The sequence below is a fragment of the Paraburkholderia sp. BCC1884 genome, from assembly GCF_900996225.1.
In the GTDB taxonomy this organism is placed as follows: Bacteria; Pseudomonadota; Gammaproteobacteria; order Burkholderiales; family Burkholderiaceae; genus Paraburkholderia.
Genome location: NZ_CAAJGL010000065.1, coordinates 1 through 97375, shown reverse-complemented (window position 1 = coordinate 97375; position 97375 = coordinate 1). Strand labels below are relative to the sequence as shown.

The 97375-nt window shown below is 62.2% G+C and carries 83 protein-coding genes, 1 tRNA gene, 1 rRNA gene and 1 pseudogene; 43 read left to right on the top strand and 43 right to left on the bottom strand.

Annotated features, from left to right (window positions below):
• Positions 1-251: 251 nt before the first annotated feature.
• The 5 genes from mtgA to mpl all read right to left on the bottom strand — a co-directional run bounded on the left by mtgA (position 252) and on the right by mpl (position 6222).
• Positions 252-974, bottom strand: a complete 723-nt coding sequence (mtgA, locus tag FQ705_RS06165) for a monofunctional biosynthetic peptidoglycan transglycosylase (RefSeq protein WP_144138522.1) — start codon at positions 972-974, stop codon at positions 252-254.
• Between the two features lie 55 nt (positions 975-1029).
• The gene (gene aroE / locus FQ705_RS06160) at positions 1030-1893 is read right to left on the bottom strand and encodes a shikimate dehydrogenase (protein ID WP_144138521.1); all 864 of its coding nucleotides are present in this window, start codon (positions 1891-1893) and stop codon (positions 1030-1032) included.
• Positions 1890-4025 carry a ribonuclease catalytic domain-containing protein gene (locus FQ705_RS06155; protein WP_144138520.1) on the bottom strand — a complete coding sequence of 712 codons (2136 nt, stop codon included), beginning with the start codon at positions 4023-4025 and terminating at the stop codon, positions 1890-1892. The genes aroE and FQ705_RS06155 overlap by 4 nt, the downstream gene beginning before the upstream one ends.
• A 203-nt stretch (positions 4026-4228) precedes the next feature.
• Positions 4229-4831, bottom strand: coding sequence for a YqiA/YcfP family alpha/beta fold hydrolase (locus tag FQ705_RS06150; RefSeq protein WP_144138519.1), 603 nt, complete (start codon positions 4829-4831; stop codon positions 4229-4231).
• A complete protein-coding gene (mpl, locus tag FQ705_RS06145; RefSeq protein WP_144138518.1) occupies positions 4828-6222 on the bottom strand; it encodes a UDP-N-acetylmuramate:L-alanyl-gamma-D-glutamyl-meso-diaminopimelate ligase in 1395 nt (464 codons plus the stop codon). The genes FQ705_RS06150 and mpl overlap by 4 nt, the downstream gene beginning before the upstream one ends.
• Positions 6223-6419: 197 nt before the next feature.
• On the opposite strand from mpl, the gene FQ705_RS06140 reads away from it, so the two are divergent.
• The 10 genes from FQ705_RS06140 (at position 6420) to FQ705_RS06095 (ending at position 14671) form a co-directional block, all read left to right on the top strand.
• Entirely contained in the window at positions 6420-7073 is a 654-nt protein-coding gene (locus FQ705_RS06140; RefSeq protein WP_144138517.1) for a UDP-N-acetylmuramate--alanine ligase, read from the top strand.
• Between the two features lie 10 nt (positions 7074-7083).
• Positions 7084-7635 carry a TlpA family protein disulfide reductase gene (locus FQ705_RS06135; RefSeq protein WP_144138516.1) on the top strand — a complete coding sequence of 184 codons (552 nt, stop codon included), beginning with the start codon at positions 7084-7086 and terminating at the stop codon, positions 7633-7635.
• A 194-nt stretch (positions 7636-7829) separates the two neighbouring features.
• Positions 7830-8285: a type II 3-dehydroquinate dehydratase gene (gene aroQ / locus FQ705_RS06130; RefSeq protein WP_012434378.1), complete on the top strand. Its 456-nt coding sequence runs from the start codon at positions 7830-7832 to the stop codon at positions 8283-8285.
• 68 nt (positions 8286-8353) lie between these two features.
• Positions 8354-8827 carry an acetyl-CoA carboxylase biotin carboxyl carrier protein gene (gene accB, locus FQ705_RS06125; RefSeq protein ID WP_144138515.1) on the top strand — a complete coding sequence of 158 codons (474 nt, stop codon included), beginning with the start codon at positions 8354-8356 and terminating at the stop codon, positions 8825-8827.
• A 129-nt stretch (positions 8828-8956) separates the two neighbouring features.
• A complete protein-coding gene (gene accC, locus FQ705_RS06120) occupies positions 8957-10324 on the top strand; it encodes an acetyl-CoA carboxylase biotin carboxylase subunit (protein ID WP_144138514.1) in 1368 nt (455 codons plus the stop codon).
• Between the two features lie 3 nt (positions 10325-10327).
• Positions 10328-11230 carry a 50S ribosomal protein L11 methyltransferase gene (prmA, locus tag FQ705_RS06115; RefSeq protein WP_144138513.1) on the top strand — a complete coding sequence of 301 codons (903 nt, stop codon included), beginning with the start codon at positions 10328-10330 and terminating at the stop codon, positions 11228-11230.
• Positions 11231-11278: 48 nt separating this feature from the next.
• Positions 11279-12562: a zinc-ribbon and DUF3426 domain-containing protein gene (locus FQ705_RS06110; protein WP_144138512.1), complete on the top strand. Its 1284-nt coding sequence runs from the start codon at positions 11279-11281 to the stop codon at positions 12560-12562.
• Positions 12563-12635: 73 nt separating this feature from the next.
• Entirely contained in the window at positions 12636-13136 is a 501-nt protein-coding gene (gene tpx / locus FQ705_RS06105) for a thiol peroxidase (protein ID WP_144138511.1), read from the top strand.
• Positions 13137-13230: 94 nt separating this feature from the next.
• A complete protein-coding gene (locus tag FQ705_RS06100; RefSeq protein WP_144138510.1) occupies positions 13231-14169 on the top strand; it encodes a carbohydrate kinase family protein in 939 nt (312 codons plus the stop codon).
• A 25-nt stretch (positions 14170-14194) separates the two neighbouring features.
• Complete coding sequence (locus tag FQ705_RS06095; protein ID WP_144138509.1) at positions 14195-14671, top strand: glycine zipper 2TM domain-containing protein; 477 nt, start codon at positions 14195-14197, stop codon at positions 14669-14671.
• 274 nt (positions 14672-14945) lie between these two features.
• Here FQ705_RS06095 and FQ705_RS06090 read toward each other — a convergent pair whose 3' ends face one another.
• From FQ705_RS06090 to FQ705_RS06060, 7 genes are all read right to left on the bottom strand, one after another.
• On the bottom strand, positions 14946-15629 hold the full coding sequence (locus FQ705_RS06090; RefSeq protein ID WP_144138524.1) for a histone H1-like DNA-binding protein: 684 nt from the start codon (positions 15627-15629) through the stop codon (positions 14946-14948).
• 30 nt (positions 15630-15659) lie between these two features.
• On the bottom strand, positions 15660-15986 hold the full coding sequence (locus FQ705_RS06085) for a hypothetical protein (protein WP_144138508.1): 327 nt from the start codon (positions 15984-15986) through the stop codon (positions 15660-15662).
• An 86-nt stretch (positions 15987-16072) separates the two neighbouring features.
• A complete protein-coding gene (locus FQ705_RS06080) occupies positions 16073-17305 on the bottom strand; it encodes a ribonucleotide-diphosphate reductase subunit beta (RefSeq protein ID WP_144138507.1) in 1233 nt (410 codons plus the stop codon).
• Between the two features lie 624 nt (positions 17306-17929).
• A complete protein-coding gene (locus tag FQ705_RS06075) occupies positions 17930-20926 on the bottom strand; it encodes a ribonucleoside-diphosphate reductase subunit alpha (RefSeq protein WP_144138506.1) in 2997 nt (998 codons plus the stop codon).
• A gap of 552 nt (positions 20927-21478) precedes the next feature.
• On the bottom strand, positions 21479-22075 hold the full coding sequence (gene ampD / locus FQ705_RS06070; RefSeq protein WP_144138505.1) for a 1,6-anhydro-N-acetylmuramyl-L-alanine amidase AmpD: 597 nt from the start codon (positions 22073-22075) through the stop codon (positions 21479-21481).
• A complete protein-coding gene (locus FQ705_RS06065) occupies positions 22072-22398 on the bottom strand; it encodes a PP0621 family protein (protein WP_144138504.1) in 327 nt (108 codons plus the stop codon). The genes ampD and FQ705_RS06065 overlap by 4 nt, the downstream gene beginning before the upstream one ends.
• Before the next feature lie 7 nt (positions 22399-22405).
• Positions 22406-23323, bottom strand: coding sequence for an inner membrane protein YpjD (locus FQ705_RS06060; protein ID WP_144138503.1), 918 nt, complete (start codon positions 23321-23323; stop codon positions 22406-22408).
• Positions 23324-23404: 81 nt separating this feature from the next.
• On the opposite strand from FQ705_RS06060, the gene ffh reads away from it, so the two are divergent.
• Positions 23405-24772, top strand: coding sequence for a signal recognition particle protein (gene ffh, locus FQ705_RS06055; RefSeq protein ID WP_144138502.1), 1368 nt, complete (start codon positions 23405-23407; stop codon positions 24770-24772).
• Positions 24773-24912: 140 nt separating this feature from the next.
• Complete coding sequence (locus FQ705_RS06050; RefSeq protein WP_144138501.1) at positions 24913-25464, top strand: hypoxanthine-guanine phosphoribosyltransferase; 552 nt, start codon at positions 24913-24915, stop codon at positions 25462-25464.
• Positions 25465-25553: 89 nt separating this feature from the next.
• Here FQ705_RS06050 and FQ705_RS06045 read toward each other — a convergent pair whose 3' ends face one another.
• Together FQ705_RS06045 and FQ705_RS06040 are read right to left on the bottom strand one after the other, a co-directional pair.
• Positions 25554-26153 carry a MarC family protein gene (locus tag FQ705_RS06045; protein ID WP_144138500.1) on the bottom strand — a complete coding sequence of 200 codons (600 nt, stop codon included), beginning with the start codon at positions 26151-26153 and terminating at the stop codon, positions 25554-25556.
• A 12-nt stretch (positions 26154-26165) separates the two neighbouring features.
• Positions 26166-27902, bottom strand: coding sequence for a proline--tRNA ligase (locus FQ705_RS06040; protein WP_144138499.1), 1737 nt, complete (start codon positions 27900-27902; stop codon positions 26166-26168).
• Between the two features lie 299 nt (positions 27903-28201).
• Between FQ705_RS06040 and FQ705_RS06035 the strand changes: the two genes are divergently transcribed.
• Together FQ705_RS06035 and FQ705_RS06030 are read left to right on the top strand one after the other, a co-directional pair.
• Entirely contained in the window at positions 28202-28951 is a 750-nt protein-coding gene (locus FQ705_RS06035; RefSeq protein ID WP_144138498.1) for an RNA pyrophosphohydrolase, read from the top strand.
• A 76-nt stretch (positions 28952-29027) separates the two neighbouring features.
• Positions 29028-29585 carry a CNP1-like family protein gene (locus FQ705_RS06030; RefSeq protein ID WP_144138497.1) on the top strand — a complete coding sequence of 186 codons (558 nt, stop codon included), beginning with the start codon at positions 29028-29030 and terminating at the stop codon, positions 29583-29585.
• Positions 29586-29684: 99 nt separating this feature from the next.
• Here the strand turns inward: FQ705_RS06030 and proB are convergent, their stop codons facing one another.
• From proB to rplU, 4 genes are all read right to left on the bottom strand, one after another.
• On the bottom strand, positions 29685-30803 hold the full coding sequence (gene proB, locus FQ705_RS06025) for a glutamate 5-kinase (protein WP_144138496.1): 1119 nt from the start codon (positions 30801-30803) through the stop codon (positions 29685-29687).
• Between the two features lie 72 nt (positions 30804-30875).
• Complete coding sequence (gene cgtA, locus FQ705_RS06020) at positions 30876-31997, bottom strand: Obg family GTPase CgtA (protein WP_144138495.1); 1122 nt, start codon at positions 31995-31997, stop codon at positions 30876-30878.
• Between the two features lie 233 nt (positions 31998-32230).
• Positions 32231-32494: a 50S ribosomal protein L27 gene (gene rpmA / locus FQ705_RS06015; protein WP_007180330.1), complete on the bottom strand. Its 264-nt coding sequence runs from the start codon at positions 32492-32494 to the stop codon at positions 32231-32233.
• A gap of 25 nt (positions 32495-32519) precedes the next feature.
• Positions 32520-32831, bottom strand: coding sequence for a 50S ribosomal protein L21 (rplU, locus tag FQ705_RS06010; RefSeq protein WP_007180329.1), 312 nt, complete (start codon positions 32829-32831; stop codon positions 32520-32522).
• A gap of 238 nt (positions 32832-33069) precedes the next feature.
• Here rplU and FQ705_RS06005 point away from each other — a divergent pair, with 238 nt between their 5' ends.
• The 26 genes and pseudogenes from FQ705_RS06005 (at position 33070) to yacG (ending at position 63242) form a co-directional block, all read left to right on the top strand.
• On the top strand, positions 33070-34062 hold the full coding sequence (locus FQ705_RS06005; RefSeq protein WP_144138494.1) for a polyprenyl synthetase family protein: 993 nt from the start codon (positions 33070-33072) through the stop codon (positions 34060-34062).
• Positions 34063-34100: 38 nt separating this feature from the next.
• Positions 34101-34177: transfer RNA gene (locus FQ705_RS06000), tRNA-Pro, on the top strand.
• Positions 34178-34857: 680 nt separating this feature from the next.
• Complete coding sequence (gene tssA, locus FQ705_RS05995; protein ID WP_144138493.1) at positions 34858-35937, top strand: type VI secretion system protein TssA; 1080 nt, start codon at positions 34858-34860, stop codon at positions 35935-35937.
• A 53-nt stretch (positions 35938-35990) separates the two neighbouring features.
• The gene (gene tssB / locus FQ705_RS05990; RefSeq protein ID WP_144138492.1) at positions 35991-36557 is read left to right on the top strand and encodes a type VI secretion system contractile sheath small subunit; all 567 of its coding nucleotides are present in this window, start codon (positions 35991-35993) and stop codon (positions 36555-36557) included.
• 65 nt (positions 36558-36622) lie between these two features.
• Positions 36623-38119, top strand: coding sequence for a type VI secretion system contractile sheath large subunit (tssC, locus tag FQ705_RS05985; protein ID WP_260854402.1), 1497 nt, complete (start codon positions 36623-36625; stop codon positions 38117-38119).
• Between the two features lie 35 nt (positions 38120-38154).
• Positions 38155-38637, top strand: a complete 483-nt coding sequence (locus FQ705_RS05980; protein ID WP_144138491.1) for an Hcp family type VI secretion system effector — start codon at positions 38155-38157, stop codon at positions 38635-38637.
• Between the two features lie 72 nt (positions 38638-38709).
• Positions 38710-39267 (top strand): type VI secretion system baseplate subunit TssE, encoded by a 558-nt coding sequence (tssE, locus tag FQ705_RS05975; RefSeq protein ID WP_144138490.1) that lies wholly within the window; start codon positions 38710-38712, stop codon positions 39265-39267.
• Positions 39267-41147: a type VI secretion system baseplate subunit TssF gene (tssF, locus tag FQ705_RS05970; protein ID WP_144138489.1), complete on the top strand. Its 1881-nt coding sequence runs from the start codon at positions 39267-39269 to the stop codon at positions 41145-41147. The genes tssE and tssF overlap by 1 nt, the downstream gene beginning before the upstream one ends.
• Positions 41144-42187, top strand: coding sequence for a type VI secretion system baseplate subunit TssG (gene tssG, locus FQ705_RS05965; protein ID WP_144138488.1), 1044 nt, complete (start codon positions 41144-41146; stop codon positions 42185-42187). Before tssF ends, tssG begins: the two co-directional genes overlap by 4 nt.
• A gap of 55 nt (positions 42188-42242) precedes the next feature.
• Positions 42243-44087, top strand: coding sequence for a type VI secretion system Vgr family protein (locus tag FQ705_RS05960; RefSeq protein ID WP_144138487.1), 1845 nt, complete (start codon positions 42243-42245; stop codon positions 44085-44087).
• Between the two features lie 25 nt (positions 44088-44112).
• A pseudogene (locus tag FQ705_RS05955) lies at positions 44113-46652 on the top strand (DUF2169 domain-containing protein).
• Complete coding sequence (locus tag FQ705_RS34910; protein ID WP_144138486.1) at positions 46649-47761, top strand: pentapeptide repeat-containing protein; 1113 nt, start codon at positions 46649-46651, stop codon at positions 47759-47761. Before FQ705_RS05955 ends, FQ705_RS34910 begins: the two are co-directional and overlap by 4 nt.
• Positions 47758-48417 (top strand): DUF3540 domain-containing protein, encoded by a 660-nt coding sequence (locus FQ705_RS05945; RefSeq protein ID WP_186307802.1) that lies wholly within the window; start codon positions 47758-47760, stop codon positions 48415-48417. The genes FQ705_RS34910 and FQ705_RS05945 overlap by 4 nt, the downstream gene beginning before the upstream one ends.
• Before the next feature lie 9 nt (positions 48418-48426).
• Positions 48427-48816, top strand: coding sequence for a DUF4150 domain-containing protein (locus FQ705_RS05940; RefSeq protein ID WP_144138484.1), 390 nt, complete (start codon positions 48427-48429; stop codon positions 48814-48816).
• Between the two features lie 7 nt (positions 48817-48823).
• The gene (gene tssJ, locus FQ705_RS05935; protein WP_144138483.1) at positions 48824-49342 is read left to right on the top strand and encodes a type VI secretion system lipoprotein TssJ; all 519 of its coding nucleotides are present in this window, start codon (positions 48824-48826) and stop codon (positions 49340-49342) included.
• Positions 49342-50709 carry a type VI secretion system baseplate subunit TssK gene (tssK, locus tag FQ705_RS05930; RefSeq protein WP_144138482.1) on the top strand — a complete coding sequence of 456 codons (1368 nt, stop codon included), beginning with the start codon at positions 49342-49344 and terminating at the stop codon, positions 50707-50709. Before tssJ ends, tssK begins: the two co-directional genes overlap by 1 nt.
• Before the next feature lie 25 nt (positions 50710-50734).
• Entirely contained in the window at positions 50735-51928 is a 1194-nt protein-coding gene (tssL, locus tag FQ705_RS05925) for a type VI secretion system protein TssL, long form (RefSeq protein ID WP_144138481.1), read from the top strand.
• Complete coding sequence (gene tssM, locus FQ705_RS05920) at positions 51925-55314, top strand: type VI secretion system membrane subunit TssM (protein WP_144138480.1); 3390 nt, start codon at positions 51925-51927, stop codon at positions 55312-55314. Before tssL ends, tssM begins: the two co-directional genes overlap by 4 nt.
• Positions 55315-55341: 27 nt before the next feature.
• Complete coding sequence (locus tag FQ705_RS05915) at positions 55342-56433, top strand: FHA domain-containing protein (RefSeq protein WP_144138479.1); 1092 nt, start codon at positions 55342-55344, stop codon at positions 56431-56433.
• Between the two features lie 136 nt (positions 56434-56569).
• Complete coding sequence (locus FQ705_RS05910) at positions 56570-57868, top strand: HlyC/CorC family transporter (protein ID WP_144138478.1); 1299 nt, start codon at positions 56570-56572, stop codon at positions 57866-57868.
• Between the two features lie 132 nt (positions 57869-58000).
• Positions 58001-59242, top strand: coding sequence for a GspE/PulE family protein (locus FQ705_RS05905; protein ID WP_144138477.1), 1242 nt, complete (start codon positions 58001-58003; stop codon positions 59240-59242).
• Positions 59239-60474 (top strand): type II secretion system F family protein, encoded by a 1236-nt coding sequence (locus FQ705_RS05900; protein WP_144138476.1) that lies wholly within the window; start codon positions 59239-59241, stop codon positions 60472-60474. The genes FQ705_RS05905 and FQ705_RS05900 overlap by 4 nt, the downstream gene beginning before the upstream one ends.
• A 27-nt stretch (positions 60475-60501) precedes the next feature.
• Complete coding sequence (locus FQ705_RS05895; protein ID WP_144138475.1) at positions 60502-61455, top strand: prepilin peptidase; 954 nt, start codon at positions 60502-60504, stop codon at positions 61453-61455.
• A gap of 3 nt (positions 61456-61458) precedes the next feature.
• Complete coding sequence (gene coaE, locus FQ705_RS05890) at positions 61459-62061, top strand: dephospho-CoA kinase (RefSeq protein WP_144138474.1); 603 nt, start codon at positions 61459-61461, stop codon at positions 62059-62061.
• 125 nt (positions 62062-62186) lie between these two features.
• Positions 62187-62942 carry a cell division protein ZapD gene (gene zapD, locus FQ705_RS05885; RefSeq protein ID WP_144138473.1) on the top strand — a complete coding sequence of 252 codons (756 nt, stop codon included), beginning with the start codon at positions 62187-62189 and terminating at the stop codon, positions 62940-62942.
• A 102-nt stretch (positions 62943-63044) separates the two neighbouring features.
• Positions 63045-63242, top strand: coding sequence for a DNA gyrase inhibitor YacG (gene yacG, locus FQ705_RS05880; protein ID WP_144138472.1), 198 nt, complete (start codon positions 63045-63047; stop codon positions 63240-63242).
• Positions 63243-63316: 74 nt separating this feature from the next.
• Here the strand turns inward: yacG and mutT are convergent, their stop codons facing one another.
• The 4 genes from mutT to secA form a co-directional block, all read right to left on the bottom strand.
• Positions 63317-63763: an 8-oxo-dGTP diphosphatase MutT gene (gene mutT / locus FQ705_RS05875; protein ID WP_144138471.1), complete on the bottom strand. Its 447-nt coding sequence runs from the start codon at positions 63761-63763 to the stop codon at positions 63317-63319.
• Positions 63760-64629, bottom strand: coding sequence for an ATP-binding protein (locus FQ705_RS05870; protein WP_144138470.1), 870 nt, complete (start codon positions 64627-64629; stop codon positions 63760-63762). Before FQ705_RS05870 ends, mutT begins: the two co-directional genes overlap by 4 nt.
• 42 nt (positions 64630-64671) lie before the next feature.
• Positions 64672-65913 (bottom strand): bifunctional glutamate N-acetyltransferase/amino-acid acetyltransferase ArgJ, encoded by a 1242-nt coding sequence (argJ, locus tag FQ705_RS05865; RefSeq protein ID WP_144138469.1) that lies wholly within the window; start codon positions 65911-65913, stop codon positions 64672-64674.
• A gap of 200 nt (positions 65914-66113) precedes the next feature.
• Positions 66114-68927, bottom strand: a complete 2814-nt coding sequence (gene secA, locus FQ705_RS05860) for a preprotein translocase subunit SecA (protein ID WP_144138468.1) — start codon at positions 68925-68927, stop codon at positions 66114-66116.
• 290 nt (positions 68928-69217) lie between these two features.
• Between secA and FQ705_RS05855 the strand changes: the two genes are divergently transcribed.
• A complete protein-coding gene (locus FQ705_RS05855; protein WP_144138467.1) occupies positions 69218-69703 on the top strand; it encodes a DciA family protein in 486 nt (161 codons plus the stop codon).
• Positions 69704-69772: 69 nt separating this feature from the next.
• On the opposite strand, the gene lpxC is transcribed toward FQ705_RS05855, so the two are convergent.
• The 18 genes from lpxC to coq7 all read right to left on the bottom strand — a co-directional run bounded on the left by lpxC (position 69773) and on the right by coq7 (position 90172).
• Positions 69773-70690, bottom strand: coding sequence for a UDP-3-O-acyl-N-acetylglucosamine deacetylase (gene lpxC, locus FQ705_RS05850; protein ID WP_144138466.1), 918 nt, complete (start codon positions 70688-70690; stop codon positions 69773-69775).
• Between the two features lie 277 nt (positions 70691-70967).
• Entirely contained in the window at positions 70968-71471 is a 504-nt protein-coding gene (locus FQ705_RS05845; protein ID WP_144138465.1) for a peroxiredoxin, read from the bottom strand.
• Between the two features lie 250 nt (positions 71472-71721).
• Positions 71722-72924 carry a cell division protein FtsZ gene (ftsZ, locus tag FQ705_RS05840; RefSeq protein ID WP_144138464.1) on the bottom strand — a complete coding sequence of 401 codons (1203 nt, stop codon included), beginning with the start codon at positions 72922-72924 and terminating at the stop codon, positions 71722-71724.
• Between the two features lie 120 nt (positions 72925-73044).
• Positions 73045-74277: a cell division protein FtsA gene (gene ftsA, locus FQ705_RS05835; protein ID WP_012434417.1), complete on the bottom strand. Its 1233-nt coding sequence runs from the start codon at positions 74275-74277 to the stop codon at positions 73045-73047.
• Positions 74278-74304: 27 nt separating this feature from the next.
• Positions 74305-75057 (bottom strand): cell division protein FtsQ/DivIB, encoded by a 753-nt coding sequence (locus FQ705_RS05830; protein ID WP_144138463.1) that lies wholly within the window; start codon positions 75055-75057, stop codon positions 74305-74307.
• A 24-nt stretch (positions 75058-75081) separates the two neighbouring features.
• A complete protein-coding gene (locus tag FQ705_RS05825; RefSeq protein WP_144138462.1) occupies positions 75082-76023 on the bottom strand; it encodes a D-alanine--D-alanine ligase in 942 nt (313 codons plus the stop codon).
• Between the two features lie 5 nt (positions 76024-76028).
• Positions 76029-77432: a UDP-N-acetylmuramate--L-alanine ligase gene (gene murC / locus FQ705_RS05820; protein WP_144138461.1), complete on the bottom strand. Its 1404-nt coding sequence runs from the start codon at positions 77430-77432 to the stop codon at positions 76029-76031.
• On the bottom strand, positions 77429-78547 hold the full coding sequence (gene murG / locus FQ705_RS05815; protein ID WP_144138460.1) for an undecaprenyldiphospho-muramoylpentapeptide beta-N-acetylglucosaminyltransferase: 1119 nt from the start codon (positions 78545-78547) through the stop codon (positions 77429-77431). Before murG ends, murC begins: the two co-directional genes overlap by 4 nt.
• Positions 78544-79821: a putative lipid II flippase FtsW gene (ftsW, locus tag FQ705_RS05810; RefSeq protein ID WP_144138459.1), complete on the bottom strand. Its 1278-nt coding sequence runs from the start codon at positions 79819-79821 to the stop codon at positions 78544-78546. The genes murG and ftsW overlap by 4 nt, the downstream gene beginning before the upstream one ends.
• Positions 79818-81332 (bottom strand): UDP-N-acetylmuramoyl-L-alanine--D-glutamate ligase, encoded by a 1515-nt coding sequence (murD, locus tag FQ705_RS05805; protein ID WP_144138458.1) that lies wholly within the window; start codon positions 81330-81332, stop codon positions 79818-79820. The genes ftsW and murD overlap by 4 nt, the downstream gene beginning before the upstream one ends.
• Before the next feature lie 23 nt (positions 81333-81355).
• Complete coding sequence (gene mraY, locus FQ705_RS05800; protein WP_144138457.1) at positions 81356-82525, bottom strand: phospho-N-acetylmuramoyl-pentapeptide-transferase; 1170 nt, start codon at positions 82523-82525, stop codon at positions 81356-81358.
• A gap of 17 nt (positions 82526-82542) precedes the next feature.
• A complete protein-coding gene (murF, locus tag FQ705_RS05795; RefSeq protein ID WP_144138456.1) occupies positions 82543-83955 on the bottom strand; it encodes a UDP-N-acetylmuramoyl-tripeptide--D-alanyl-D-alanine ligase in 1413 nt (470 codons plus the stop codon).
• Positions 83952-85499, bottom strand: a complete 1548-nt coding sequence (locus FQ705_RS05790) for a UDP-N-acetylmuramoyl-L-alanyl-D-glutamate--2,6-diaminopimelate ligase (RefSeq protein ID WP_144138455.1) — start codon at positions 85497-85499, stop codon at positions 83952-83954. The genes murF and FQ705_RS05790 overlap by 4 nt, the downstream gene beginning before the upstream one ends.
• The gene (locus FQ705_RS05785; protein WP_144138454.1) at positions 85496-87361 is read right to left on the bottom strand and encodes a peptidoglycan D,D-transpeptidase FtsI family protein; all 1866 of its coding nucleotides are present in this window, start codon (positions 87359-87361) and stop codon (positions 85496-85498) included. Before FQ705_RS05785 ends, FQ705_RS05790 begins: the two co-directional genes overlap by 4 nt.
• Entirely contained in the window at positions 87358-87708 is a 351-nt protein-coding gene (gene ftsL / locus FQ705_RS05780) for a cell division protein FtsL (protein WP_144138453.1), read from the bottom strand. Before ftsL ends, FQ705_RS05785 begins: the two co-directional genes overlap by 4 nt.
• Positions 87705-88658 carry a 16S rRNA (cytosine(1402)-N(4))-methyltransferase RsmH gene (gene rsmH, locus FQ705_RS05775; protein WP_144138452.1) on the bottom strand — a complete coding sequence of 318 codons (954 nt, stop codon included), beginning with the start codon at positions 88656-88658 and terminating at the stop codon, positions 87705-87707. The genes ftsL and rsmH overlap by 4 nt, the downstream gene beginning before the upstream one ends.
• A gap of 15 nt (positions 88659-88673) precedes the next feature.
• Positions 88674-89102 carry a division/cell wall cluster transcriptional repressor MraZ gene (mraZ, locus tag FQ705_RS05770; protein ID WP_025647927.1) on the bottom strand — a complete coding sequence of 143 codons (429 nt, stop codon included), beginning with the start codon at positions 89100-89102 and terminating at the stop codon, positions 88674-88676.
• 431 nt (positions 89103-89533) lie between these two features.
• Positions 89534-90172 carry a 2-polyprenyl-3-methyl-6-methoxy-1,4-benzoquinone monooxygenase gene (gene coq7 / locus FQ705_RS05765; RefSeq protein WP_144138451.1) on the bottom strand — a complete coding sequence of 213 codons (639 nt, stop codon included), beginning with the start codon at positions 90170-90172 and terminating at the stop codon, positions 89534-89536.
• 302 nt (positions 90173-90474) lie between these two features.
• Between coq7 and FQ705_RS05760 the strand changes: the two genes are divergently transcribed.
• A complete protein-coding gene (locus tag FQ705_RS05760) occupies positions 90475-91671 on the top strand; it encodes a porin (protein ID WP_144138450.1) in 1197 nt (398 codons plus the stop codon).
• Positions 91672-91800: 129 nt separating this feature from the next.
• Here FQ705_RS05760 and FQ705_RS05755 read toward each other — a convergent pair whose 3' ends face one another.
• Together FQ705_RS05755 and FQ705_RS05750 are read right to left on the bottom strand one after the other, a co-directional pair.
• Complete coding sequence (locus FQ705_RS05755) at positions 91801-93474, bottom strand: long-chain fatty acid--CoA ligase (RefSeq protein ID WP_144138449.1); 1674 nt, start codon at positions 93472-93474, stop codon at positions 91801-91803.
• Positions 93475-93622: 148 nt separating this feature from the next.
• On the bottom strand, positions 93623-95701 hold the full coding sequence (locus FQ705_RS05750) for a molybdopterin-dependent oxidoreductase (RefSeq protein ID WP_144138448.1): 2079 nt from the start codon (positions 95699-95701) through the stop codon (positions 93623-93625).
• Positions 95702-95877: 176 nt separating this feature from the next.
• Between FQ705_RS05750 and FQ705_RS05745 the strand changes: the two genes are divergently transcribed.
• Positions 95878-97074: a M20 aminoacylase family protein gene (locus FQ705_RS05745; RefSeq protein WP_144138447.1), complete on the top strand. Its 1197-nt coding sequence runs from the start codon at positions 95878-95880 to the stop codon at positions 97072-97074.
• A 189-nt stretch (positions 97075-97263) separates the two neighbouring features.
• Here the strand turns inward: FQ705_RS05745 and rrf are convergent.
• Positions 97264-97375, bottom strand: a 5S ribosomal RNA gene (gene rrf, locus FQ705_RS05740).

The window sequence follows — 97375 nt, the reverse complement described above, 5'->3', positions numbered from 1 at the left end:
ACTGCTACGACCTTTACATCGCCCATCATCACTTCCACACCATCGACATGAACATGACGGAATGACCGGATAAATGTGTTACCCATGTCCCGTTACGGGTGTTACCCATGTCCCGAGTCCATACACGGCGGCAAAGAAAGTGAGTGCCGCCCCGCACAGGGGCAACACTAATAGACCACCGTGACCTCAAGGAAAGGCCAACACAACAACAACAACAACAACACCAATCCTCCGCACAAGCAACCCAACCATCAATCGGGCAACTCAGCCGCCCCCATTCTGCGAGCAATAACCCGCGACCTTTGCGCCAGATACTGCGACCCGCGATGCTCATCAAAATACTTAGGCTGCGGCAGCATAACCGCCAACCGGGCCGACTGCGCAGCAGTCAACTTACTCGCCGAGGTCTTATAGTAATAATGAGCCGCCGCCTCAGCCCCATAAACCCCATTCCCCCACTCAACGGAGTTGAGATAAATCTCAAAGATCCGTTCCTTATCCATCAAGGTCTCGATCATCCACGTAATAATGAGCTCCTGCCCCTTGCGGATATAACTCTTCTCCCGCGACAAAAACAGATTCCGCGCCAGTTGCTGAGTAATCGTCGACCCGCCGCGCACGATCTTGCCCTTGGCTTTATTCCGCTCCCAAGCCTGCAAAATCGCATCCGTCTCATACCCGTTGTTATTGACGAAGTTAGCATCCTCGGACGCAATAATCGCCCGCTTCAAATTCCGTGAAATCTGGTCATACGGCACCCACGTATGCTGCACCGACAAATCCGGTCGATCCTGCGACAACCGCCACGCATCCGACCGCATAAAAGCCGTCGACTGCGGATTGACGTAATTCCACACCGCAATCTGCGCAAAATAAAATGCCTGCGTCACGAGCCACGCAATCGCCAGCACGGCACCCAGATAGAACATCCATCGAACCGGACCGGGCCGGCTCACACGCCGCGTTGCTGTCATCGTGCTCCCAGTTCTCGAGTCGGAGAGTGTCGCAAAAAATATCGCCGACGCCGCCTCAGGCGTGCGACGGCGCCGTCAGCAACGCACGCAATTCCGCCAGCACCGGCGCGCCATCCGGCCGCACGCCGCGCCACACGTAAAACGATTCGGCCGCCTGCTCGACCAGCATGCCCAGACCATCGGCGCCGCGCGCCCCGAGCTTCGCGGCGTGTTCCATGAACACCGTGGGATGCGCGCCGTACATCATGTCGTACGCCAACGTGCCATTGCCGAACGCGCGGTCGTCACACTCAGGCAACGATGCATCGAGACTGCCCGCCGTCGCGTTGACGATCACGTCATAAGCGCCGCCTTCGATCGTTTTCGCGCTCCCGCCGCTCAGTTGACACGCGGCGTCGCGCGCGGCCTGCGCGAACTGAACGACCAGTTCCTCCGCCTTCGCAGCCGTGCGATTGACGATGGTCAGCGTATGCGGCGCACGATCCAGGATCGGCAGCACGACCCCACGCGCGGCACCGCCTGCGCCCAGCAACAGAATGCGGGCGCCCTTGAGCGACATGCCGAGATTCACTTCGATGTCGCGCACGAGACCAAAGCCGTCCGTGTTATCGCCGTAGACGCCGTTTGCGTCGAAACGCAGCGTGTTCACTGCGCCGGCAGCTGCTGCGCGCGGCGACAAGGTGTCGGCGAATGCATGCGCGTCGAGCTTGAACGGCACGGTCACGTTCATGCCGCGTCCACCCGCTTCGATAAACGCGCGCACGTGCGGCACGAACGCGTCCACCGGGGCCAGCAAGTGGCCGTATTCGACTGGCTCACCGGTCTGCGCGGCGAAGCGGCCGTGGATGAACGGCGATTTGCTATGACCGACCGGATTGCCGATCACCGCGTAACGATCGCGCGAATCCAGTCCGCTCATCGTCCCGGCTCCGCGATGTGCCGGTCAGCGGGGGCGTCGTTCAAATCCGTGCCGTCGCTCGTGTCGGCGTCGGCGTCGCCTTCGACGGTTGTTTCAGTGCCGTCCAGGTCGGCTTCGGCCTGCGCCTCGGCTTCGCCTTCGGCGCTTTCGTCCGGCGTATCGATGATTTCTTCTTCGCTTTCGTCGGCCTCGTCGGCTTCCTCGGTCTCACTGCCGCTCGTCACAGCCGGCGCGTCGAGCACGTGCAGCAAGCGCACGGATGCTTCGACGGTCAGTTCGTCGATCGACATCACTTCCATCTGCAGGCGCGTGCCGCGTGCGTGCACGCCAAGGCCCGGCACGTGCAGCAGCAGCGGAATCTCTTCGAGGCGCACCAGGTCGCCCTTCACCACCGACGCCACCACCTGCTTGCGGTTCTCCTGCTTCAGCCAGCGCAGACACCAGAAGTACTCCATGCGGCGCTGGTGATCGGCGTACGCGGTGTACGTATCGTCGAAGCCCTGCACGACGGCGAACAGATCGGCGTCCTTCGGCTTGAACGGCGCGGCCAGTTTGGCGGTCACGCCATGCTGCACGCACGCGATCAATTGCCACTGATTCACCAGGTCGACATAACGACGCAGCGGCGACGTGCTCCACGCGTATTGCGTGACGCCCAGGCCTTCGTGCGGCGCAGCGTTGGTCTGCATGCGCGTGCGCTTCGGGCCGGTCGGCGCTCCGAACGCGCGCTGCGTGCGGTAAATGCCCGGCACGCCATGGTCGTGCAGGAACGCGCCCCACGACGAATTCGCGAGAATCGCCAGCTCCGCGACGATCGTGTCGAGCGGCGAACCGCGTCGGCGCGGCGTGATCTTGATGTGCTCGCCTTCCACGTAGAAGTTGAAGTCCGTATTGCGCTGCACTTCGCGGCGCAAGCCGTAACCGGCGCGCGCCGTCTGGCGCTTTTCGAACAGCGCCTGCGCGAACGGCCACAGCACGGCGATGTCGTCCTTGTGCGGATACTCGCCCGTGCCGGCGGCGAGCGCCTCTTCGGTGACGAGTTCGTCGAGCGTGTTGTGACGCAGATTGTTCTTCACGAACACGCGTTCGGCGCGCGTTTCGCTCGCGACGATTTCCTGTGTCTCGCGATTGATGATCACATACAGCGAGAGCGCCGGACGCAAGCCGCCTTCGGCCAGCGTGAATGCCTCGACGACGCTGTCGGGCAGCATGGTGATCTTGTCGCCCGGCATGTAGACCGTGGACAGACGCGTGCGCGCAATTTCGTCGACCTCGTCGCCCCGCACGATACCGAGCGCCGGCGCGGCAATGTGCACGCCGATCCGCACGCGGCCGTCGGCCAGATGCTCGACGGAGAAGGCATCGTCGATTTCGGTGGTGGTGATGTCGTCGATCGAGAACGCCTGTACGTTGGCTTCCGGCAGATCTTCCGGCAACGTTCCGACGGTGACCGGCGGAAAGCCCGTCCCATGCGGAAAGAATTCGGAGAGGAATTTCGCCTCGTGCAGCGCGCGCGCCGACGGAATCGCGCCGTTGTCGAGCATCAGACGCGCTTGCGAAATACCGCGCGCCGCCGCCGCGGCTTCGAGCGCTTTGTACTCGATCGTGTTCTTGTCGGGCTTGGTGAGCAGGCCCAGCGCCTTGCTGCCGGTGAAGCCGTCCGGCAGACGGCCCGCCTTCAGTTCTTCTTCGTAGCCCGCCTGCACCAGCGCCTGCTGACGCTTGCGCTCGAGGCCGGCCAGCGCCATCTTCAGTTGCTCCTGCGGTGCACGCTGATACATGCCGCGGCCTTTACGGCGGAAGTACACCGGCGCACCGTGCATGCGCAGCACCAGCGCGGCACGCTCGACGGCGCCGAAGCGATCGCCGAAGTAGTCCGCGCCCAGCGTGGCAAACGGGAATTCGTCCTCAGGCGCGCATTCCCACAGGAAGTCCAGATCGATGTCCTGCGCGGCGGTGTCCGCCTGTTGCATCAACTCGCCGGCGCTCGGCTTTTCGAATTCGATCAGCACGTCTTTGGCGCGCACCTTGGCGCGCCGGCCGCCCGGCAGTTCGACCTGAAAAGCATCGCCCTGGCGCGACAGCACGCTGCCCGCCTTGAAACTGCCCGATTCCTCGAAGAAAACGTTCACTCAATACTCTCGTTCTGACTTGCATCTGCCGGCGCGTCCGATTCCGTTCTGCAATCGGTCACTGCGTGCGCGGCGCGGCAACGTGTTCGTGGTAGTGGATCCGCCGCGCGATACAGGTGCGCCGGCGGGTTGAATCTGGGTTGAATCTGCTTAAAACTGCAATGCGGCAAACGCCCGCGCTGCTGGCGCTGGACCGCGCGGTCTCAGGCCGCTTCGCGCGGCGCCGGCGGCTCGATGTCTTCCGCGTCGCAAAAGGCCAGCACGTCGTCGACGTATTGCGCGAACTCGCTGATGGCGTGGTCGCTCCCTTCGATCAGCGTAGTGCGTGCGCCGGGATAGTGCGCAAGCATTTCGCGGTAGTCGAGCACTTCGTCGCCGGTGGCGGCCATCAAATAATAGCGTTCGGGCCGCGTGATCGACGCCACGCCGAGCGCGCGCAACTCGTCCAGATGATGCGGTTCGACGACGATGCTGCCGCCGCCGTGCCACAAAGGCTGCTCGCCAAGATAGGCGCTCAGGTCGCGCTGCGGGACGACCGCCGGGTTCAGCAGCACAGCCGGCCAGCCGTGCTTTTCGGCCAGATACGTGGCGAAGTAACCGCCGAGCGAACTGCCGATCACCGTCACGCGCCGCGACCCCGCCGCGGCCACCAGCGATTCGGCGAGCGCCACGGTTTCATACGGCGAAACGGGCAGCATTGGACAGCACCATTCGTCACTGCGACCCAGTTCGACCAGACGCGCCGCCAGCACGCGCGCCTTGAAAGAATTGGGCGACGAGCGGAAACCGTGCAGATAGAGAATCACGAGGTGCCCCGCGCGGAAAGGGCGTCGAGCAGCTTCTGATGCACGCCGCCGAAGCCACCGTTGCTCATCACCAGAATCTGGTCGCCGGGGCGCGCCGCGTGGACCACGGCTTTGACCAGCGCGTCGAGATTGTCGAAGGCCTGTGCCTTCCCGCCGAGCGGCGCGAGCGCTTCGCCGAGGTTCCAGCCGAGGGCGTCTCGACCGGTAGGCGCACCGTAGCCGAACACCAGGTCGGCGTCGGCGAGACTGGCGGGAAGTTGCGCCTTCATCACGCCGAGCTTCATCGTGTTCGAGCGCGGTTCCAGCACCGCGAGAATCCGCGTGTTGTCTCGGCCGACGCGCGCGCGCAGCCCGGCCACGGTCGTGTCGATCGCGGTGGGATGGTGCGCGAAGTCGTCGTACACGGTCACGCCGTCGACACTGCCACGCACTTCCATACGGCGCTTCACGTTACGGAAGCTCGCCAGCGAATGTGCGGCCTGCGCCGGCGGCACGCCGACATGGCGCGCGGCGGCGATCGCGGCCAGCGCGTTCATGCGGTTGTGCTCGCCCTGCACCTGCCAGTCGACCACGCCGACGCGCACGCTGTTGTGATAGACGGCGAAACGCTCGTCGACCGGCACGCCTTCTTCCGCCGGCAGGGTTTCCCAGCCGCCTTGCACGCCAAAACGCTCGACTTCACTCCAGCAGCCGCGCGTGAGCACACGCTCCAGCGCATCTTCACGGCCGTTCGACACGATCCGGCCGATGCCCGGCACCGTGCGGATCAAATGATGGAACTGCGTTTCGATCGCCGCCAGATCCGAGAAGATGTCGGCGTGATCGAATTCGAGATTGTTCAGCACCGCCGTTTTGGGCCGGTAGTGGACGAATTTCGAACGCTTGTCGAAGAAGGCCGTGTCGTACTCATCGGCTTCGATCACGAAAAAGCTCGAATCCGTGAGCCGCGCCGAGACGCCGAAATTCAACGGCACGCCGCCGATCAGAAAGCCCGGATTGAGGCCGGCGTCTTCGAGCAGCCACGTCAGCATGGAGCTCGTGGTCGTCTTGCCGTGCGTGCCGGCCACCGCCAGCACCCACTTGCCGTTCAGCACGTGTTCGCCGAGCCATTGCGGACCTGACGTGTAAGGCAGGCCGCGATCGAGAATCGCTTCCATCAGCGGGTTGCCGCGCGATACCACGTTGCCGATCACGAACAGATCCGCGTTCAGGCCGTTCAGCTGGTCCGCGTCGTAGCCTTCGATCAGACGAATGCCTTGCGCCTCGAGCTGGGTGCTCATCGGCGGATAGACGCCGGCGTCGCAGCCCGTCACGGTATGACCCGCGCCGCGCGCGAGGACCGCGAGACCGCCCATGAACGTGCCGCAGATGCCGAGGATGTGGATGTGCATAAGCCTGTCGTGCCGCGCGGGCGTATTTTGCGAGGGATGGAAGCGCAGAAGAGCGGCCGAAACGACCGTCTGCAAAGGACGCTATTGTAACCGACGCCTCCCGATCGCCCTATGAAACGGCCACCCGCCCCGCCACCGCCGAGGCCCGGCGCGAGCCGCCGGAAAGTCGTGTCATCAATCTCTAGTATGATTGAGAGATGGTTCGCAAATCACATTTCGATCCCCAGCGCGTGCGCGAAGAAATTGCCATGGCAGCTGCGAGGATGATCGCCGAAGACGGTCTGGACTACGCCACGGCCAAGCGCAAAGCGGCCCGGCAGGTGGTGGGGGAAAGCCGTGTGGCGGGTGAATGGCTGCCGGATAACGACCAGATCGAAGAGGAAATCCGCGAATATCAGTCGCTTTTTCAGGGCGACAGCCAGCCGCTGCTATTGCGCCGGCTGCGCCGCATCGCGATCGACTGGATGGAGCGGCTCGCGGCGTTCAATCCTTATCTGACCGGCGCGGTGCTCGGCGGCACGGCAGGCGAGCACTCGGACATTCACCTTCAGGTCTTCTGCGACAACCCCAAGGAAGTCGCCATCTACTTCCTGAACGCGAATATTCAGTACGACGTTTCGGAAACGCGCCATTTCGCCGGCCGCGGCTACGTCGAAACTTTGAGCTTTTTGTGGCGCCCGACCAGGGAAGGGCCCGATGCCGAGCCCGCCGGCGTGCACGTCGCCCTGTACGAAACCGACGACCTGCGCGGCGCAGTCCGGGCCGACGCGCGCGGCCGCACGGCTCGCGCCAACCTGCAAGCGGTTCAGACGCTGCTCGACAGCAGCGAAGTCACCCCCTCCACTAATTAGACAGACCAACATGAACACGAGACGGATTCTGGCGGGCGCGGTCGTCGCGATTGTCGCAGCAGGTGGCGGAGTACTGGCCAGCCAATGGCTAACCGGCAGCAACGCGGAAGTCGCGCAAGCCGCCCAACCGGCGCCGACCCAGAGCGCGGTCAGCCAGTTGTGGACTGCCCCCGTGACCTCGGTCGACGGCAAGCCGCAATCGCTAAGCTTGCTCAAAGGACACCCAATCGTCGTCAACTTCTGGGCGTCCTGGTGCGGCCCCTGCGTCGAGGAAATGCCCGCGCTCTCGCAACTCCAGCGCGAATACGCGAAGAAAGGCATCCAATTCGTCGGACTTGGCGTGGATTCGGAGAAAAACGTCCAGACCTTCCTGCAGAAGGTCAAAGTGGCTTACCCGGTCTATATCACCGGATTTGGTGGCGCCGACCTCGCGCGCGCCTTCGGCAATAACGCGGGCGGCCTGCCTTTTACGGTTGTAATTGACGCTAAAGGCAACGTTCGCTCGACAAAATTAGGCCAAATCGATCCGGCGGCGCTGAAACAGACGCTCGACGCACTTTAAATCTGACATTCTTTTGACGTTCAAATACCGGCTGAACGCGGAAAATTACGCGCAATTCGCCTAAATTTGAGAGAAGATGGGCGCCCGGTGCGGCGGCAAAACGCCGCCGACATCGCACGGTACGCGCGGGAAACTAGACAAGTTTCTCTAATCAGCGCTAAAGTGCGCCCAATTCCACGGAAAAAGAAGCGACCATGACGCGACTGCTGGTACTGCACGGACCCAACCTCAATCTTCTCGGCACCCGGGAACCCGAGGTCTACGGTCGTGTGACCTTGCCGCAGATCGATCAGGCGCTGGCGGACCGCGCAGCGGACGCAGGCGTCGAACTCGCGTCGTTCCAGAGCAATCACGAAGGCGCTCTGGTGGACCGCATCCAATCTGCCCGGACCGAGCAAACCGATTTCATACTGATCAATCCCGCCGCGTACACGCACACCAGCGTGGCCATTCGGGACGCACTGGCGGGGGTCGGCATCCCGTTCGTCGAGATTCATCTGTCGAACGTGCATCGTCGCGAACCGTTCCGGCATCACTCGTATTTCTCCGACCAGGCCGAAGGCGTGATTTGCGGCCTCGGCTGGAAGGGTTATCTATACGCGCTCGAATTCGCGCTCGACCGGCTGTCCGCCGGTTCGTCGCGCGGCTGATTCCAAACACGTCTAATTTGCGCCGGCTGCGTATGCACCGGCACTTTACGCATTGAAAGGGGCTTCTGATGGATCTACGTAAACTGAAAACTCTGATCGACCTCGTCTCCGAGTCCGGTATTTCCGAACTCGAAGTGACCGAGGGCGAAGGCAAGGTTCGCATCGTCAAGAATGCGCCGCCGGTTTACGTGCAACCGTCCGCCTCCTACGCGCCGCAATACGCGCAGCCGCCGATGTTCCCGGGCGGTGAGGCACCGGCCGCAGCCGCTGCGGGCGCTCCGGCTACGCCGGCCGCCGCCGCGCCGCAAGGCCACGTGGTGACTTCGCCGATGGTCGGCACCTTCTACCGCGCGCCGTCGCCGGGTGCGGAGCCGTTCGTGCAGGTGGGCGACACGGTCAAGGAAGGCCAGACGATCTGCATCATCGAAGCGATGAAGCTGCTCAACGAAATCGAGTCGGACAAGTCCGGCGTGGTGAAGGAAATCCTCGTCGAAAACGGTCAGGCGGTCGAGTACGGCCAACCGCTGTTCCTGGTCGGCTAACGCGGCACGCTTTGCGCTTTTTTTGCGCCTGCCGCCCGCGCGCCTGTCCTGCCAGGGCGCGCGGCCGATCCTCTGAGGCAGCCGGCGTTGTGAACAACGCGGCGCCCATTGATGAGTCGAAAACCCGCTATGTTTGAAAAAATTCTCATTGCCAATCGTGGCGAGATCGCGCTCCGTATCCAGCGCGCCTGCCGCGAACTCGGCGTCAAGACGGTCGTCGTCTATTCGGAAGCCGACAAGGAAGCCAAGTACGTGAAGCTCGCCGACGAGGCGGTCTGTATCGGCCCGGCGCCTTCGAATCTGAGCTACCTGAACATGCCGGCGCTGATCAGCGCGGCAGAAGTCACCGACGCCGAAGCGATTCACCCCGGCTACGGCTTCCTGTCGGAAAACGCCGACTTCGCCGAACGCGTCGAACAATCCGGCTTCACCTTCATCGGCCCGCGTCCGGAAACCATCCGCATGATGGGCGACAAGGTCACGGCCAAGCAGACCATGATCAAGACCGGCGTGCCGTGCGTGCCGGGCTCGGAAGGCGCGCTGCCGGACGATCCGAAAGAGATCGTGAAGATTGCCCGCCAGGTCGGCTATCCGGTCATCATCAAGGCCGCCGGCGGCGGCGGTGGCCGCGGCATGCGCGTGGTCCATACGGAAGCGGCACTGGTCAATGCGGTCATCATGACGCGTGAAGAAGCCGGCCGCGCCTTCGGTAACCCGCAGGTCTACATGGAGAAATTCCTTGAGAACCCGCGGCACATCGAAATTCAGATTCTCGCCGACTCGTTCAAGAACGCCGTCTGGCTGGGCGAGCGCGACTGCTCGATGCAACGACGTCACCAGAAGGTGATCGAAGAGGCGCCGGCGCCGGGTATCGCGCGCCGCCTGATCGACCGCATCGGCGATCGTTGTGCGGACGCCTGCAAGAAGATGGGCTACCTTGGCGCGGGTACGTTCGAGTTCCTGTACGAAAACGGCGAGTTCTATTTCATCGAAATGAACACGCGCGTGCAGGTCGAGCATCCGGTGACCGAGCTGATCACGGGCGTCGACATCGTTCAGGAACAGATCCGTATCGCCGCGGGCGAGAAGCTGGCGTTCCGTCAGCGCGACATCGTGTTCAAGGGTCATGCGATCGAATGCCGGATCAACGCCGAAGATCCGTTCAAGTTCACGCCGTCGCCGGGTCGTTTGACCTCGTGGCACATGCCGGGCGGCCCTGGCATCCGCGTCGATTCGCACGCCTACAATGGCTATTTCGTCCCGCCGAACTATGATTCGATGATCGGCAAGCTGATCGCTTACGGCGCGACGCGCGAACAGGCGATCAAGCGGATGCGTATCGCGCTGTCGGAAATGGTGGTGGAAGGCATTCAGACCAACATCCCGTTGCACCGCGAACTGATGCTGGACGCGAAGTTCGTCGAAGGCGGCACCAGCATTCACTACCTCGAAAACCGGTTGGCCGCGAAGCTGCAGGCCGCGCCGGAAGAAGCGTAAGTCATGAGCTACCGGGAACTGATCGCCGAGCTGGCACGCGAGCACGCCGAGGAATTCTCCGACGCGTTGCTCGAGTTGGGTGCGTTGTCCGTCTCGGTCGAAGATGCGGACGCCGACACGCCCGACGAACAGCCGCTGTTCGGCGAGCCCGGTCTCACGCCGGATCGCAGCGCGTGGCAACGTTCGCGCGTGATCGCGTTGCTCGCGCCGGAACATGACCCGGCGGTGCTGTCGGCCGCTGCGGCGAATGAAGTCGGGCTGGAACGCGCCCCTTCATTCACGGTGCGGGAAGTCGAAGATCAGGATTGGGTGCGGCTCACGCAGTCGCAGTTCGACCCGATCAAGATCGGCGAGCGCATCTGGGTCGTGCCGTCGTGGCACGATGCACCGGACCCCGAAGCACTCGTGCTGGAACTCGATCCGGGTCTCGCCTTCGGCACCGGCAGCCATCCCACCACGCGTTTGTGCATGGAATGGCTGGAGCAGTCGGTCGAGCCTGAGCAATCGGTACTCGACTACGGCTGCGGCTCCGGCATCCTCGCGATCCTCGCAAAGAAGTGCGGCGCCAATCCGGTCTACGGCATCGACATCGATCCGCAAGCAGTCGAGTCGGCCCGTCACAACAGCGAGCGCAACCGCGCGGAAGTCACGTACGGTTTGCCCGACGAATGCCCCACCGGCGAGTTCGATATCGTGGTCGCCAACATCCTGTCCAACCCGCTCAAGCTGATGGCGTCGATGCTGGCCTCGAAGGTCAAGCCGGGTGGGCGGATTGCGTTGTCCGGCATTCTGGCGCGCCAGGCCGACGAAGTCGCACAGGTCTACGCACAGTGGATCGACATCGGCGTATGGCGCGAACACGAAGGTTGGGTATGTCTGTCGGGAACGCGCCGCGAAAGCCATTAGAATAAGGCGTATTGTCCAACCAACGGCCTTTCGGCTCATCGGCTCAATATGCTCCTGGCGACGCGTTGCCCCTTTTGCGAAACCGTCTTTCGTCTGCAACCGGCGCAGCTCGCGCTGCGTCGCGGCCTTGTGCGCTGCGGGCATTGCCATGAAGTATTCGACGCGTCGAGCAGTCTGTTCGACATCACCGACGGCGGAGATTTTTCCACCGCCAAACCAGTCGCTGCGGCTGCGGCGATAGAAGCCCTCTCCGGCGTGCGCGCCAAAGGCCCCGACTTCAGCGCAGAAGCCTGGGATCCGTGGGCGCCGGCGGCGGACGCCGCCATCGACAACCGTCTGCTGCACAACGCCAGCAATGTGCCGCTCACGACGCAGGCCACCGCGCGCCACGCGACCGAGCCTGAGCTGCCCGCCAGCGCCTTCCATGCATCCGTTCCGCGCGACGACGAGCCCGTGCTCGCCGACGCGCCGCTCGAACCGTTCGCCTACGAGGCCGAACCGTCCGCCGAAGAAGCGCCACGGGTTTGGCACAGAACCGATCGTCTCTCTGACGCGCCTCTGGACGAACCGGTGCTGCCTGAACCTGGCAGCTCGCACGGTATTCCGGACAACGAGCCGTACTTCGGCGGCGCCGGTACAAGTGCCGACGGGAGCGCCAGTGCGGCCGGTGCGGCCTCGACGGCCGGCTTCGGCACGGCCGCTGCTGCCGCTGCCTTCGCCGACGCGGCAAGCCCCCACCCCATTCCGCCCGGCCCCACCGCTTCCAGCGGCGAGCCCTTCTCGGTACGCCCCGTCGACGACGGCGTCGATCCGTTCCCGGTCGTGCGAGAAACGCGCCCCGCCGAACCGCGGCGCATCGGCTGGATCATCGTCGGGTCGATCGTGGCCGTGCTGCTGATCGTCGCCTTGCTCGCGCAACTCGCCTGGTGGCAACGCGAAACCGTGCTGGTGTACTTCCCCCGCACGCAGACGCTCTATGCGAAAGCCTGTGCCCAGCTCGGCTGCCTCATCACGCCGCCGCACGACATCGACGGCTTGCAGGTCGAACCTTCGGACCTGCGGCAGATCGACGGTCCGCACAAGCTCGAATTGAAGATGCCGCTGCGCAACCGCTACAACGTGCCGCTCGCGTATCCGGCTATCGAGCTCACCTTGCTCGACGACCAGAACAACGTGGCGGTGCGCCGCGTGCTCTGGCCGCAAGACTACGTCGCACCCGGCACACCGATCGCCGCGGGTCTGCCGGCGCATTCGACCCAGACCATGATCGTGCATCTCGACACCGGCACGGCGGTCGCCTCCAATTTCCGCGTACAGATTTTTTATCCGTAACGCATCCTCGCGCGCCCGGCCACGTCCGGGTGCACTTACCGTCATCACTGACGAATTTTCGGAGCACAACAACATGAGTCAAGTCACGCTGGGTGGCAACCCGATCGACGTAGCCGGCACGTTCCCGTCGGTGGGCCAGAACGCGCCCGCCTTCTCGCTGGTCGGCAAAGACCTGAAGTCGCTGTCGCTCGCCGATTTCGCCGGCAAGCGCAAAGTGCTGAACATTGTCCCGAGCCTCGACACGCCGACCTGCGCGACGTCGACCCGCAAATTCAACGAAGCCGCCGCCAAGCTGAGCAACACCGCTGTGATCGTGGTGTCGGGCGATCTGCCGTTTGCCGCTTCGCGCTTCTGCACGACCGAAGGCATCGAGAACGTCGTCACGGCCTCCACGTTCCGTGGCCACGAGTTCGCGCAAGCCTACGGCGTCGACGTGACGAGCGGCCCGCTGACGGGCCTGACGGCACGCGCCGTGGTGGTGCTCGACGAGAACGACAAGGTCGTGCACGCCGAGCTGGTCGGTGAAATCAAGAACGAACCGAACTACGACGCAGCCCTCGCCGCGCTCAAGTAACACCTGCGCGCACGACACCCGGCGCCGCGCTTCATGCGCGGCGCTGTCACATCGTCGCGGCTATTTCTCTATCGTTTTTTAAGGAACACTCGCCTTGGCTACGCTGATTTGCGGCTCGCTCGCCTACGACAACATCATGACTTTCGAAGGACGCTTCCGGGAGCACATCCTGCCGGAACAGGTCCACATTCTGAACGTCAGCTTTCTCGTGCCGACCATGCGCCGCGAGTTCGGCGGCTGCGCGGGCAACATGGCTTACTCGTTGCATCTGCTGGGCGGCGACGCGCGCATCATGGGCACGCTCGGCTCGGCAGACGCGCAGCTCTACATGGATCGTTTCAGGCAACTCGGTCTGTCGACCGAGAACGTGCTGATCGTGCCGGACACGAACTCGGCCCAGGCCATGATCACCACCGATCTGGAAAATAACCAGATCGCCGCCTTCCATCCGGGCGCGATGATGCAGTCGCATCTGAACCGCGCCGATCAGGCGCAGGGCATCACGCTCGCGATCGTCGGGCCGGACGGCTTCGACGGCATGGTCCAGCATTCCGAGCATCTGGCCGCTGCGGGCGTGCCGTTCGTGTTCGATCCAGGTCAAGGTTTACCGCTCTTCGACGGCCCAACGCTGCGTCGCATGATTGAACTTGCCACTTACGTAGCTGTCAACGATTACGAAGCCAAGCTGGTGAGCAACAAGACGGGCTGGTCGATCGAAGAGATCGCCGGCAAGGTCGAGGCGCTGATCGTCACGCTCGGCGAGCACGGTGCGCAGATCCATCACGCGGGCGGCATCGAAGAGATTCCGGCGGTGAAGGCACAGCAAGTGCTCGATCCTACGGGTTGCGGCGACGCGTTCCGTGGCGGCCTGCTGTACGGCATCGAGAACAAGCTCGGCTGGTCGACCACCGGCCGTCTCGCGAGCCTGATGGGCGCATTGAAGATCGAACATCAAGGGCCGCAAAACTACACGCCCACACGGGCTGAGATCAACGAACGGTTCAAGCAGGCGTTCGGATACGACCTGCCGTAATACCGGGAGCTATTGGAGTTAGGGAATGAGAATAACGAGTCGCCTGATGGTGGCCGCCTTGATCGCCGGTTCACTGGCCATGTCGGGGTGCGCCTATAACAGTAGTTCCGCCGATGTCTACACGGCCTCGCAAGCGCAACGCGAAGAAACCGTCCGCATGGGCGTGGTAGACAGCGTACGCGCGGTGAAAATCAGCTCGAACAACGGCCAGCCAAGCGGCCTTGGCGCGATCGGTGGCGGCGCACTCGGCGCCGTGGCCGGCAGTGCGATCGGCGGGGGTCGTGGTTCGATCGTGACGGGCATTATCGGCGGTCTCGCGGGTGCGGTGGCCGGCAATGCGGTCGAGAACGGCGTCGCGGTACACGACGGCCTCGAGATCACCGTCCGACTCGACAACGGCGACATGCGCGCGATCACGCAAAGCGCCACCGGCGAGATTTTCCGCGCCGGCGAGCGCGTACGGTTGCTGTCCAGCGGCGGCGTCACGCGCGTCACGCACTAAAGTTTTCCCCTCTCGCGCGGCTGAGCCCGATGGGCCGCCGCGGCGACCTCACACGCATGCCCTCCCCTGTGCATGCGTTTTTTTTCGCCTGTACGTTTTGCGCTGGCTTGCCGTCTGTTTGAACGATCCGAAGCGACGGCGGCCGAGGGCAAAAAAAATCCCGTCACCGGAAAAACCGGTAACGGGACCCTGACCGAGTAGCGCTCGACTTGCTACCTTAAGCGCTACTCGATCATCGGACACATCGCGCGATGTGTCGAAGTACTTCTACCGCTTACGGACGGCTGCCCGTCGGGAACGGCCATGCTGCTGCCGGGTTCAACGCGGTCTTCACCGTCGCTGCCGGTGCGCTCGAGACAGAAGTCGCAGCGGGTGCCGGAGCAGCCTTCTTGGCGACAGCCTTCTTCGCAGGGGCAGCCTTCTTGGCAGGAGCAGCGGCTTTCTTCGCAGCAGCCTTCTTGGCAGGCGCAGCCTTCTTGGCAGGCGCAGCCTTTTTAGCGGCAGCCTTTTTCGCGGGCGCAGCCTTTTTAGCAGCAGCCTTTTTCGCGGGCGCAGCCTTCTTGGCAGCAGCCTTCTTAGCCGGTGCAGCTTTCTTCGCTGCAGCCTTCTTCGCCGGTGCTGCCTTCTTTGCTGCAACCTTCTTCACTGCGGCTTTCTTGGCCGGTGCTGCTTTCTTCGCCGGCGCTGCCTTCTTTGCTGCAACCTTCTTTGCTGCAACCTTCTTCACTGCGACTTTCTTGGCTGCAACCTTCTTGGCCGGAGCAGCTTTCTTCGCTGCAACCTTCTTAGCCGGTGCTGCCTTCTTCGCTGCAACCTTCTTCACCGCAACTTTCTTCACTGCGACTTTCTTGGTAGCGACTTTCTTCGCCGGAGCGGCCTTCTTTGCCGGCGCAGCCTTCTTGGCTACAACTTTCTTGGCTGCGGGTTTCTTCGCGGCGGCTTTCTTTGCAGTTGCCATCATTTTCTCCTTCAGGTTTTCAGATGAGAGTCAGTTCAAACTACACCCTTCGTCAAAACCCGCTTCCCGCGGACGCTTCTCAGGGCGCGCGCTACGAAGCGGGCTATTCATCGGCGTACGCAGGTGCCGCGCGCTTACGCTAATGAATGCGGTAAGGCGCGCCGTGCCACGAGGCACCGCGCGCCAGATATGGTCGACGTCGAATCCCGACGCCGGCAATTGCTTGATCGAACCGCCGGCGACCACGCCAACGGCTTTTTCCGGGGGGAAGTTTGCCCATCCCACTGAAGGGTTCGCAAAGTGCCAGTCATGTTTGTGGGCCGCGAAGGCACGCGGCGCACCGGGCAAGCTTTGCATCAGGCGGTTCTGCTCCTAACCAAAATTGCCGCGGCCCCTGCCAACGGCATCCCCATCGATGAATGCATCTGCAGCACGAACCCGGATTACTCCCAGGTCAGCGCGCCGCCAGTCTGATATTCGATCACTCGCGTCTCGAAGAAGTTGCGTTCCTTCTTCAGGTCGATCATCTCGCTCATCCACGGGAACGGGTTTTCCTCGTTCGGGTACAGCGGATCGAGACCGATCTGCTGGCAACGGCGGTTGCAGATGAAGCGCAGATAGCTCTTGAACATCGACGCGTTGAGGCCGAGGACCCCGCGCGGCATCGTGTCTTCCGCGTAACGATATTCGAGTTCGACCGCTTGCTGGAAAATTTCGCGGATGTCCGCGCGGAACTCAGCCGTCCAGAGTTGCGGGTTTTCGAGCTTGATCTGGTTGATCAGGTCGATGCCGAAGTTGCAGTGCATCGACTCGTCGCGCAGGATGTACTGGTACTGTTCCGCCGCGCCGGTCATCTTGTTCTGGCGACCCAGCGCCAGGATTTGCGTAAAGCCGACGTAGAAGAACAGGCCTTCCATCACACAGGCGAACACGATCAGCGAGCGCAGCAACGTCTGGTCGGTCTCGAGCGTGCCGGTCTTGAAGCCCGGATCGGTCAGCACGTTGATGTACGGAATCAGGAATTCGTCTTTCGCGCGGATCGAGGAGACCTCGTGATACGCGTTGAAGATTTCGCCTTCGTCGAGGCCCAGCGATTCGACGATGTACTGGTAAGCGTGCGTGTGGATCGCCTCTTCGAACGCTTGGCGCAGCAGGAACTGGCGGCATTCGGGCGCCGTGATGTGGCGGTAGGTGCCCAGCACGATATTGTTGGCGGCGAGTGAATCGGCCGTCACGAAGAAGCCCAGGTTGCGCTTGACGATGCGGCGCTCGTCTTCGGTCAGCCCGTTCGGGTCTTTCCAGAGAGCGATGTCACGCGACATGTTCACTTCTTGCGGCATCCAGTGGTTGGCGCAACCAGCCAGATACTTTTCCCAGGCCCACTTGTATTTGAACGGCACCAACTGATTGACGTCGGTCTGGCCGTTGATGATGCGCTTGTCGGCGACGTTGACCCGCGCTTCCGAAACGGCAGCCGTTCCAGCAGCATGAGCAGCGGCGATGCCGCTTTCGAAAACGTCTTGAGACGCAAAGACGTTTCGGTCCGAGGGAGCATGAGGAGCGGAACGCATTCCGACTTGCGAACCGACAGCCGATCCCGCCGCGTTGCGCAACGCATCTTGTTGCGCGCCGCTCGAGGGAGTTACGGCAGTGATCTCGTCATCCCAGTTGAGCATAAATGTCACCATCAATTTAGAACGGTTTGTACCATCTTTTCACGAGCGATAAAAGAGTTCGCTGATGAAAAATCCTGTTTTCGATTCGCGTTGCTACGTTCATACAACACTTTGTTCAACAGACTGTGTGTGTCGCCTCAAGTGAAGCGTGTTGAACGTGTGTCGTCGAGGTGCTTCGCGAGCTCGAAGAGCAGCGTGTCGAAGCGACGTTTCGCTGCTCTATCTATCTGTATTGCGGAGCGTGCCTGCAACATCTTGCGATGGCTTCTTGCTGTCTCGCTTCGCTCGTCGCGGTGGCCTGCGTCTGCGTGTTCGTCAGTGCTAGCGAGATGAAGTTCAATGCGATGTCGAGCGATGCATCGGCCGGCTGCGTTGATCGGCCCATCGATCGAAGCGTTTGCTCGATCGCACTGTGTCGTGCGCTTCGTTAGGTGCTGCCGACTGCTGACTACAAACTGCTGACTTCCGATCCACCACGCTGAGCGACGCGACTTCAGTTTCTGTCGCCGCATCGCTCATCAAATTCACTTCTGCATCATCGCTAGCCGCTGCGCGAATCGCTGCATGCGGGTCATTACCTACAACCCGTCAGCAAGCAGCGATCCTGCTGCGGCTCACGATGCTTTACTGGCAAGCCTCGCACTCGTCGAAGCCGGCGTCGCCCGGACGCATCATGCACACCGGACCGTCCGCTTCCGCTGCTGCTTCGACTGCCGCAGCCGGTGCTGCCGCTGCCGCCTGGAAGCCGCCCGAAGCCGCACCGCCGCTTGCGCCGAAGCCACCTGCTGCGCCGCCGGCCGCACCGCCCGAACCCTCGCTGCCACCCGAGCTCACCGCGTTCAACTGGCCGTGCGCCACCGTCGACTTCTCGACGTGCGTCGCTGCCATCGTGCGGAGATAGTAGGTCGTCTTCAGACCACGCACCCATGCGAGCTTGTAGATCTCGTCGAGCTTCTTACCCGATGCGCCGCCCATGTAAATGTTCAGCGACTGCGCCTGGTCGATCCACTTCTGACGACGCGATGCCGCCTCGACCAGCCACACCGGATCGAGTTCGAACGCGGTCGCGTAGATCGCGCGCAGGTCGGCCGGGATGCGGTCGATGCGCGAGAGCGTGCCGTCGAAGTACTTCAGGTCGGCGACCATCACTTCGTCCCACAGGCCGCGCGCCTTCAGGTCGCGCACCAGGTAGTCGTTGACCACCGTGAATTCGCCCGACAGATTCGACTTCACATACAGGTTCTGGAACGTCGGTTCGATACAGGCCGATACGCCGATGATGTTCGAGATCGTCGCCGTCGGCGCGATCGCCACGCAGTTCGAGTTGCGCATGCCGTACTGGGCGATGCGCGAACGCAGTTCGGTCCAGTCCATCGATTCGCTCGAATCGACTTCGACGTAACCGCCACGCGCGTCGGCCAGCAGCTTGACTGAGTCTTGCGGCAGGATGCCGCGATCCCACAGCGAGCCACGGTAGCTCGAGTAACGGCCACGTTCCTGGGCCAGTTCCGTCGACGCGTAGTAAGCGTAGTAGCAGACCGCTTCCATCGACGTGTCGGCGAACGCCACCGCCTCTTGCGACGCGTACGGCGTGCGCAGCAGGTGCAGGCAGTCCTGGAAGCCCATGATGCCCATGCCGACCGGACGGTGCTTCAGGTTCGAGTTACGAGCCTTGGCGACCGCGTAGTAGTTGATGTCGATCACGTTGTCGAGCATGCGCATTGCCACGCTGACCGTGCGCTTGAGCTTGTCGTGGTCGAGCACCAACGTGCCGTCGGCCTCTTCCTTCAGGTGAGCGACGAGGTTCACCGAACCCAGGTTACAGACGGCGATTTCGGCGTCGCTGGTATTCAGCGTGATTTCCGTGCACAGGTTCGACGAGTGGACGACGCCGACGTGCTGTTGCGGCGAGCGCACATTGCACGGATCCTTGAACGTGATCCACGGGTGACCGGTTTCGAACAGCATGCCCAGCATCTTGCGCCACAGTTGCGCGGCCGGCAGCTTCTTGAACAGCTTGATCTCGCCGCGCGCAACCTTGTCTTCGTAAGCCGTGTAAGCCGTTTCGAATTCGGCGCCGAACTTGTCGTGCAGATCCGGGCAGGTGGACGGCGAGAACAGCGTCCAGTCGCCGCCTTCCATCACGCGCTTCATGAACAGGTCGGGAATCCAGTTCGCCGTGTTCATGTCGTGCGTGCGACGACGGTCGTCGCCGGTGTTCTTACGCAGCTCGAGGAATTCTTCGATGTCCAGGTGCCACGTTTCCAGGTACGCGCACACCGCGCCCTTGCGCTTGCCGCCCTGGTTCACGGCGACCGCCGTGTCGTTGACCACCTTCAGGAACGGCACCACGCCTTGCGACTTGCCGTTGGTGCCCTTGATGTGCGAACCGAGTGCACGCACGCGCGTCCAGTCGTTGCCCAGACCGCCGGCGAACTTCGAGAGCAGCGCGTTTTCCTTCAGCGCTTCGTAGATGCCGTCGAGGTCGTCGTCGACCGTCGTCAGGTAGCACGACGACAGTTGCGAGCGGCGCGTGCCCGAGTTGAACAAAGTGGGCGTGGACGACATGAAGTCGAAGCTCGACAGCACGTTGTAAAACTCGATCGCGCGCGCTTCACGGTCGATCTCGTTCAACGACAGACCCATCGCGACACGCATAAAGAATGCCTGCGGCATTTCGATGCGGACGTTGTCGTGATGCAGGAAGTAACGGTCGTACAGCGTTTGCAGACCGAGGTAGCCGAATTGCAGGTCGCGGTTGTTGTCGAGCGCGGCGCCGAGGCGCTTCAGGTCGAACTGCAGCAGCTTGTCGTCGAGCAGCTCGGCTTGCACGCCGCGCTTGATGAACTGCGGGAAGTACTCGGCGTAACGGTTGGCCATCTCGCCTTGCGTGACTTCCTCTTCGAGGATCTCGCGGCGGATCGTGTGCAGCAGGATGCGCGCGGTGACCTGGCTGTACGCCGGGTCCTTTTCGATCATCGTGCGGGCAGCCAGAATCGCCGAGTCGTAGACCTGGCTCATCGGCACGCCTTCGTACAGATTCTTGATCGTTTCCGCGACGATCGGCTCGGCGCTCACGGCGTCGCCCAGGTTCGCACAAGCGGATTCGATGATGCCGCGCAAGGCGACCATGTCGAGCGGACGCGTCACGCCGTTGTCGCTGACGTTCAGGCCCGGCGCGCTGCCGTCCACCGTCTCGTCGTGACCGCGCGCCTGGCTGCGCTTCTCGCGATACAGCACGTATGCACGTGCGACGTTGTGTTCGCCGCCGCGCATCAGCGCGAGTTCGACCTGATCCTGGATATCTTCGATATGGAACGTGCCGCCGTTCGGACGGCTGCGCACGAGTGCGCGCACCACGTTCTGCGTGAGTTGCTCGACCAGTTCGCGCACACGCGCCGATGCCGCACCCTGACCACCGTTGACGGCGAGGAATGCCTTCGTCACGGCGATGGCGATTTTCGACGGCTCGAACGACACGACGCCGCCGTTACGACGGATCACCTTGTAGTCGGCGTAGGTCACTTGCGGCGCGAGCGCCTGTGCGCCCTGTGCCTGGCCAAACGCCTGGCCAGTCGGTGAGCCCTCGTACCGGGTCGTCACGTTGTCGGTGGTTTGCATGTGCAAAGCTCCTGGTCCTGGAAATGTTGCGGGAAAATCCGCGGATTAAAACGAACGCTGCGCCGCCGCGTGCGCAAGCGATGGGGTGCAGGAAAAAGGCCGGCTGAGCCGGTTGGCGGGATGCGACAGCGATGAAGCCTGATTCGAATTCGTAACGGTCTTCATCATGTGTGTCGCGATCACTGGCTAAGCCCCTTTCCTGAAAGCTTCTGGATGCCGCCGGTGGTCTTGCCGGCTACGCCCCAGGAATTTTTTTCGATGCTCTGGAATGCTTGCGGCGCCATGCTCGAGGAGCGGGCGCCGCTGACTTATTCACTCGGTTATGCACTCAGTTATTCACATGGTTATGCACAGCACAACACAAGATATAGTGCAAAACCGAATTTCTGGCACCAAGTATAGTGGAGTTTCGAGACAGGTCAAATCGATTTATTTGCTTTCGAAGTCTTGACTTTTGCATCGCGCGGCGCGAATACGGCGTGAACACGACTCCCCGGAGAACGAGGCGGCGCCTTGTTCTCCTCGCATCGCGGGAAGTCGCGCAAAGGGGCGTTACCGCGTTTTGGAAAACTTGAGATAGGGGAAATACCGATCGGCGAGCGCGGTGTCGCGCTGCAGTCGCTGCCACTCGAAATGTGGCCCCGGATCGGTCTTGCGACCCGGCGCGATGTCGGAGTGACCGGCCAACGCTTCGACCGGATAGCGGGCCTTCAGCGCGCTCACGAGGGCACCGAGGGTGCGGTATTGCGCCGCTTCGAAGGCAGTGGTGTCGCTGCCCTCCAGTTCGATGCCGATCGAGAAATCGTTGCAGCGTTCGCGGCCGAAAAAATTCGATGGGCCGGCGTGCCACGCGCGCTCGTTGCACGACACGAACTGCTCGAGCGCGCCGTCGCGATGGATTACGAAATGCGCCGACACCCGCACGCCGCGCAGGTGCGAGTCGTAGTACGGATGGGCGTCGCAGTCGAGCGTGTTGAGGAACAGCTCGGCAATCGCGGTGCCGCCGAATTCCTTCGGCGGCAGGCTGATGTTGTGCACGACGACGAGCGTCGGCACAGCCCCTTCGGGTCGCGCTTCGAAGTTAGGCGAAGCAAGCTGGCGTGCTGCGGCGACCCAACCGTCGGCGTCGACGGCGAACTCGACGCTCATCGAGCGTCGCGTCCCGAGGGTCGCGCGCCGTGACGCTGCGCGTGCGAGGCGCTGCAGAACGGCTGCCCCGCCACCACCACGGAATCGCTCCTGGGCGCATGCACGCCGCACTCGACGCAGCGGATCATCGGCTCGGGGAGTTGCGGTTGCGCCTGGGCCGCAGGCTGCGCGCCGCCATTCGCACCGGCCTGGCCCTTCGTGCCGCTTGCGCCGTTCGCGCCGGTTCCGGTGCGCTGCGACGCTCGTGCGTCTTGACGACGCAGCGCCTTCACCAGCCACTGGCCGACGATGAACAACAGGATCAGCAGAAATATTTGTCGCATGGGACGCTCACACTACAGCACGGTGCAATAGCACCTCGAAAACAAAACGGCTGCCGACGTACGCCAGCAGCAGCGCGACGAACGAAGCCAGCACCCAGCGCAATGCCGCACGGCCGCGCCAGCCGGACACCCGGCGCGCGGTGAGCAGCGCGCCGAACATCACCCAGGAAAGAATCGCGAACACGGTCTTGTGATCGAGCTGCAAGGCGCGGTCGATCAGTTGCTCGCTAAATAGAATGCCCGAGACCAGCGTCAGCGTGAGCAGAACGAAGCCCGCGCCGATCAGACGGAACAACAATTTTTCCAGCGTCAGCAGCGGCGGCAACGTGTCGAGCCAGCTCGACAACCAGCCGTTGCCCGCTGCGGCCGCATGCCGCTGTGCGACACCGCCGCGCATCGCATGCAGACGCCGCTCGACCAGTAGCATCAGAATCGCGTGCAGCGCCGCGATCGCGAACAGTCCATAGGCGATGTTGGCGATCAGGAAATGCAGCTTGAACAGCGGCGCGGCCGAATACGGCAACACGCGCACGCCGCCGAACACCAGCGGCATCAGCGACGCCACACAGGCGAGCGGCAGCACGAGAAGACGCAGGCCGTCGAGCGGAAAGAAGAAGCTCTCGATCCAGTAGATGCCGGCGCCGAGCCAGAACATCGCCGACAGCGCGAACGCAAAACCGAACACCATCGCGTTCTGCGGGAAGATGGTGGTATGCAGCAGCACACCGTGCGCGGCGAGCGCGACGCCCAGCAGCGCACGCCCCGCCGAGCTCATGCCCGACGCGGCCGGAGCCGCTGCCGCAACCGGCACCGGCGGCACGCTCTCGAGCATGGGACGCACGGCGGCGTGCCGGTGCGAGCGCCAGCCGGCCACGGCAAGACCGCCGTAGAGGAGCGCAGTGAGGGCATACAGTACAATATCCATATTCGAAGTTTACACTAGGCCCCTACTCCGCGACGTCTTCCGCTTCGCGTGCTGCCCGGGCCGCACTGTTCATCGCTCCCCATGCTCGACAATCTGACTCAACGGATGGCGCGCGTCGTCAAGACGCTGCGCGGCGAAGCCCGGCTCACCGAGGCGAACACCCAGGAAATGCTGCGCGAGGTGCGCCTGGCATTGCTCGAAGCCGACGTGGCGCTGCCCGTCGTGCGCGAGTTCATCGCCAAGGTGAAAGAGAAGGCGCTCGGCGAAGAGGTCATTAGCAGCCTGTCGCCAGGCCAGGCGCTGGTCGGCGTGGTGCAGCGCGAGCTGACCGCGATCATTGGCGGCGACTATGAAGGCAAGGCGGTCGAGCTCAATCTCGCCGTCACGCCGCCGGCCATCATCCTGATGGCGGGTCTGCAGGGTGCGGGTAAGACGACCACCGTCGGTAAGCTCGCCAAGCTCCTGCGCGAGAAGTACAAGAAAAAGGTACTGACCGTTTCGTGCGACGTCTACCGCCCTGCCGCTATCGCGCAGTTGAAGGCGGTGACCGAGCAGGTCGGCGCGGATTTCTTCCCGTCGGAGCCGGATCAGAAACCGGTCGACATCGCGCGCGCCGCGGTGGACTGGGCCAAGCGTCACTATCACGACGTGCTGCTGGTCGACACGGCCGGCCGTCTCGGTATCGACGAAGCGATGATGGCGGAAATCACCGCGCTGCACGCTGAACTGAAGCCGGCGGAAACGCTGTTCGTAGTGGACGCGATGCTGGGTCAGGACGCGGTCAACACCGCCAAGGCCTTCAGCGACGCTTTGCCGCTCACCGGCGTGGTGCTCACTAAACTCGACGGCGATTCGCGCGGTGGCGCGGCGCTCTCCGTGCGTCACGTCACGGGCAAGCCGATCAAGTTCGTCGGCGTCGCCGAAAAACTCGACGGCCTCGAAATCTTCTACCCGGATCGCATGGCGAACCGGATTCTCGGCATGGGCGACATTCTCGCCCTCGTCGAAGAGGCGCAGAAGGGCGTCGACGTCCAGGCCGCGCAGAAGCTCGCCGACAAGGTCAAGAAAGGCGGCGACTTCGACCTCAACGATTTCCGCGCGCAACTCACGCAGATGAAGAGCATGGGCGGCCTGTCGTCGCTGATGGACAAGCTGCCCGCGCAGTTCCAGCAAGCCGCCGCCGGCGCCAACATGGGCATGGCCGAATCGCAGATGCGCCGCATGGAAGGCATCATCAATTCGATGACGCCGCTGGAGCGCGCCAAGCCCGAACTCATCAAGGCCACGCGTAAGCGTCGCATCGCCGCGGGCGCGGGCGTGCAGGTGCAGGAAGTCAACCGCATGCTGAATCAGTACGACCAGATGCGCACCATGATGAAGAAGCTCAAGGGCGGCAATCTGCAGAAAATGATGCGCGGTATGAAGGGCATGATGCCCGGCATGCGCTAAGCTTGATCAAGACGGCGCGCGCTTTCCGTGCAGGCAATCGCACCGGAAAGCGCTGACTTCCGTTCAGTGCGGGTTTATTCTGTACCGCGCGCCGCCGTTCTCTCCCACACTATGTATACAGTCACCGCCCGTCAGACGTCATGAACCGCGAAGAAGCTCTCCACATTTTTAGCCACTCCGAAGAAATCGTTTCGGCCGACGACGTCAACGCGTCGATCAGCGGCATGGCAGAGGCCATCCGCAACGAGATGAGCGAGGACTTCCCGCTCGTGCTGTCGGTCATGGGTGGCGCGGCGGTGTTCACCGGCATGCTCCTGCCGCATCTCGATTTCCCGCTCGAGTTCGACTACATCCACCTCACCCGCTACCGCAACACCACCAAGGGCGGCAACGAGATGCAGTGGCGCGTGGCACCGGCCGAGTCGGTGAAGGATCGCGTCGTGCTGGTGCTCGACGACATCCTCGACGAAGGCGAGACGATGGCCGCGATCCGCGACCGCATCCTCGCGATGGGTGCGAAGCGCTTCCTGAGCGCGGTGCTGTGCGAGAAGATCATTCCGAAGGCCAAGCCGCTGCGTCCGGACTACTGCGGCTTCGAAGTGCCGGACCGCTATGTGTTCGGCTGCGGCATGGATGCGAAGGGTTATTGGCGTAACCTGCCGACGATCCGTGCGTTGACTGAAGGGGCTTAAGGCTTCTTCCTTCGCTGGATAAAAAAAAGCGGCCCAGATGGGCCGCTTTTTTGTTGGCTGTGCGTTCGTGACTCGGGGGCGTCGATCGGTCACAGTTGATGCACGAACGACCGGATGCCACCCAGCATCATTTCCACCGAGATCGCCACCAGCACCAGACCCATCAAGCGCTCGAAAGCCATCATCGCGCGCTCGCCGAGCCAGGCCTGAATGCGTTCGGCCAGCATCAGCACGATTGCGCAGACGATCATCGTGACGGTCAGCGCGCCGATCCACTCGAACATCTTGCCCGGTGCCTGCGACGTCAGCAGCATCACCGTGGCCAGAGCCGAAGGTCCCGCCAGGGCAGGAATCGCGAGCGGCACGATCAGAGGCTCGCCGCCACGCGTGTCACCGCCGAACGGACCGTCGGGATGCGGGAACACCATTCTGAGTGCGATCAGGAACAACACGATGCCGCCGCCGATCCGCAACGACTGGTCGGTCAGGCTCATCATGCGCAGGAAGCCTTGCCCGACCACCATGAACACCAGCAAGATCGCAAAGGCGATCGCCACCTCACGGAGAATGACGATCGTGCGCCGCTTCGGCGCCACTCCGCGTAGACAACTGATGAAGAGCGGAATGTTGCCGAGCGGGTCGGTGATCAGAATCAGCAGAATGGTGGCGGAGAGGAAGGTGTACTCCACCGTCCGCCCCGCTTAGCCTGCCAACGCTGAGCGAACCTTGCCGATCACCGTTTGCGCGGCGTCTTCGACCGGCAGCAGCGTCGCTTCGGCGTCGCGGCGCCCCTGGTATTCGAGCTTGCCGTCTTTGAGACCACGGTCGCCGATCACCAGGCGATGCGGCACACCGATCAGCTCCCAGTCGGCGAACATCACGCCCGGACGCTCGCCACGGTCGTCGAGAATCACGTCGACGCCCGCTTCGGCCAGTTCCGCGTACAGCTTGTCGGCCTGTTCGCGCACGGCCTCGCTGCGGTCATAGCCCATCGGGCACAGCACGACTTCGAACGGTGCAATCGATTCCGGCCAGATGATGCCTTTGTCGTCGAAATTCTGTTCGATCGCAGCGCCCAGGATACGGGTGATGCCGATGCCGTAGCAGCCCATTTCCATCGGGCGCGGCTTGCCGGTTTCGTCGAGGCAGGTCGCGTTCATCGCCTCCGAATACTTGGTGCCGAGCTGGAACACGTGGCCCACTTCGATGCCGCGGCAAATCTCGATCACGCCCTTACCGTCCGGCGACGGATCGCCCTTCTTGACGTTGCGGATGTCGGCCACTACCGGTTCCGGCAGATCGCGGCCCCAGTTCACGCCGGTGGTATGGAAATCCACCTCGTTCGAACCGACCACGAAGTCGCTCATATTTGCGACCGTGCGATCCGCGACGACCTTGACCGGCTTCTTCGTATTGAGCGGACCGAGGTAACCCGGCGGCGTGCCGAAGGTCTCGATGATTTCTGCTTCGGTTGCCATGCGGAAGTCGGCCAGACCCGGCAGCTTGCTCGCCTTGATCTCGTTCAGATCGTGATCGCCGCGCAGCATGAGCAACCAGATGGTCGGCTCGGCGCCTTCGTTTTCCGTGGCGAGGATGATCGACTTGATCGTGCGCTCGAGCGGAATGTTCAGCAACTCGGCCACCGCCTCGCACTTCGCCTTGCCCGGCGTGGCGGTCTTCTTCATTTCCTCGGCGGGCGCCGCGCGTTCGGCGTAGAGCGGCAGCGCTTCAGCCGCTTCGACGTTCGCGGCGAAATCCGAAGTCGGGCAATACGCGATCGCGTCTTCACCCGTGTCGGCGATCACGTGAAACTCATGCGAGCCGCTGCCGCCGATCGAACCGTTGTCCGCCGCCACCGCGCGGAACTCCAGACCAAGGCGCGTGAAGATGCGCACATAAGCCTCATACATCTTGCGATACGACTCGCGCAGGCCTTCCACGTCCTTGTCGAACGAGTAGGCGTCTTTCATGATGAACTCGCGACCGCGCATCACGCCGAACCGCGGACGGATTTCGTCGCGGAACTTCGTCTGGACCTGGTAGAAGTTCACCGGCAACTGACGGTAGCTCTTGATCTGCGCGCGCGCGATGTCGGTGACGACTTCTTCGTGAGTCGGCCCCAGGACGAAATCGCCTTGCCGGCGGTCCTTGAAGCGCAGCAGTTCCGGGCCGTACTTTTCCCAGCGGCCCGACTCCTGCCACAACTCGGCCGGCTGCACGGCCGGCATCAACAACTCGATCCCGCCCGCCCGGTTCATCTCTTCGCGCACGATGGCTTCCACCTTGCGGATCGAGCGCAGCCCGACTGGCAGGTAGCTATAAATACCGCCGGCGACGCGACGGATCATGCCGGCGCGCACCATCAGCTGATGGCTGACGATCTCGGCGTCTGCCGGAGCTTCTTTCAGGGTGCCGATAAAGAAACGGGAAGCTTTCATTCAGATTTTCCAAAAGCGGCGGCACCGGAGGGACCGCCCGAAAGGTGAAAACGTGGGGAATCAACACAGACCCAGCACCAGGCCAATACGGTTGCCCGGGTCCGGCACAGTGCAAGCCGGGCGTGGCGCCGAAGCCGCCGCGCAAGCCCTTGCGCAAAGGACAAGGCACGGAAAGACTGACAGGCTACCGCATTCACAGGCGTTTGACGGCGAATCGTTCCAATCTGGTGCGAATCGGTGCGTCGGGTCCGTTATCTGTTTATAATCAAAGCAATTTTAAAGGATTCGAAGGTGGTTGTATGCTGGATCGTGAAGGCTTTCGCCCGAACGTCGGCATCATCCTCTTGAACGCGCACAACGAGGTGTTTTGGGGCAAACGGCTCCGTGAACATTCCTGGCAGTTTCCGCAAGGGGGCATCAAGTACGGAGAGACCCCCGTGCAAGCGATGTATCGGGAGTTACACGAAGAAACCGGGCTGCTTCCTGAGCACGTCAAGGTGATCGGTCGCACGCGCGACTGGTTGCGTTACGAGGTGCCTGACAAGTTCATCAAGCGCGAAGTACGCGGTCATTACCGCGGCCAGAAACAAATCTGGTTTTTGCTCCGAATGGTTGGACGCGACTGCGACATCTGCTTGCGCGCCACCGACCACCCGGAGTTCGATGCGTGGCGCTGGAACGAGTACTGGGTACCGCTCGACTGTGTGATCGAGTTCAAGCGGGATGTGTATCAGTTGGCGCTGACGGAGCTATCCCGTTTCATGCGTCGGGCTGCGCCGCGTGCGGAAAAACCTGTCGGACACCATGGGCTGCGTTATCCCCGGATAGCGTCGTCAATGGAAAGTCCGCCGGATTCCACGGTAATGACGGTGACCTCGGTCACTTCGGTGACAACCGTCAGCATCGAAACATCGGTTCACACAACGATCGTGTCCGACTGCGGTCCGGGTTCCGGTTCTGATGCCGAAATTGGCGTCGCGCCGGAACACGATGACGAATCGGCGAGCGAAACTGCCGGCTCGCTGTTCCGCCCAGGCGTTCGCGATTAACAACGCTGTGCGGCTGTCCATGCCGCCTTTGCGGGCGCGGCTCCACGAGCCGCGCCCGTATTTCAAGGAAATCATATTGAAAGCACTTGCTCTCGTCGTGGCGTGCGTCGCCACCGGCGCCCTGCTGGCTGGCTGCTCGAGCGCCGGCAAACCCACGAATAAAGACGACAGCGCGTTCACCTACTTGCTGGACCGGCAGAGCAACTGGGTGGAAAACAAGGTGGACGCCTTACCGCCGCTGCCGCAGGACGCGAACCTCCTGCCGTTCGATGTCTCCGGCAATACGCCTTTGCAGTTTGCAGTCGACCGGAATTCGCTGACTGTAGGCACGGACGGTGTGGTGCGCCTGACCGTAGTGGTGACGAGCCCGAGCGGCGCACGCAACGTGATCTATGAAGGCATTCGCTGCGACACCTACGAATGGCGCCAGTATGCCGGCCTGAATGCGGATCACGACGGCTGGGACACGACCGTGGCAAACGGTTTCACGCGCATCGAAGACGGCGCACTCAATGCCTATCAGTCGGCCTTGTATCAGGACTATTTGTGCGCGAACAAGATGCCGACAGGCCCCGCCGCGCGGATTCTCGACAACATCCGCTATAAGCGCACCGCGACCTCGCTGATTCACTGACGTCTTTTTTCGTAGATATGAAAAAGCCGTTCCAGCTTTCGCTGGAACGGCTTTTTTGTCGGCGTTGCTTTCTACTTGCGGCTTATTGGCAGCCGGGAGTCAGATCAGCACCATATTGTCCCGATGGATCAACTCAGGCTCCAGCATATAACCGAGCACCGATTCAATGTCCCCACTCGGACGCCGCTGAATCAGCTTGGTTTCCGCACTGCTGTAGTTCGTCAGACCGCGCGCCACCTCTCGCCCAGCGGCGCTCAGACAAGCGATCACTTCGCCACGCGCAAACGCGCCCTGCACACCGACAATGCCGATAGGTAGCAGGCTCTTGCCACCTTCGGTCAGCTTTTCGACTGCGCCGTCGTCGATCACGACATGGCCGCGAACCTGAAGGTGGTCGGTCATCCACTGTTTGCGCGCCGCCATTCGCGCGGTGCGTGCGATCAGTTGCGTACCGATCGCCTCACCCGAGGCAAGTCGCGACAGCACGTCCGCTTCACGGCCACTCGCGATCACGGTATTGGCGCCGCTGTGAGCCGCGCGTTTGGCGGCGAGAATCTTGGTCAGCATGCCGCCACGACCGAGACTCGAACCCGCGCCGCCCGCCATCGCCTCGAGCTCCGGCGCGCCGGCATCGGCCTGCTGGACGAGCGTGGCGCTCGGATCCTTACGCGGGTCGGCAGTGAAAAGTCCTTGCTGATCGGTAAGGATGATGAGCGCGTCCCCTTCGATCAGATTGGCGACCAACGCGCCCAACGTGTCGTTATCGCCGAATTTGATTTCGTCGGTCACGACCGTGTCGTTCTCGTTGATGATCGGCACCACGCCCAGCCGCAACAGCGTCAGCAAAGTGGAGCGCGCATTCAGATAGCGCTCGCGATCGGCGAGGTCGGCGTGCGTGAGCAGGATCTGCGCGGTCTGGATGGAATGCTCGGCGAAGCGGCTTTCGTAGACCTGCGCGAGCCCCATTTGGCCGACGGCCGCAGCCGCCTGCAGTTCGTCGATTTCCCGTGGCCGTTTAGTCCAGCCGAGCCGCTGCATTCCCTCGGCAATCGCGCCCGAGCTCACCAGCACCACTTCCTTGCCTTGCGCGCGCAACGCGGCAATCTGTGCGGCCCAGCGACCGATTGCAGCATGGTCGAGGCCGCGCCCGTCGTTCGTGACGAGGCTCGAACCGACTTTCACTACCAATCGCCGTGAATCTGCGATGACGGAACGCATTGTGCGCTGTCTCCCAAGATGACGCGTGATGCTTGCCGGCGCCCATGCAGGCGCCGGCGCTCGAGCTTTGGCTTATTCCTGCGGGTCGACGCTGGATTCGTCCGCGGCGGCGGGCGTTTGCGGCTTCTCGCGGAAACGCACGTCGGCGGCGAGATCTTCCGCCTCGGCCGCACGCTGCGCGTCCGAATGAGCGGCGATGTGGTCGAACACCGCATAGCAAAGGCCCTCGCAACCCTGGCCAGTCAATGCCGAGATTTCGAATACCGGACCTTCCCAGCCATAGCCTTCCAGGAAGGCCGACACGCGCTCCGCGCGCTCGTCTTCGGGCACCATGTCGAGCTTGTTCAAGACGAGCCAGCGCGGCTTTTCGTACAGCAGTTCGTCGTACTTGCGCAGCTCGTTGACGATCGCCTTGGCTTCCGCGACCGGATCGACTGCGTCGTCAAACGGTGCGAGGTCGACGATATGCAGCAGCAGGCCCGTGCGTTGCAAGTGGCGCAGGAACTGGTGGCCGAGGCCGGCGCCTTCCGCTGCGCCTTCGATCAGCCCAGGAATATCGGCGATCACAAAGCTGCGGCTCGGACCCACACGCACCACGCCGAGATTCGGCGCGAGCGTCGTGAACGGGTAATCGGCAATCTTCGGCTTCGCGTTCGACACCGACGCAATAAAGGTGGACTTGCCCGCGTTCGGCATGCCGAGCAGACCGACGTCGGCCAGCACCTTCAACTCGAGGCGCACCATGCGGCGCTCGCCCGGCTTGCCGTCGGTCTTTTGACGCGGCGCGCGGTTCGTACTGGATTTGAAATGCAGATTACCGAGACCGCCCGCACCGCCTTGGGCGATTTGCACGCTCTGGTTGTGTTCGGTCAAATCGGCGATCAGCTCGCCGGTTTCCATGTCGGTGATGGTCGTGCCGACCGGCATGCGCAGCGTGATGTCGTCGCCGCCTTTGCCGTAGCAGTCCGCACCGCGGCCGTTTTCGCCGTTGCGCGCCAGGTGCTTCTTGGCATAGCGGTAGTCGATCAGCGTGTTGATGTTGCGGTCTGCCACCGCGATCACGCTGCCGCCCCGGCCGCCGTCGCCGCCATCCGGGCCGCCGAACGGAACGAACTTCTCGCGGCGCATCGACGCGCTGCCATCCCCTCCGTCGCCGGCGATGACTTCAATCCTCGCTTCGTCAATGAACTTCATGCGTAACTCCGTCCCGTGGTGTGCTGCTAGATGGTGCTGCTAAATTTGATTCAACTGGATGATGCTATTTTGCCGTGCCCGCCGCGCGCTGATCAATCGACCAAACGGCATAGGCTTGTCGGCAAGAGCGGCGTGTTCACGCTCATTCGTCCGGCGAATACCGCCGGAATAAAAAAAGCCCCGCTAACTTCGCGGGGCCTTTTTTCGGTCCTGAAGCCCGTGCCTGAGTATACTCAGACTGCTGCCGGGACGACGTTGACCATGTGCTTCTTGGCTGCGCCTTTCGTCGAAAAATTGACGTGGCCGTCCGTCAGCGCGAACAAGGTGTGATCCTTGCCGATACCGACGTTTTCGCCCGGGTGCATACGCGTGCCGCGTTGACGCACGATGATGCCACCAGCGTTGATAGCCTGGCCGCCATAAACCTTCACGCCGAGGCGCTTCGATTCAGAGTCGCGGCCGTTGCGGGATGATCCGCCTGCCTTTTTGTGTGCCATTTGATTTGCTCCTTAACCGTTGCGCTTACGCGTTGATCGCGTCGATGCGCAGTTCGGTATAGTTCTGGCGGTGGCCGCCATGCTTCTGGTAGTGCTTCCGGCGACGCATCTTGAAGATGGTCACTTTTGCGTGACGACCTTGCGACACGACGGTAGCCTTGACGGAAGCCCCACTGACCAGCGGCGTACCGAACTTAATCGATTCGCCTTCGCCCACTGCGAGAACCTGGTCGAGCGTGATTTCAGCGTCAATGTCTGCCGGTATCTGTTCTACTTTAAGTTTTTCGCCGACAGCAACTTTATACTGCTTGCCACCGGTTTTTATGACCGCGTACATTGAGAACCTCACTCTGTGTTCATTTTTTCCACGCACCGCGCGCGGAAACCCGTGATTATACATAGAGTTAGCTGCGCGGTCAAAACTCATTGCGAGTGACTACGCGTACCGCCCGGCGCCTTGCCGCACCGTCCTGCCGCCTGCTCTGGTGCGGGGCCGCGCGTGCCGCGCCGCAGCCCACGACCCGGAACTGTCGCGATTCGCCTTATAATTCGCGGCACTACCCAAATCAGCCATCATGTCGTCGACTGCCACCCCCTCCTCCAACGCCGCCAGCCTGCTTGCTCCGATCGCCGAAGACATGCAGCAGGTCAATCGCGTCATACGGCACCGTCTTGCGTCCGACGTGATGCTGATCAATCAGATCTCCGAATACATCATCAGCGCCGGCGGCAAGCGGCTGCGGCCTGCGCTGCTGTTGCTGGTGGCCGGCGCCTTGGGCGAAACCACGGGGCACCGGCATGAACTGGCGGCGGTCGTCGAGTTTATCCATACAGCCACCTTGCTTCATGACGACGTGGTGGACGAATCGGATCTGCGGCGCGGCCGCCAGACGGCCAATGCCCTGTTCGGCAATGCGGCGAGCGTGCTGGTCGGCGACTTTCTTTACTCGCGCTCGTTCCAGATGATGGTCGGCGTAGGCAAGATGCGCGTCATGGAGATTCTGTCGGAAGCGACCAACATCATCTCCGAGGGCGAGGTGCTGCAGTTGCTGAACATGCACGACGCCGACGTGGACGAAACCCGCTATATGCAGGTGATCCGCTACAAGACGGCCAAGCTGTTCGAAGCTGCCGCGCAACTCGGCGCGGTGCTGGCCGGCTCGGACGCGAAGACCGAAGCCGCCGCCGCGGAGTTCGGCCGTCGTATCGGCACGGCGTTTCAGATCATGGACGACTGGCTCGACTACACGGGCACGGCCGAATCGATGGGCAAAAACGCCGGAGACGACCTCCGTGAAGGCAAACCCACGTTGCCGCTCATCTATTTGATCGAGCGCGGCACGCCGGAGCAGTCGGCGCTCGCGCGCGAGGCCATCGAGCAAGGCGGCACGGATCGCTTCGACACCATTTTCGAGGCCATCACACGTTCGGGCGCATTGGACCACACGCTCGAATGCGCGAAGCAGGAAGCACAAGCCGCAGCAGCAGCAATTTCTTCATTTCCCGATTCCATTTTCAAAGATAGCCTGCTAGAATTATGTTCTTACTCGACGGCAAGACAGTCTTGAACGAGACTGAAACACCGTAAGAGTCCGCAGTACCAAATCGGGGTGTAGCTTAGCCTGGTAGAGCGCTACGTTCGGGACGTAGAGGCCGGAGGTTCGAATCCTCTCACCCCGACCAGATTTGCCTTGTTAGCTCAAGGCTCGAAAAACCGCCCAGCTTGCTGGACGGTTTTTTGTTTTGGGCCGGTGATTTCGCCAGCACGGCAAGCCGGACCCGCGATGTGCGATGAATTTGTTGCGGCGATGGTGCGGACCATGACCGTACCTCTTTCATTCCGGCAACCGCTCCGCCGCTCACTTAGCCGACTGCACGGCCGGCTTCCTCCAGAACACTCCTACTCCACGTGACCCACCCGCGACTCGTGACGCTTGGCTATGCACATCTCGCACTTGCATCGTGATTATTTAAATCACATACATTTCAATCTTCACGGCGATTATTGCAGCCCTCCTTATTTATAAGAAGAAATTTATTATTGAGACAATCGCAACCGGCTTGTTATTTAAACCAATCCGAAATAACATCAAACCCATACATTCGATTAACAGAACATTCCCCGCTTCGGTTGCAAGTAGGGCGCCGCGTCGTCACGCACATGCTGGTCAGAGGAAGCACGGCAGGCCAGCAGCGCGGGGAAAACCGTATGACGCCATGCAAATCTCATGCTTTCCCAATTTAAATCCAATTAATTGAGAATAGTTTTATCCGCACAGAAATTCGCTCATTTAAATAAGATCAATTAAGAGTTCAGCTTAATAAAACCCAACTTCCGCCCAATAATTACGCCCATTCGCCGCATGCCACTGACAGATACCGTTCAGACCGTTCAAATCGGGCCCATTTGCGCTGACCAACCATGTGGAGTCGATCTGGAATACGACGCCGAATTCATGGCGTTGCAGCAGGCGGCGAGCGGCAGATCCGAACAGCAATTCGGCGACGCCATGATTCCCGCCGTCGCGCCGGACTGGCCACACGTCGAGGCATTGGCCGTTGAGCTGCTCGCCCGGACCGTGGATTTGCGCATCGTCGCGCTATTGACGCTCGCCTGGACAGAAATGAAGCAGTTCGCAGGCTACGCGATGGGTCTTGCACTGGCCGCCGACATCCTCGACCGATACTGGGATCACGTCCATCCGCAGCTTCAGGTGGCGGGTGAATTCGACCCGCTTCCACGATTCAACGCGATTGCGTCCCTGACCGACCCGCAGGCGCTCGGTCGCGCTGCCCGCAGCGCCACGCTGCTGCACTGGAAATTCGGTCAGTTGTCGCTGCGCGATGCCGCCGCGATTCTCGACAACAGCGAGAACGCGGCAGCACGTTTCGCCCACTTACCGGGGATCAATTTAGACCAGCAGTTGAAGACATCCCTAGTAGCTGCGCGCGAGGAATACACCGTCGTCACGCAATCGCTTGATGCGATCGACCGCATCGAGCGACGGACCTCGGCGAACCTTGGATCTTCGTGGACACCGGACTCAAGCGCGGTCAAGAACCCTCTGCAGATTATTTATCAGGTAACCCGCGAAACTGCTCACGCGAACCAGGCATCGGCGACTCAACACCTTGAATCACCGTCATCGCGAACAACCGACCCCGCCGCCGCCGAAATGGCTGCTCCAGGAGTTGACGGAGCGACTCAAGGACCGATCTCGATACAGTCGCGTCGCGACGTCCTGGTCGCTCTCGAAAACATCTGCGTCTATCTGGACCGAGCGGAACCGGCCCACCCAGCGCCCCTCCTGTTACGCCGGGTTCAACGCCTATTGCAAATGAGTTTCTACGAAATCGTGCGCGACATGGCGCCAGCCGGCTTACCGCAACTCGATGTTCTGACGGGCGAAGCACAGCAGCAAGCAGACATCGCAAACACCTGAATGACGCGCCTACGCCGTACAACAAGCCAGTCAAAACAGTGGAGAGCTCAAACATGGCCCATCTGAACGCTTCGAAAGCCAAAGCAACCGGTCAGAAGTTCATCGCCCGCAACCGCGCACCGCGCGTCCAGATCGAGTACGACATCGAGATCTACGGAAGCGAACGCAAAGTTGAAATCCCGTTCGTGATGGGCGTCCTCGCCGATCTAGCCGGCAAGTCTGCGAAGCCATTGCCGGACTTTGAAGAACGCAAGTTCATGGAAATCGATATCGATAATTTCGACGACCGTCTCAAGTCAATTCAGCCGCGTGTCGTGCTCGGCGTCGCGAACGACTTGTCCGGCGAGGGGATGCTGGCCGTCGATCTCACGTTCGAGAGCATGGACGATTTCTCCCCCGCTCAGATTGCGAGAAAGATCCCCGCGCTCAATCAATTGCTGCAAGCACGATCTCAGTTGTCGAACCTGCTCTCGTACATGGACGGAAAGAGCGGCGCCGAGGAATTGCTAAACCAGGCACTGAAGAACCCGGCTTTGCTCAAGGCCCTCGCGGATCCATCCCTTCCCCCTGAAGGAACACCCTTTGCGCCCAATGAAAGCGAGAGTTCGGGCAAACGATAGCCTCGCCGGACGAAAGCCATTCATCAAACAACTTTGGGAGGATCGCCGTGAACCACACAGAATCCATCGATCAGGAATCGGTCAGTGCAACTTTGGCGGCAGATGATTTCTCGGCTTTATTGATGAAGGAATTCAATCCGCGTACCGGGCAAACTCAGGGCGCTATCGACAAGGCCATCAAAACGCTGGCACTGCAGGCACTCGAGCATGCAGTGGTTATGTCCGATGACGCGTATCAGACTATTCAGACTGTCATCGCCGAGATCGACCGCAAACTGTCGCAGCAGATCAACACCATCATCCATCACACGGACTTTCAGCAACTTGAATCGTCTTGGCGCGGGTTGCATTATCTCGTCAACAACAGCGAGACCGATGAGTTGCTCAAGATCCGCTGCATGCCGATCACGAAGACAGAACTCGGCCGCATGCTCAAACGCCATAAAGGCGTCGCGTGGGATCAAAGCCCATTGTTCAAGAAAGTCTACGAAGAAGAGTACGGTCAGTTCGGCGGTGAGCCGCTTGGATGTCTGGTCGGCGACTATTATTTCGACCACAGCCCCCCCGACGTGGAAACGCTCGGTGAAATCGCGAAGATTGCGGCCGCGGCCCACTGCCCGTTCATCGCCGGCGCATCACCGGCAGTCATGCAAATGGAATCGTGGCAAGAACTCTCGAACCCGCGCGACCTCACCAAGATTTTTCAGAATAGCGAATATGCGGCGTGGCGTCATCTGCGAGAGTCAGACGATTCCAGATATATCGGCCTGACTCTGCCGCGCTTCCTCGCCCGAATCCCCTATGGCGTGCGGGGCAATCCGGTGGATGCGTTCGACTTCGAGGAAAACACGGAAGGCGCCAAGCACGAGCGCTATGCGTGGATCAACTCGGCATATGCCATGGCGACCAACATCAATCGGTCGTTCAAGCACTACGGCTGGTGCACGTCGATCCGCGGCGTCGAATCAGGCGGCGCAGTAGAGGATCTGCCTACCCATACCTTTCCCACCGACGACGGCGGCGTCGACATGAAGTGTCCGACCGAGATCGCCATTAGCGACCGCCGCGAAGCCGAACTGGCAAAGAACGGCTTCATACCGTTCGTGCATCGGAAAAACACCGACTGTGCTGCGTTTATCGGCGCGCAATCGTTGCAAAAGGCCGCCGAATACCACGATGCGATTGCTACCGACAACGCCAGACTGGCCGCTCGCCTGCCCTATCTATTTGCGTGCTGCCGCTTTGCGCACTACCTGAAGTGCATCGTACGCGACAAGATCGGTTCGTTCAGGGAACGCGGCGAGATGGAGTCGTGGCTGAACAACTGGATCATGAATTACGTCGACGGCGATCCCGTCAACTCCTCGCAAGACACAAAGGCAAGGAAACCATTGGCGGCGGCGCACGTCGTCGTGGAAGACATCGAGGATAACCCCGGCTACTACGGCGCAAAGTTCTTCCTGCGCCCTCACTACCAACTGGAAGGTCTAACCGTCTCTTTGAGATTGGTGTCGAAATTGCCGGCGCTGAAGAATAGCGATAGGCCGACACAGTCGCTTTGAACATCGTGATCGATTCATCAACCAAGGGCTAGAAAATGTCAGTCGATATGTACATGCGGGTAGACGGCGTAACCGGCGAGTCAAAAGACGCCAACCACAAAGGATGGATCGACATCCAGTCCTACTCCTGGGGTGCGGAACAGCCCGGGAGCATGGCGACCGGCAGCGGCGGCGGCATCGGCAAAGTCAGCTTTAACGACCTGCACGTCGAGACCTTCATGGACAAAGCGTCCCCGGCGGTTCTCAAGTACTGCGCCAACGGCAAACACTTGCCCAGCGTCGAAATCTCGGTCTGTAAAGCCGGCGGATCGCAAGTCGAATATTTGCGAATCACGCTCTCAGAAGTTCTCGTCACTTCTGTCCAGCAGGACGCCGCGAGAAATTCCGAAGCTGTGAAGGTGAGCTATGCGTTCCAGGCCGCCAAGGTCAAAAAACAGTACTGGGAACAGACCGACCAAGGTACTCGCGGCGGTGAAAGCGTACTTGCGTGGGACATCAAGCAGAACCGTGAGGTTTAGGCCTTTTTCATCTTTTAATGTGTCGTACGGGCATGCAACTGCTTTCGCCCGTATGGCTGCCAGCCGACGAGAATGTCTGTGAAAAGTCCACCATCCTTGCGCACGCGACGAGATTCGACTGAGGTATATCGCGATCTGCGATACGAGGCCCAGCCGTCCCTGCTCGATCGCCTGACGAGTGATCGCTCGCAAACGGCGTCCGATTTTTGCAGATCGCCCGCGCCATCGGACACGCAGATGCGTGACTCGATTCTGCGCGATCTCGGCTGGTTGATGAACAGCCCGAGCATCGAATCGATCGTCGATCTCGACGGCTACTCACACGTGCAACAGTCGGTGGTGAACTTCGGCGTGGGCACATTGAACGGCACGCGAGCGTTGACAACGAGTTCTACCGACATCGAGAGCGCTATCCGCGCGGCGATCGTTCAATTCGAGCCACGCATCCTTGCCGAAAGCCTCGAAGTTCGCTGCGCGGCGGAGCCGTCCGCTGCGCGCCCGCCCAACACATTGTCGCTTGAAATTAGCGGACAGCTTTGGAAAAGCCAATCGCCTCGGCCGTTCTTCGCTCGCTCGGAACTGGATCTCGACAGTGGCCAATTCACCCTTCGTTCGCGTAGGGAGCCGTAATGGACGCGCGCCTTCTCGACTACTACAACCGTGAACTGGCTTACTTGCGCGAGCTTGGGGCGGAATTCGCCGAGGCCTTTCCGAAGGTGGCAGGCCACCTCCGCATGCATGACGGCAACGTCAAAGACCCCTATGTGGAGCGGCTTCTCGAAGGCTTCAGTTTTCTCACCGCCCGCATTCAACTGAAGATGGACGCCGAGTTCCCGCGCTTCTCGCAGCGTCTGCTCGATGTCGTCTACCCGAACTATCTGGCGCCGTTGCCGTCAGCGGCTATCGTCGCCGTGCAGCCGAACCTGCGTGAAGGCAATCTGCAAGCGGGTTACACGTTGCCGGCCGGCACGCCACTGCGCGCCCAGCTCACCGATGGTGAACAGACAGCGTGTGAATTCCGCACGGCTCACGCTCTCACGCTTTGGCCGCTGCGCCTCGCCGCGGTGAAGCTAGGCGGCGCGCCTTGCGACTTGCCCTTATCGCGACTAAATCTTCGTGACGCAAGCACAGCGGTGCGTGGTGCATTGCATCTGCGATTCGAAGTCAGCGGCGGCGCCAGGGTGAACCAATTGCCGCTAGACCAACTGACCTTCTTCTGCAGCGACGCCGAACCTCAGGCACTTCAACTACTGGAACTGGTGCTCGCACATAGCGTCGGCGTGGTGTGCCACGGTGCGACAAAAGACGAAGTCGACGCTTCCGTGCTGGACGAAGACGCCATCCGCCACGAGGGCTTCGATGCAGCCCAGGCACTCCTACCTCAAGGCGTGCGCTCGTTCCACGGATATCGGCTATTGCACGAATATTTTGCATTTCCAGTGCGCTTCCTGTTTTTCAGTATCCGGCATCTGCGCGCGACATTGCAAACGATCAAGGGCAATGCCTTTTCGCTGACTATCCTGCTCGATAAAACCGCGCCGGAACTGGAGCGCTCGATCGACATCGGGAGCCTCTCGCTGTTTTGTACGCCGGTCATCAACCTGTTCCCGAAACGTACGGACCGTATCGCGCTATCCGTGCAGCGCCACGAGCATCACATCGTGGTGGATCGCACCCGACCGCTCGACTATGAGGTGCACAGCGTCAACAAGGTGACCGGCCACTCGCAACAGGAAGGCAGGGAGTGTGAATTTCGCCCTTTCTACGGGGCACGCTCCGACGATTCACAAAATCAAGGCTGCTATTTCTCGACACGTCGCGAACCGCGCCTTCTGAGCCCACTACGAAGTCGTGGCGACGCGCCCACGAGTTACAGCGGAAGTGAGGTATTTTTATCGCTGGTCGATCAATCCAACGCACCGTTTTCCGACGACTTACGCCATCTCTCGGTAGAGGCGCTCTGTACCAATCGCGGCCTCGCCCCGAGGATTCCGCTCACCGGCACCAGTGATTTCAGTCTGCAAGTGTCCGCGCCAGTCGCGGCCATCAAGGTACTTCACGGTCCTGGTCAGCCGCGTCCGGCCCTTGCCGACGGTGAAATCACCTGGCGGCTCATCAGCCATCTCGGATTGAACTATCAAACACTGACCGACCTCGACGCCAATCAGGGTGCGCAGTCGCTGCGCGAGTTGCTAGGGCTCTACGCCGGTGCAGCGTCCGCGGACCCTTTACCGCAAATCCGGGGCATTCGCAGCGTGCAGGTTGAACCCGTCCATCGCCAATTGCCTCAGCCGGGTCCGCTCATGTTCGGACGAGGCGTATGCATTTCGCTACTGCTCGACGAGATGGCGTTCGCCGGCGCCAGCACTTATCTGTTCGGCGCGGTGCTGGAACAGTTCTTCGCCCGCCATGTGTCGCTGAACAGCTTCAGCGAACTTGTCGTCTCAACGCTGCAGCGCGGAGAAGTCAAGCGCTGGGCACCACGAATCGGACGTCGCCCGACCGCATGAAAGCCGCCATCGCCCCGTCACTGCAACTTTTCTGGCAGCAGGTCTCGAATACGCCGCACGCGTTCGACCTCTACGTCCTATTGCGCTGGCTCGATGCGCGCGCCGGCATGCCCGTGCGCCTCGGGCGGGCGACGCACCCTGGCGACGAGCCACTGCGCATCGGCCAGCAGGCATCGCTGGCCTTTGCGCCCGCGACTCTGGCATCGGCTGCCCCAGGACAGGATGGGGCACCGGCTCGCGTATCCATTTATAGCTTCGGGTTGTTCGGCCCCAATGGCCCTTTGCCGCTGCATCTCACCGAATACGCCTACGACCGCCTTCACCACCACGGCGACTCCACGCTAAGCGCATTTGCCGATCTGTTCCACCACCGTTTGATCTTACTGTTCTATCGCGCCTGGGCCGACGCTCAACCGACCGTCAGCCTTGATGGTGGACCAGGAGCGCGCTTCGACGCCTATATCGCGAGCCTGATTCACGCAGGCCTGCCGTCGCAATTGAAGTCGAACGGGATCGCCGCGCATGCGAGCTATTACATGGCCGGACACCTGGTACGGCAGACACGCAATCCCGTCGGGCTTCAGCACATCCTATGTGCGTTTCTCGGCGTGCCCGTCGAAATTGTCGAGTTCGTGCCGCACTGGATACCAGTCGGACCGCGCCAACGCACGAGGCTGCGCACGTCGTCGAACGGCACCGGACTTGGGTGCGGCGCAATGCTCGGCAAGGCCGTGCGCGACGTCCAATCGAAATTCGAGTTGCGCGTCGGGCCGCTCTCGCGCGAACAGTATCGGGACCTCCTGCCTGATACACGACGCTCGCGGCAAGTGGTGGAATGGGTACGCCATTACGCAGGCATTGAATGGGCGTGGGACATGCGACTCGTCATGAGCGCGAGTCAGGTGCACGGCAACAGTCTGGGGCCCGGCCAGCCGTTGGGCTGGGGAAGTTGGCTCGGCACTCGTCATGGCACCGGTGGTGACGCCGACGAATTCGTCTATCAGCCTGAAGCGTATTCGTCGCAGACATGCTCGGCCTGAGTGCCCGCCAATCTGCTTTCACCAACCCGGCCGATCTTCCTCTACGAACCCTGTCATGAACCACATCATTACTGCTCACACGCCGCTTGATCCGGACATGCTCAAGTTTCGCTCGCTGGAGGGTGAGGAGTCGCTGTCGTCGCTGTATGAATTCAAGGTGGAACTGGTCAGCCACTCGGTATCGATCGAGATGAATGACCTGCTCGGCAAACCGCTGACGCTGGAGATCGCAACGGTCGACGGTAGCGTGCGCTATCTCGGCGGCCATATCGTGCATTGCGCGCTCACAGGCCGAGAAACCCTTACGTCGCGGACCTATGTCTACACGGTCACGCTGCGTCCCTGGCTCTGGTACCTGACCAGGACCGAAGACTGTCGTAGTTTCCAGAATCTGTCGGTGGTGGACATTCTGCGAAGCGTGTTCGAGACCTATGGATTCCAGGTCGACGAGCGATTACTCGCCAGCTATCGCAGCTGGGAGTACTGCGTCCAATACCAGGAGAGCGACTTCGCGTTTGTCAGCAGGTTAATGGAGCAGGAAGGCATCTACTACTACTTCCGCCATGAAGCGGACCAGCAGGTGCTTGTCCTCGTCGACGACATGAGTGCCCACGATCCGCTGCCCGGTTACGCAATGCTGCCCTATCTGCCGCCCGACCGGGTTGCATTGTCCGTTGAAGAGGGCGTGGACCAATGGCATCCGGCAACCGAACTCTGTTCAGGTGCCTACGTCGTCGACGATTACGACTTCAGGAAGCCGCGCGCCGATCTGTCACAGCGGCGCGCCAATCCGCTAAACGCCGAACACGGTGCTTATGGCAAGTACCAGTGGCAAGGCGGTTATATCGAAGCGGACCAGGGCGAGCACTACGCTCGCGTTCGGCTTGAGGAACAACAGGCGGGACACGCACGCATTCATGCGCACTCGCGCTTGCGCGCCATCGCACCAGGCTATCTGTTCACACTGAAAGACTATCCAAGGCAGGAGGAAAACCGCGTTTACCTTGTAGTCGGCGTGAACTACCGTCTGCAGGAAGGTGGCTATGTCACCGGCAGCAGTGACGCCCGCTACGACTTCGATTTCGTCGCGCAGCCTGCCTCTTTGGCTTTTCGAGCTCCGAGTGCCACCCCCGCGCCCAGGGCCTCCGGTCCGCAAACCGCCGTCGTAGTGGGGCCGGCGGGTCAGGATATCTGGACCGATCAATACGGTCGGGTGAAATTGCAATTTCGCTGGGACCGTTACGGCAAGCGCGACGAAAACAGCTCGTGCTGGGTGCGCGTGTCGAGCGTATGGGCCGGCAGTCAGTATGGCGGCGTTCATATTCCTCGCATCGGTCAGGAGGTCGTGGTGGATTTCCTGAACGGCCAACTCGATCGGCCGCTCGTGACCGGTCGCATTTATAACGCCGATCAGATGCCGCCTTTCGCCCTGCCGGCAGCCGCGACTCAAAGCGGCTTCGTCACGCGCACTCCCGGCGGCTCCCATGAGAACGCGAACATGCTTCGCTTCGAAGACAAGCCAGGCGCGGAACAGATGTGCCTGCATGCCGAGCGTGACTACGACGTGTCGGTCGAGAACGACGCCACGGAAAGCGTCGGCGGCAATTCGGCCACGGTGGTCAACGGCAACTCCACCGCAATCGTCCTGGGAACGCAGGAATCGTTCGTCTTCAACCAGATCGGCGTGCTCGGTACGGGATTCGGCGTAGTCGGCTCGACGATGGACGCGCTCGGATCGGTCGTGACGACGGTGGGCTCCAGTGTCGGCGCAACCGGCTCGAGCGTCAGCGCTACAGGCAACTCCGGGTCATCGACCGGAACCTCGGTCAGCAGCACCGGCTTGAGCGTTTCGGCAACGGGGGTGTCGTACAACACCGTCGGCCTGTCCGTCACGTTTTAACGCCAGCCACGCCAACCGATTCGATATGAAAATTATCAAGCCTACGCCCCTTGGCATACTCACGCGTTCTTACCGATCAGCGGGCTGTGAACATCTCGGCGTGGCCGTCCCGGTGATGGCGACACTCGGTGAGATGCCGCATCTCGTCAGCGAATCCGAATTGTGGGATACGGTCGGCGAAGAGCTGATGGGTTACCCGCTCGACGCTGCGTTGCCCAAACCTCACGCGGAATTTCTCGTCTCCGCGCACGCCTACGGCAAGTATTGCGAGGGCACGCACACTTGCCACGTCGGTATCCGTTTCGGGGGGATCGAAAAACGGCTGCGTGTGTCCGGTGACCGCGAGTGGAACGGCGACTCACCAACAGTATCGCGTCGATTCGAATCATTGCCGCTCGACTGGCCGCTTGCGTATGGTGGCGCGGGATATCCGGACAATCCAGTGGGACGTGGATTCTCCGACGCATCCATAGACGGCAAAAGCGAGAAACCGCAACCGCTCCCCAACCTCGAATACGCGACGACCACTCTTGGCTCTCGCAAGCAAACCGCCGCGCCGGCAGCCTATACGCCGGTTGCCCCGGCTTGGCCACAGCGCAACCAGTTCTATGGCCAACTCGATCAGCAATGGCTCGAGGAAGACTGTCCCGGCTTTCCGCGCACGATGGATCGACGCTATTTCAATATCGCGCCACCAGATCAGCAATTGCCTGAGCACGCCGCCTTGCCCGACGGCGTCGAGTACGAGATTGCGCATATGCATCCCGAGCGAGAAGTCATCACCGGCGCTTGCCGCCGCTGCGCGTCCGCTGTTTCGTTCAACGGGTAAGCGAAAACACCCTGAACGAGGTGCCTATGCGCCTGACAACAGCATGGTTCATTCCGCATCGCGAGCGAGTGGTGATGATCTTCCACGGCACGGTAGCGATCGAGGAATTCGATGCGCAAGATGTGGCCAGTTTGTTGATCGGCGCTGAATCGAGTCTGGAAGCCAGGTCCCTCGCACATTATCGTCGCGTATTCGACCTGCGCATGGACCGCAACCGCGGCGCCTTGCACGCACTTCGTGACTGCGATCTCATGCCGGAGTCGATGCTCGTACAAGCCGAAGACACGAGCGAAGCCAACGCGGCCCCGACCCGAGGCGCGTTGCAGCGCAATCTTCTGCATCGTGCTCAACAGGAGGCCGACCGGGTCGCCGTCTCCGCTCGATCCCTAAGCGGCCGCTTAGCACCCGTCGCTTTCGCGATCGCGCCCGAGTCGGCGCGGCCGCCTCGTGTCGAGGAATTGGCGGAGTTCGTGCAACATCAAGAGCAACTCGCCGACCAACAACTCTGCGCTTTGGAAACGGCGCGTCGCGAAATCGAAACGAAATATGCAGCGCGATGCCCGCAACCTCAACCCCGACACGGCCTACCCAAGCTGTCTCTCGACGGCGCGCACGCAGGGCAGTTCAATCGCATCGACCTGCAAGACCTGGTGCGCGATGCCAACCGCAAACTGCGCTCAACCTACCTGCACACGGCGCATCATCAGGATGCGGCGCCGCGCCTCGAGGCGGCCGCGGCACACGCTGTGCGCGAGCGCGTCGCCGCCATGTACGCGAATGGCGAATCGCTAGCGAACCTCGATCTGACGGGCGCCGATCTGAGCGGCATGAGTCTGCGCGGCGCGCTGTTCGACGGAGCCCTGCTGGAAAGCGCCGACCTGACCGGCGCCGATCTCACCGGCGCCACCTTGAGCTCAGCGGTGCTGGTGCGCGCCACGCTCGTGCGAACTTCGTTAGCTGGGGCGCGCCTGGACAACGCCAACCTGTCGCTCGCTCAATGCGACGACACAGATTTCAGCGGTGCCACACTCGACCGCGGCCTGTTCGAGCGCACGCAATTCAAGCGGTGCAAGTTTCCGCGCGCATCGATCCAAGGGGCCCGATTCACCGATTGTCGTTTCGATATGGTCAATTTCCGGGAAGCCACGCTAAGCGACCTCGTCTTCGTCGAACAGGTTTTCCAGGACGTCGATTTCGGCCAGGCACGTATCCGCAAACTCGCTTTCATCCAATGTCAGATCGAACGCGTCAGTTTTTCGAGAGCAGACATCGTGGGCTTCGGCCTTGTCGAAACGCTCGCCCACGACATCCGGTTCGATCGGGCGATCTTGAGCAAAGCCTGTTTCGTGAAAGACACCGTGCTGGAACGAGCGGACTTTGCTGGAGCCGTCCTCAGCGAAGTGAATCTGCGCCAGGCCCGCGCGAACGGCGCCAGTTTCAATGGCGCCCGGATCAGCCAAAGCGACTTCTCCGACGCCAGCCTGCAAGCAGCGGACTTGCAGGACATGAAGCTCATCAACGGCTACATGGTGCGCACCGATTTAAGCGGCGCCAACCTCGCTCGGGCTGATCTGATCGGCGCCCATCTCAGGCGAGCGATTCTGCCGCACGCGAATTTGCGAGAGGCGAACCTGTTCCGCGCCAACCTCGCAGAAACGTCGCTGGATCACACCACTCGACTCGACGGTGCGTATCTGGAACAAGCCGTCACGCACCCGTCGGCGAGGCGGTCATGAGTCTGGATGCCATCCAACTGCAACGCATGATCGGCAACGGCGAAATCGTCGAGCAACGCTCGCTGGGGGCGCTCGTGCTCGATCAATTCGATCTATCGGGCGGAATCTTCGCCAACGTCATTTTCACCGGAACACGACTCGCGCGCGCACGACTCACCGACTGCGTGTTCAACGAATGCGTGTTCATCGATGTCGATTTCTCCGGCGCCAATCTATCTCACAGCGTCTTCCTGAAAGGCGAATTGGTCCGTACGAGCTTCGCCGGAAGCACACTCGACGATTGCCGGTTGAATGGCCTACGCGCAGCCGCCACGCGCTTTTCGGATGTGCGCGCCACACGCGCCGCGTTTCTGACATGCGAGCTAAGCGACTGCTGGTTCGATTCGGCGCAACTCACGCGCGCGCTCTTCGATGAAACGTCCATGCAAGGTGCCAGCTTCACTGCCACGGTCAATCGCCAAGTCCTTTTCCACCGAACCGATTTGCGCGCAGTGGACTTTGCACGCTCGCATTTCGACAACGCCGTATTCAGCGAATCCAATCTCGCGGGCCAGGTTTTTCGCGGACAGATATTCCGGAAGTGTCAATTCATCGGAGCGGACCTGCGCCGCGCCGACTTCACCGCCGCGCAGATGCCGCATTGCAATTTTCAGGCCGCTGCACTCGAGCATGCCGTCATGGATGAGGTAGACGCGCCATTCGCCAATTTCTTCGGTGCGAATGCGGGCGGTCTGCAGTGCCGCGGTGCGCGCTTTGCTCGTAGCATCTGGGCTGAGGCGGACGTCAATGGGGCAGATTTCTCCGACACCGATTTGGCCGGCGCCGTATTCCATGGTGCCGACGCGAGCGACTCGCGCTTCATTCACGCACGGCTCGAAGACGCGGATTTTTCGTCGGCCCAACTGACCGGTGCCGACTTTACACAAGCAAGATTCGAACGAACCCGCTTTCATGGCGCGCGCGCCGCCTTGGACAGCGACGCATGCGAACCGCCTTGGCAAGGCCGCATCGGCGTCGCCGACGCCGATGCGGCTCTGTGCGCTGCCGAAGCTTGGTCGGCGCAACGGGACGCACGCCGGACGCCCATCGAGCCCACGGAGCCCACATGAAATCAACGTTCGCAGATTTGAGAACATCGCAGCCAGAGCTAAGCGGCGAAACCCTCGGCACGATCCGGAGCCGCTTACGCGACGACAGGCTGTTGGTATCGTGCGGCGACGCCAGGCTCACCTGCCGACGCGCCCATAGCTGCCTGCTCGAACCCGAGATCGGCGATCGCGTCTTGATCAGCCGCGTCGATCCGCAACACCCGTACGTGTTGGCCATTCTCGAGCGCCCATACGCAAGCGCAGCGCGCATTCACATCGACGGCGATCTGACGTTCGAATCGAACGGCACGGTGCGCTTCAATGCGGCACAAGGCATTCATCTGCATGGCGAAAACGAGGTGAAGGTGCACGGCAACCATCTCGAACTGAACGTCGACGAAGCCGATTTGATCGTTAAAAAAACATCACTTCATTGCGTCGAACTGCAAGGCTGGATCGGCGCGTTGCGGCTGATCGGAAAGACCCTGGAAACAGTCGTCGAACGCGTCGTGCAAATCAGCAAGGCGAGCTTCCGCACGGTCGAAACCGTCGACCACGTGCGCTCGGCGCATCTTGACTACGCCGCCTCCGCAAGCGTGCGTCTGCATGGCAAGCACGCGTTGCTGACCGCCGAGCGCCTGTCGAAGATCGACGCCCAGCATATCCATCTCGGCTAGGAGAATCGCATGGTCATGGTCAATTCAAGCGCAGGCGGCACCAACGACGCGATCAGCGTCAACAGAACGCCACCGGTCGGCGTGCCCGTCGCCTACGACAACAATGCACAGCGCGTGCAAGCCATCCCGAACGTCAGCAACATTCTCATTGCCGGCGCCCCCGCGCACAATCTGGCGACGCTCATTCCGGTCACCAGTGGCGACGCAGCCGGATCGATGGGTGGCGTCGCGTCCGGCACGGTGTGCTCGACCTCGCGCAACATCAACGGCGCCAATACGGTCCTGCTGCACGGCATGCCGACCACCCGCATGAGCGACCCCACGCAGCAGAACGCGACGAATGCCGTCGGCACCGGCACCTCGCCCAGCCAGACGCACATTCTGAATCTGGCGGCTTGACCCACGCATGGTCGACCCGAAATGGCGTGCGCTGACCGCGATAACCGTGGCAATCCTGCTAGTGGGCTGTTCGTCGACGTCCCAGAGCACGGACACGCCCTGTGACCTCTACCTCAACGCAAGTTCACGCGTGAATCCGGACAGCAACGCGAGGCCCGCGCCGATTCTCGTCGGCATCTATGGCCTGAAATCGACTGCGGCATTCGAGGCAGGCGGTTTCTCCGCTCTGCAGGACAACGCCAAAACGACCTTGGGCGACGACCTCGTTTCGTTCGAACAGGTGATCCTCTTGCCGGGCGAACACCGGTTGATCCAGCGGACGGCCAGCGCGCAGACACGCGCACTGGGCATCGTCGCCGGCTATCGCGAGCTGAACGGAAGCGTCTGGAAAACCACCCTTGCACTGCCTGCCCGCGACGGCACCAGCATTTTTTCATTCCGGCCGTTCTCGCCAGAACAACTCACGGTGCGCGTAAAACTCAACGAAAACGGCCTCGCCGTCGAAGCCCTGGATCGGACCCATTGATGAACCACGCCAATTTTCCGCCGAAGGACGCAGGCGCTTTGCGCAGCAAGGTTGTCTGGTCGGAGGGCATGTATCTTCGGCCACAGCATTTCCAGCAATTCGAGCGCTACCTCGAAAGCTATGTCTACTTGCGCTGTCTCGGATTGCAGAGCGCATTCTGGGGCTTCGCGAGTATCGAGATCGATCACGAGATGCTCGCGTTGGGCAAGGTGTCGCTGTCGATGGCGCAAGGCGTGTTTCCCGATGGCACGCCATTTCTGCTCACCGGCGCCGACGAACTACCCGCACCGCTCGACATCCCGGCCGCAGTCAACGACGAGGTCGTGATGCTCGCGTTGCCGCTCAAAAGACCGGGCGGCGAAGACACCCTTTTCGAAGAGCAGACCGGTTCACTGGCGCGTTACAGCGCGTACGCGCGCGAGATCGCCGACGGCAACGCCGTTGCGCTGGGACCAGCCTGCGTGCAGATCGCCCGCCCACGGGTGCGGCTCGCGCTCGCGTCGGAACTCGGCAGCGAATGGCAGGCGATCGGCTTGTTGCGCGTCGTGGAACGACGCAGCGACAACCATCTGGTGCTCGACAAACATTACATCCCGCCGATGCTGATCGCCGATCAGCATGCCGTGCTCGCCAACTACATCAGCGAATTGCATGGGCTGCTCGAACAGCGCGGCGACGCATTGGCGCAGCGCCTGTCGCGAGCGGGGCGCGGCGGCGTTTCGGAGGTCGCGGATTTTTTACTGCTCGCTCTGATCAACCGCGCTCAAGCCGACACCTGGCACGCGTGCGCACGCGGCCGAAGCCATCCCGAGCAACTGTTTCAGCAATGGCTGCGGCTCGCCTTCGATTTGTGCACTTACACAACGGACGAACGCCGCCCCACGGTTCGCCCCGAGTACCGGCACGACGATCTGCAACACAGCTTCATGCCCCTGATGGCCGAATTGCGACGGGCCTTGTCGACGGTACTTGAACAGAATGCGGTCGCCATCGAACTACAGGAACGCGCTCATCGCGTGTGGGTCGCGCGGATTCCAAGTCCGGATCTGATTCGCCACGCCGGCTTCGTTCTCGCGGTGCACGCCGATCTGCCCGCCGAGACGATGCGTGCGCGCTATCCGGCACAGGTCAAGATCGGCCCCGCCGAGCGGCTTTCCGATCTCGTGAATCTGCATCTTCCCGGCATCGCGCTACGCGTGCTACCGGTCGCGCCCCGGCAGATTCCCTATCACGCTGGCTACCACTACTTCGAACTGGATACGGGTGGCGAACTCTGGAAACAACTAGAGAAATCCAGTGGTCTCGCTTTGCATGTCGCCGGCGATCTGCCAGGTCTGACCATGGAATGTTGGGCGATTCGCGGTTGACGCCACGCGCACCGACTAAAAATCTATGCAACCCTCCGATCCGACTGCCCGCAATTCACTCGTCGCCGCCGCGAATCCGCTGCTGGATTTGCTTGCGCAAATTCGCACGAGCACAGCGTTAGCGCCCGAGCGGCTACGCGACTATCTGGTCGATCAGATCCGGCAGTTTCAGTCCCGTGCCCAACAGGCGGGGATTGCTGTCGAGACGATCGTCGGCGCCCGCTATTGTCTGTGCACGACGCTCGACGAAGCAGCGGCGCTCGCACCCTGGGGCGGCGGTGGCGTGTGGTCGACGCACAGTCTGCTGGTTGCATTTCACAACGAGACCTGGGGCGGCGAAAAGTTTTTCCAGTTGCTGGCGCGGCTGTCCGCCAGTCCGCGCGAGCACCGCCACTTGCTCGAACTGCAGTATTACTGCCTGGTGCTGGGTTTTCAGGGGCGCTACCGTGTCACCGAGAACGGCGCCGCACAGCTTGAAACGCTCACGCGGCGGCTGCACAAACTGCTGCACGAAATCGGTCGTGGCTATGGGCAAGCGCTGTCGCCGGCGTGGCAAGCAGACGACCGCGCGTCGGCGGTCGCGATGCGTCGCGGGTGGCCGATTTGGATATGGCTGCCGAGCGCCTGTGCAAGCGCCGTGGCGGGTTACATCGGCTTCGCGTCCATATTGGGCGCACACGCGGATCGCACCGACGCGGCCATCAACGCGATGCGGCTTCCCGATGTAGGCGGCCTCGCGCAGGGCACATCGACCACGCTGCAGCAAAGGCTGGCTGCTGATCTGCGCAGCGGCGCGCTTGCCGTGCGCGGCGAAGCCGATCGGGATGTGATCGCGATGCGCGGCGATGCCTTGTTCGATTCCGGATCCGCTGTCGCCAATCGCACTCTTCTGCCAGTACTCGCCCGTGTCGCCAACGCACTCAACCAGCTTGACGGCGAGATCGTGATTACCGGGCATACCGACAATCAGCCGATTCGCGATCGCCACTTCGCGTCGAATCTCGCGCTGTCGCAGGCCCGCGCCGCCGCAGTCGCCCAATGGTTGCGTGCGGCAGGACTCGATCCGAGCCGCACGCTCTCGGCAGTCGGACGCGGCGACGCGGAACCCGTGGACAACAATCTGACGGCAGTGGGTCGCGCCCACAATCGGCGGGTCGAAATCATGGTGTTCCCCGTCGGACAAGACCGCCAGAACCTCTCTCAGGCGACGCCCCGATGATTTTCCTCCGACGCTTGTTTGCACGCCGACGCGAAAGACGAACCGCGATACGCGAGCGCACCGACTCGAGCGGTCACGGTGAAGCCATCGCTGAGTTGCGCATCCGCTTTCGCGAGGCGCAGCATCTGCTGCGTCGTGCCAGCTCGTCTGGAGGCAGGCTCGGCGCGTGCCTCGACCGGCTAAGCGGCGCATACACGTACCGCCTGCCCTGGTATCTCGTGGTCGGTGGCGGCGCGGCGGGCAAGACATCCGCGCTCGCCAACAGCGGCCTCGAACTGTCGATGGTCGAGCAGGCCACGCGCGCCGCCGGTCGTGTCGAGCCCACGCGTCAATGCGACTGGTGGTTTTGCAACGACGCCGTGCTCGTCGATACGCCGGGCCACTATCTGATTGCTGCTGACGACACCGCACGCCGCGGCGCCGAATGGGGCGAATTGCTCGCGTTGCTGCGCAAACACCGACGTCGGCAGCCGGTCAATGGCGTGCTGTTGACGGTCGGCGTCGACGAACTGGTCGCGCTGAGCGAACCGGAGCGTGTGGCCTACGCCACGCGTTTGCGCCAGCCATTGCAATTGATGCAGACGAGGCTCGACCTGCGCGTGCCGATCTACGTGTGTTTCACGAAAATGGACCGTATCTGCGGCTTCAGCGACTATTTTTCGAGCCTGAATCGCGACGGCCGCGCGCAGGTGTGGGGCACGACTTTCTCGCGTGACGCCGCGACCGCCAATCATGCTTTCGGCCATGCGTTCGACGCCTTGACCCAGCGCCTGCACGAAGGACTACGCGATGTCCTGATCGCCGACCCCGACCGCGACAGCCGCGCGCGCGCTTTCCTGTTTCCTCAACAGTTCGCGAGTCTGCGAGAGAGTCTGGACGACTTCTGTACGGCGCTGTTTCGTCCATCGCGCCTGGAGACCAATCTGCAGTTGCGAGGCGTTTATTTCACCAGCGCGCGGCAGGACACGGCGGTGATCGATCGCGTACTCGACCCCGTCAGAGCGCAATTGCAGATCGCAGCGGCACAACCGTCGGCGCACACCGGATCGGGACGCGAGCATGGCTACTTCCTCCAACAGCTGCTAAGCAAGGCGCTATTCGCTGACGCTGGATTCGCCGAGGTCAGCCGCGCGTTGCGTCGGCGGCGACGGATCGTCCACGCAGCAATGGCTCTGCTCACTGGTGGGATCGTGCTGGCTTTGTTGATCGGCTGGACCAACAGCTATCTGAACAACCGCGCCTATCTCGACGAAGTGAACTCGCGTGTTGCCGCTTTCAATCGGCAGGCAGCCCGCCCGGTCGCGTCGAGCGTCGGCGCCATGACGCCACTTGTGCCGCTGCTCGATGCACTGCAAGACCTGCCACGCAGCGAGCGGTTCGAGATCGGTGCGCCGACGTCGCTGCGCTACGGCATGGGCCTGTATCAGGGCCAAAGAATCCGCGCCGCTAGCGACGCAATGTATCGCAGGGCACTCGCCGAAAAGCTGCTGCCGCAAGCAGCCGTTCACCTCGAGTCGATACTGGCCAATGCGCCGCTCACCGATCCCGAGTACGCTTACGACGCGCTCAAGGCCTATCTCATGCTTCACGACGTCGCGCACTACGACGGCAATTTCCTCGCCGCCTGGCTGATGCTCGATGCAGAGAAGACGCTGCCGTCGAACGTCGGGGCAGACGAACGCGCGCGACTCGAAGCGCATCTGACCAACCTGTTCGAACCGCGTCCCGTCACTTCGTCTTTTGTGCTCGACGCGCCGCTCGTCGGCGCCGTGCGTGAGCGGCTCGCGCATGAACCGCTGGCACAGCGTGCATACCATCTAATACGCCGTGAATTGTTGCGCACGATGCAAGGTGCGCCGATCACCGTCGTCAGTGCGGGCGGTCCGCAGGCCGCGCTGGTTTTCCGGCGCGCGAGCGGCAAGCCGCTGACCGAGGGCATCAACCGCCTGTACACCTACCACGGTTACCGGGACGTGTTCGACGGCCGCGTGATCGGCGCCGTATCGAAGCTGCGCGAAGAGGAACCCTGGGTACTCGGTATCGACGCGACGCCGGGCATCGACAATCAGCGTATCGCCCTCGAAGTCAGACGAGCGTATTTCGACGACTATATCGACGTGTGGGACAGCTACCTCAGTGATTTGACCTTGATCGCCAGCAAGTCGATCGCGCAAAGCACACAGATCGCGCGCACGCTGTCGGCGCCCGATTCACCGCTCAAACAGTTTTTGTCGACTGCCGCCAACGAGACCCACCTGCTGCGCTCGCGTAAAGCGCCGGATAAGCAAGCTGCGACCGGCGGAATTCGGAGGCGCATCGGCGAGGCAAGACGATCGCTCGTCGCAATGTTCGGGAACGCTGCGATGGCCGACTCGCAGCAACCGGTGAGCGACGAGCGGCCTGAAGCCGTGGTCGACAATCATTTCGAACCGCTGCGGCGACTCGTGGCCTCGACCGATGGCGCCCCCAGTGGCGCAGGTGGTGCGCCGCTAGACAGCAGTCTGCGAATAGTCGACCAGTTGTACAGCTATCTGACATCGGCGGGCGCGGCTTTGAACGACGGCAGCCCGCCACCGCAAACCGACGTGTTCAACACCCTTCAAGCCGACGCGGGACGCCTGCCCGTACCGCTGCGCGACATATTCAGCGACTTGTCGCGCACCGGTTCGGCGCAAATCAGCGGTGCCACGCGCGCGAATCTGACGCAGGATGCGCAGGGCAGCATTGGGCGCCTGTGCCAACATATGATCGCCGGACGCTATCCGTTCGCGCGTAATTCGCCCCGCGACGTCGCGCTCGACGATTTCTCGAAACTGTTCGCACCGGGTGGCCTGATGGACAGTTTCTTTCAGAAGAACCTGACATCGCAGATCGACATCAGCGGCAGCCGCTGGCGCTTCCGACGCAATGCGACCGGCACCACGTCAAGCGACGCCCGCCTCGCGGGTTCGTTCCAGAATGCCGACCTGATCCGCACGGTATTTTTCTCCGGCACTGCCACGGTACCTTCGCTGCAGGTCGAGTTGACGCCGCTCGACCTGGACCCGGGCATCGCTCAGTACACGCTGGATGTCGACGGCCAGACGATCCGCTATGCACACGGCCCGCAAATTCCCACCACTTTGAAATGGCCCAATCTCGGCGGCACGGGTCTCGTCAGCTTGCAAATCAGCTCGCCGACCGGCACCGATGGCTTACAGACACAAGGCCCCTGGGCGCTCTATCGCATGCTCGACAAGGCTCGCATCACACCGGGTGCGACGCCCGAAAGCTTCATCGCCAGCTTCGATTTCCACGGTCGCAAGCTCTCGCTGCGAGTCACCGCGAGCAGCAGTTACAACCCGTTCCGACTGCCCCAGATAGACGCGTTTTCGTGTCCGTCGTAACGCCACTCACGATGAGGACGCTTCGCCATGCCTTCTTCCTGTCTTCGCTTGACGATCCTCGCGTGCCACGGTCGGGCCGTCGCCAACGATCAGGGCACGATCTTCGATGCGGCAGGCGGCTCGATCGGCTGCGCCAGCGACAACCAGCTGACGCTGTCCGACGACGATGGCACGGTGGCCCAACGCCACGCGTTCGTCAGCGCGACGAGTGACGGCGGGCGCCTGCTCAACACCAGCGAGCATGCGGGAATTGCCGTCAACGGCAAACTGGTCGCGCCTCGCGAGGAGATGGAATTGCAGGCGGGCGACATCGTCAATATCGGCGCCTATGTCTTGCAGGCTTGGGCGAGCGCTGCGCAACCGGCGTGGCGCTTGCCGACTGGGACTGCGCTAACCGGCCCGCTCGATCTCACCCAAGCTGCAGCCATCGCGTCCAATCCCCTGCAACGAACGACGCCGCCGCCCGTGCGGGCCGACGACCTACCAATCGAAGGTGGACCGCCGGAGTCCCTGCACGATCTGCTCGACACGCCGCTGGACCCACTCGCGTTGTTCGGTGCGCCAACATCGCACTGGCAGAGCACGCGTTGGAACGATGCGACGTGGCCTGAAGCGGCTCCCTCGAACCTGTTCGCCGACCTCGTTCCCGCGGGGCAGCCAGCCTCGGCATTCGGCGGACTGCAGGCAGACAACGCGCCCGGCTATGCAATTCGGGACGACACACCCGAATTCGACGGCCATCTGCGCCTGAAAATCGTCCCGACGACAGAATCGGCGGCGTTCGATGCCCCGGCCGCGCGAAGGATTAGTCCGGACACGCCACCGACCGGCTACGGCGGCGCCTTTGGACGGTCGAAGAAAGGCTCGGCCTGCATCGTGCGCGTCACCATACCGGACTGCAGCGTCAACACGCAGACGCCGATCGTGCCGTCGCGGAGCCAGCCGATCGCCGAACACGAACCCTCGACGACACCGTTCGTTCTTGCCCTTGCGCAAGCCTTCCTGAACGGCGCGGGCGTTGAACCCAACGTAGCAGCGACAGCCGGCTTTACTCCGGAATACATGCACGCATTAGGCACCTGGGTCCGGGCGTTGCAACTGCAAACCGGTCAAAAGTAAAAATAGCCGTTCGATCAAGCTCGAGGAATGGCGCGGTCGAGCACCCCCGTTCGCGCCCACGCTCCGCGCCCCGCAAGGCTCCGCCGCGGCCCCTCTGCTATATTCTCTCCATCCTTTCCCCTATCTTTCACGACGCGTGGAACAACTTCCCTTATGGGCGCAGATCGGCGCCGTCTGTCTGCTGCTGATCTGCTCCAGCTTCTTTTCGATTTCCGAAACGGCGATGATGGCCCTCAACCGCCATCGCCTGAAACATCTTGCCAATCAGAACGCGCTCGGTGCCAAGACCACCCAAGGTCTGCTGGCGCGCACCGATCAGCTACTGAGCGTCGTGCTGATCGGCAACAATCTGTTCAATACGATCATTCCGGTGCTGACCACGTCGATCGCGCTGCACACGTTCGGCCGCAATAACGTGGTGCTGTCGATCGCGACCGGCATTGTCGCGTTCCTGATCATCGTGTTCGCGGAGATCACGCCGAAAATCGTCGGCGCCACCTTTCCCGAGAAAATCGCGCTGCCCGCCAGTTTGCTGATCGCGCCGATGATGCGGGTCGCCAAGCCGCTCGTCTGGTTCGTCAACCTGTTCGCGAACGGCATCTTGCGTGTGCTGCATATCAATACCAAAGGCGCTCACGATCAACGGCTTTCCACCGAAGAACTGCGCAGCATCGTGCTCGAGTCCGGCAGTTTCATGCCGACCAAGCACCGCAGCATTCTGCTGAACCTGTTCGACCTCGAAAACATTTCCGTCGACGACGTGATGATCCCGCGCCGCCGCATCGAAGCGCTCGATTTCGACGCGCCGTTCGAACAGATCCTTCACCAACTCGAGACCTGCTATCACAACAAGCTGGTCGTCTACCAAGGCGATATCGATCGCGTGCTGGGCGTGCTGCATGTTCGCAAGACGCTCGCCGCGCTCCACAATCAGGAACTGGAGCGCGAGACGCTGCGTGAACTGCTGGCCGAGCCGTACTTCGTGCCGAGCGGGACGCCCGTGTTCCAGCAACTGCAATACTTCCAGGAGAGCCGGCATCGCACGGCGCTGGTCGTGAACGAATACGGCGAACTGCAAGGGCTCGTCACGCCGGAAGACATCATCGAAGAGCTGATCGGCGAATTCACGACCTCGATTCCGCGTAGCGCCAACTCGCGCGGCGGCTGGAACGAAAGCGGCGAATGCATCGTGGCGGGCAGCATGCCGCTGCGCGAACTGAACCGTTGGCTGCTACTCAAGCTGCCCACCGACGGACCCAAAACGCTCAACGGCCTGATCCTCGAAATCCTCGAAGACATTCCCGACGGCGACGTCTGTGTGCAGATCGGCGAAGTCAAACTCGAGGTCATGCGCAGCGACGACCAGGCAATTCGCACCGTCAAACTGTTCAGGCCGCCCGTGCGCACCAAAGCCGGCAAGGCAGTGCTCGGCTAAGTTCGACAACCACGATCAGCATCGCACACGCGTATTGGCCGCGCCATTAGCCGTTTGGCTGAATGGCACTCAGACGCGTCGCGGCGGAAGATGGGCCGTCCAGTTCTACAGGCGGCCTTGCGCCGGTTTTCCATGCACGCTTCCTTTCAAGCTGCGGCTGCGCCGCCGCGTCCCGTCGCGAGCGTCAACCTCGCTGATCCCGAGAACGCGCCTGCCGTGCGTCTTCTGACCGACACGTTGCAGGAGGCCACCCGCCGCAACGCGTCCGATCTCCATATCGAGCCGGCCGAACATGGCTGGCGGATACGCTTGCGCATCGACGGTGTATTGCATGAGATTCCGACGCCGCCCGCGCATCTGCGCGACGCGTTCATCACACGCGTGAAGGTGCTCGCGCGCATGGATATCGCCGAGCGGCGGGTGCCGCAGGACGGCCGTCTGCGACTGGCCACATCGCCCGGTCGGATCGAAGACTATCGGGTCAACTCGCTGCCCACGCTATTCGGTGAGAAGCTCGTCTTGCGGCGACTCGACGCGCTGCCCACCGATCTTTCGCTCGACTCGCTGGGCCTCGACGCCCACCAGCGCGAAACTGTCGACGCGACGATTCACGCGCCGCACGGCCTCGTGCTCGTCACCGGACCGACGGGCAGTGGCAAGACACTATCGCTCTACTGCTTCCTGAGTCTGCTCAACGACAACGCACGCAATCTGTGCTCAGTCGAAGACCCGGCGGAGATTCAACTGGCCGGCATCAATCAGGTCAGCGTGCGCGACAAGGCCGGGCTGACTTTCGCCGTAGCGTTGCGCGCGTTCCTGCGCCAGGACCCCGACGTCATCATGGTCGGCGAAATCCGCGATGAGGAAACCGCCGACGTCGCCGTGAAAGCGGCGCAAACCGGCCACCTCGTTCTGTCGACTTTGCATACCAACGACGCGCCTGCTGCGATCGCGCGGCTCATCGACATCGGCGTCGAGCCGTACAACCTTGCCGCGGCGCTGCGTCTCGTGACCGCGCAGCGACTCGTGCGGCGCCTGTGCGTTGCCTGTCGCACGCCAGCGCCGCATTCGGCGGCGGCGCTCCGCGCGGCCGGCTTCGCCGGGCACCGAATCGACGACGGCTGGCAACCTTATGCCGCGGCTGGCTGCCCGGCTTGCCATGGCATCGGCTACCGGGGACGTGTCGGCGTTCATCAGGTAATGCCGGTGTCCGACGCCATGCGCGAACTGATCGTGGGCAGCGCAGGCGCGCACGAGCTTGCAAGGCTCGCGCAGTCGGAAGGCGTCAGCACGTTGCGCGATGCGGCGCTCGAACGGGTGTACGACGGCACCACCAGCCTCGCCGAAGCACTGGCCGCCACCGAGGTCGCATGAGCACCGCACCACGCACGGCATCCGTCGCAGCGCCCGCCGACATGCGTTTCAAATGGCGCGGCGTGGACGCAAACGGGCAGCATAAAAACGGCGCGCTGCTCGCGTCGGACGCGGGCACCGCTCGCGCCATGCTCAAACGCGACAAGGTATTTATCGTCGAACTCCACGCGCATGGGCCGGCACCACGCCCCAAAGCAAGTGCCACGGACGTCACCCTGTTCACCCGCCAGCTCACCAGCCTGTTGCGGGCAGGCCTGCCGCTCGCGCCCGCGCTCGATTTGCTGGCGCAGGCGCCGAGCTCACGCCGTCAAGGCATGCCGCGAATCGTCGCTGCGCTGGCCCGCGACATCGCCAGCGGGCTGCGTTTCTCTGCGGCATTGCAGCGGCACGCCGCGCAATTCAACGCGCTGTATTGCCAACTCGTCGAAGTCGGCGAAGCAGCCGGCGCACTGCCGGCGATCCTCGCGCGCATCGCCGACGACCGCGAACGATCCGCCGCGCAACGCGCCAAGGTACGCGCCGCGCTCACCTATCCCGTCGTCATCCTGTTGCTGGCGTTGGCGATTACGGCGGCTCTGCTGGTGTGGGTCGTGCCGACCTTCAAGCAGATCTTCGATGGCTTCGGCGCCAGCTTGCCCGCGCCGACGCAGTTCGTGCTGGCTTTATCGGCAGGCGCGGCGCGCTGGAGCATCCCCGCGCTCGTCATGATCTGCGCCACGAGTTTCTCTGTGACGTTTCTACTGCGGCGTTCCGAAGCAGCGCGCCTGCGTTTCGCGCGCTTTTCGCTGACAATCCCCGTCGCCGGTCCATTGCTGACCACGCTGTGTGCGGCCCGCTGGAGTCGCGCGCTCGGTACGTTGCTATCCGCAGGCACGCCGTTGGCGGATGCGTTCGACTCGCTGACCCACGCTACCGGCAATGCCTTCTTCGACCGCGCCACGCTTGAGATCGCCGCGCGGCTTCGGCGCGGTGAACGGCTCGCCGCCGCCATGCGCGCAGCGCGCTGCTTTCCGCCGGAGGTCGTGCAGCCGGTCGCGGTTGCCGAGGAGTCCGGAGCACTCGACGCTATGCTGATCGACGTGGCCGCGCTGGCCGACCGTCAGGTGGACGAGAAAATCGGCACGCTTTCGAGTCTGTGCGAACCGCTCGTCATCATCGTGCTGGGCGCGTTGGTCGGCGGTCTCGTGATCGCCATGTATCTCCCCATTATTCAACTCGGCAACGTGGTGTAGCATCGCAGCCGAATCCATCAATTATCTATGCCGGCGACTCTTCCACTCGTGCCAGAAACTTCTTCCAGCCTGCTTTCGGGCCTGCCCTTGCGCGTGATGCCCGGCCACTTTGCGAGCGATTTCGGTTACGCGTTCGGCAGCTTGCCGGCCGCTTTGCAGATCGCCTTCGCCATCGTGTTCGGCCTGGTCATCGGCAGCTTTCTGAACGTGGTCGTACATCGCTTGCCGATCATGCTCGAACGGGCATGGCGCGAGGAAGTCCGCGACGCCACCGACCAACCGCAGGAAGAAGACGGCTTGCCGGCGCGCTACAACTTGTGGGCGCCACGCAGCGCCTGTCCTCATTGCGGCCACGTGCTGAGCGCCTGGGAGAATCTGCCGGTGTTGAGTTACGTCCTGCTGCGCGGACGTTGCTCGGCATGCAAGGCCCCCGTGAGCTTGCGCTACCCGTTGCTCGAAATCGCAAGCGCGGCCTGCGCCGCGGGCACCCTGATCGTCTTCGGGCCAACCTTGGCGGCGCTGGCCGCGTTCGGCCTGTGCGCCGCGTTGCTCGCCATGAGCGCAATCGATATCGATACCCAGCTATTGCCCGACTCGATGACGCTGCCACTGCTGTGGGCAGGCCTCATCGTCAACTTCAATGGCATGTTTGCGAGCCTGCACGACGCCGTGCTTGGCGCTATCTTCGGTTATCTGGTGCTGTGGGTCGTGCATTGGGCATTCCGCCTGGTTCGTGGTATCGAAGGCATGGGTTACGGCGACTTCAAATTACTGGCAGCGCTCGGTGCCTGGCTCGGCTGGGCCGCGCTGCCGCAGATCGTGCTGATTGCCGCCGTAGCAGGCGCGGTGATCGGTCTGCTGGCCACCTGGCGCGGCCGCATGCGCTTCGAAGAGCCGCTGCCTTTTGGACCGTTTCTTGCGGCAGGCGGTGCGCTCACGCTGTTCCTCGGCACACCGCTTTATCTGGCTCTGGGAGGCTGAAACATGTTTGCTGTTGGGCTGACCGGTGGCATTGGCAGCGGCAAATCGACCGTCGCCGATCTATTCGCGGCGCACGGCGTGCCGCTGGTCGACACCGATCTGATCGCGCACCGTATTACCGCGCCGCAAGGCATTGCGATGCCGCAGATCGCGGCCGAGTTCGGCGCTGCATTCGTTGCCGCCGACGGCTCGCTCGACCGCGCGCGCATGCGTTCGCTGGTATTCAGCGACGACACCGCCCGCAAGCGTCTCGAAGGCATCACGCATCCGCTGATCCGCGCGGAGACCGAGCGCGAGCAACGCGAGGCGCAGGGTCCCTACATGATCGTGGTGGTGCCGCTGCTGGTCGAATCCGGCAGTTGGAAGACCCGTGTGAACCGCGTGCTGACGGTCGATTGCAGCGTCGAGACGCAAATCTCGCGCGTCATGAGCCGCAACGGCTTCACACGCGAACAGGTGTTGGCGATCATTGCGCGGCAGGCCACCCGTGAAGCGCGTCTCGCCGCTGCCGACGACGTCATCGACAACGACGGCGCGCCGCTCGACACACTGACGACACAGGTCGAGCGACAGCACCGCACGTACCTGTCGCTTGCGGGCTCGTAGGTTCGCGGTCCGTCACCTAAAAAAGTTGCAAAATCACGCCGAAAAAGTGCGTGATTGCTAGGGTAGTCTCACGGCATTAGAATGTTCTGCATTCCCGTCACCGACCACGCCCGAGGCGAGCCCGCTTGATCCTTTACGAGTATCCCTTCAACGAGCGAATCCGGACGCTATTGCGCCTCGAAGACCTGTTCGAGCGCTTCACGTTCTTTCTGACTCAGGAAGATGCCAGGGAACATCACGTCGCACTGACCACGTTGTTCGAAATTTCCGAAGTTGCGGGTCGCGCGGATCTGAAGTCGGATCTGATGAAGGAACTCGAGCGTCAGCGGCAAACGCTGGCACCGTTTCGCGGCAATCCGGGTATCGAACAGAATGCGCTCGAAGCCGTGCTTGGCGAAATCGAACAGACTTTGGCGGGTCTTTCGCAAATGCAGGGCAAAACTGGCCAGCATCTTGCGGACAATGAGTGGCTGGCGAGCATTCGCAGCCGCGCCATCATCCCAGGCGGCACCTGCAAGTTCGATTTGCCGTCCTACTACGCGTGGCAGCAAATCCATCCCGATCAGCGCCGTCAGGACATCGCCAAATGGGTGACGCCGCTACTGCCGCTGCGCGACGCGGCCACGATCGTTCTGCGGCTCGCACGCGAGTCCGGTCAGGCGTCGAAAGTCATGGCCATGCAAGGCAGCTATCAGCAAATGCTGTCGGGCCGCTCGTATCAGTTGATGCAGGTTCGCGTGGCACCGGAATTGCGCATGATTCCCGAAGCCAGCGCCAACAAGTACATGCTCTGGGTGCGATTCACCGTGCAGGACGGCGATTTGCGTCCCCGTGCGGTCGATGTCGATGTGCCGTTCCAGCTCACGCTGTGCAGCCTGTAACGTTCGGCTGGTAAATCAGGATTGGGGGCCGCGCCTTTAAAGCGGCGACAGTTGCCCCTATATTCGTAACTTGTTCCCGTTTGCGATTGACTGCCTGACCGTATGCCTACCGTCGTCAAATGCCCCACTTGCGGCAAGGATGTCCGCTGGACCCCTGAAAACCGCTTCCGTCCCTTCTGTTCCGATCGCTGCAAGCAGATCGATCTCGGCGCTTGGGCCGCTGAGAAGTACAAGATTGGTGGTAGTGAACAGGAAGCGCCGCCCGACGAGACGCCCGGCGGCGACTACGACCCGCACTGAACGCGGCTCGTGTCCCTAAAACTGCGCGGGCTGGCGCCGCTGGCGCCAAGCCCATTCCCGCAGGCCTTTCCTGATCAGTTCTTTTCCGCCGCGAGCCATTCCAGCACGGGTAAGGTCGCGGGCAGCAATGGCTCGACGTCGGCGGGCAGCGTCTGCCAGACGAAAGCCTGACCTTCGCGGCCGTGCGGCTCACCCGACCACTGCGTGACCTTGCAGAAAAAAAGCCGCACATAGGCATGCGGATAATCGTGTTCGAGCGTATGCCACAGATGGCTCGCCTGCACCTCGATACCCAGCTCTTCATGCAGTTCGCGAGCAAGCGCGGCCTCGACCGATTCGCCCGGCTCCAGCTTGCCACCCGGAAATTCCCAGTAACCCTCGTACGGCTTGCCGGCCGGACGCTGCGCCAGCAGATAGCGCCCATCCGGCTGGACCAGCACGCCGACGGCGACTTCCGTCACCTTGCGCCCGGCAGCGTTGGTCTGCGCGCCGTTTTCCGAATCGGTCTGCGCGCCGCTCATGCCGGCGCCTTCCGGCCCGACCAGTCGCGTGCGAACTGCCACGCCACCCGACCCGAGCGCGAACCGCGTTCGAGTGCCCACACGAGTGCATCGCCGCGCGCCGCTTCGACTTCGGCGTCGTCGCAGCCGAAATGCCGCAGCCAGTGGCCGATGATCGACAGGTAGTCGTCCTGCTTGAACGGATAGAAGCTGACCCACAACCCGAAACGCTCCGACAGCGAGATCTTCTCTTCGACCAGTTCGCCGGGGTGAATCTCGCCATCCGACGTGTGCTTGTACGTCTCGTTGTCGCTCATGTACTCCGGCAACAAATGACGGCGGTTCGACGTCGCGTAAATCAGCACGTTGTCCGACTGCGCAGCGATCGAGCCGTCGAGCGCCACTTTCAGCGCCTTGTAGCCCGACTCGCCGTCTTCGAACGAGAGGTCGTCGCAGAACACCACGAAGCGCTCCGGGCGCTGCGCGATCAGGTCGACGATATCGCCGAGATCGTGCAGATCGTCCTTGTCGACTTCGATCAGACGCAGGCCGTCTTTCGAGTAGGCGTTCAGGCAGGCCTTGATCAGCGACGACTTGCCGGTGCCGCGTGCGCCCGTCAGCAGCACGTTGTTGGCCGGCTGCTTGTGCACGAATTGGCGCGTGTTCTGTTCGATCAAGCCTTTCTGACGCTCGATGTTTTGCAGGTCGTCGAGCGTGATATCCGAAATGGCCGGCACCGGCTGCAGATAGCCGCGCCCTTGGCGCTTGCGCCAGCGGAACGCGACCGCCGCCGACCAGTCGATTTCAGGTGCGGCGGGCGGAAGCATGGCTTCCAGGCGGCCGAGTACGGCTTCGGCGCGGGTTAAAAACTGTTCGAGTTTGTCCATAGCTGTGAATTTAGCGGCCACGAGGCCGCGTAATGAACCCGGTTACGAACGATAGTCGGCGTTGATGCTCACGTAGTCGTGCGACAGATCGCAAGTCCAGATCGTGGCTTGCGCAGCGCCGCGTCCGAGGACGACGCGAATGCCGATCTCGCTCTTTTTCATGACGCGCTGGCCGTCTTCTTCACGGTAGGCCGGATTGCGGCCGCCGCCCGTCGCGACCAGCACGTCGTCCAGATACAGATCGATTTTGCTGACGTCGAGATCGTCCACGCCGGCATAACCGATGGCCGCCAGGATGCGGCCGAGATTCGGGTCCGATGCATAGAAAGCCGTCTTCACGAGCGGCGAATGGCCGATCGCATACGCGATCTGGCGGCATTCGCCGACGCTCGAGCCGCCTTCCACTTGCACGGTCATGAATTTGGTCGCGCCTTCGCCGTCGCGCACGATCAGTTGTGCGAGGCTCTGGGCGACGTCGGTCACCGCGTCGCGCAACGCTGCATAAGCGGGCGAGTCGGTGGAGGTGATCGCCGGCAGGCTCGATCTGCCCGACGCGATCAGGATGAACGAATCGTTGGTCGAGGTATCGCCATCGATCGTGATGCAGTTGAACGAGCGGTCCGCCACGTGCTTGACCAGCGCGTCGAGCACCGGCTGGGCGACGGCGGCGTCGAACGCGAGGAAGCCCAGCATGGTCGCCATGTTCGGCTTGATCATGCCGGCGCCCTTGCTGATGCCGGTGAGCGTGACCGTGTGGCCGTCGATCGTGACCTGGCGCGAAGCGGCCTTCGGCAGCGTGTCCGTGGTCATGATCGCCTGCGCGGCGTCGAACCAGTTGGCTTCCTTGCGATTGGCCAGCGCAGCCGGCAGACCGGCCTTCAGACGATCGACGGGCAGCGGCTCCAGAATCACGCCCGTCGAGAACGGCAACACCTGTTCCGGCGCGATGTCCGCCAGACGCGCCAGCTCGGCGCAGGTTTCGCGCGCCGCCACGAGGCCCGGCTCACCCGTGCCCGCATTGGCGTTGCCGGTGTTGATCACCAGCGCGCGAATCGGCCTGCCGCCTGCACGCACACGTTCCAGATTCTCCCGGCACACCGTCACGGGCGCCGCGCAAAAACGGTTCTGCGTGAACACGCCGCCGACCGTGGCGCTTTCGCCCACGGAAATAACGAGTACGTCCTTGCGGTTCGGCTTGCGGATATTCGCCTCCGCCCAGCCCAGCGTGACGCCGGCGATGGGGTGGAGTTGAGCGGGATCGATCGAGGGGAAATTGACAGCCATGGTCGCGACCTGTCGAAGAAAATGCCGGCAGACGCCGGCATCGGGATAGCAAACTGATGGCACGGGCAGGTTGCCGGACCACCGCGAAATCTACAAAGAGCGCTACAACCGACGCGCTGGCAGTGAGCGCGCCACCAGGCGGGACGGTAAAGCACCGCCTGAAACAGCGCGGCGCGCCTGGAAGCGCGCCGCCTTAGGCTTTATACGATCTTTCCGTGACACTGCTTGTACTTCTTGCCGCTACCGCACGGGCACGGGTCGTTGCGGCCGACCTTCGGCACGTTGTCCGCGTCGCCGCCCAGCGCCGCCGCTTGCGACGAAGAGGCGTGGCTCATCGCGTCGCCGATCATGGCGGCCGTTGCCGCCTCGGCTGCCACCGGCGCGGCCGCTGCAGCTTCGGCAAATTCAGCGTGACGGAACTCGACGTTTTCCAGATGGCCGCCCTGCTCTTCCATTTGTTCGGCCGCCTGCTCCAACTGCTCCGGCGACTGAATCTGCACGTTCATCACGACGCGCGTGACTTCGAGCTTCACCGCCTCGAGCATCGCGGCAAACAGTTCGAACGCTTCACGCTTGTATTCCTGCTTCGGATTCTTCTGCGCATAGCCGCGCAGATGGATGCCCTGACGCAGGTGATCGAGTGCGGCCAGATGTTCGCGCCAGCTGCGATCCAGCGTTTGCAGCATGATAGAACGCTCGAACGCGCTGAACGACTCGCGGCCAACCAGTTCGACCTTCGCTTCGTAGGCTTCGTCTCCGGCGGCTTCGACGGCTTCGAGGATTTCGTCCGCGCTGATCGAGTTCGATTCGTTGATCATTTCCTGGATCGCGAGGTCGAGCTGCCATTCGTTGCGCAAAACTTCTTCCAGCTCGGGCACGTCCCACTGCTCTTCAATACTGCCGGCCGGGACAAACTGATGAACGATGTCGCTGATCACGCCCTGACGCATCGCGCCGATCGTTTCGGTGATGTCGTTCGCTTCGAGCAATTCGTTGCGCTGCTGATAGATCACCTTGCGCTGATCGTTCGACACATCGTCGTATTCGAGCAATTGCTTGCGAACGTCGAAGTTGCGCGCTTCAACCTTGCGCTGCGCCGACTCGATCGAACGTGAGACGATGCCTGCTTCGATCGCTTCGCCTTCCGGCATCTTCAGACGGTCCATGATCGCGCGCACGCGATCGCCCGCGAAAATGCGCAGCAGCGGATCTTCCAGCGACAGATAGAAACGCGACGAACCCGGATCACCCTGACGGCCCGCACGGCCGCGCAACTGATTGTCGATCCGGCGCGATTCATGACGCTCGGTGCCGATGATGTGCAGACCGCCCGCGGCCTTCACCTGATCGTGCAGCGTTTGCCATTCGTCGTGCAGCTTCTGGATACGGCTTTGCTTCTCTGCGTCGGCCAGCGTCTCGTCCAGTTCGAGGAACGACGCCTGCTTTTCAGCGTTGCCGCCGAGCACGATGTCGGTACCGCGACCGGCCATGTTGGTGGCGATCGTGACGCGCTTCGGACGGCCCGCTTCGGCGACGATCTCGGCTTCACGCGCATGTTGCTTGGCGTTCAGCACTTCGTGCGGCAAACCGGCCTGCTTCAGCAGATGCGACAGCAATTCGGAGTTTTCGATCGACGTCGTACCGACCAGCACCGGCTGCCCGCGCTCGTAGCAATCGCGGATGTCGCGGATCACCGCGTCGTAGCGTTCCTTGGCCGTTTTGTAGATCTGATCCTGCTTGTCGATCCGCTTGGGCGGACGGTTGGTCGGGATCACGACCGTTTCGAGACCATAGATTTCGTTGAATTCGTACGCTTCCGTGTCTGCCGTACCGGTCATGCCGGACAGCTTTGCGTACATGCGGAAGTAGTTCTGGAACGTGATCGACGCGAGCGTCTGATTCTCGCTCTGGATCTTGACGTGTTCCTTCGCCTCGACCGCCTGGTGCAGACCATCGGACCAACGGCGGCCCGACATCAGACGGCCGGTGAATTCGTCGACGATCACGACTTCGTTGTTCTGGACCACGTAGTGCTGGTCCTTGAAGAACAGCGTGTGCGCGCGCAGGGCGGCGTACACGTGGTGCATCAGCGTGATGTTCTGCGGCGCGTACAGGCTTTCGCCCTCGCCGATCAGGCCCCACTCGGCGAGCAGACGCTCGGCCTTTTCGTGGCCCGATTCCGTCAGGAACACCTGGCGGCCTTTCTCGTCGAGCGTGTAGTCGCCCGGCTTTTCGACGCCGGTGCCGTCCGCTTTCTCTTCGCCGATCTGGCGTTCGAGCAGCGGCGGCAGCGCGTTCATGCGCACGTAGAGTTCGGTGTGATCTTCGGCCTGGCCGGAGATGATCAACGGCGTACGGGCTTCGTCGATCAGGATCGAGTCGACCTCGTCGACCACCGCGAAATTCAGGGCTCGCTGCACGCGCGCGTCGGTCTCGTAGACCATGTTGTCGCGCAGGTAGTCGAAGCCGAATTCGTTGTTCGTGCCGTACGTGATGTCCGCCGCGTACGCTTCCTGCTTGGCTTCGTGATCCATCTGCGACAGGTTGATGCCGACCGACAGACCGAGGAAGTTGTACAGACGCGCCATCCATTCGGCGTCGCGCTGAGCGAGGTAATCGTTGACCGTGACGACGTGCACGCCGCGGCCCGACAACGCGTTCAGGTAGACGGGCAACGTCGCGACGAGCGTCTTGCCCTCGCCGGTGCGCATTTCGCCGATCTTGCCGTAGTGCAGAACCATGCCGCCGATCAACTGCACGTCGAAGTGGCGCATTTTCAGCACCCGCTTGCTGGCCTCGCGGCACACCGCAAACGCTTCTGGCAGGATCTTGTCGAGCGATTCGCCGCTCGCGACGCGCTGGCGGAATTCACCCGTTTTGGCGCGCAGTTGGTCGTCCGTCAATTGCTCGATCTGCGGTTCGAGCGCATTGATCGCCGTGACGGTCTTTTGATATTGCTTGACTAGACGCTGGTTGCGGCTGCCAAAAATCTTCTGTAGAAAACCGGTGGTCATCGGATCGGTGTCTGCGTCGCGGCTTCGGCTGGGTCGCGGCGTGCAGGTCGTGCACGTGCGCTCCGGGGTCGGAAGGGCCTCGGCGGCTTAGTCCAAGAGTGAATTCGAATCGGGCATTTTAGCACGCGCCCCCGGCCGCGCCTGTGTCGGCTCTTCGACGACGGCGAGGCGTTCAACGCCCGCCGCAGCGACCTCCGACATGACGCATCGAGGCGGGCTCGCGTGCATCCCGCGCGGTACAATCGCGGCGTGAACGCGCATAGGGCGCGACCACACCGTCACCATAGAAAATGAGCCGCTTTCCTTCCTTTTCAAGGCCGCCGCCCCAGCAGTTCAAAGCGCGCCGCCCGCAGCCCGTCGCCGAGGTGCTCAATCGCACCGACGCGTACGCGGCCCTGCGCGCGGGCGTCGAGCAGATTGCGGCGCTGGAAAAGGATTTGCGCGCACTGCTCCCCGATTATCTGGCGACGAGCGTCGAGCCGGGCTTCATCAAGGAGGGCGTGCTGGCCCTGTTTGCTGGGCACAATGCGCTCGCGGCGCGCTTGCGGCATCTGGAGCCGCGTCTGCTATCGGATTTGCAGCAGCGCGGCTGGCCGGTCAATGCGCTCAGGATTCGTGTGCGTCCGCAGGCTATCAAAGAGCCGCCGTCGGTCAAACAGGCGCGTATGACGCCAGTCGGCGCCGACGCGCTGCATGCACTGAGCGAATCGCTCGCGCCGTCGCCGTTGCAGGAAGCCTTGGCGAAAATGGCGGCCCGGCATCGGAGAAATCGCTGAGCATAAAAAAACGGCCCATCTGGGCCGTTTTTTCCATCCGTCCGCTTGGGACGATCCACACAGAACCGCTCAGGCAAAAGCCGTCTGCGTCTCATACGCGAAGCCGCGCGGAGCCTTCTGCGTGTCGTCGAAGGTGACGATTTCGTACGAATCTTCGTGCGCCAGCAACTCGCGCAACAACTGGTTGTTCAGTCCGTGACCCGACTTGTACGCGTCGTACGAAGCCAGCAACGGATGACCAATCACATACAGATCGCCGATCGCGTCGAGCATCTTGTGCTTCACGAACTCGTCGTCGTAACGCAGGCCGTCGTTGTTCAGGATGCGGTATTCGTCCAGCACGATCGCGTTGTCCATGCTGCCGCCGCGTGCCAGACCCAACTCACGCATCATTTCCACTTCATGCGCGAAGCCGAACGTGCGCGCACGGGCAATTTCCCGCACGTACGACGTATTGGCGAAATCCACTTCCAGCGCCTGGCCGGTCTTATCCACAGCCGGATGGCGGAAGTCGATCGTAAATTTGAGCTTGAAACCGAAATACGGGTCGAGACGCGCGAATTTGTCGCCATCGCGAATTTCAACCGGCTTGGTGACCTTGATGAATTTCTTCGCCGCGTTCTGCTCTTCGATACCCGCCGATTGAATCAGAAACACGAATGAGCCGGCGCTGCCGTCCATGATCGGAATTTCTTCAGCGGTGACGTCGACGTAAAGATTGTCGATGCCAAGACCGGCGCAAGCGGACATCAGATGCTCGATGGTCGAGACGCGCGCGCCGTCTTTCTGCAACACCGAAGCCAGCCGCGTATCGCCAATCGCCATCGCCGACGCAGGAATGTCCACCGGCGTGGCCAAATCCACGCGCGAAAACACAATGCCCGTATCCGGCGCCGCCGGGCGGAGCGTCAGTTCGACTTTGCGGCCCGAGTGCAGGCCGATGCCGACTGTCTTGACGATCTGTTTGATAGTGCGCTGCTTCAACATGGTGATCTTCTATTCGATTGAAAATCCCAATCGGGACTTTTTATTCCATAGCACGAATTATACTCCAATACCCTATGGAGCGTCGTCGCAGGGAAGGTATCAATCTGTTTCGCTGCATTACCCAATGGGCGCCCGCGAGGAAAGCGTGACGGGCCGATGCCCCGGAACGGAGGCGTTTCCGGTCATCGGCCCGCGTAACGGCCTGTCACAAAAGCGTCTTGCGATCGTTGCCCATGCACAACGCGGTGCCGGGGCGAAGGTCTGAACGCCCGCATAACTAGCTCAACGTAGCGAGAATACTCCCAGCATCGCTGACTTCGAATTTGCCGGCAGCCTCGACGTTCAACGTCTTGACCACGCCGTCGTCGACCACCATCGCGTAGCGCTGGGAACGGATTCCCATGCCGCGCGCCGACAAATCCTGCTCGAGACCGAGCGCTCGCGTGAAAGCCGCACTACCGTCCGCCATCATGCGCACCTTGCCCGAGGCGTGCTGATCGCGTCCCCACGCGCCCATTACGAACGCGTCGTTGACGGACACACACCAGATTTCGTCGACGCCCGCCGCCCGCAACTGCTCGGCGTGCCCGATGTAACCCGGTACGTGTTTGGCCGAACAGGTCGGCGTGAACGCACCCGGCAATCCGAAGATCACCACGCGCTTACCCGCCGTCTGCTCGCGCACGTCGAAGCTGTTAGGCCCGATCGTGCAGCCCGCCCGCTCGTCTTCGATCAACTCGAAGAGCGTTGCGTCGGGCAGCTTGTCACCAGCTTGAATCATGCTCAGTCCTTTGCATCGATGCGAAGCACGCTCGCACGTCGTCGTGTCGCAGTGAAATTCGGCGCATAACCTCTCAGAGGCTCCGCCGCCCGGCGACAGTCGCCCAATCCGCTTCGCGCATCCGAAGAGGGCAGTTTTCCGTGCCGCGAATCTGACGATACGCGACCTGTTCGCCGTTCACCCGCCACGCTCGTGCATTCGTCCGCCAACGCTTCCTGAGAAGCGCGGCAACGAAAGCCTGCTTGCGCGCTCAGTCCGCCTGCTTGCGCAGGAACGCCGGAATGTCGTACGTGTCGACGCCCTTTTCCTGCAGCGCCTGCACATGCGAAGCCGCCGTGTCGCGCGACGTGCGCCACACAGCCGGCGTATCCAGCGCGCCGTAATCGGCCGTGCTCGCGTGCGACACCGACGGTGCGTACGCTGCGTGACCCATCGAGCTGATCGGCTGGTTGTCGGTGCCGGTGCGCAGCAGCGTCATCGGTGCCGATTGCTGCTTCTTCGCCGCACGGCCCAGACCCGTTGCCACGACCGTCACGCGCAGGGCGTCGCCCATTGCATCGTCGTACACCGCGCCGAAGATCACCGTTGCGTCTTCTGCTGCATAGCTCTTGATGGTGTTCATCACTTCGCGCGTTTCCGACAGACGCAGCGAACGGCTCGACGTGATGTTGACCAGCACGCCACGCGCGCCCGACAGATCCACCCCTTCCAGCAGCGGGCTGGCCACAGCCTGCTCGGCCGCCAGACGTGCGCGATCGACGCCGGCAACCGTCGCCGTGCCCATCATCGCCTTGCCCTGCTCGCCCATCACCGTCTTCACGTCTTCGAAGTCGACGTTCACCAGACCGTCGACGTTGATGATTTCCGCGATGCCGGCAACTGCGTTGTTCAGAACGTCGTCTGCGCACTGGAAGCACTTGTCCATCTCGGCGTCATCGCCCATCACCTCGAACAGCTTGTCGTTCAGAACGACGATCAGCGAGTCGACGTGATCCTCCAGTTGCTGCGAACCAGCTTCTGCCACACGCATGCGCTTGCCGCCTTCGAACTCGAACGGCTTGCTGACTACACCAACGGTCAAGATACCCATTTCCTTGGCGATCTGCGCGACCACGGGCGCTGCGCCCGTACCCGTGCCGCCGCCCATACCGGCCGTGATGAAGACCATGTGCGCGCCGCGCAGTGCGTCGGCGATGCGCTCACGGGCTTCTTCCGCAGCGGCGCGGCCCATTTCCGGCTTGGCGCCGGCGCCCAAACCCGTGTTGCCCAACTGGATCACCGCGGTGGCGCGCGAACGCGACAGAGCCTGCGCGTCCGTGTTCATCACGATGAAGTCGACGCCTTGCACGCCCTTGTTGATCATGTGCTGCACAGCATTACCACCAGCGCCACCTACTCCGACCACCTTGATGATGGTGCCGTTCGTTTCGGTTTCCAGCATTTGGAAATCCATGATGCCTCCGTCAAGATAAAAAGTTACAGCCACTCGGCCGTTATTCGGCAGGAGATCGGGCAACCCCCTGTCGCGCGCCAGCCGCCGGCACCAGCGCGAATTTGCTTTAAAGCGAATGCGTTAAAAGTTACCGAGGAACCAGTCCTTCATGCGCGTGAACACTTGTCCCATCGAGCCCGACTGCACCGCGACCTTGCGGCCGCGCATGCGTTGCGAGCGTCCTTCGACGAGCAAGCCCATCGCGGTCGAGTAGCGCGGATTGCGCACCACATCGGCGAGACCGCCCGCGTATTCCGGCACGCCAATGCGCACCGGCTTCAGGAAAATGTCCTCACCGAGCTCGACCATACCGAGCATCATCGACGCGCCGCCGGTCAGCACCACGCCGGAGCTCAGCAGTTCCTCGTAACCCGACTCGCGCACCACCTGCTGCACGAGCGAAAACAGTTCTTCGACACGCGGCTCGACCACCGCCGCCAGCGCCTGGCGCGACAGCGTGCGCGGGCCGCGCTCGCCGAGACCCGGCACTTCGATCATTTCGTCCGGATCGGCCAAAGCCTGTTTGGCGATGCCGTAATCCACCTTGATGTCTTCCGCGTCCGGCGTCGGCGTGCGCAGCGCCATCGCGATGTCGCTCGTGATCTGATCGCCGGCAATCGGAATCACCGCCGTATGACGGATCGCGCCTTCGCTGAAAATCGCGATGTCCGTCGTGCCGCCGCCGATATCGACCAGCACCACGCCGAGTTCTTTTTCGTCTTCCGTCAGCACCGCGAGCGACGACGCCAGCGGCTGCAGAATCAGATCGTTCACTTCGAGCCCGCAACGGCGCACGCACTTGACGATGTTCTGCGCCGCGCTCACCGCGCCGGTGACGATATGCACCTTCACTTCGAGGCGAATACCGCTCATGCCGATCGGCTCGCGCACATCTTCCTGACCGTCGATGATGAATTCCTGCGTCAGGATATGCAGCACCTGCTGATCGGTCGGGATGTTGATCGCCTTGGCCGTCTCGATCACGCGCGCCACATCGGCCTGCGTGACTTCCTTCTCCTTGATCGCCACCATGCCGCTCGAATTGAAGCTGCGGATATGGCTGCCGGCGATCCCGGTGAAAACATTGGTGATCTTGCAATCGGCCATCAGCTCGGCTTCTTCGAGCGCGCGCTGAATGGACTGCACGGTGGCTTCGATATTCACCACCACGCCTTTCTTGAGCCCCTTCGATTCGCTCTGGCCGAGGCCGATCACCTCGTAGTGACCCTCGCCCTTCAACTCGGCGACGATGGCCACCACCTTCGACGTCCCAATGTCGAGGGCGACCAGCAGATCTTTATAGTCTTTACTCATAGCGTGCTCATTGCGTGTGATGTCCGTTTACTTCTTGCCTTTGTCGGGTTCGCTGATGAAGCGCATGCCAGCGGCACGAATCGCGAAACCGTTCGGATAGCGCAAGTCCGCATACTCGATATCCTTTCCCCACCGTTGCGTCACCGCGTTCCACGCCGCCGTCAGACGCTTGCTCCGGTCCAGAAGCGTGTCCTGATTGCGTTCGCGTCCAAGTTCCACCTGCGTGCCGTTCGACAGCTTCACCGTCCACGCGTAGCGCGCCGACAGTGTCACCTCTTCAGGCGTCGCGCCCAACGGCGCAAACCATTTCTGGAAGTCGTGATACCGCGCGACGACTTCCTTTGCCGTGCCGTCCGGTCCGTCGAACGCCGGCAGATCCTCTTCGAGCTCACCCTGGTTCGCAGTGAACAGATCGCCGTCCACGCTCACCAGCTGATCGCTGCCCCACGTTCCCAGCGGTTTGTACTCCTCCAGCGTGACAGCCAGCGCATTCGGCCAGACCCGCCGCACGCTTGCGTGACGCACCCACGGCATCTGCTCGAAGGCCGTACGCGCCACGTCGAGATCCACCGTGAAAAAGTTGCCCTTCAAGCGTCCCACTACGCCGGCGCGCACCGTCGGCGAATTGATGTGCTCCGTATCGCCGTCGATCTGAATTTCGCGCAGCGTGAAATTCGGACGCTGGATCATCCAGTAACCGCCTGCCGCCAGCAGCACGAGCACCAGCAACGCATGCAATGCGTTGGCGGCGAAATTGAGCTGGCGAACGTTGTTCCACATGGTGTTGCTTTCGGGTCGCCCCGGTTAGTCCTTCAACGTCAGCGCCAACACGCTGACAACCAGATCCTGATAGCTGATGCCCACCGCACGCGCCGCTTTCGGCGGCAGCGAGTGATCGGTCATGCCAGGCGCGGTGTTCACTTCCAGGAAATACGGGTTGCCCTCGGCGTCCATCATGAAATCGGCACGGCCCCAGTCGGTGCAGCCGAGCACGTCGAACGCACGGCGCGCCAACACCTTCAGACGCGCTTCTTCTTCCGCTGCGAGACCGCACGGGATCAGGTACTGCGTGTCGTTGGCGATGTACTTCGCGTGATAGTCGTAGAACTCGCCGGCCGGCACGATACGGATCACCGGCAGATCGAGATTGCCGGCGATGCACGCGGTGTACTCGCCGCCGCCTTCGATGCTCTTCTCGACCACCACGATCCTGTCGTACTTGACCGCTTCGATCAGCGCTGCCGGCAATGCGTCGGCGCTCTTGACCTTGATCACGGCAACGCTCGAACCTTCGCTCGCCGGTTTCACGAAGAGCGGCAAGCAGAGCTTCGCGACGATGTCTTTCGCGCGCGCTTCGTAGTCGTCGCCGCGCAGCACGGTTTCGAACGGCGGCGTCGGAATCCCGAGTTGCTGCCACACGAGCTTGGTGCGGAATTTGTCCAGACCGAGCGCCGAGCCGAGCACGCCGCTGCCGTTGTACTTGATGCCGTAAAAGTCGAGCGCGCCCTGAATCTGGCCGTTCTCACCGTAGCCGCCGTGCAGCGCGATGAACGCGCGCTCGAAGCCCTGCTCTTTCAGCTCGGCAAGCGGACGCTCGGACGGGTCGAACGGATGCGCGTCGATACCGGCGTCGCGCAGCCCTTGCAGCACGAGGCGGCCGGAGGTCAGCGACACTTCCCGCTCAGCGGACACACCGCCGAGCAGGACTGCCACTTTGCCGAATTGTTTCGGATCGATACTGCTCATCTCAGTCACACCTTCATTTCCTGGGCGAGGCGAACCGGCACGCCGCCGATCGAACCTGCGCCCATCGTGATCACCACGTCGCCGTCGCGCACCACTGCTGCGAGCGCGTCCGGCACTTCATCCACCGTATCGACAAACACCGGCTCGACCTTGCCCGCCACGCGCAGCGCGCGCGCCAGGGCACGGCCGTCCGCGGCGACGATCGGCGCTTCACCGGCCGAATAGACTTCGGTCAGGACGAGCGCGTCGACAGTCGACAGCACTTTCACAAAATCTTCGAAGCAATCGCGCGTGCGCGTGAAGCGGTGCGGCTGGAATGCCAGCACCAGACGACGGCCGGGGAACGCACCGCGTGCCGCCGCCACCGTCGCCGCCATCTCGACCGGATGGTGGCCGTAGTCGTCGACCAGCGTGTAGGCGCCGGCCGCCTGACCTTCGGTCACGACCGGCACTTCGCCGTAGCGCTGGAAGCGTCGGCCTACGCCGTTGAAATCCGCGAGTGCTCGCTGGATATCGGCATCTTTCACCTCAAGTTCAGTCGCAATTGCGATTGCGGCCAACGCGTTCTGCACATTGTGTTCACCCGGCAGGTTCAAAACGATGTCGAGCGGTGCCGCGTCTTCACGCATCGCCGTGAAATGCATCTTGCCGTCGCGCGCCTGGACGTTGACCGCGCGCACCTGCGCATCGGGCGCCAGACCGTAGCGGATGATCGGCTTCGAGACGAACGGCAGGATCTCCTTCACGTTCGGATCGTCGACGCACAGCACCGCGATGCCGTAGAACGGCAGGCGATGCGTGAACTCGATGAACGCCTGCTTGAGCCGCGCGAAGTCGTGGCCGTAGGTGTCCATGTGATCGGCGTCGATGTTCGTAATGACTTCGATTACCGGGAACAGATTCAGGAACGACGCGTCCGACTCGTCCGCTTCCGCGACGATGAAGTCGCCCGTGCCCAGACGCGCATTCGCGCCCGCGCTGATCAAGCGGCCGCCGATCACGAAAGTCGGATCGAGCCCACCCGCGGCCAGCACGCTCGCCACCAGCGAGGTGGTGGTGGTCTTGCCATGCGTGCCGGCAATCGCGATGCCCTGCTTCAGGCGCATCAGTTCCGCGAGCATCACCGCGCGCGGCACGATCGGAATGCGGCGCTGACGCGCGGCCAGCACTTCCGGGTTGTCGCTACGCACTGCCGTCGAGACGACCACGGCGTTCGCGCCTTCGATGTTCTCCGCCGCGTGACCGATCGAGACCCGCGCGCCGAGGTTGGCCAGACGATCGGTGACTGCGTTGCTCGACAGATCCGAGCCGCTCACCTGATAGCCGAGGTTGACCAGCACCTCCGCGATGCCGCTCATGCCGACACCGCCGATGCCGACAAAGTGAATATGTTTGACGATGTGTTTCATTGCTTTCCTTCTGGGCTCGCGCCCGAAATCGAACCCGCCACAGTCGCGCAAATCTGCGCGACCTGCTCCGTGGCGTCGGGTTTCGCGAGCGAGCGCGAACGCTCTGCCATCTCTGCGAGGGTCGCTCGCGTCTGGCTGCGCAACCAGCCGGCGAGTTTTTCCGCCGACAGGTCACGTTGCTGCACGACCAGCGCCGCGCCGTTTTCGGCGAGGAACGCTGCATTAGTTGTTTGATGATCGTCTACTGCATAGGGAAACGGCACGAAGTACGCCGCCACCCCAACTGCCGAAATCTCCGACACCGTCATCGCACCCGAGCGGCAGATCACCAGATCCGCGTTCGCGTAGGCGCTCGTCATGTCGTCGATGAACGGCACGAGTTCGACGTCGGCACCACTTTGCAAACCTGCTGCCGCGTAGTTCTCACGCAGCGCTTCGATATGCTTTGCGCCCGCCTGATGCACGATGCGCGGCCGCTCGCTCGGCGCGAGCAAGGCCACCGCGCGCGGCACCACTTCGTTCAACGCCGCCGCACCCAGGCTACCACCTACCACCAGCACATTCAACGGACCGCTGCGTTGTGCGTAGCGTGCTTTGGGTGCCAATGCGTGCGCAAGTTCCTCACGAATGGGATTTCCCGTCCATTCGCCGTGCGGCAATGCATTCGGAAATGCCACCAGCACGCGCTTCGCGACTTTCGCCAGCACCTTGTTGGCGAGACCGGCAATCGAATTCTGTTCATGCAGCACCAGCGGACGGCCGCTCAGCGCCGTCATCAAGCCAGCGGGAAACGTGATGTAGCCGCCCATGCCGAGCACGACGTCCGGCTTCACACGACGCAGTACCGAAAGACTCTGCGTGCAGGCGCGCAGCAGATTCACCGGCAGCATCAGCTTGGTCTTGAGACCCTTGCCGCGCAGTCCGCCAAAGCGCACGTATTCCATCGGGATGCCGTGCTTGGGCACCAGCGTCGCTTCCATCCCTGCGGGATTGCCGAGCCAGACCACCTTCCAGCCCCACGCCTGCATCAGATGAGCGACCGCGAGGCCCGGGAACACATGTCCCCCGGTGCCACCGGCCATCACCATCAGCGTGCGTTGTGGCACAGCGGTCATACCTTGCCCCCGCGCATGAGCACCCGATTTTCGTAATCCACGCGCATCAACACGGCGATCGCCACGCAGTTCAGCAAGATGCCCGAGCCGCCGTAACTGACGAGCGGCAAGGTCAGCCCTTTGGTCGGCAGCAAGCCGAGGTTCACGCCCATGTTGATGAAGGTCTGCGCGCCGAACCAGATGCCGATGCCCTTCGCGACCAGACCCGCGAACGTGCGGTCGAGCGCGAGCGCCTGACGGCCGATCTCGAACGAGCGGCGCACGATCCAGTAGAACATCAGGATCACCACCAGCACGCCGACAAAACCGAGTTCTTCTCCGATCACCGCGAGGATGAAGTCGGTATGCGCTTCCGGCAGATAGTTGAGCTTTTCGACGCTGCCGCCGAGGCCCACGCCGAACCATTCGCCGCGGCCGAAGGCGATCAGCGAGTGCGTCAATTGATAGGCCTTGCCCTGCGCGTAGCGGTCGTCCCACGGATCGAGGTAAGCGAAGATCCGCTCGCGACGCCACGGCGATGCCCACACCAGCAACGTGAACGTGCCCACCGCCGTGGCGACGAGGCCGCCGAACAGCTTGCCGTTCACGCCGCCCAGAAACAGCACGCCCATCGCGATCGCGGCGATCACCATGAACGCGCCCATGTCCGGCTCCAGCAGCAGTAACGCGCCGACGAGACCCACCGCGACGGCCATCGGCAGAAAGCCTTTGGCGAAGCTGTGCATGTATTCCTGCTTGCGCACCGTGTAGTTGGCCGCGTAGATCGTCACCGCGAGCTTCATGATTTCCGACGGCTGCATGTTCGTGATGCCGAGCGGAATCCAGCGACGCGCGCCGTTCACGCCCTTGCCGATGTGCGGAATCAGCACGACCACCAGCGCGGCGAGCGAGATCAGAAACAGCTTCGGCGCGTACTTGTCCCACGTCGCGATCGGAATGCGGAACGCAACGACGCCGATTACCGAGCCCATGATCACGAAAATGAGCTGGCGCACGAGGAACGCGTAGTCGCGGTACGACGCGTACTTCGGCGAATCCGGCATGGCGATCGAGGCTGAATACACCATCACGACACCGAGGCCCAGCAGCGCGACGACCACCCACAGCAGCGAGTGATCGTAGTCGAGCATGCGCGAGCGCAGCGGACGCACGCCGTTGACGGCGCTCGCAAGACCACTGCCGCCCGTGCGGCCACCGACGCGAGCCGCACCGCCGGCGCTACCTGCGTCGCCGGCCGCAGCCTGACGCGTACCGAAACGTTCCGACCAGCTCATATCATCGTCCCCCGTTCGGCCGCGATGTCTTCTACCGTGCCGCGAAACACCTCGGCACGATGCACGTAACCCTTGAACATGTCGAAGCTCGCGCAAGCGGGCGACAACAGCACGGCGTCGCCCGGTTGAGCCAACGCGGTCGCGGCGCGGGTCGCTTCTTCGAGCGTGGCGTGATCCGTCATCGCGATGCCGGTGTGGTCCAGCGCGGCGCGAATCAGCGGTGCGTCCCGGCCGATCAGCATCACGGCACGGCACCAGCGCATCACCGGCGGGGCGAGCGGTTCGAAAGCCTGGCCTTTGCCGTCGCCGCCGGCGATCAGCACGACGCGCTGCGCCAGGCCGTCGAGTGCGGCCACGGTTGCACCGACATTGGTGCCCTTGCTGTCGTCCACGTAATCGATGCCCTCGATCGACGCGATCAATTCCACGCGATGCGGCTCGCCACGGTATTCACGCAGACCGTGCAGCAGCGGTGCGCCCGGCAGGCCGATCGCGCGCGTGAGCGCATAGGCTGCGAGCGCGTTCGCGGCGTTGTGCAAACCGCGGATGCGCAGCGCGTCCGCGGGCATCAGGCGCTTCAAGGCAATGTTCGGCGGCGTCACGACTTCGTTCTTGCGACGGCGCTTGGGCACCGGTTCGTCGCTCGCGTCACGGTCGTGCGCTTCGACGAGCCACACCATGGCGTTGTCGCGCAGCAAACCGTAGTCGCCGACGTTCTTCGGCTCGGTAACGCCGAACGTCACCATGTCCGCTTCACTGTCGCCAGAAGGCGCGAGCGCCATCACGCGTGAGTCGTCGCGGTTCAGCACGCGCACGGTCTGTGTACCGAAGATGCGGCCCTTCGCGGCAGCGTAGGCGTCGAGGCCGCCGTGCCAGTCCAGATGATCCTGCGTGATGTTGAGCACGGCCGCCGCGTCCGGCTCGAACGTGTGTGCGGTTTCGAGTTGGAAGCTGGACAGTTCCAGCACCCACACATCAGGCAGCGCGGTGTTGTCGATCGCTTCGCTGAGCTTGTCGAGCAGTGCCGGGCTGATGTTGCCCGCCACCGCGACCTTCTTGCCGGCGCGTTCGCACAGCAGACCGGTCAGGCTCGTCGTGGTGGTCTTGCCGTTGGTGCCCGTGATCGCGATCACCTTCGGCGCGTAACCGCTCTCACCGAGCGTCTTCAGCGCTTGCGAAAACAGTTCGAGTTCGCCCCAGACCGGAATGCCCTGCTCGCGCGCGGCGGTGATCAGCGGCAGCAGATCGGCGGCGAGCGGCGACAAACCGGGGCTGATCGCCACCAGTTCGACGCCGTCGAGCAGCATTGGCGAGAACGGGCCGCCGACGAAATCGGCATCGACGCTGTGTGCTTCCAGCGCAGACAGGTTCGGCGGCACCTCGCGCGTATCGGCCACACGCAGCCGACAGCCGTGCCGCGCGCACCAGCGCGCCATCGCGAGACCGGATTCACCCAGTCCCAGCACGAGCACCATCGGCTTTTGCCGATCCCGAAACTTCTCGCCGAACATCGCCTGCTTCCCCTAATACCTGCTTAACGCAACTTGAGCGTGGACAAACCAAAGAGACACAACATCAGCGTGATGATCCAGAAACGCACGACCACCTGCGTCTCCTTCCAACCCGACAATTCGAAATGGTGATGCAGCGGCGCCATCTTGAAGAGACGCCGCCCTTCGCCAAAACGGCGCTTGGTGAATTTGAACCACGTGACCTGCAGCATCACCGAAAGCGTCTCGGCGACGAAAATCCCGCCCATGATGAAGAGCACGATCTCCTGACGCACGATCACCGCCACCGTGCCGAGCGCGCCACCGAGCGCGAGCGCGCCGACGTCGCCCATGAACATCTGCGCCGGGTGCGTGTTGAACCAGAGGAACGCGAGCCCTGCCCCGCCCATCGCCGAACAGAAAATCAGCAACTCACCGGCGCCCGCGATGTGCGGAAACAGCAGGTATTTCGAATAGACCGAGCTGCCCATCACATACGCGAACACACCGAGCGACGCACCGACCAATACGACCGGCATGATCACGAGGCCGTCGAGACCGTCGGTGAGATTGACCGCGTTGCTCGCACCGACGATCACCAGATACGTCAGCACGATGAAGCCCCACACGCCGAGCGGATAGCTGATCGACTTCACGAACGGCAGCATCAGGTCGGCGCGCGCCGGCAAACCGAGCGACAGGCCGCTACGCACCCACGCCATGAACAGATCGAACACGCGCACGTTGCTCGCTTCCGACACGCTGAACGCGAGATACACCGCAGCAAAGAGGCCGATCACCGACTGCCAGAAATACTTTTCGCGCGACGACATGCCGCGCGGATCTTTGTGGACGACCTTGCGGTAATCGTCGACCCAGCCGATCACGCCGAAGCCGAACGTCACCAGCATCACGATCCAGATGAAACGATTGGTCAGATCGGCCCACAGCAGCGTCGCCACCGCGATACCGAGCAGAATCAGCACGCCGCCCATGGTCGGCGTACCCGACTTGATAAGGTGCGATTGCGGACCGTCTTTACGGACAGCCTGGCCGACCTTCATCGCGGTCAGCTTGCGAATCACCGCCGGGCCGCAGACGAGCCCGATCAGCAGCGCGGTGATGGTCGCCATCACCGCACGAAAAGTCAGATAACTGAACACGCGCAAGAAGCTTGCGTCATTCTGCAGCCATTGCGCCAGCGCCAGTAGCATGCTTCGGTCCTTCTATTTCAATGTGCAGCGGGCGTCGAGCCCGCTGCGTTGGGTTGTGGACTCGTCACGGCGTCCACCACGCGCTCCATTTGCATGAAGCGCGAGCCTTTCACGAGAAGCGTTGCAGCGGCACCGAAACCGGCCTGCTGCAATTGCGCGACCAACGTACCGACGTCGGCCACGTGATGCGCATCGGCGCCGTACGCGGTGCAGGCGTCGCGCGAGGCGTCGCCCATGGCGTAAAGCGCGTCGATGCCGCGTTCTTTGGCGTAAGCACCGATCTCGCGGTGAAACGCCGGACCGTTGTCGCCGACTTCGCCCATGTCGCCCATCACCAGCACGCGCGGCGACGCGCACGAAGCGAGCACGTCGATCGCGGCGCGCATCGAATCGGGATTGGCGTTGTAGGTGTCGTCGATCACGGTCGCGCCGGCGAGCGTGCCGAGCGCGGCCTGCTTCACTTGCAGGCGGCCCTTCACGGCGCCGAACGACTCAAGACCGCGCTTGATCGCGTCGAGCGACACGCCCGCAGCCAAAGCGGCGGAGGTGGCGGCGAGCGCGTTGTGCGCGTTGTGGTCGCCGAGCACTTGCAGCGTGACGTCGAGCGAGCCTGCAGGCGTGGTGATGCTCAGTTGCTTGCCGTCGAACGTGCCTTTGACTGCCGCTTCGGTCGAACGGCCATCGTTGTTTAGTGCGAAATCGACGATGCGATTGCCCGTGGCGGCGACGCGCCAGATGCTCGCGTAGGCATCGTCGGCCGGGAACACGGCAACGCCTTCCGGCGACAGCGCGTGAATCACGCTCGCATGTTCGAGTGCGACCGCTTCCACGGTCGCCATGAATTCCTGATGCTCGCGCTGCGCGTTGTTCACCACGGCGACGGTCGGCTCGGCGATTTTCGCCAGCAACGAAGTCTCGCCCGGATGGTTCATGCCGAGTTCGACCACCGCGAGTTGGTGCGCGGCGTGCAGACGGAACAGCGTGAGCGGCAAGCCGATGTCGTTGTTGAAGTTGCCCGCAGTCGCAAGACGCGCCGGTTCGCCAGCCGCAGCGGCGAAGATCGACGCGATCATTTCCTTGACCGTGGTCTTGCCGTTGCTGCCCGTGACGGCGACGAGCGGCATGCTGAACTTGCGACGCCAGCCGCGCGCAAGCGCGCCCAGGCCGACGCGCGTGTCACGCACTTGCAAGGACGGCACGTTCCAGTCAGCGGGCATGCGCGAGACCAGCGCTGCCGTGACGTTGCGTGCCGCGACTTCCGGCAGGAAGTCGTGCGCGTCGAAACGGTCACCTTTGATCGCGACGAACAGATCGCCGGGACCGGCGCTGCGGCTATCGGTCGAGACGCGGTCGAACGTGACGCTAGCGTCGCCAATCACGGTGGCGCCGGGAATCAGCGCGGCGGCTTCATGCAGCGAAAACATGCTCATTCGCCACCTCCGCGTGCATGCGTCGCGCGCGCGGCCAGCGCGAGGCGGGCGTGATCCTGATCGGAGAAAGCGCGTTTCTTACCCATGATTTCCTGTGTTGCTTCGTGCCCCTTGCCGGCCAGCACGATGACGTCTTCGCGCGCGGCGCTGCGGATCGCCTGCAGGATCGCGCTCGCGCGGTCCTCGACACGGCGCGCTTTGGACGCGTCTGTCATCCCCCTGGCGATCTGCTCGATGATCGATTGCGGGTCTTCGCTACGCGGGTTGTCGCTCGTGACGACGACGCCGTCGGCGAGCTTCTCGGCAATCGCGCCCATCAGCGGACGCTTGGTCGCGTCGCGGTCGCCGCCACAGCCGAACATGCAGATGAGTTCGCCGCCGCGTGCGGCCGCCATCGGGCGCAGCGCTTCGAGCGTCTTTTCCAGTGCGTCCGGTGTGTGCGCGTAATCGATCACGACGAGCGGTTCGTCGTTCTGCAAACGTCCGCCCAGGCGCTGCATGCGGCCATTCACCGGTTCGAGCTTCGCCAGTTCGGCAAGCGCGGCTTCGAACGGCACGTCGGCGGCGAGCAGCGCACCGAGTACCCCGAGCAGGTTGCTGACATTGAACGCGCCGAGCGTTTGCACTTCGACGTCGGCGCTGCCCCAGTCGGACGTGGTCAGATGGAACGCCGTGCCGGTGGCGGTGGCGCGCACGTTCGAGGCGAGCAGCAACGCGTCGGCTTGCGGTGCGTCTTGCAGGGTGTCGTCAAGACCGTAGGCGATCGTGCGGGCGTGACCTTGCGTGCTGGCAAGCAGACGGCGGCCAGCCGCATCGTCGCGGTTGATCACCGCCGCGCGCAGGTCCGGCCACGCGAACAGCCGCGCCTTGGCCGCTTCGTACGCCTCGAAGGTGCCGTGATAATCCAGATGGTCTTGCGTGAGATTCGTGAACACGGCGATGTCGAACGCCGTGCCGTTCACGCGGCCTTGATGCAACGCATGCGACGACACTTCCATCGCCACCGCCTGCGCCCCCGCGTCGCGCAGTTGCGCGAGGCTGCGTTGCAGTTGCGGCGCATCGGGCGTCGTGAAGCCGGTGTGCACCAGCTGACCGGGCAAGCCCGTGCCCAGCGTGCCGATGATCGCGCAACGCGTGCCGAGCGCCGTCAACGCCGCCGAAATCCACTGGCTGCAGGAAGTCTTGCCGTTGGTACCGGTGATGCCGATCGTCAGCATGGCGTCGCTCGGATCCATGTACCAGCCGCTCGCGATCGAGCCCGCGAGTTCGTTCAACGCCGGCACGGCCAGCATCGTGGACGGATCGATTGCGCCGCCGAAACCTTCGGGCTGCACCAGCGCGGCAACCGCGCCACGTTCGAGCGCGCCGTCGATATACGGGCGGTTGTCCGCGCCGTCCACCGCGTAGGCGAAAAACGCGTCGCCGGCTACGAGCGAGCGCGTGTCGGCGTGCAGATGCGCGCCTGGCTGCACGTGAGCGTGCAGCCAGTTGAGGGCGTCGGCGATCGACCGGTGCGCGGGGTGCCGGGTGCGCAACGCGCTCATCGCAGCACTCCCGGATGGCTCTTCGCGTTGGCCGAAATCGTCATCTTCTTCGCGCCGGCGCTCGTGGAAAGCTTCTTGGCCGTGGCAGGCGTGGCCGGCGCAGTCGGCGCGGGCGGCGCCGAATCGTCCGACACCACCATCTGCTTGACCGGCATATCCGGCGGCACGTTCAGCGAACGCAGCGTATCCCCGACGATCGCCGAGAACACCGGCCCCGACACCTGACCGCCGAAGTGGCTGCCGGCAGTCGGTTCGTCGACCGACACAGCGACGACGATGCGCGGATTCGGCATCGGCGCCATGCCGACAAACGAAGCGCGATACTTGGAGTGGTCGTAACCATGAGCGCCGTGCTTATACGCCGTACCGCTCTTGCCGCCGACGCGGTAACCCGGCACCGCTGCATCCGGCGACGTACCGCCCGGCGCCGTCACGGTTTCGAGCATGGCGCGCACTTCGCGAGCAGTGGTGGGTGCAAAGATTTGCGGGCCCGTGGCCGGCTGATCGCCAGGCGTGCGGAAAATCGACACCGGCATGATCTCGCCGTCGTGGGCGATTGCTGTGTAAGCGCGGCCGAGCTGGAACAGCGACACCGACAGGCCATAGCCATACGACATGGTCGCCTGCTCGATGCGGCGCCAGCTTCTCCACGGACGCAGACGGCCCGCCGCCGCGCCCGGGAAGCCGACCTTCGGCGCCTGGCCGAGACCGATGCTGGTGTACATGTTCCACATCTCTTCGGGCTTGAGCTGCATGGCGATCTTGGTCGCGCCGATGTTGCTCGACTTCTGGATCACGCCACCCACCGTCAACACGCCGAATCCGCTGTCGTCGGTAATCGGCGCGCCGTCGAGCACGAAGCGGCCGCTCCCCGTATCTACCAGTGTAGTCGGCGTGACGCGGTGCAGATCGAGGGCGAGCGAGATCGTGAACGGCTTCATGATCGAGCCCGGCTCGAACGTGTCGGTCAGGATGCGGTTGCGCAGTTGATCGCCGGTCAGGTGCGAACGGTCGTTCGGGTTGTACGTGGGGTAATTGACGAGCGCCAGCACTTCGCCGGTCCGTACGTCGATCACCATCGCCGCGCCGGCCTTGGCCTTGAATTTCTCGACGGCCGCCTTCAGGTTGGTATAGGCGATGTACTGGATCTTGCTGTCGATCGACAGGTCCACGTCCTGGCCATTGTGCGGCACGACCTGCTCGTCCACATCTTCGATGATGTGACCCATGCGGTCCTTGATCACGCGGCGGCTGCCCGACATGCCGGCGAGCAACTTCTGGTCGCCGAGTTCGACGCCTTCCTGACCTTCGTCTTCTACATTAGTAAAGCCGATCAGGTGAGCCGTGATCTCGCCTTCCGGATAGAAGCGCTTGTACTCGTCGCGCGCGTAGATGCCGGGGATGTCCAGCGCCGCGACTTTTTCCGCGACGTCCACCGGCACCTGACGCTTCACGTAGACGAAGTTCTTGTCTTCCGACAGCTTGGCGCGCAGTTCCTTGTTGCTCATGCCGAGCAGTTGCCCGAGCGAATTCAGCTTTTCGGCGCCGAGGTCGTCCGGCACCGATTCGGGAATCGCCCAGATGGCGCGCACCGGCAGGCTGGTTGCGAGCACGAGACCGTTACGGTCGAGAATCTTGCCGCGCGTGGCCTGCAATTCGAGGCGGCGCTGATAGCGGATTTCGCCTTGCTTCTGATAGAACGCGTTGCCCGGACCCTGAATCCAGAAGGCCCGCCCCGCCAGCGCGAGAAACGCCATGAACAACATGAACACGACGAGTTTCGAACGCCACATCGGCAGACGCACCGACAGGATCGGATTGGCCGAGAAGGCGACGCTCTTGCGAGTCGACGATTTTTTCATCGCGTGGCTCCGCGACGGTTCGCGACCGGTGCCGAAGCCGGACCGGACGTGGGAATCGGCGCGTCCTCAGCCTTGACGGCGCCCGGGTCGAGCGTCAGGTACTGGGTGCGTCCGGTCGTGACCGATTGCATCTTCAGCGAATCCGTGGCGATCTGCTCGATACGCGAGGTTTTCGACAGCGCGCTCTGCTGATATTGAAGCTGCGAATAATCCTGCTGCAGTTGGTGCTCCTGCGATTGAGCGCGCTGCAACTGGATAAAGATCTGCCGCTGCTGATTGGTCGCGTTGACGACAGACAAAGCGCAACCCATCACGATCATCAGCAGGAAGATATTGAGGCGATTCATGGTGCGATTCGCTCCGCCACGCGCATCACGGCAGAACGGGCGCGCGGGTTGGCGGCGACTTCAGCGTCGCTCGCGAACACACGGCCGATGATTTTGAGCGGGGGGCTCGGCAGATCGACGGCGCGAATCGGCAGACGGCGATCCACCTGAGGCGTACTTGCGTGCGCCTGCATGAATCGTTTGACGATCCGGTCCTCGAGCGAATGAAAGCTGATGACCACCAGCCGCCCCCCTTGCTCCAACAGCGACAACGCTGCTTCTAAAACGACTTGCAGCTCCGCAAGCTCTTGATTGATGTGAATCCGTATAGCTTGAAAGGTGCGGGTTGCCGGATCCTTGCCCTTCTCACGGGTCTTGACGACGTTAGCCACGATTTGGGCAAGCTCGCCCGTGCTGACGAGAGGCCCAAGACGGTCGGACTCTGCCCGGCGAGCAACAAGCGCCTTTGCAATCTGAAAAGCAAACCGTTCTTCCCCATAATCTCTGATCACCTCCGTCAGTTCCTGCACCGTGGCCCGCGCCAGCCAGTCAGCGGCAGACTCGCCGCGCGTCGGGTCCATCCGCATGTCGAGTGGGCCGTCCGCGCGGAAGCTGAAGCCCCGCTCGGGATCGTCGACTTGCGGCGACGACACGCCCAGATCCAGCAATACGCCCGACACCCGCCCTACTCCGCGCTCCGCAATCGCGTCGCGCAGTGAAGCAAAACTCTCGTGCACGATGCCAAAGCGCGGATCCGTGATCTGCTGCGCCGTGGCGATGGCCAGCGGGTCTTTGTCGAACGCGATGAGGCGCCCCGACTCGGCCAGCTTCTCCAACACCAGACGGCTGTGACCACCGCGCCCGAACGTGCCGTCCACATAAACGCCGTCCGCGCGATTGACCAGCGCGTTGACCGCTTCATCCAGCAGCACCGTGCGATGCTGCAATTCATTTCCCATCGCCGGTGCCATATATGTAAGCCGCGATCAGAACGTGAAATTCTTTAACGCTTCGGGCATGCCCTCGGCGATCGCCGCCTGTTCCTTCGCGGCGTAAATTTGTGCGTCCCACAACTCGAAGTGACGACCCATACCGAGCAGGTTCACTTCTTTTTCCAGCGATCCAGCCGCGCGCAATTCCGGCGACACGAGCACGCGTCCTGCGCCGTCCATATCGACGTCCATTGCATTGCCGAGAAAAATGCGCTTCCACCAGGCTGCGTTCATGGGCAGCTTGTCGACCTTGTCGCGGAAGATCTCCCATTCCGGGCGCGGAAAGAGCAACAGGCAGCCGTCCGGGTGCTTGGTGATCGTCACCCGGCCCTCTGCCTGTGTTTGCAGCGCATCCCGATAGCGAGAGGGAATCGACATCCGCCCTTTCGCATCGAGCGTCAGCGCCGACGCCCCTTGGAACACTTTGATCTCCCCTATGTCGACCAGAGTTAGCGCCTCAGCGCTGACTCCGGTCCCATGCCCGATTCGTGAAAATCTACCCGAAACCGCTTGTGAGATCACACAAAAATACACTTTCTCACACTGTCTCCCACTTTAGAGTAACGCTAAACAGGGGTCAAGGGAGATACAAGCTTTTCGAGCGAATTTTGTTTGTTAGAACAAGGACTTAGCGTGACTCCTTCACGTCAGACATAAAACGGAAAACCGTTATAAATGAATGAGCTAGTGCAACTTGTGAAGGTGATACGTGAAAAGTACGAGGGAAAGGCGCGGAATGTAAGCGATCGTCAGGCGGGATTGGGCGGGGTCAGGTGGCGTTGCAGACACTTTTGGAAGACGGCGCGCGTGGCGCCGTCCCACTTTCGGTCGATGCTTGCGCGGAGCGCGCGGACTTATATGTAATAGGCGGTGCGGGTCATGACTTTCGACACTGCGCGCATCAGCGCACGCACGGGGAAAGGCAAGTCGATGCCGCCGGCGTCGATCGCCGCCTTGCCGTGCTCAGCTTCGTCGACACGCATCTGCTCGACGATCGCACGCGACTCGTGGTCCGCGGCGGGCAGTTGCTCCAGATGGCTATCGAGATGCTGCTCCACCTGACGCTCCGTTTCGGCCATGAAGCCGAGACTCACGCGATCGCCCATGCGCCCCGCAGCGAGTCCGATAGCCAGCGCGCCGGTGTACCACAGCGGGTTCAGCAGACTCGGACGCGAGTCGAGTGCTTCGAGTCGCTTCGCGGTCCACGCAAGATGGTCCTCTTCCTCAATAGCCGCGTGATTGAAAACCGCGCGCAAGGACGCCGAGCGCGTGGCGAGTTTTTGCGCCTGATACAACGCCTGGGCGCACACCTCACCGACATGATTGACGCGCATCAGACCTGCCGCATGCGCACGCTCCGCCGGTGAGAGTTCAGGGGCGTCCGCCATCACCGTGGATTCTTGCGGAACCGGCAACGGACGACTCATCCGCGACACGCCGGTCATTGAGCGTAAACCCCGATCAAACTCGCTAATCAACTCGTCCAGAAACATTCAGCACTCCCTTGTTCAACTACCGAGCCGCTGAGTCGACAGGTCCGCTCGACAAGGCTTTGCGGGGCAAAACCGGCTTTGCGAGCACCTTCGATCGGCATAATTTAAGCGGCTAATTTTCGATTTTAGACCATGTTGCGTAAACGAAACAGGACGCTTCCTGGGCGTCTCCTTTTCCTTTGTGCCATGTATGCCTTTTGTTACATTACGTGCAACTTCTCGCGAAGTTGGACAAGCAAGGCCTCAACGCTAGATAAATATTCGCCTTGTACAAAAGATTCGTAATCCTTGGAGATCATTCGATGAAAAAGTCGCTTCTCGCTCTCGCAGCACTGGGCGCATTCGCAGGCGTGGCACATGCGCAGAGCAGCGTGACCCTGTACGGTATCATTGACGAAGGCTTCAACATCAACACCAATGCAGGTGGTTCGCACCTGTACAACCTGTCCAGCGGCGTTCTGCAAGGCTCGCGTTTCGGTATGCGCGGCACGGAAGATCTGGGCGGCGGTCTGAAGGCAATCTTCGTGTTGGAAAACGGCTTTGACGTGAACAACGGCAAGCTGGGTCAAGGCGGCCTGATGTTCGGTCGTCAAGCTTACGTTGGTCTGTCGAGCCAATTCGGTACGGTCGCGCTGGGTCGTCAATACGACTCCGTGGTCGACTACGTGGGTCCGCTGGAAGTGGGCGATCAGTGGGGCGGCTACATCGCTGCTCACCCGGGCGACATCGACAACTTCAACAACACGTACCGCACCAACAACACGGTCAAGTACACGAGCGCAAACTACAACGGCCTGACGTTCGGCGGCACGTATAGCCTGGGTGGCATTGCAGGCAACGTCACGCAGAACCAGATCTGGTCGTTGGGCGCTGGCTACAACAACGGTCCTCTCGTTCTCGGCGTCGGTTACTTGAACGCACGTACGGCAGGCGCTTCGGGCGGCCTGTTCAACGACGGCGGCACGATCGCAACGAACACGGCCAAGACGGCTACCGCTGCTGCTAGCTACGCAGTCACGTCGCCGGTGTACGCTGGCTTCGCGTCGGCTAACACGTACCAGGTTATCGGTGCAGGCGGTGCTTACACGTTCGGCGCAGCAACGATCGGTGCAACGTACTCGAACATCCGCTTTGGCAACCTGGGCGCGACTTTCGCATCGCCGTACAAGGGTCAGTCGGCTACGTTCAACAACGGCGAACTCAACTTCAAGTATCAGTTGACCCCGGCACTGCTGATCGGCGCAGCGTATGACTACACGCGCGGCGCAGACATCGCCGGCGCATCGCGCGCTCAGTACCACCAAGGCGCGATCGGCGTGGACTACTTCCTGTCGAAGCGTACCGACGTGTACGTGACGGGTGTGTACCAACACGCTCTGGGCGATACGCTGTCGTCTACGGGCGGTGTGCAAGCCGCTACGGCAAGCATCAACGGTATTACGCCGTCGCAGAACCAGAACCAGCTCACGGCTCGCATCGGTATCCGTCACAAGTTCTAATAAGTCGTAATAAAGCAGCATGCCTCAAAGGCGCCTTCGGGCGCCTTTTTTTATGGCGTGACGGCGCAAAGAAAAAGGCCCGGCAGACTGTCTCGTCTGCCGGGCCTTTTGCGGTTTCTCGCTCGGTGCTTACGCCCGGCCGTCGCGCAACTCGCGGCGCAGAATCTTGCCGACATTGCTCTTGGGCAACTCCGTGCGGAACTCGACGATCTTCGGACGCTTGTAGCCAGTCAACTGCAGCTTGCAGTACGCGAAGATGTCGGCGTCGGTCAGCGCCTGATCCTTCTTCACGACGAACAGCTTCACCGCTTCACCCGAATGCTGGTCCGGCACACCGACCGCGGCAACTTCGAACACGCCCGGCAGCTTGGCGACCACGTCCTCGATTTCGTTCGGATAGACGTTGAAACCCGAAACCAGAATCATGTCCTTCTTGCGGTCGACGATCTTCACGAAGCCGTTCTCGTTCATGATGCCGACATCGCCCGACTTGAAGAAACCGTCGGGGGTCATCACCTTCGCCGTCTCGTCCGGACGGTTCCAGTATCCCGCCATCACCTGCGGGCCGCGGATGCAGATTTCGCCCGGCTGACCGAGCGGCACTTCGTTGTTCTCGTCGTCGCGAATCGAAATTTCCGTGGACGGCAGCGGCAAGCCGATCGTGCCGCTGTATTCGGTGACCGTAACCGGATTGCAGGTCACGCACGGCGAGGTTTCGGACAAACCGTATCCTTCGACGATCGGCGTGTGCGTCTTCTCGTACCAGCGCTTGGCGACGGCCTCCTGCACCGCCATGCCGCCGCCGTTCGCGGTGAGCAGCTTCGAGAAATCGAGCTTGTCGAAGTCCGGGCTGTTCAGCATTGCGTTATAGAGTGTGTTGACGGCTGGAATCGTGGTGATCTGATAACCCTGCAAGGCCTTGATCATGCCGGGAATGTCGCGCGGATTGGGAATCAGCACACCGAGGCCGCCGGTTCTGATCGTCAGCAGGCCACATACGGTCATCGCAAACACGTGATAGAGCGGCAGCGCAACGACCGTGATGAACTGGTCGATATCCTTACGGTTGGCGCGAACCGGATCGAGCCAGACCTCCGACTGCAGCACGTTGGCGATCAGGTTCCGATGCAACAGTGTCGCGCCCTTCGCCACGCCGGTCGTACCACCGGTGTACTGGAGGAAGGCGACGTCGTCAGGACCTTGCTGGACTGCCTTGAACGTCTGATGCGCGCCTTGCGATATTGCGTCGTTGAACTTGATGTGTCCCGGCAGACTCCATGCCGGCACCATCTTCTTCACCTTGCGCACGACGAAGTTCACCAGCGTGCCCTTGACTCCCATCAAATCGCCCATGGCCGCGACCACGATGTGCTTGACTGCCGTGTTGCGCACGATTGCCTGCAGCGTGACGGCGAAATTCTCGAGCAGGATGATCGCTTCGGCGCCGCTGTCTTTGAGTTGGTGCTCGAGCTCTCGCGGCGTGTAGAGCGGATTCACGTTCACGACCACATAACCCGCGCGCAGGATGGCGGCGACTGCCACCGGATATTGCAACACGTTTGGCATCATGATCGCGATGCGTGCGCCGCGTGCGATGCCCTTCGACTGGAACCACGCGGCGAGCTTGCGCGAAAGCGCGTCGAGTTCGCCGTAGCTGATTTCCTTGCCCATGCAGACGAAAGCCGGCTTGGCGCGATGCTCGCGAAAGGCCTCTTCGAGCAGTTCGGCGACCGATGAATAGCGGGTCGCGTCAATCTCTGCGGGAACGCCGGGCGGATAAGATTTCAGCCAGAGTTTGTCCATGCAGCGTCTCCTCCTTTATTTTCGAATGGTCGTGCTAAAAACGAATCGTAGCATGGGCGCCTCAGTGCTATTCGCCAAATACGGGCAGGTTAGACTGCGGCCTCGAACCTGTCAGGAACGAAAGCCGCGCGGGATTGGGGAGATTGCTTCAGGCGCGCTCGACTTCGACGAGGCAATCGTAGAAGGTCGCTGAACCGCCCAGATCGGTGAGCGCCTGGCTGGTGACCTGGTTGGCGTTGCGGCCGTCGGGCGCGAGCTTCTTCCACCAGATCGACAGGCCGACGACCAGGCCTTCGCGAGCTTTGTCGGTGACGCGGGCGCGAGCTTGCATCGAGCCACGATCGTTGAAAATACGCACCTGGTCGCCTTCCGCGATGTTGCGCGGCGCGGCGTCGGTGGGATGAATGTCGAGGTGCGGCTCACCTTCGGTCGAGCGCAGGCTTTCGATATTCACGAAGGTGCTATTCAGGAAGTTACGCGCAGGTGGCGAGATCATCGCGAGCGGGTAACGGGCGGCGAGCTCAGGCGCGCCGTCGGCCGACTCGTAAGGCGGCAAGTAATCCGGCAACGGGTCGAGTCCCAGTTGCGCCAGACGCTCGCTGTAAAACTCGCACTTGCCCGAGGGCGTGCGGAATCCACCTTCGGCAAATGGCGCATCAGGGATGGCCAGCTTGACCCAGCCAACCTTTTTAAGCTCTTCCCAATCGACACCCGCGAGCGCCTTGTCCTCCCAACGAAACGCGTTCCGGGCCACCGTTTCATCGCTTTCGAACAGCGCCGGCTCTTCGAGCTCCATACGACGCGCGATGCCGCGAAAGATATCTGTGTTGGAAAGCGCTTCGCCGACCGGTTTGATCGCCGGCAGGTTGGCCATCACGTCCGTGTGGCCGTACGACTTGTGCACGTCGAGATGCTCGAGTTGGGTCGTTGCGGGCAGCAGGAGATCGGCGTAGTCGGCCGTGTCGGTCTGAAAGTGTTCCAGCACGATGGTGAAGAGGTCTTCGCGCGCGAAGCCCGCCGCAACTCGCTCCGAATCCGGCGCGACCGCTACTGGATTCGAGTTGTAGACGACGATCGCCTCGATTTTTGGGCCGAACGTGGCGTTGCCCTTATGCAGCAATGCGTCGCCGATTGCGTTCATGTTGATCACGCGGGTTGGCTTCGACGGCCAGCCCGGCATCAGGTCGGGGCGTTGCAAGGCGTGCGTGTCGACGGGCGCCCAGCCACCGGATGACAGCAGCGCACCTCCAGCGCGTTCGCGCCACGCGCCCGTCAGCGACGGCAGACAGGCGATCGCGCGCACGGCATTGCCGCCGCCGCGCACGCGCTGCAACCCGTAGTTCGTGCGAATCGCGGCTTTCTTCGTGCTACCGTAAAGCCGTGCAAGATCGACGATTACCTGTTCATCTACCCCGCAAATCACCGCAACACGCGACGGCGGATACTCGAGCGCGCGAGCTCTCAGTTCGTCGAAACCCAGCGTATGTGCGGCGATGTAAGCGTGGTCGAGAATGTTCTCAGCGATCAGCACATTCATCATGCCGAGTGCCAGCGCGCCGTCCGTGCCTGGTTTTAGCGCAATGTGCTGGTGACATTTTTCCGCCGTCAGCGAACGATAAGGATCGATCGCGATCAGGCGCGCGCCGCGACGTTTGGCCTCCTGAGCTCGCGTCCAGAAGTGCAGATTCGACGCAATAGGATTCGAACCCCAGATCAAGATGACCTCGCTCTCGGCGAAAAACTCGGTGAGCATGCCGAGACTTGCGCCGTAGGTGTACTTCAATCCAGCGGCACCGGCCGCTGCGCAAATCGTCCGGTCGAGCTGGGACGCGCCGATCTTATGGAAAAACCGCTGTGCAATGCTGTCTCCCTGTACCAATCCCATCGTGCCGGCGTAGCTGTATGGCAGGATGGCCTCCGGTGTGCGACTGGCGATCGCCGACAGACGGGCGGCGGCAAGCTGAAATGCTTCGTCCCAGCTGATCGGTGCAAAACGGCCTTCGCCTTTAGGGCCGATGCGTTTCATTGGCGTCGTCAGGCGCTGCGGGTGGTGAACGCGCTCCGCGTAGCGTGTAACTTTGGCGCACAGCGCACCTTGCGTCGGTGGATGATCGGGGTCGCCGACGACCTTGATCGCGCGACCATCCACGACGGTCACGCGCATCGCGCAGGTGTCGGGGCAGTCGTGTGGGCAAACGGCGCGGGCGAATTCGGTCGGGGCGTTCATCGGTGATGCGTCCTGGTGAGCGGCGAGGTAATCCCCAATTTTACGTCCACTGACTCGCGGCTCCATGGTGCCGCCAAAATTGCCTTGAGCGTAGAATCGTTTATCACCGTGCCCGGGCGATGGTTGCCCCGAGCGATTCCACGCAAGCAAAAGCACAAGCGCATCATCACTCCATCATGAAACTGATCCCCGAAATTCAGGCCGCTCGCGGCGAAATCCAGACCCTTCGACGAACGATCCACGCTCATCCCGAACTGCGCTATGAAGAGACGGCAACGGCAGATCTGGTGGCGAAAACACTCGAATCCTGGGGCATTGAAACGCACCGAGGCCTAGGCAAAACCGGCGTAGTCGGCGTACTCAAGCGAGGCAACAGTTCGCGCGCCATCGGACTGCGCGCCGACATGGACGCGTTGCCGATTCAAGAGTTGAATAGCTTCGATCATCGTTCGAAAAACGACGGAAAGATGCACGCTTGTGGCCACGACGGGCATACGGCGATGCTGCTTGGCGCCGCTCGTCATCTGGTCAAGCACGGAGAATTTGACGGCACGATCGTGTTCATTTTCCAGCCGGCCGAAGAAGGTGGCGCGGGCGCTCAGGCGATGATCGACGACGGTTTATTCGTGAAATTTCCGGTCGATGCGGTGTTCGGGATCCACAACTGGCCGGGCATGCCGGCGGGACATTTCGGCGTGACCGAAGGTCCAATCATGGCATCAAGCAACGAATTTCGCATTGAAATCAAGGGCGTGGGATCGCACGCCGCGCTACCTCATAACGGTCGCGATCCAGTATTCACAGCAGTTCAGATCGCCAATGGATTGCAGGGGATCATCACGCGAAACAAGAAACCATTGGACACCGCGGTGTTGTCGATCACCCAGTTTCATGCGGGCGATGCACTGAATGTCGTACCGAACGATGCATGGATCGCCGGGACGGTCCGGACGTTCACGACAGAAACACTCGATCTGATTGAAACGCGTATGCGCAAAATCGCAACCAGCACCGCTGATGCCTACGATTGCACGGTGAATATCCATTTCCACCGAAACTATCCGCCGACCATCAACAGCGCTGAAGAGGCACGCTTTGCGGCTACCGTGATGAAAGAGATTGTGGGCGCGGAGAATGTCGACGACGCTGTCGAACCGACGATGGGCGCGGAGGATTTCTCCTTCATGTTGTTGGCCAAACCGGGTTGTTATGCATTTTTGGGCAACGGCGACGGTGGCCATCGAGACTCGGGGCATGGTGCCGGCCCATGCATGCTGCACAACGCGAGCTATGACTTCAACGATGAGTTGCTGCCGATCGGCTCAACTTATTGGGTGCGCTTAGCGCAGCGATTTCTAGCGTTGGAGAAGTAGAGCGGGTGCGGGATCTCGGGACGACGGCTTTTCCCGGTCGATTGTCCCGTGGAGATTTCGGCTTTGAGGCGCGTAGGATGTGGACGATGGAGTAAGCAAGAAGCGTGGGTTACACGCTGGGATGTAGTGTGGCTGTTAAACGCAAAAACCCCACCTTGAAGGGGTGGGGTTTGTGCTTGCTGCTTGGGAGCCTGACGATTACCTACTTTCACACGGGAATCCGCACTATCATCGGCGTGGAGTCGTTTCACGGTCCTGTTCGGGATGGGAAGGGGTGGTACCGACTCGCTATGGTCATCAG

Bases quoted from the DNA above. Each gene is read 5' to 3' on its own strand.
- mtgA (WP_144138522.1), bottom strand. From the start codon at position 974: ATGACAGCAACGCGGCGTGTGAGCCGGCCCGGTCCGGTTCGATGGATG.
- aroE (WP_144138521.1), bottom strand. From the start codon at position 1,893: ATGAGCGGACTGGATTCGCGCGATCGTTACGCGGTGATCGGCAATCCG.
- mpl (WP_144138518.1), bottom strand. From the start codon at position 6,222: ATGCACATCCACATCCTCGGCATCTGCGGCACGTTCATGGGCGGTCTC.
- FQ705_RS06140 (WP_144138517.1), top strand. From the start codon at position 6,420: ATGGTTCGCAAATCACATTTCGATCCCCAGCGCGTGCGCGAAGAAATT.
- FQ705_RS06135 (WP_144138516.1), top strand. From the start codon at position 7,084: ATGAACACGAGACGGATTCTGGCGGGCGCGGTCGTCGCGATTGTCGCA.
- aroQ (WP_012434378.1), top strand. From the start codon at position 7,830: ATGACGCGACTGCTGGTACTGCACGGACCCAACCTCAATCTTCTCGGC.
- accB (WP_144138515.1), top strand. From the start codon at position 8,354: ATGGATCTACGTAAACTGAAAACTCTGATCGACCTCGTCTCCGAGTCC.
- accC (WP_144138514.1), top strand. From the start codon at position 8,957: ATGTTTGAAAAAATTCTCATTGCCAATCGTGGCGAGATCGCGCTCCGT.
- prmA (WP_144138513.1), top strand. From the start codon at position 10,328: ATGAGCTACCGGGAACTGATCGCCGAGCTGGCACGCGAGCACGCCGAG.
- FQ705_RS06110 (WP_144138512.1), top strand. From the start codon at position 11,279: ATGCTCCTGGCGACGCGTTGCCCCTTTTGCGAAACCGTCTTTCGTCTG.
- tpx (WP_144138511.1), top strand. From the start codon at position 12,636: ATGAGTCAAGTCACGCTGGGTGGCAACCCGATCGACGTAGCCGGCACG.
- FQ705_RS06095 (WP_144138509.1), top strand. From the start codon at position 14,195: ATGAGAATAACGAGTCGCCTGATGGTGGCCGCCTTGATCGCCGGTTCA.
- FQ705_RS06090 (WP_144138524.1), bottom strand. From the start codon at position 15,629: ATGGCAACTGCAAAGAAAGCCGCCGCGAAGAAACCCGCAGCCAAGAAA.
- FQ705_RS06085 (WP_144138508.1), bottom strand. From the start codon at position 15,986: ATGCAAAGCTTGCCCGGTGCGCCGCGTGCCTTCGCGGCCCACAAACAT.
- FQ705_RS06080 (WP_144138507.1), bottom strand. From the start codon at position 17,305: ATGCTCAACTGGGATGACGAGATCACTGCCGTAACTCCCTCGAGCGGC.
- FQ705_RS06075 (WP_144138506.1), bottom strand. From the start codon at position 20,926: ATGCAAACCACCGACAACGTGACGACCCGGTACGAGGGCTCACCGACT.
- ampD (WP_144138505.1), bottom strand. From the start codon at position 22,075: ATGAGCGTCGAGTTCGCCGTCGACGCCGACGGTTGGGTCGCCGCAGCA.
- FQ705_RS06065 (WP_144138504.1), bottom strand. From the start codon at position 22,398: ATGCGACAAATATTTCTGCTGATCCTGTTGTTCATCGTCGGCCAGTGG.
- FQ705_RS06060 (WP_144138503.1), bottom strand. From the start codon at position 23,323: ATGGATATTGTACTGTATGCCCTCACTGCGCTCCTCTACGGCGGTCTT.
- ffh (WP_144138502.1), top strand. From the start codon at position 23,405: ATGCTCGACAATCTGACTCAACGGATGGCGCGCGTCGTCAAGACGCTG.
- FQ705_RS06050 (WP_144138501.1), top strand. From the start codon at position 24,913: ATGAACCGCGAAGAAGCTCTCCACATTTTTAGCCACTCCGAAGAAATC.
- FQ705_RS06040 (WP_144138499.1), bottom strand. From the start codon at position 27,902: ATGAAAGCTTCCCGTTTCTTTATCGGCACCCTGAAAGAAGCTCCGGCA.
- FQ705_RS06035 (WP_144138498.1), top strand. From the start codon at position 28,202: ATGCTGGATCGTGAAGGCTTTCGCCCGAACGTCGGCATCATCCTCTTG.
- proB (WP_144138496.1), bottom strand. From the start codon at position 30,803: ATGCGTTCCGTCATCGCAGATTCACGGCGATTGGTAGTGAAAGTCGGT.
- cgtA (WP_144138495.1), bottom strand. From the start codon at position 31,997: ATGAAGTTCATTGACGAAGCGAGGATTGAAGTCATCGCCGGCGACGGA.
- rpmA (WP_007180330.1), bottom strand. From the start codon at position 32,494: ATGGCACACAAAAAGGCAGGCGGATCATCCCGCAACGGCCGCGACTCT.
- rplU (WP_007180329.1), bottom strand. From the start codon at position 32,831: ATGTACGCGGTCATAAAAACCGGTGGCAAGCAGTATAAAGTTGCTGTC.
- FQ705_RS06005 (WP_144138494.1), top strand. From the start codon at position 33,070: ATGTCGTCGACTGCCACCCCCTCCTCCAACGCCGCCAGCCTGCTTGCT.
- tssA (WP_144138493.1), top strand. From the start codon at position 34,858: ATGCCACTGACAGATACCGTTCAGACCGTTCAAATCGGGCCCATTTGC.
- tssB (WP_144138492.1), top strand. From the start codon at position 35,991: ATGGCCCATCTGAACGCTTCGAAAGCCAAAGCAACCGGTCAGAAGTTC.
- FQ705_RS05980 (WP_144138491.1), top strand. From the start codon at position 38,155: ATGTCAGTCGATATGTACATGCGGGTAGACGGCGTAACCGGCGAGTCA.
- tssE (WP_144138490.1), top strand. From the start codon at position 38,710: ATGTCTGTGAAAAGTCCACCATCCTTGCGCACGCGACGAGATTCGACT.
- tssF (WP_144138489.1), top strand. From the start codon at position 39,267: ATGGACGCGCGCCTTCTCGACTACTACAACCGTGAACTGGCTTACTTG.
- tssG (WP_144138488.1), top strand. From the start codon at position 41,144: ATGAAAGCCGCCATCGCCCCGTCACTGCAACTTTTCTGGCAGCAGGTC.
- FQ705_RS05960 (WP_144138487.1), top strand. From the start codon at position 42,243: ATGAACCACATCATTACTGCTCACACGCCGCTTGATCCGGACATGCTC.
- FQ705_RS34910 (WP_144138486.1), top strand. From the start codon at position 46,649: ATGAGTCTGGATGCCATCCAACTGCAACGCATGATCGGCAACGGCGAA.
- FQ705_RS05945 (WP_186307802.1), top strand. From the start codon at position 47,758: ATGAAATCAACGTTCGCAGATTTGAGAACATCGCAGCCAGAGCTAAGC.
- FQ705_RS05940 (WP_144138484.1), top strand. From the start codon at position 48,427: ATGGTCATGGTCAATTCAAGCGCAGGCGGCACCAACGACGCGATCAGC.
- tssJ (WP_144138483.1), top strand. From the start codon at position 48,824: ATGGTCGACCCGAAATGGCGTGCGCTGACCGCGATAACCGTGGCAATC.
- tssK (WP_144138482.1), top strand. From the start codon at position 49,342: ATGAACCACGCCAATTTTCCGCCGAAGGACGCAGGCGCTTTGCGCAGC.
- tssL (WP_144138481.1), top strand. From the start codon at position 50,735: ATGCAACCCTCCGATCCGACTGCCCGCAATTCACTCGTCGCCGCCGCG.
- tssM (WP_144138480.1), top strand. From the start codon at position 51,925: ATGATTTTCCTCCGACGCTTGTTTGCACGCCGACGCGAAAGACGAACC.
- FQ705_RS05915 (WP_144138479.1), top strand. From the start codon at position 55,342: ATGCCTTCTTCCTGTCTTCGCTTGACGATCCTCGCGTGCCACGGTCGG.
- FQ705_RS05905 (WP_144138477.1), top strand. From the start codon at position 58,001: ATGCACGCTTCCTTTCAAGCTGCGGCTGCGCCGCCGCGTCCCGTCGCG.
- FQ705_RS05900 (WP_144138476.1), top strand. From the start codon at position 59,239: ATGAGCACCGCACCACGCACGGCATCCGTCGCAGCGCCCGCCGACATG.
- FQ705_RS05895 (WP_144138475.1), top strand. From the start codon at position 60,502: ATGCCGGCGACTCTTCCACTCGTGCCAGAAACTTCTTCCAGCCTGCTT.
- coaE (WP_144138474.1), top strand. From the start codon at position 61,459: ATGTTTGCTGTTGGGCTGACCGGTGGCATTGGCAGCGGCAAATCGACC.
- yacG (WP_144138472.1), top strand. From the start codon at position 63,045: ATGCCTACCGTCGTCAAATGCCCCACTTGCGGCAAGGATGTCCGCTGG.
- mutT (WP_144138471.1), bottom strand. From the start codon at position 63,763: ATGAGCGGCGCGCAGACCGATTCGGAAAACGGCGCGCAGACCAACGCT.
- FQ705_RS05870 (WP_144138470.1), bottom strand. From the start codon at position 64,629: ATGGACAAACTCGAACAGTTTTTAACCCGCGCCGAAGCCGTACTCGGC.
- argJ (WP_144138469.1), bottom strand. From the start codon at position 65,913: ATGGCTGTCAATTTCCCCTCGATCGATCCCGCTCAACTCCACCCCATC.
- secA (WP_144138468.1), bottom strand. From the start codon at position 68,927: ATGACCACCGGTTTTCTACAGAAGATTTTTGGCAGCCGCAACCAGCGT.
- FQ705_RS05855 (WP_144138467.1), top strand. From the start codon at position 69,218: ATGAGCCGCTTTCCTTCCTTTTCAAGGCCGCCGCCCCAGCAGTTCAAA.
- lpxC (WP_144138466.1), bottom strand. From the start codon at position 70,690: ATGTTGAAGCAGCGCACTATCAAACAGATCGTCAAGACAGTCGGCATC.
- FQ705_RS05845 (WP_144138465.1), bottom strand. From the start codon at position 71,471: ATGATTCAAGCTGGTGACAAGCTGCCCGACGCAACGCTCTTCGAGTTG.
- ftsZ (WP_144138464.1), bottom strand. From the start codon at position 72,924: ATGGATTTCCAAATGCTGGAAACCGAAACGAACGGCACCATCATCAAG.
- ftsA (WP_012434417.1), bottom strand. From the start codon at position 74,277: ATGAGTAAAGACTATAAAGATCTGCTGGTCGCCCTCGACATTGGGACG.
- FQ705_RS05830 (WP_144138463.1), bottom strand. From the start codon at position 75,057: ATGTGGAACAACGTTCGCCAGCTCAATTTCGCCGCCAACGCATTGCAT.
- FQ705_RS05825 (WP_144138462.1), bottom strand. From the start codon at position 76,023: ATGAGCAGTATCGATCCGAAACAATTCGGCAAAGTGGCAGTCCTGCTC.
- murC (WP_144138461.1), bottom strand. From the start codon at position 77,432: ATGAAACACATCGTCAAACATATTCACTTTGTCGGCATCGGCGGTGTC.
- murG (WP_144138460.1), bottom strand. From the start codon at position 78,547: ATGACCGCTGTGCCACAACGCACGCTGATGGTGATGGCCGGTGGCACC.
- ftsW (WP_144138459.1), bottom strand. From the start codon at position 79,821: ATGAGCTGGTCGGAACGTTTCGGTACGCGTCAGGCTGCGGCCGGCGAC.
- murD (WP_144138458.1), bottom strand. From the start codon at position 81,332: ATGTTCGGCGAGAAGTTTCGGGATCGGCAAAAGCCGATGGTGCTCGTG.
- mraY (WP_144138457.1), bottom strand. From the start codon at position 82,525: ATGCTACTGGCGCTGGCGCAATGGCTGCAGAATGACGCAAGCTTCTTG.
- murF (WP_144138456.1), bottom strand. From the start codon at position 83,955: ATGAGCATGTTTTCGCTGCATGAAGCCGCCGCGCTGATTCCCGGCGCC.
- FQ705_RS05790 (WP_144138455.1), bottom strand. From the start codon at position 85,499: ATGAGCGCGTTGCGCACCCGGCACCCCGCGCACCGGTCGATCGCCGAC.
- FQ705_RS05785 (WP_144138454.1), bottom strand. From the start codon at position 87,361: ATGAAAAAATCGTCGACTCGCAAGAGCGTCGCCTTCTCGGCCAATCCG.
- ftsL (WP_144138453.1), bottom strand. From the start codon at position 87,708: ATGAATCGCCTCAATATCTTCCTGCTGATGATCGTGATGGGTTGCGCT.
- rsmH (WP_144138452.1), bottom strand. From the start codon at position 88,658: ATGGCACCGGCGATGGGAAATGAATTGCAGCATCGCACGGTGCTGCTG.
- coq7 (WP_144138451.1), bottom strand. From the start codon at position 90,172: ATGTTTCTGGACGAGTTGATTAGCGAGTTTGATCGGGGTTTACGCTCA.
- FQ705_RS05760 (WP_144138450.1), top strand. From the start codon at position 90,475: ATGAAAAAGTCGCTTCTCGCTCTCGCAGCACTGGGCGCATTCGCAGGC.
- FQ705_RS05755 (WP_144138449.1), bottom strand. From the start codon at position 93,474: ATGGACAAACTCTGGCTGAAATCTTATCCGCCCGGCGTTCCCGCAGAG.
- FQ705_RS05750 (WP_144138448.1), bottom strand. From the start codon at position 95,701: ATGAACGCCCCGACCGAATTCGCCCGCGCCGTTTGCCCACACGACTGC.
- FQ705_RS05745 (WP_144138447.1), top strand. From the start codon at position 95,878: ATGAAACTGATCCCCGAAATTCAGGCCGCTCGCGGCGAAATCCAGACC.